This is a genomic window from Trinickia violacea, assembly GCF_005280735.1.
Lineage (GTDB): Bacteria > Pseudomonadota > Gammaproteobacteria > Burkholderiales > Burkholderiaceae > Trinickia_A > Trinickia_A violacea.
Window position 1 is genome coordinate 2,225,815 of sequence record NZ_CP040078.1, and the last position, 115,343, is coordinate 2,341,157.

Below are 115,343 nucleotides of genomic sequence, written 5' to 3' on the forward strand. Positions count from 1 at the left end.
ATTTGCACAGTCGGTCGCCAAAATGGATGTTCAGGTACAGAATTCCCAAGCTGCGGAAACGGCTGCGAGCCTCGATCTGCAAGATGTGACGACCACGGTTGCAACGAATTGGCACATCCTGCCTCCCGACGCCGAATGGGTTTATCAGCGTATTGGCAACGAAGCGGCTCTGGTGGAGAAGATCATCAAGCCCGCGATCAGCAACTCGGTGAAAGCCGTGACTGCGCGCTACAACGCCGAGGATTTGATTACGCACCGTGATCAGGTCCGCGGGGAGATCGAGGCGCAAATCACCAGCGAACTCAAGCCGTACCGGCTCGTGGTCGATTCGGTGAACATCACCGACTTCCATTTCAGCACGCAATACGCGCAGGCGATCGAGCAAAAGCAAGTCGCCCAGCAGCGTGCGCAACAGGCTCAGTACGAACTTCAGCAAGCCAAGGTTGTTGCCGAGCAGAAGATTGTCGAGGCGCACGCGCAGGCGGAAGCGCAAAAGCTGCTGCAAGAGACGATCACGCCCGAGATCATTCAGCAGCAGGCCGTCGCCAAGTGGGATGGTCACTTGCCTGAGGTGTTGGGGAGTAGTGGGGTCATGCCGTTCCTCGGCAACCTTGGCGCGGCGAAGCTAGAGCGATAGGAAAAGCACATGGCTCGATTTCTTAGTCGTTGGCTCAGTCGCGACAAGACAGACGGAGCGCGGGAGAACGTGGCGGCGCCCGATCAGACGATTTCGGATGCAAAAATTCTGCGCGACCACTTCTCACCGTCGCAAAGCGCGTTGTCCGCGCTTGCAGATCTTGTTCGAATCATTGTGAAGCCGCTCGATGCCGCCACACGTGAGCGCCTGGTCGCCCTCGTCCGCGATGCTGAGCCAGGAGAGGACGCGTCGTCGATACTGCACTGGACACTCACGCGCGACGTCAATGAACCGGAAACTATCGATCCCTCCGGTTGGTGCCTGTGTATCTCGGTCGATTGGCGTGCGTCTAACGAAATAGAATGGCAGACGAACCAAATGCTGGATACCCTGGGCATCGCCGAACGCTGGACTTGGAGCGGCGCCGGCGACGTTCCCGCTGGGTTGCTCGCGTTCGGAGAATGGCTTGGGCACAGGGGGTACGCGTTGCTGCATCTCGACACCGGCAGCGACGCGTACATGGCCTTCGCCGTCGGTAGGGGAGATCTCGACGAAGTGTTGACGCTCGCGAATGCTGCCGGTGCAGCAATCGAACGGATTGAATCGGTCGCAGGCAAAGATCGTTCTGCGCTCAGCTAGCACACGTTGCGCATGAACGTGTCACCTTGCGAGTAGCTAGATAGTGACCGCGATAGCCAAGTGAGCGGCCGGCGCTCAAAGTTTGTCAATCAGGTACTCGGGTACAAAAGAAGCCATTGATAGAAGGGAAAACGATGATGGCGACTGACAGCGGGAATTTACCTGGCGTCCTCCACCAAAGGGTCCCGCGCACGTTACGCGATCTAGCGACGATTGAAGTCCGCCGGGCGATGCTAGATCGAATGCACATAGCTCCATTGACCGCATACGTTGCCGGAGCTGTGCGTGGATCCGCGGCTACAATAGAACCTCGTCTGAGATTTGGGGGTTGTGATGCTTACTGTCGCGTTGCCGGATGAGCTTGAGGCGGCTGTGGTGACCGCCGCGCATCGATCTGGGCAGTCGGTTGATGAATATGTGGCCGCTGTCTTTGCTGACGCGTTGTCGCTCGAAATAGACCGCGCGCGGCTCGATTCGTTTTTGGCGGGGACCCCGGGGGTCGCACATGAACGGGCGAGGGCGTGGCTGTCTGATCTGGCCGATGGGAAGCGCACTGAATGCCCGCGTTGATCTGGCATCCGGACGCGCTGGATGATGTGGCGCGCCTTTATGATTTCCTCGCTCCAAACAGTCCTGTTGCTGCACGACATGCCGCTTCGGTAATTCTTGATGCGGCTGACCGGGTTGCCGAAAACCCGGCGATTGGCGTCCCTCGGGCTGAGTTCCGCGAGTGGTTCGCTCCGTTCGGTCGCAGCGCGTATGTTCTGCGATACGCGATTCTGGATGGTGGCGACGTGGTCGTGACGCGGGTTTGGCACAGCCGCGAGCATCGGACGAATTAGGGTGCTTCGGGTTAGGTCATCGCCATGTCGTCGCATCGTCCCGCAGCGAAAGCCCAGTCATGCGGCGAAGTTTACGCAATCAATTTAACATAATGTAAATTATCGACATTTTGTATGTGACAGCAATATGAGAATGTCGTGTTCTAGCAAGATACAAATGTCGTGTTTTGCGATGGCTGGCAAGCTTGCGGTTCTCTGCGCGATTGCAGGAGCCGCTCATGAAGCCAGCCGCACTCGTGACACTGACCATGCGCGAACTCGACCGACTCAAAGTCGTCCAGGCGATTGTCGAAACCGGCCTGAAGCCTGGTCGGGCAGCTGAGCGGCTAGGTTTGACGGTGCGGCAAGTCGAACGGCTGGTGCAGCGCTATCGTGAGTCAGGTCCAGCCAGCCAGGCTTCGCGCAGGCGCGCTCGTCCGGGCAACCGCAGGCTGGATGAAGGATTGGCGCTGCGTGCACTAGCAATCATTCGCGAGCGCTACGCGGATTTCGGACCGACGCTGGCCTGCGAGAAGCTGCGCGAATGCCATGGTCTGACGCTGTCCAAGGAAACGGTGCGGCACCTGATGACGGACGCGGGCCTCTGGGTGCCGCGCGCGCAGCGCCCGCCCAAGGTCTACCAGCCGCGGGCACGCCGCGCGTGTTTGGGCGAGCTGGTGCAGATCGACGGCAGCGCCCATCACTGGGCCCGGGTCCTGGCGCGGCTTGGCCACGACGTGCGGCTCATCGCAGCCCAGTTCGTGCGGCCGTTCGTGAAGTCGAACAAAAATGACGCGGCCGACGCCGCGGCGATCTGGGAAGCGGCCCAGCGCCCTGGCATGCGGTTCGTCGCCGTCAAGACGGAAGACCAGCAGGCCATGCTTGCGATGCACCGCATACGCCAGCAACTGGTCCGAATTCGCGTCATGCAGGTCAACCAGCTTCGTGGACTGCTCTACGAATTCGGCGTTGTGTTGCCGCAAGGCCGTCGTGCATCGATCGAGGCCGCCAAAGCCGCGCTGGCGTCACTGGCTGAGCAGTTGCCGGCCATGCTGGCAGACAGCCTCCAGGATCAGCTCTCGCGACTTCGCATGCTCGACGAACAGATCGCACGGATCTAGCAGCACATTCTCGACTGGCGCCGCAACGATGATGCGTGCCGACGCATCTCCGAGATTCCTGGCGTCGGGGTACTTACGGCGACTGCTGCAGTATCGGTCATCGGGCAGGCAAAGACATTCGGGTCCGGACGTGAGTTTGCTGCGTACCTGGGCCTCGTACCGCGACAGAACAGCTCCGGCGGCAAGGTAAAGCTCGGTGGGATAAGCAAACGCGGTGACGTGTATTTGCGAACGCTACTGATCCACGGCGCGCGTTCGGTCATCTCGAGTTCGAAGCATCTGCCGGAACGTTTGCGTGCCCTGCTAGCGCGACGCCCGACGAACGTCGTTGCCGTCGCACTAGCCAACAAGATGGCTCGCACGATCTGGGCGCTGCTGGCGTACGGTCGAACGTATCAGGTAGCACCCACGCAGTGAGCACGCTTCAAAACCTATAACCCTATTCACGGTTGCACAGGTGTATTGAACGATGGCAAGACAGGTTGGACCGCGCAAAGGCAAGCCTGAGACATTTCTCGGACCTCGAGTCCGCCTTTTAGATTAGGACCTTTGCGGCGAAATCCATCGGGGCCGGCGGGTATATCCCGCGATCGAGTCCGGATATAAGTCCGCAACCACCCTCCTCGCTGCGCACAATCGCCTTGCAAATGGGAGGCGACCATATAAGAAATGTCGTGTTATGGATAGTTTGAGCGCCGGACATCCATCTGCGAGCACCGGCGATGAACGCGACTGGGACGATCACCATGACGATGCGTGAAGTGAAGCGGCTGAAGGTTATCGAGGCGGTGACCGACGCACGGCTCAAACCGGGTCAGGCGGCCGAACGGTTGGGACTGAGCGTGCGGCAGGTTGAGCGGCTCGTGCTGCGCTATCGCGCAGCCGGCGTGATGGGACTGGTGTCAGGCAGGCGTGGGCGCCCGAGCAACCATCAGTTGCCTGCTGGCAGAGCGCAGCGGGCGCTGGCGTTGATCCGCGAGCGCTATGCGGATTTTGGCCCGACGCTGGCGTGCGAGAAGCTGCGCGAGTGCCATGGCGTTGATCTAGCCGTCGAGACGGTACGTACGCTGATGAGGGCTGCGGGTCTGTGGGTGCCACGCAAGGAACGTCCGCCCAAGGTCTACCAGCCGCGTAACCGCCGCGCGTGCTTGGGCGATCTGATTCAGATCGATGGCAGCGACCACCGCTGGTTCGAGGACCGGGCGCCGGCGTGCACGCTGCTGGTATTCATTGACGATGCGACCGGGCGGCTGATGGCGCTGCACTTCACGGCAACGGAGTCGACCTTCAGCTATTTCGAGGCGCTGGCGAAGTATCTGGGTTCGCACGGCAAGCCGGTGGCGTTCTACAGCGACAAGGCCAGCGTCTTTTACGTGAAGCAACGCTCGCAGACCGCGGGCAAAGGTGTCACGCAGTTTGGCCGGGCGCTCTACGAGCTCAATATCGACGCGTTCTGTGCGAATACGAGCCAAGCCAAGGGGCGCGTGGAGCGGGCCAATTTGACGCTGCAGGATCGGCTCGTCAAGGAACTGCGGCTGCGTGGTATCAGCACGCGCGAGGCAGCGAACGCCTGGGCGCCCTCCTTCATCGCCGACTTTAACCGGCGTTTCGGCAAGCCACCGAAGAGCGATCACGATGCTCACCGGTCGCTACACGCCGACGAGGATCTGCGGCAGATACTGGCGTATCGCGTGCCGCGCAGGGTATCCAATGCGCTGACTGTGCAGTACGACAGCGTGATGTACCTGCTGGACGACACGTCTGAGCGGCCGCTTGCTAACGGCAACGGCGAACGGCCGCGACCGACTTTGACGAACGCGCACTTTCGACCCGTTTCAGCCAGTCGCCTTTCCTCAAAGCGGCCGCTCAGGATAGTTTGCAATGCTTAAAACCATTCAATACGTCGGAAACGTCGGAATGGAACCGAAAGCACCTACGTCAATTGAGACGCTGACCGCTTGCCAACGACCTGCATCGGCTGCTCTTGCTTGCTCCGCCTGACGCGCCAAATGGAAAGCGTCGCTTCCGAGCAGAATGTGCGGGGGTACTGTCTCCGTGTCGGCGATCCGGAGGATAACCTGTGCAACTTTGATGGGGTCCCCAGACTCATTGCCCCAATAGCCTTCCAGCTGTTTCATGCTTGCACCGACTGACGGTTCGTAATTTGGCAATAAGACCGGTCGGTCTGCGTTCGCACGCTTTCCCCAATTGGTACGCATTCCACCCGGCTCAAGCGCGGTAACCTTGACGCCGAACGGTGCAGTCTCCTGTGCCAGACCTTCGGTGAAGCCACCGACGGCCCACTTCGACGCGAAATAGGCCGCGTTGCCCGGGAACGCCGTACGACCACCCAACGAAGAAATCTGAATAATGTGTCCGCTACGCTGCCGCCGCATGATCGGAAGCGCCGCGCGAGTGAGATTCACGACACCGAAAAAGCACGTCTCGACCAGCCGGCGAAACTCGTTCGAGGGAACCTGCTCGAACGGACGTGTGTCCCCGTACCCGGCATTGTTCACGAGCACGTCAAGTCGCCCGAAGCCATCGATCGCCGCATCGACGGCCGCCTGACCTTGGGACTCGTCCGTGACGTCGAGTTCGACCGCCCGGACATTCGCGCCGTATTGCGCTACCAGTTCGTCCAACTGGCGGACGTTACGGGCGGTCGCGACGACCCGGTTTCCGGCGGCCAAAGCTGCCTCGGCAATGATTCGACCCAGACCGCTTCCGCTTCCTGTAATTAGCCAAACTTTAGACATATTGAATTTCCTTTTCATTAAATGTATGACTAGCCAGTCATTTAAATGAGAAAAAATTTACCGCAATGCTTTCCACAGGAACTCGAATGTCGACATGCAGACCTCTTCGGCATGCTTCGGGTCCCGACTCATGAAATCCATTGTCGTGTTCGCCAGGGACTCCACGACTGCTCCGACGAACGCCGAATCCTGATCCCGCAACGCGCCATGACGCGCAACCTGACGAATCAGGTTGACGGACCGATGGGCGGCAGCGAACCCCGCCATTTTTGTCGATTCCAGTACGTCCTCCGACACGCTCAGCTGGGCGAGAACTCGACGCTTCTCGCCATTGGCTGCGCCCCACCGAGTCCACCGCGCCCATACGTGCAGCAACTGTTCGCGCTCGTCCCCGCGTTCGATAGACCATCGTCAACGGTGGAAATCAACTCTTCCTTGATCTCGATATAGAGCGCGTTGAACAGCTCGACCTTGGTCGGAAAATACGTGAACAGGGAGCCATTAGGCACCCCCGCTTCTTTCGCGATGGCGGCCGCGACAACGAGGCCCTTTGCGAGCACCGCGCCGGGCACGCTGCCGAGCGTCAGGGCATAGACCACGGCCATCGCAACACCCACGACGATATGGAAAAGTTGTTGGAAGCTCCAGGTCGTTGCGATCGGCGGTGCCAGCGGACCGGCTAGCTTCAGCAGCAGCGTCAGGAGTCCGCCGCGCGCCGTCACAATGTGGAGACGGTCGGCGACAATTAGCATCCCGGTATTAATGAGGGTTGCAAGGATGCCGGCGACGAGACCTGTAAAAACGGGGGCGCCGGCGCGATGTCGCACAGAATTCCGGAGTGATTTCCGCACGGAGGTGTTCATGGAGGCGTTTCCAAAAGGCATACGTCACCGCAAACACGTCCCGTTCGGCTTTATTCCCGAATGGCCACTCGAATTGCGAAGATGAGCTGCTTTAGCTTCCAGGTCGACTAATCATGGATCAGTTTGGAATAACGTCGACTGAACTGTGTTCACCATGATGTATCGAGCCAATGTTCTCGATACCTAAGCAAATTGCCCTGCCCCACTCTCGAATTGAAGGAGACACATCATGAAGACCCTCGTTTGCCTCACGTTCGCCATCGGCGCACTGGCCGGCTCGGCGCAGACCTTCGCACAGGTCCCCTCGGGCCAGTTGACACGCGCCCAGGTGCGTGCGGATCTCATTCGTGTCGAGCAGGCGGGGTACAACCCGCACGCTGGCGACGATCCTGACTATCCCGCCGACATCCAGGCAGCCGAAGCGAAGATTGCGGCACAGGACGGCGACCGGCCGGCAGCCAATGACATAGGCGGCGTGGCGGAGACCCGCTCGTCGCAGGGTGGCCCGGCGTTCCGGCCAACGCTGCCCGGCTCCCTATTTTTTGGGCGCTGATACCGTGGCGCCGTGCATGTCGCGTGCGTCAGGACCGCTCTATGCCTCCTGAACCGCATCCCCTCAGATTCCGTCAGCCACCCGGTATCGGCATTACGGCGCCTGCACCTGAACCGGCGCACCGGCTTTGCCCGACGTCTGGGGCGCGATCACGAGGTAGCGGCGCCTGTCGCCCGCGGCACTCACGCCCGGCGCGACCACCTGGCGAATCTGGCCGATCGTGTTGACGATTGCCGAACCGGCCGGATTGGTCATGAAGCTCGCCAACACATCGATATTGCCGCTGCCGTCTGGATGGTCCGACAGGCCAAGAACATACGGCTGCTTGGGCTGCAGTCCGGTGACCGCGGCTTGCAACACCTGCACGAGACCCTGTTCGAACAGCGCGACGTTGGTGGGAGCAGCGGCGGAACCCGCCGACTTGCCCATTCCCGCCGGCACCATCGTCAAGTGATCGGTTTGTCCTGCCAGACCGAGCGGCACCGTATTCTGGGCGCCGTCCCCCTCCGGCACGGCGTTCGGCACGTAGGTCACCGCCTGCGGCGCCTGGCCGATCGGCACAGTGGCGATGACCGTATTGGTCAGCGTGTCGACGGCGGCCATCGCATCGGCGTTTTCGAGGCCTACATACACGCGGCTGCCATCGCCCGACGGCCAGATGCCATGCGGCAGACTGCCGACGGGGATGGTTGCGACCTGCGAGAAGTCGTCGGTGCGGAACACCTTGACCAGATTCAGACCACCCACCGTGACATAAGCAAACATGCCGTTGGCGTTGTGCACGATGTTCACGTGATTCGTGATGGGACCGGTATCGAGCGTCTTAAGCAATGCGAATGGAGGACGCGCATCGAAAACCTGGGTCTTGCCCACGTCCTTGAGCGTGAACCACACCTGCTTGCCATCCGGCGTGGCCGCGAGATCCGGGCAGAACGGACTCGCCTGCTCTACCTTGCCGACGATCTTGTGATCGGCAACAGAGATGACTTCGGTCTCCGGATTGAATGACGAACACACGTACCCATACTTGCCGTCCGGCGAAAAAATCTGCATGCCTGGGCCGGCTGGAACGATGATGCGGGCCTTTTCTTCGAACGTCGTTCCATCGAGCACCGACACGTAGTTCTCGCCACGCACCGTTACCCAGACCTCCTTGCCGTCAGGGGTGAAAAACGCCTCGTGCGGCGAGCGGCCAACGTAGGTGACGTGTTTGACAGCATTCGTTTGCGTATCGATGAACGAAACCGAGTTTGAGCCGATGGACACCACCGCGATCGTCCGATGGTCCGGCGAGTAGCCCATGCCGTGCACCAGCAACTGACCGTGATACAGCGGGCTGAAGTTGGCGGGCGTCGGGTCGCCCAGGCGAATCAAGCCTACGAGTTTGCTCGCGGCGGGATCGATCACTGACACCGTGTTCGAAAACTGCTCGGCGGCATAAACACGGTCGTGATGACTGACCGGCACATCCGCATCCGACAGCGCCCCTGGGGCCTGGCCGGCCGATGCGAATTGCGCCGCAGCCATGGCGATCGCGGCCAGCGCGGCCGCAAGAATCGGGATAGGTTTCATCACGGCTCCTGGTGCGCGTTCATCGCGCTATTCAGATGCCCGCCGTTACGGGACATCGGTTGTGTTGGCGCGGGATTGGAAGCGGGTGCTTGCGGGTCGGGCGCGGGTGCCGGCTGGGGCAGCGGCTGCCCCAGCGCGAGCCGCATGGCGACGATTTCCTGCTGCTGCCCGATGATGATCTCCTGCGCGATGCGTCGCAATTGCTCGTTGTGCCCGAAGCGCAACTCCGCCTGCGCCATGTCGATCGCGCCCTGATGGTGAGGCACCATCATCGCCACGAAATCCTGGTCGACGTTGCCTGTCGGTTTGACGGACATGCCATCCATCATCTTCGTCATGGCTTTTTCATTCTCGGAGAGGAATGGACCTTCGTCGGCGCTTGCGCCGTCCGGCCCCGCAGCGAACACGGCGCCCGGTGTGCTCATCAAGGCCAGCGCCGCAGCGGCCGCCATGGTCGAGCGTGTGATCGATCGGAAAACGGAAGCCATGGAACGAACTCCTACCCAGTATGAGCCCAACGAGCCCTAGTCTCGCATTGGAAGACTCGAATTCCTTGCGTTGCTTGCAGAGCAACGGTACGTGAACACAGTTGCTCTTGCTCGTAGGTTTTCCCCGCGGCACGATGGTCTCACTCGACGAGCCAGACTACAGGTTCGCGTAAACAGATGGATGAATGCCCATGAAGATCCTGATTGCAGGCTTTCAACACGAGACCAACACGTTCGCGCCGACCAAGGCGTCGTTTCAGAGCTTCATTCAAGGCGAAGGTTTTCCGCCGCTGGCACGCGGCGTCGACGTGCTGAATCTGCGCGACGTGAACGTGCCGATCGGCGGCTTCATCAAGGTCGCGCAGGCGCAAGGACATGAGCTGATTCCCGTGATCTGGGCTGGCGCGAGCGCGTCGGCGCACGTGAACGTGGACGCATTCGAGCGCATTGCAGGCGAGATCATCGACGCTGTCAAAGCGGGTGGCTTCGATGCCGTCTATCTGGATCTGCACGGAGCGATGGTCGCGGAGCACACCGACGACGGCGAAGGCGAGTTGCTTGAACGCGTGCGCGCGGTGGTCGGCGACAGCATGCCGCTCGTCGTGTCGCTCGATTTGCATGCGAACATGACCGATCGAATGTTGAGGCACGCGGATGCGATGGTTGCCTACCGGACCTACCCGCACGTCGACATGGCCGAAACGGGCGCGCGCGCAGCGTATCTGCTCGACAGGCTGATCGCCGAGAAACGCAAATTCACGCGCGTCGTCCGGCGCATTCCATTTCTGATTCCGGTGAACGCCATGTGCACGCTGATTGCGCCCGCCCATGACATGTACACCGCACTGGCATCGCTCGAGCGCGATACGATCGTGTCGCTGTCGTTTGCGCCGGGTTTTCCGGCTGCGGACTTCCCCGAGTGCGGTCCGGTGATCTGGGGTTACGGATTCGATAGCGACGCGCTCACGAAGGCGATCGACACGCTGTACGCCAGAATGCTCGCGGAGGAATCGTCATGGGAAGTGCCGTTCCTCACGCCCGACGAAGCGGTGATCGAAGCGATGCGGATCAGCCGGAACGCCGACAAGCCGGTCATCATCGCCGACACGCAGGATAACCCCGGCGTGGGCGGAGACTCGAATACGATGGGCATGGTGCGCGCGCTGCTGCGCCATGGCGCGACCGATGCAGCCGTCGGTGTGATCTGGGATGCGGACGCAGCGGGCGCAGCGCATCGCGCCGGTGTCGGCGCGCGCGTCGAGCTTGCGCTGGCGGGCCGCTCGGGCGTGCCCGGCGATGAGCCGCTGAAAGGCACGTTCGAGGTCGAGCATCTCTCCGATGGCCGCTTCCGCTTTGACGGCCCGATGCTCAACGGCATGACGGGCGAACTCGGACCGGTTGCGTGCCTGCGTATCGACGGCGTGCGAGTCGCTGTCAGCAGCATCAAGATGCAGATCTTCGATCGCAATCTCTATCGCGTCGCGGGCATCGAACCTGAGCAGATGAAAATTCTGGTCAATAAGAGCTCCGTTCACTTCCGTGCGGATTTTCAGGAGATTGCGGAGACCATTCTTGTCGCGAAAGCGCCCGGACCGATGGCTGCGGACCCAGCCGATCTGCCGTGGCAGCGTCTTGATCCGCACATCCGGGTGCGCCCGAAGGGGCCTTCCTTCGACGAGATTCGCTCAGCCGTCGCATGACGACACACTCGACCACGCGAACTTTGCATGCCTATCGGCGCGATTCAAGCTAGCGCGCTCATGAATGAAATCCACTTAGCAGGAGAATTCTCATGTCGGACCAGATCAACTCACGGCGCCGCTTTCTGCGGACTGCGGCAGTCGGTATCGGCGCAATGGAATTGAGCCTGGCAGGGCTGGTTCGCGCCCAGTCGAATCAACCTGCGCCAGGCGTCGCTGCGACGAATGGCGCGACGTCGAATGCGTCCTTCGACCAGATCAAACAGATCAATGCGGGCACGCTCAACGTGGGCTATGCGGAAGTCGGGCCGGAGAACGGTCCCGTCGCCATTCTGCTGCACGGCTGGCCTTACGACATCCATAGCTTCGTCGAAGTCGCGCCGTTGCTTGCCGCGGCGGGCTATCGGGTCATCGTTCCGTATCTACGTGGCTACGGCTCGACGCGTTTCCTTTCGGGCAAAACGATGCGCAATGGCCAGCAGGCCGTGGTCGCGGTCGACATCATCGCGTTGATGGATACGTTGAAGATCCAGAAGGCGGTGTTCGGCGCTTTCGACTGGGGCGCACGGACGGCGAACATCATCGCGGCGCTGTGGCCGGAGCGTTGTGCGGGGCAGGTTTCCGTCAGCGGCTATCTGATTGGCAGCCAGCAAGCCAACCAGGCGCCGCTGCCGCCGAAGGCCGAATTCGCGTGGTGGTATCAGTTTTACTTCGCCACGGAGCGCGGACGGCTCGGTTACGAGGCCAACCGGCATGATTTTTCGAAGCTCATCTGGCAGCTCGCGTCGCCGAAATGGAACTTCGACGATGCAACTTTTGACCGCTCCGCAGAGGCCTTCAAGAATCCAGATCATGTTGCGGTCGTGATTCACAACTATCGTTGGCGGCTGGGTCTCGTGAAAGGCGAGTCGCAATACGACGTGCTGGAAAGGCGTCTAGCAGCGGCGCCCGTCATCACGGTCCCGACGATCACGATGGAAGGCGACGCGAACGGCGCGCCGCATCCCGATCCGGCGGCCTACGCGAAGAAATTCACCGGCAAGTATCAGCACCGGAATATCGACGGCGGCATTGGTCACGATTTGCCGCAAGAGGCGCCGAAAGCCTTTGCCGATGCCGTGATCGACGTAGCACGCATGTGATCCGCCTTCGCATCATCCCCGCGGGTCGCCACGAAAGAAAGCGACGCCGCTTCAACCCATGAGGACATGAGATGTCTCAAGCCAATGTCTATGAAACGCTGAAGGAACTCGGGATTGAATTGCCCGCCGTCAGCGCACCGGCCGCCGCTTACGTCATGAGCGTGCAAACCGGAAATACGATCTATCTGTCCGGGCATATCGCCAAAAAGGACGGCGAGGTGTGGGCCGGCAAACTCGGCGACACTCTTTCGACGGATGACGGCAAGGCCGCGGCGCGGGCAACGGCCATCGACCTGCTCGCTACGCTGCATGCGCAAACGGGCGACCTGAATCGTGTGGCGCGGATCATCAAGGTGATGAGCCTGGTGAATTCGACGCAGGATTTCACGGACCAGCATCTGGTGACGAATGGCGCATCGGATCTGCTCGCGCAAGTCTTTGGCGAACGCGGCAAGCATGCACGCTCCGCGTTCGGCGTGGCGCAGATTCCGCTGGGTGCTTGCGTCGAGATAGAGCTGATTGCCGAGGTGCGATGACGCTCTGCGTCGAATGAAGGGCCGATGAGACGTCACCGCAACGCGGCAGCGGGCGCGCCCCGGCAGAATCACCCTCATCACCATCGTCGCAGGATTTGCCCACACCGTGACCACAAGGTTTCGTGGATTTACACGCCCAGACCATCGTCAGGTCACGCCCTCTTCACGTACGCACTACACCAGCCTGTTGCGTGGACCTGCTTGCCCGCGAAGATCGTGCAAGGGGCGGTCGCATCACCGGCTTTACCCTGGAAAAACTGGCAATTCGCACAAGCCTGACCTGCCTGAAATTTAGGGTACTTCGCGCGGTCGACCTTGCTCGCATCGGTCCTGTATCCGAGCGCTTGCGCGTTCGCATCGGACTCCTGCACGAGGGTCGTGTCGGCTGACGATTCGTGCGATAGGACGAGCGATGACGCAAGTCCCACAGCACTGATCATGAAACTGCGACGAGACGATTTCATGGCTTCACTCCAAGTTGTTTTCACGTTTGGTGCTTCGCTTGACCGTAGCGTTCAATACCGGACACGACCTGCGTTACGCCTGGATCAGGTAGTTGCGCATCAATCCGGAATCTTCGTGCTCCAGCATGTGGCAATGGTAGAGAAACAGGCCCGTGTAGCTCGCGAACCGTAGCAGCAGGCGGATACGCTCGCCGGGCATCAGCAACACGGTATCTTTCCACCTGTCGTCCATCAGTCCCGCTGCCAGCGTGCGGTAACCGGCCTTGAAGTCCGGCTGGATACTGCGCTCCAGCACGCGGAACTGCAGTCCGTGAACGTGCATCGCATGATGCCATCAGCATCATCGATTCCTCGTTGCGGAATTCCCATATTTCGGTGCTATCGTGTCGCACCGTCTCTGCTTTCGTCACTCCATCCATTTCGAAGCGACGTCCGTTGACGCCCCATACCATCATGCCCATCGTGATATCGAACACCCTCGGATTGCGGCCATTGATGGCATCCTGAGGGCGCACCGCCGGCAGCGATGCGAGTTGCGCCGGCAGTTCCATCTTCGTGTTCGCGCGCCGGTCGACACTGACCTTCATGACCGGGAATGATGTTCCGCTCGGTAACGATGTCTCTCCCATCATCCCCCCATTGCCATCCTCTAGATACGTGAACTGGTTCCGATCGTCGAACGAGCGGTCCTGAATCATCAGCGGGATATCGTAGGGGCCTTGCGGCAGTCCCAGAGCCGTCTCTTCATCGTCGTCGACAATCAACACCCCCGCCTGTCCGAAATAAATTTGCGCGCCGGTACGACTATCTGGGTGCGCATGGAACCAGTAAGTCGCCGCCCGATTGACGACCTCGAACTCGTAGACGTAATGCTGGCCGGTCGAGATCGCATCACGCGGATGCCCATCCATTGACGCTGGCACGTACAGGCCGTGCCAGTGGATGATGGTCGGTTCAGCTAGCTGGTTGGCGAAGTCGATGCGCACTTTCTGTCCGCGCCGCACGCGCAATACGGGTAGATAACCGTTCGACAGAAAAGCGAGGCTGCCGGGATCGCCCTTCACGACCTTGCCATCGTAACGCCAGACGCGAGTGGGTTGACCAGGCACGATCGGCACGTGGTCTTCCCTCGCGCTCAACTGAACGTCGAGGTCTGGAACGAACTGCGGATTCGCGGCGCGTGGTTGCGACCGGGCGTCTCGCAGCGTCAGAAGCCCGCACACGCCGGCCGCAACAAGACAGGACATCGTGGACGAGCGCAGAAAGGCGCGTCGCGTTGCATCCTCCAGTCGTGACATTTCAGTCTCCGTTGCCGCTGGCCTACACAATCATCGATTGAACATCCGGATCAGTTCGTCAGTGACGCCGGGTCTGGCTTGCGGCTTAAGGCGCTGCTTCGGACGAGGTGCTGATACGGAGGAACTTCTCGACAGGGAGCACAGCGATGACGCCGTCCGCACCCGTGTGCGCGATGGCCGTGATCTCCCTGATAAGCGCGTCGACATTCGGCTCCTGGGTAAAGATCTCGATCTTGATGTGCTCGGTCGTCCAGTCATTTAAAAACAGATTCGGGTGTTTGCCGAATCCTTTGACCTTGCTGACCGTGACACCGTGGACGTGAATCGCGCCGAGCCGCCTTTCGAGCGCCTCCAGCACGTCGGACCTGACGATGGCGACAACGCATCTGATTTCCATGATCTCCTCCTGAAATCGACTGAGTGAAAGGGTTATCCATATCATCCAGGTCAACGTTGGGTCACCCTTTTGGCGCCCATTTCGCATCGACCGCGGCCTGGATTTTTCCGGCGTCCCGAACCCCGCTTTGCGTCATCTGATACGCGATTTCCGCAGTCCCCTGGCACACCGCGCAGGTAACCGCCATCTCGTCTTCGAAGCATTGCAGGTTGGAACGGTGCTCAGCGCGGTTTTCGCAGCCACACCAGCAGTAAAGCTGGTTCAGTACCGCCGGAATCTGGGTCGCCACCCAGTACGAGTGCCTGACGTTCCCATCGGAGAATTGCTCGGGATCAAGAACATGGGACGCGTCCGATCGTCCGCTTGGAATGATGCGCAGGCCGTCCGGGCGCAGCATCCCAACCTGCCACGCTGGTTGACGATTGGGCGCTGCGGGCATGTCCGGTTTCGCGGTCACAAGCCCGAGCAACCGGTGCCTCGTAATGAGAGGAAACAGTGCGAACAACGCAGGGAAGACTGCGAACGCGAGAATTAGCAGTACCAGCAGACGCCATCTCCTGCCATCGGGGCGATGAGTGGTTGCGGGCGTGGCAATGGGCGCAAGCGCTCCGTGCCTACTCGCCGTTTGCCTTTTATGGTCGCGATGTTTCATTACAGCCTCTCTCCGGTCAATAGACCGCTACTGCGGGCAGACTTGCATGGCCAGGCACGACGTTTTCGACAACGGTTTCATGCCCTACCTGTTCCATCGTTTGAGGTGCGTCACGAACGCATCGGCACCAACGAAACCCGCGAGCTGGGCATCGGGCTGCTGCCGGCCGGTCTTGTCATAGAAGATCAAGGCCGGCGGCCCGAAAAGCCCAAAGCGCCGCAGCATCGCAGTGTCCTCCTCAGTGTTCTTCGTCACGTCGATGCGCAGCAGCTTCCAGTGAGCAAACTCTGCGACCACGCGTGAGTCGGCAAACGTAAAGCGTTCAAGCTCCTTGCAACTGATGCACCAGTCTGCGTAGAAGTCGATAATCACGGGTTGGCCAACTGCCGCCTTGAGCGCCTCATCCAGTTCTGCATTCGACCGTACCGCTTCAAACCGCGAGGTTGGATGTGCGTCCACATTGCTGACCGTCGACGATGAGCTGTGCATCACGCCACCGAGCGGTGCCAGGACATCGAAGTTGCCCGATGCAACACCAATGAATTCAGCGACTCCCCCAACTAGCAGCAATACGCCGAGCGCCTTTCCCACTCGGGAAATAGCGGGTGCATCGGGCTGTAGCGGGTCAATCGCCCGGAGCATCATGCTGGAACCGGTTAGCAAGAGCGCAATCAGCATCATCAGCAACCAGCTCGGCAATAGCGAATAGACAAACCACAACGCGGCAGCGAGCAGCATGACGCCAAGCGCGTTCTGTATCGCGACCATCCACCGTCCTACCTTCGGCAGCGCGTGTGCGCCGAGGGTCCCGATCACCAGCAGCGGAAGGCCAATTCCTATGGCCATCACGTATAACGCCAGTGCTCCACCGAGAACGTCATGACTGTTCGCGATGTAGAGCAACGCGCCTGCCAGTACGGGCGTGGAACACGGTCCGACGATCAGTGCGGAGAGCATGCCCATCGCGAACACCGGAAAAACTCGCCCACCCGGCAGGCGATTGCTCCACTCTGTAATTCTGGTTTGCCAACTGGCGGGCATTTGCAATCGAAATACACCGAACATACCCAGAGCGAAGAGCACCATCAGTACACCGAACGCAGCCAACACCCATGGCTTTTGAGTCACGGCAACTAGCGGGATGCCGATGAGCGCGGCAACGGTACCGGCGACCGCGTAGGTAATGGCAAGCCCTTGCACGTACGCGAGCGACAGCGCGAAGCCGCGCCTGAGGGACAACGGGTCCCGGCCGCTGATGACGGCCGTGACGATGGGGATGAGCGGGTACATGCACACCGTGCCTGCTATCAGCAGTCCGGCGAACAGAAAGCCCAGCAATTCGGGCAAGGAAATACCGTTCGCAGGATGCAGGTCGATTCCAGACACAGGTGACGACCGGCTCCCGCCGATACTCGGGATTTCCGCAATGCCGGCCCTAGCGTTGTTCCCTATTACGACGGATGTGGCAGAGCCGTCGGCCGCCACACGATAGCTTCGCGTCTGCGGCGGATAGCAAACACCCAGGTCCGCGCATCCCTGCGATGTGACGGACAGCACGACGCTGGTCGCTATGGGGCGAGCCAAAGGAAGGCGGATTTGCACCGGGCCGTGGTAGACGGTGACGCTCCCGAATGTCGGGTCATTTTTCAGTTCACCGGGCGGCATCTGGTCCGGCTTTATCGGTGTACCGTCAGCCGCAAAGCTGAACCTGTCCCGGTACAGGTAATAACCTGGTTGTGTGTCGAAATCGAGCACGACCTGTTGCGACGCGTTGACCGTGACCTTCAAGGGGAACGCCTGCTCAGGCGACAGCAGGTCGGACTCGTTCACCGCGTGGGCGGCCAGTGATGTCAGAACGAACAGCAAGCCTAGTGCGACGCGCAACACGCGATTGAGCGTGTCCGTCAGACGGCAGATGCCTCGCTGGTCGGTCATTGGTGTCGTTTGCATAGCTCGCCTCAGTCCATGCAAGCCGGGCTGCAGGCTCACCGTACACGGTAAGCCTGCAAGCACCGTATCAGTACCGCATCAAGACTGCTTGACTACCTTCACGATGGTCAGCGTGCCGTTGACGTTTTCGACCCGCACCTTCACTTTGTCGCCTTCGTGAATCTGCTTGACCATCGCGGCATCCTTCGCTTTGTACGCCATGGTCATCGGCGCCATGCCGATGTTCTCCAATGCCCCGTGCTTCAGCGTGACCATGCCGGTTGACGCGTCGACTTTCTTGACCTCCGCGTCGGTCAGCGCGCTAGTCGACAGCGCTTTGGTCGCCGACGTGGACATGTTCATTCCGGCCATGTCATCACCCGCAAACGCGGGCGCAGCGATCAAGGCTGCAAGTGCGACAGACGCAACAATCAACTTCTTCATTGAACTTCTCCAGTTTGAGTAGATGGCACTTCTGTGCCGGACAGGACTGCTTGGGGAAACCGTGCGTGATTGCGTTGGCGCAGGCGACGGCGCTGCAGCAGCAGCCATGCGGCGGGAATGACGAACATCGAGAGGAGTGGCGCGGTCACCATCCCGCCGACCATCGGTGCGGCAATGCGCTGCGTCACTTCCGAGCCGGTGCCGTGACCGATCATGATGGGAATCAGGCCGGCGAGAACCACGGCAACCGTCATCGCCTTGGGGCGCACGCGCAACACCGCGCCTTCGCGAATGGCATCGATCAGCGTGGCTTCCGTCATGGGTTCACCCAGCTCGAGCCGCCGGTTGAGCGCACCCTTCAAGTACAGCAGCATCACAACACCGAACTCGGCCGCGACACCCGCGAGCGCAATGAAGCCCACCGATGTCGCAACGGATACCGCGTGCCCGAGGATCCAGATGAGCCAGAAGCCGCCCACGAGCGCGAATGGCACTGTCGACATCAGCAGCAGCGCGTCAGCCGCGGAGTTGAATGTGAGAAACAGCAGAACGAAGATCACGACAAGCGTCACGGGGACGACCGTGCGCAGCTTCGCCGCTGCGCGCTCGAGGTACTCGAACTGTCCCGACCATGCAATCGAATAGCCGGGCGGCAGCTGGACATTCTCGGCCACGGCGTGTTGCATGGCCTTCACGGCCGTCTTGAGGTCCACGTTCCGGATATCGACGTAAACAAAGCCCGCGAGCCGCGCATTCTCGCTACGGATCGATGGCGGTCCGTCGTCGATCTGGATGTCCGCGACATTGCCCAGCTCGATCTGCGCGCCACGCTCCGTCACAATGGGCAGTTGACGCAGCCGTTCGAGCGAATCGCGGTACTCACGCGGATAGCGGATGTTGATGGGGAAACGTTCGCGGCCCGCAATGACCTCGCCGACATTTTCTCCTCCCACCGCCGACGAAACGACCGACTGGATGTCTGTCACAGAAAGTCCGTAGCGCGCAGCGGCCTGCCGGTTGATGTCCACGTTGATGTAGCGGCCGCCGTTCACTCGCTCGGCGAGTGCCGAGGAGACACCGGGCACGCCTTTGAGCACGGTCTCGACCTGCGTGGCAATCCGGTCGATCTGCGCGAGGTCGGGGCCCGAAATTTTCACGCCGACCGGCGACTTGATGCCGGTGGAGAGCATGTCCAGCCGGTTGCGGATAGGCGGAACCCAGAGGTTCGACAACCCCGGCACTTTCACCGTGCGGTCGAGCTCGTCCCTCAGCTTTTCCGGTGTCATGCCTGGCCGCCACTGGCTGCGTGGCTTGAACACGATCGTCGTTTCGAACATCTCCAGGCCTGGAGCGGGGTCGGTGGCCGTCTCGGCCTGGCCCGCCTTGCCGAACACCGTGGCCACCTCGGGCACCGTCTTGATGAGCCGGTCGGTCTGCTGCAGGAGCTCGGCCGCTTTGTCCGCCGAAATGGTGGGAAGCGCCGTGGGCATGTAAAGCAGATCGCCTTCGTCGATCTGAGGCAGGAACTCGCCGCCGAGCCGCGATATCGGAAATGCCGTCAGCACGAGCGCGACCACCGCCAGCCCGATGGCAAACCACGGACGCCGCAGCGTGGCTTCGAGCAACGGCCGGTACAGACGCACCAGCACGCGATTGATGGGATTGGACGCCTCATGCGGGATGCGCCCGCGAATCAGGTATCCCATCAGTATCGGCACGAGGGTCACCGAAAGGCCGGCAGCGGCGGCAATCGTGTACGTCTTCGTGAAAGCCAGCGGCGCGAACAGCCGGCCCTCCTGTCCCTCCAGCGAAAAGACCGGGATAAACGACAGCGTGATGATGAGCAGCGAGAAGAACAACGCTGGCCCGACCTCCGCCGCCGACGCGGCAATCAGCTCCCATCGCTGCGGCGTCGTGATCGGCGTGTCGGGATGCGCATGCTCGTACGCCTCCAGGTGCTTATGGGCGTTTTCGATCATCACGATGGCCGCGTCGATCATGGCGCCGATCGCAATCGCAATGCCGCCCAGCGACATCAGGTTCGCATTGACGCCCTGATACCGCATCACGATGAAGGCCGCCAGCACGCCGAGCGGCAGCGACAGAACAGCGACTAACGCGCTGCGCAGATGAAACAGGAACACGGCGCACACGATCGCGACAACGATGAACTCCTCGATGAGCTTGTCCTTCAGGTTGTCCACCGAGCGTTCGATGAGTTCGGAACGGTCGTAGGTCGTCACGACTTCGACGCCTTGAGGCAGCGAGCGCTTCAAGTCAGCCAGGCGGGCCTTGACCGCTTCGATGGTCGTCAACGCATTCTTGCCGGAGCGCATGACCACGACGCCGCCCGCGACCTCCCCTTCGCCGTTGAGCTCGGCCACGCCGCGTCGCGCCTCCGGGCCGATCTGAATACGGGCGACATCGCCAAGCAGCACCGGCGTGCCGGCGTCATTGGTTCGCAGCACGACATTGCGGAAATCGTCCGGCGAGTGCAGATAGCCCGATGAGCGCACGACATAGTCGGACTCCGCGAGCTCGACCACCGACCCTCCGGATTCCTGATTGGCTTTGCCCAGCGCGTCGGCCACCTGCGCCTGCGTGATGCCGTACGCGCGCAGCTTGTCCGGGTCGAGCACGACCTGATACTGGCGCACCATGCCGCCGATGCTCGCCACCTCCGATACGTCCGGCACGGATTTGAGCTCGAACTTGAGGAACCAGTCATTGAGCGCGCGCAGCTGCCCGAGGTCGTGCTTTCCGGTCTTGTCGACCAGTGCGTACTCGTACACCCAGCCCACGCCGGTTGCGTCCGGTCCGAGCGACACCGTCGCACCCGCCGGCAGCCGGCTCTGCACCTGGTTGAGGTATTCGAGCACGCGCGAGCGGGCCCAGTACTGGTCGGTCTTGTCGTCGAACAGCACATAGACGAACGCCTCGCCGAACGACGAGTACGCGCGGATGGTTTTCGCGCCCGGCACCCCAAGCAACGTGGTGGTGAGCGGGTACGTAACCTGGTCTTCGATCACCTGGGGCGCCTTGCCCGGATACGATGCCTTGATGATCACCTGTGTATCGGAAAGGTCCGGCAAGGCGTCGAGCGGTGTCTCCTTCAATGAATAGACGCCCCATGCCGTGATGAGCACGGTCGCGAGCAGCACCAGGAACCGGTTGTGAATGGACCAGCGAATGACGCGCGCAATCATTGGGCACCTCCCGCCGGTTCGACCTTGGTCAGCAGGTAGCCGCCATCCGCTTTCGTAAATACGAAATGCACGGTTTGACCAGGCTTCACGTCTGGAAACGCGTCGGGCGCGGGCTTGTTGAACGACATCGTCATCGCGGGCCAGCCCAGTGCCGGCACCGGCTGGTGCGAGAACGTGATATCCGCGGCGCTCACATTTTCGACCTTGCCAGTGGTCTCATAGGTGGGGGACGATGCGGGGGACGACGTTGCGGACGCCGCACTCGCTGCGTCCGCGGCGCCGCCCTCCAGTCTCGGCAACACCGATTTCAGGCTGGCTTCCGAGTCGATCAGGAACTGGCCTGATGCGACGACCGTTTCGCCATCGCTCAAGCCGCTCAGCACTTCGGTGTCATTGCCCACGTCATTGCCGACGGTGACCGCGACGGGCTGCAGACCGCCGTTCGCGTTCTTGACGATGACGACGGAGCGTTTTCCAGTTGTGATGACCGCCTCCGACGGAACCAGCAGCCGCGAGACGGCCTGCTGTCCGCTGACGCGCACGCGCATCAGCATGCCGGGCGTGAGCTTCTGAGCGGTGTTGTCGATTTCCAGACGCGCCTGCAGCGTGCGGCTCGTCGTGTTGATGCCGGGCAGGATTTCGCGGATCTGTCCGCTGAAATGCTGGGTCGGGTCGCCCGAGAACGTTGCGTCGACGGTCATGCCGGGCTTCACGCTCAGCGCGAGCGCCTCGGGAATGTCGACGATGAGCCAGAGCTTCGAGAGACCCGCGACTTTCGCAAGCGTCTGGCCGGGCAACACTTGGGCGCCGTCCCTGACGTCCAATTCGCTCACAACGCCGCTTTCGGGCGACGACAGGACGACATGCGTCTGCGCCTTTCCTGTGCGGTCGAGGCTGGCGATGACGCCGTCAGGTATCGACATGGCCCGCATCCGTGCGCGCGACGCTTCAAGCAAACTTGGGTCCATGCCGCCGCGCTTGAGCGACAGATACTCTTCTTGCGGCGCGAGCCAATCGGGCACGAAGAGGGACGCAATCGGCGCGCCCTTGGCGATGTGCTGCATCGGCGCGCTCGCGTACAGGCGGTCGATATAGCCCGTGACGCGCGATTGCACGACATACGCCTGCGATTCGTCGAATTGCGTGGTGCCGACCGCGTCGAAGCCTTCCGTCGTGTCCTTTCGGCGGACGGTCGCATAGCGGATGCCGAGGTTCTGCTGGAGAGCCGGATCGATCTTGACACCGGTGGCGCCGCCGCCTTCGTCCGCGTAGACGGGCTCGAGCTGCATGTCCATGAAAGGCGATTTGCCCGGCTTTTCGAAGTGCTGGTTCGGCACCATCGGGTCGTGCCAGTAGAGCACCTTGCGGCCGGTCTTCTGGTCGGTCTTGTCGCCGGAGGCGGAAGCGGGTGCAGACATGCTTGCCGGACTCATCGCCGAAGTTGCTGGGGCGTATCGCGTGCCGGCGAAATAGCCGATGGCGAGTAACGCCGCCGCGGCCAATACGGTCAGGGCCGGGCGTACCAGTGTTTTGCTTGTCATGTTGTTTCCTTCACTGAACGTCGGCCATCGTGGCGGGCACGACCTGGTATTCGAGCTGCGCCCACGTCTGAGAGACCTCACGCTTGAGGTCGAGCACTTGCAGCTCGGCGTCGATTTGCGCGCGGCGTGCCGCGAACGTGTCGGCAAGCGATCCGGTGCCGGCCTTGTACGCGGCGGCCGCAAGTTGTACGCGCTGGTCCGCCGCCGGCAACAGCGACTGGGTCAGATTGGCAATGCGTTCGCGACCGCTCGCGAGCGTTGCCGACTCCGCGCGGATATCGGCTTGCACCTGCAGAAGCGCGTCTTGGTACATCAAGCGGGCCTTGGTGGCCAGTTCGCCTTTTTCGGCGACGTCACGGTCCTCGATATTTTTGCGGTTGAGCGGAAGCGGAATGCGCACCCCGACTGATACAAAATTCGAGGCGTCGCCGCCCCGCAGGTAAGAGACGTTCCAGGTCCAGTTCGGGCTGCGGTTGCTGTCGGCCACCGCCGTATCCGCATCGGCCACGGTGATCTCCTTGGCAGCTGCAACGAGGGTCGGCTGGACTTGCCGCAGTTGATCCGGCGGCAAAGAGGACACGTAGGATTCGGGCGCGGGCGGGTCGCCCGCCACATCGGCGACAGGCGCCGTCGTCCAGCGAGACAGGCTGATCAGCGCGGTTTGGAAGGTCTGTCGGGCCTTGAGCAGCTGGTCTTGCGTCTGGGCCAGCATCGACTGTGCTTGCACCACGTCGGCGGCCGTCGCCTTAGCGCCTTTATATGAAGCCTGCGTCGCGGCGAGTTCGTGGTTCATGTGGTCCAGCAGTGCCTGCTGCAGCGAGACGGTTTGCTTCGCGTAAATCGCATTCAGCCAGGCGACGGCTGTTTGCTGGCGAACGTTCGCCAGCTGTCCCAGGTATCCAGCGCGTTCCCGGCTCACCTCTTCGTCCGCCAAGTTCGAGCGCAGTTGCCGCTTGTCGCGGGACACCCATTCCTGCTCGATGCCAATGCGGCGCATCGTCAAGATGTTCTGGCCAATCGTGAATCTCTGCGATCCGTTGATGGGCAAATCGTCAATGCCTGCCGACAGCGCCGGCTCCGGCAGTTGACCTGCTTTGACGGAAGCCTCCGAGCTCGCGCGTACCGACGCCTGCGCCGCGCCAATGGCGGCAGAGTTGTCGGTCGCAGCCTGTATTGCCGCATCAAGTGTGACGGGAACTTCCTGTGCGTGTACGGCAACGCTTAGGAAGGCCAACGCGGCGACAAGTGAACGCACGCGCAGTGCTGCACGCCAGCATGGTGGCGTGCCGATAGTGAAAGGCATGTTCTAACCCCAACGGCGGAGTCCCAACGGGAAATTGGGAATCCACGTCCTGGACGCAGGACGACCTTCACCGCAAATGCGGTGAACCTGTCAGCAAGGGATTAGATGGCTCGCGGAGGTCGCCAGAGCCCGGCCGGCTCGCGGTCGGAGAGCGATTGCGCGTAGTTGAAGACGACCGAGCTGGACAGACCAGCAGGACGGGTTACCTCAAGGGTGGCAACCGGAAGATATTGGAAGCCGATTTGGCATTGGGCGCTCATCTTGCAGAAAACGGCCTTGGCCTTGCCGCCAGTCGACGATTTCATCAAGTCGCAGTCGGGCATGGCGCCGGACATTTCATCGCCGTTGCCCACGCCCATCGACTGTTGCATCGGGCATTCACCAACCATGCCGCTGGCTGCCAGCCCACTGATGGGCAGCACAGCACAAAGCAGCAAGAGGATGAAGGTCCGGAAAAGTTTCATGGCAGCAAATATGGCGCCGCTAGTTTACCTAAATTTCGGGCGGGCGTTCGCGATTTCCTTCGTGCGAGGCTGCGGTAGACCGCGCGACCAAACGGATCGCACGATCCCGCCAGCTAATCGGACATTGGTGCACTGTAAACACCGTACCTACGATTTTTATTCAAATCCTCGCGCTTCTTAACCGCAGTGCGTTGGCAATCACCGAGGCCGAACTCAGACTCATCGCCAGTGCCGCGATCATCGGCGACAACAACCAGCCGGTAAGCGGATACAGCGCGCCGGCCGCCAGCGGCACCCCTAGCGCGTTATAGACAAATGCCCATGCAAGATTCTGCTTCATGTTGCGCACGGTAGCTTCGGACAACGCACGCGTCCGTGCTATCCCACGCAGATCGCCCTTCACCAGTGTCACCTGGGCGCTGGACATCGCGACGTCGGTCCCCGTGCCCATGGCCACCCCGACATCCGCTTTCGCCAGCGCGGGCGCATCGTTGATGCCGTCCCCGGCCATCGCGACTACCGCACCTTCGTCCTGAAGCCGGGACACGAGCGCCAGTTTGTCGGCCGGCTTGAATTCGCCGTGGAACTCGCCGATCTTGAGCCTCGTTGCCGCCGCTTTGACGGTGGCGATCCCGTCGCCGCTCGCAATGACGACGCGAATGTCCGCCTCCTGCAGGGCGGCCAGCGCCTCTGGCGTGCTCGCCTTGATCGGGTCGGAGACCGCCAGCAGTCCCGCAAGCGTGCCGTCGACGGCCAGATACATGACGCTCGCGCCTTGGGCACGCAGGGCATCCCCGTCCCTCGCGAGCGTCCCGGCGTCCGTCTGTTCTTCGCTCATAAGGGCGGTGTTGCCCAGTGCGAGTTTTTTCCCGTCACTCATCCCACGCACGCCGAGTCCGGCGAGCGCGTCAAAGTCCTTCACCGGCTCTAGCGCAAGCCGACGCTCGTTCGCCGCAGCGACGAGCGTGGCAGCCAGCGGATGCTCGCTGCTTTGATCGAGACTCGCGGCGAGCCGCAGGACCTCATCCGCGGAGTAACCGTTGACGCCAATGGCCCGCTCAAACACAGGTCGACCTTCGGTCAGCGTCCCGGTCTTGTCGACCACCAGCGTGTCGACTCGGCGCAGGTTCTCTATCGCGGCCGCATCGCGGAACAGCACCCCGCTCAAGGCCCCCTTGCCACTCGCCACCATGATAGACATCGGCGTGGCGAGTCCCATCGCACAGGGGCAGGCAATGATCAGCACCGCCACCGCATTGATCAAACCAAAGACCCAACTCGGTTGAGGTCCAAGGATGCCCCAGGCAAAGAAAGTCAGGAGCGCAACGGCGATCACCGCCAACACGAAGACGCCCGCAACCTTGTCAGCCATCCGCTGCATCGGCGCTTTGGACCGTTGCGCCTGCGCGACCAGCTGGACAATCTGCGCCAGCACCGTTTGCGATCCAACGTTCTCCGCGCGCAGGATCAAGCTGCCCGACGTGTTCAACGTCGCGCCGATCACATGATCGCCGGCGCGCTTCGTAACCGGCATCGACTCGCCGGTAATCATCGATTCGTCGAGCGTGCTTGCGCCGTCGGTCACCACGCCGTCCACCGGCACTTTTTCACCTGGCCGGACTCGCAGTATGTCGCCGACGTGCACATCGGACAGTGGCACGTCTTCCTCGGTGCCATCGGCGCGAATCCGTTTGGCAGATTTCGGGGCCAGCCCCAGCAACAATCTGATAGCCGCTGACGTTTGCGAGCGTGCCCTGAGTTCCAGCACCTGTCCAAGCAGTGTCAGCGACATGATCACCGCCGCAGCCTCGAAATAGACACCGACCTTGCGGTCCACCGTCAAGCTGGACGGAAACAGAGCGGGGGCGGCCGTTGCTACCAGGCTATAGATAAACGCCGCCGCCGTGCCTAACCCGATCAGCGTCCACATGTTCGGACTGCGATTGAGCAGCGACTGCGCAAACCGCCGAAAAATTGGCAAGCCAGCCCACAAAACAACGGGCGCCGACAGCACCAGTTCCACCCAATTCTGGGTCGAAGCGGGGAGCCAGCCGACACGATGACCAATCATCGCCAAGAGGAACGTGGCAATCGAGAATGGCAACGTCGACCAGAAACGACGGCGAAAATCCACCAGCTCCGGATCTTCGTCATCACCGGGTTCAGGCATTAGCGGTTCAAGCGTCATGCCGCATTTCGGGCAGTGGCCGGGATGGTCCTGCCGGATTTCGGGATGCATGGGACACGTGTAGGTTGCGCTACCGGAAGCTGGTGCAGCCGGCTCCTCGAGCTGTGGCCTGACGTATCGCCCTGGACTCTCCTGGAATTTCTGCAGGCACGACTTGCTGCAGAAATAGTACCGGCTGCCCTCGTACTCGCTTTGGAATCGGGAGTCCCTGGCGACCATCATCCCGCAGACTGGGTCGCTTACCGGTGCCGCGCTTTCTGCGCTTTCCCTGTGAACGTGTGGTCGCCCGCGATGATCGGCCTGCTCGTGTTCCCCTCCCTTGGCGGCATTGCAATGCGCGCACGGAGCGGGACCATCATTGAGCTTCGATGCGCGTACCTCGCGACCCGCTTGGGAGTCGACCTTGCTGTCGAATCGCTCATCCATTTACGCTGCTCCCCATCAAGGAATATAAGTCGAGCCGTTCCGTTCACGTCCGGCGATCGCTGTCTCGGCGGCCTGGATACAAGTCAATGGCACGCTGGCACACGTTGCTCCGATTTCTCGTTATGTGGAAGATAGACATTCCCGCGATGGGAAGGTCAAGCTTGCCGCCCGACACCGCGGACGCTGCCACCCTGATCGTCGGCGAGCCACCGATCAGGGACGCGACGAGGTGCCGGGCGACGGATGCCGTGGGCAAACGCTCGCTGGCGCGCGTTCGCCCACGGGGCACTCTGTGATTGCCGCTCATTCCTTCGGACGCGACTCTATCTGGGGCAAGCGGTCATGCGGCGCATCGGAGGAAGGGGCCTGACGATCCCTGTTCGAATTCATGCCGTTCATCATGAACATCATCGACAGTGGACACAGCAGGAACAGCAGGAACGGCCCCGCGTTCAGCACAAGCGTTCGGAACTGGGGCAGCGCCGCGTAGGCAAGCACCAGGGCGGCCAATATGACGGCACCCGTGGTAAGCATCGTTTTCGTGCATTTCATGGTTTTACTCCTTGAGTTCAAGTGTTCGAAATGGGTCCCATCGGATTCCGACGGGTGACCGTTTGGTCATTTCGACGGTGGTGTCTGAATCTTGTCGGCGTACTTGAGCATGATGTCGCCCATCGCCTTCATCATTTCGCCATGCATCTGCATGGCGAGCTTTTCGTTTCCTGGGGGCAGTTGTCCCATCAGCGAGCAGTCTTTCATCATTCCACCTGCCATCATGTGATCGCCCATCATCCCGCCGTGCATCATCGATTGTTCGTGCATCCCGGATTGAGGCGTGCCGGTTGGAGTCTGCGAGTCAGCGGCTATGCTCAAGCCGCTGCTTCCGAGAAGCACGAGCGCGAGCAATGGGGCGGCAAAGTGTCGGGTTTTCATATCAAGTCCTTCTTTCAAAATTGAAGTGGTGCACTGCAGACCAATGGTCGGGTGATCGACGGCATCGCGGGGCACCGCGGCCGTTTCCCGAACGTCGGGTCCGAATCTTCGTTCGGGGGCGACGTCAGTCGGCATGTAGCCTCGCGGGCGAGCCGCGACGGACCGCTGACGCGGCCTTCCGACGTAGAACCGACGAGGGGGCTACAGAACTTGTGGAGGGCGCTGCGGAAGGTCTGGAATGAACTGCGAGGACAGCGGGGAATCACGCAGGTTGTAGACAGGCGAAAACGCTGCTACGCCGGGAACGGACATCTCCGCGGGAACCGCGAAGACGCTACAAGAAAACATATCGGCACTGCCGTGGCAGGCAGTTTGATGTTGCATCAAGGACGAGCCGTCGGCATGCATGTCAGCCACGCGGGTCGCCGAGTGCTGTCCCGCATTGTGCGAGGCCTGGACCGGGGATGAAACTTGAGCGCAAAGCCGTGCTGGCGCCGCGAAACCTGCCAGAGGCAGCCACGCGATCAGGAAACACAGCACCAATTTGACTGACCACTTCACGATCTTGCGCTCGAGTCTCGTATAGATAAGGACATCCCCGCTAATCCTGCTCAGTCGTCCGCTTGCAATGTGGCGGTCTTCAGCTTACGTGACTCTCGACGCGCCAGCTTTGGTCCATCACCGCGGGCTATCTCATCCAGAATAGGGCACGACGGCCGCTGATCGCCCGCGCAATGTCGCGCGAGATGCGCAAGCGTGTCTCGCATCTCAACCAGTTCCGCAATCCGCGTATCGAGCTCAGCGATGTGTTGTGCGGCGATCGCCTTGACCTGAGCGCTCGCACGGTGCTGATCCCGCCAGAGCGCGAGCAGGAGGCGGATCTGCTCGATGGGGAATCCCAGCGTGCGCGACTGGTGTATGAAGCGCAATACGTGCACGTCATCCTGCCCATAAATCCGATATCCGCCCTCGCTCCGCCCGGCGACCTGTATCAGGTCAATGCTCTCGTAGTAGCGGATCATTTTGGCGGAGACGCCGGAGGCGCTTGCTGCTTGTCCTATGTTCATGACATACCTTGCAAATATAGGGCCGATCATGCGGTCGCCTCGCGCGCGTCCCGTGGTGTCGAACCCGATGCCGAGCTTGATCATGTTCAAGCTGAATCCAATTTAGACCTTCCCGTGGTGGGAAGGTCAAGGATCCTTCGGAGGCGGGACGGCACAAAAATTTAGCCGACGACGCTTGACATTCCGATTGTGGGAATGTTCATACTCCGCTCCATCATCCATCGTGCTCTGGTTAGTCTGAGTGAAAACCATGCGCCGCCCGGTTACACGCGTGTTCACCGTTGTTGCAGTGCTTTTCGCGCTGATCTTCAGTCAGCTGTGGATCGCCGCTTACGCCTGCACGAACGCCCCGCACGTCGCTTCGCCGGACTCAACCGCATCGATCATTTCCGCAAGCCATCACGGCGATCTGCGCAGCCATCAAACCGGCGTAGCCTGTCACGCGCACTGCGACAACAGTGCCCAGCCGGATCACGCGGAGCAGCCTGCCCCGTCACCCCTAGTGTGGCTGCCGCTGATCTGGGGACACACCTCTATCTTCGCGCTGGCCGTCCAGCCTCATCTCCTCACGCGCTCCGAGCCGATCCTCATATCGGCGCCACCCCCACCCCGCATCCTGTTCCAGGTGTTTCGCACGTAGCCCCTAACGGCTGAATGTTGGTCGTGCCCTGCGCAAGCCGGCACGCGCTCCCACTCGCCCGTACGGAGGCCTACGTGGCATTCCCATCCTATTTTCACTCGCCTTGTGCCAGGTCCGGCATCGGCGCAGCAGCCGTCCTGCGAGGACGCGCTGACATTCCACTCGTTGCTGGCTGCTGGCGAACTCGACGTCGCCTGAGCGAGCGCGGCGCCCGCGCACGCCTGTCGTCGGGCTCCCGGCGACGTTGCGGGTACTCCTGAAATCCGCTGATCGCGGGTATTCCGCTTAGGCGGAAACGCCTCCTGGCAGAGCGTTGCCCGCTCGACATGTTCCGCCTTGTATTGCCGTCGATGCGCATCCGCGCAGGACATTACTCATCTGCTTCTTATGGAATTCATCATGAAACTCACCACTCTGCTGAACCGTTCAGTTATCGCGACGCTGCTTCTTTCTGCATCCCTCACGGCCTTCGCCGGCGGCGGTTCCCGCGCCCCCGTCTATCCCTATGCTTCGAGCACTTCGAACATCGAGCGCGTTTCGGCGAATGCCGCACCGACAGTCGCGTTCGAGGCCGATGCCAACGCCGTCGCTGGCGGGAACGCCGCTACCGGCAAGACTCGGGCACAGGTCCGCGCGGAGCTGCTTCAGGCCCAGGAAGCCGGCTTGGTACCCATTCACACGAACGATTACCCGCCCAGCGCCGAGACGATCGCCCGTAACCGAGTCCGCTTCCATCAGGTCGAGCAGGCGTGGCAGGCGCGCGGACAGGCGACCGTAGCGGACCGGTAAAGACACGCCGTCATGACCTCGGTGATGGTGGGTCCGACGACCGCGACCATGCTCACGTTCGCAGAGCTGGCACCGCCCGGGGTCATCGACCAGTCAGCATCCCAGCCATCACGAGGTTGCGATGACTGGCCCAGACGCAAAGAGGTGCGTCGAAACGTGCCTCGGCGCGCAGACCACGCATCGCTGTCGCGCGCCATTGCGCGACGTTTTTCAAGTCATCAAGGAACGAACCATGAAACGCACTACGTTACTCAATCGCTCACTCTTCGCCGCTCTGCTCCTCTCAATGTCCGTATCCGTGTTTGCCTCTCCTCCGCATATTTCGCCGCCATGGCACCCGCCTGTCGATATGGCGTCCGCATCTCTTCCGTCACCGGCAGAGGTCGATGTGAACAGTGCATCCGAGAAGGCGGCACCCGCTGCCCCAGCACAGGACTCGTGGACTGCAGTTGGCACGGGGACAGCAGTTCAAGTCAAAACTCGGGCGCAGGTCTACGCAGAGCTGGTAAAGGCGAGAGAAGCGGGCGTCATACCTGGCAGCAACTCTCACTACCCGGCCAGCGCCGACATGCAGGAGCGCAACCGCCGGCAATTCCAACAGGCCGAAAATTGGTGGCGACGAGGAGAACAGGTGAACGCCTCAGCACATTGAGTACGCCGTTTCACCACCACGGATGAGAGCAGTAACGGTCGATTAGATATCTGATCGCCAGTCCGATAGGACGACGCGTAGGGTGACTGATGTGCGCTCTCAAGGCTGGAGTCCAGGTGCATGTGTTCGGATTCCTAATTACCCAAGGCGGCCGATCTGGTTGCTGACAGGACAGTTTGGCGGCAGCCGTTCTGTCGCCAAACCCGAGCGCTCGCGGATGCGGGCGATGGCGCGTGATCGCGTTGACCCTCCGACAGCTATTTAGCTGGCAAGCCTTCGCGACATTTGAGTGCTTGGTCCTTGTCGATCATACATACCGCCTACCACGCATAGCTGGCGAACGCAGCACGCCGCGTGCACGCGGAAAGTCCGCACAACCGAAGGCAATCATGAAAGGGATTCTGACTTTTATCTTTCTGGCAGTCCTGTCTACATCTGCGCTTGCGAAACATGGCAGCGGCGCAGAACATGGTGGCGGCGGCAATGATTTCGACCAGCTGGCTGCACCCGCGCAGGCCGCGAGTGCGGCAACCGGCATTCCGGCGCGCTTCATCATCGGCCAGGCCGCACTCGAATCAGGCTGGGGCAAGAACGAGATCATGAAGGCGGACGGCACGACGAGCCACAACGTGTTCGGCATCAAGGCCACCAAAGACTGGACCGGCGAGACAGTTTCGACCGTCACGACCGAGTATGTAAGCGGCAAGCCGCACCGCGTCGTCCAGATATTCCGCTCCTACGATTCGTACGAGGAAGCGATGAACGATTACGCGAGCATGCTGAGGGCGAATCCGCGCTACGCGCAGGTACTGAACGCCTCGCTGGACGCGAACGGCTTTGCGAACGGCATGCAGCGCGCAGGCTACGCGACCGATCCGCATTACGCGAAAAAGCTCGTCTCGATCATGGAGAAGATAGGCTGAGCAGGTCCCGAGGTCGACGGCGGTGAGCCGCAGCAGGTGCAGTGACTGCAGTTGTGGTTAGGCGACGGTCGCCCACAGGTGCTGTATGCCTATCGCGATGGCCGGGGGTCGGCGCGATGCCGCCGATCGATGCGCGGCAATGCAGGGTGACAGCGGGCTGACCTGGTGACCTTATCCAACACCTCAAAGGGGTATTAGCCTGGACTTGATCTGACAGGTGGTCAGGTTACGAATCGTTTGTTGTCGTCGCAATCGCAACATGAGCGGCGTTGTTTATTGATTGCTTACCGAAATCTTCTTTTGAGTCGTCGTTGGGACATTGCTGAGGTAGAGCCCAACCCACCCTAATGTCCGCTAAGGCCGATGATGCGACTTGAATCATCGTTGATCGCATGACCGTTGATGGAGCGTAGCGGTCGCATGAGTGTCCAAATGTCGACCGCGACGAATGACTCTTCCTGGCCGGCAGAACGCGTTCATCCCGACCGCCGGAAACCTGCCGTTGTTGAGTACAACGGCAGCTCTGTAGAACGTTCTTCGAACTGGTGTTATCGGCCAGTTTCGGACAGTCGTCCTCAACGGCTAATTTGCTGACAATCAGATAGGCCAGCAACCCGAAAGCAGTGACGCGTCGCGTTAGACCACGACGCTCTCGGAACGGTGGTCCGCTCAAGAAGACAATTAAATCAACGTGGGTGTGCCTACAGGCCGCGGAGGCAATCGCGCGCACTCATCCGCCAACAATCAACGCGTCGTTGGCGCCCCCAGCTAGCCGCTCCGGGCTCCCGGCACGGCGGGCACGGTGACCAACCTCGACGGCGATCATCGGCCGCGGGAACGATTTTCTGAAAAGTGGTTTGAAGCTGTAACGCCTCGACGGGATGTTCATAAACCTGCGTGGCGAGCCGTATGTGCTACGGCATGTCGCCGACAAGCGTAGGACCCAACCCGGTGTCGAAGACCACCGATAACAAGCGTCACTGAGGCCCCTGGGACCGGTCGGTCCAGCCGTATTGCCGGAAAATCCGCAAACCTTCGGGGCTCTCGAGAAACTCCACGAATCGATGAGCGTCGGCGTTCCCTGTTCCGCGCTGCGTCAGCACGACACCGCAGTCGCGATAGAGGCGGTAACGCGACTCGACCGGCACTATGTCCGCAATCCCAGGATGAGCAACGGCCCAAATGTTGTAGACGATCCACGCATCGACAGACGGATCGCTGTTCCAACGCTTGAGCGCTTCGGCTGTGTTCGGTGCGAACGCGACAATGTTGCGTCTTAACGCCCTAACCTGCCGGATGTCGCCATCCCTGCCGACGAGATCCTCCCAGAGGCCGTTCTGGCCCGAGCCGTCTACCACCATGACATGCGCATCACCGCGCCATAGGTCGACAATGCCGCGAATGTGGTGCGGATTGCCGGGTCGCACGAGGATGACGGCTGGACGCAAGTAAAGTGGTTCCGCGCTATTGGCGTCCAATTCGTCACCGAACTTTGCAACGAATCCGGACATCATGTCTTCGGAGCCGGAGTAAATCAGGTCGGCGTTGGCGTGGGCCGCATCGGCCCACTGCGGGGTCGGGCCCGCAGTCACGTCGACTTCGATACCCGTTTTCTTCGCAAACTCCACGGCGGCGGCCTTCATGGCTGGTGCGGGGCCGCCGGGACCATACACATGAATAGGTTCCGCCGAATGGGATGGTGTGCTGACAATCAACGCAACGCCGAAACCCAACGCGGCGCAGAGCCGGACCACACGGTAAAGGTCACACATGGTAGTACTCCTTAAAATGTAGCTCTGCTGCACACCCGTGTGGGCATGCAGCAATCAAACAGAAAACTCCGAGCAGTCTGCGGCTCAGCCTTCAATTCACCTCGCCCCGGCCGAGAACAATGCGTCGACGGCATCGGCCTCTTCCATCAATTCCCGCACCGAAGCATCGATACGCTCGCGCGAAAGCGCATCGATCTCGAGCCCGGTCACCCGCTCGAACGCCCCGTTGCGGCAGATGACAGGCACGCCGAACATCAGACCTTCCGGAATCCCGTAGGAACCGTCCGAAGGCACGCTCATCGACACCCATTGGCCGGCGCTTCCATACACCCAGTCCCGCATCTGGTCGATGGCCGCATTCGCCGCCGAGGCGGCCGATGACGCGCCGCGCGCTTCGATGATTGCCGTGCCTCGCCGCGCCACTTCGGGGATGAATACGTCACGGTTCCAGCGCTCGTCGGCAAGCAGCGCGCGTGCCGAGTCTTGACCGATCTGCGCGTAGCGGTAATCGGGGTACATCGTCGGTGAGTGGTTGCCCCATACGACCATGCGGTTCACCGATGCGACGGGCACGCCACAGCGCGCAGCCAGCTTCGATACGGCGCGATTGTGATCGAGCCGGATCATCGCCGTGATCGCGTCAGCCGGCAGTTCAGGCGCGAAGCGGCGGGTAATCAGCGCGTTCGTGTTCGCGGGGTTGCCGACGACGAGCACCTTCACGTCGCGGCTTGCGACATCGTTGAGCGCCTGTCCCTGGGTGCGGAAGATGGCCGCGTTCGCGGCGAGCAGATCGCGCCGCTCCATGCCTTTCGTACGGGGACGCGAGCCCACCAGCAGCGCATAGTCGACATCGCGGAACGCGACGCGCGGGTCATCGCTGATCTCGACCGATTGCAGCAGCGGAAACGCGCAATCTTCAAGCTCCATCACGACGCCGCGCAGCGCATCGAGTGCCTGCGGAAGTTCGAGCAATTGCAGGATCACGGGCTGGTCGTCGCCGAGCAGATCGCCGCGTGCGACCCGAAACAGCAGCGAATAGGCAATCTGTCCAGCCGCACCGGTAACGGCCACACGTTTGACAGGCTTAACAGGTTTCAACACGATGACTCTCCTAAAGAGTGGTGATGTGATTCAAACGATTTGCCCTGACGCAGCTGCTGAACTCCGCCTGCGGCGGGCCTGGCATTAACGTCGGGCGCTCTGGAGGCGCGGCGCCGATGTCTCATTGGCCGCGCCCTCGTGGTCATGCGCCTAGTGCGCCGGGACAAGGCACGGCGCATGGAACAGTTGGCCACCCGCGAGTGCACGCAGCGTTTTCGACAGCACCACCAGCCATAGCCCGCCCAGCAGCATCGCAAGCGCGAAGCCGATCGCGGCGAAGCCGGCAAATCCCGTCACCCGATAAAGCCCCAGCGTGGCGAGCGTGAAGACGCCGAGCGGGAACGTGAATCCCCACCAGCCGAGGTTGAACGGCAGCCCCTCGGCGCGATAGCGCAGCGTGAAGAAGATGGCGGTAAGGAGCCACCAAAGGCCCGCACCCCAGAGCAGCAGCCCTCCGAGCACGCCGAGGTCACGTGCGAGGAGTGCGACGCTCGCGAGCGGAGTGCCGGCAAACGCGAGAGGTGCCGCCTGGCCAAGCGTGAGGAGCCCCAGTGCGCCAGTGCCGATCGGACCCAGCGTCAGCCAGCTCGACGGAGCTAGGTCGCGATGCGGCAGCTTGTGAATGAGAAGCCGGAAAAACACGATGGTCAGCACGGAAAACGCGAGCGGCACGGAGATCGCCCACAGCGCATAGCCCGCACCAATCGCGAAGCGAGCCGTTGCCACGTCCAGATGCGGCGCAAGCGTGGCAGCGCTCGACGCCGCCACTTCGGGCGCGACGATCGGCAGCAGGAGCACCGCGCTCAGACGCTCGAATGCATGGCTCTGCTCGGTGAACATCAGATACGGTACGCCGACCGCGACGACGACCGCCGCCACTGCGTCGATGCACCAAAGTTCGAAAGCGAGCGTAGCTGCGCCGGAATCGTGACCGGCGAACAGTACGATGCCGTTGATGATCGGAGCTAGGCCCATCGGCAGGGCGCCGAGGAACATCGACTGCAGCGGATGGTGCAGCAGCGGCCTGATCGTTTCCGGATAGAAAACGCAGCGGGCCGCGAACATCGCCGCAAACACGGCATAGAGCACGATATCCACACACCACAGCGCCTCGGCGAATGTCCTTTGTCCGCTGAAATGTACGGGTAGCGCGTTGAGCATGAGGAACACGATCCCGTTGCCCATCGTCACTGCGAACCAGTTCGGCGTGAACTGGCGAATCCTGTCTGTCAAGCCTTGCACCGCCGCACCAGGCGTGCGCACATATCGGTTCCTGGTCATGGTCATCTCCATCTAGAGCGCATCGGATGACTGCAATGTAGGCTGGTGCGTCATATACTAAAAATACATATTTGATATTCTTGCAATATGAAATTGATATGGAATGTCGATCATGAACTTTACGCATCTGGCTGCTTTCTTCGCAGTGGTGGAAACGGGTAGCGTCACCGGTGCGTCGGAACGACTGCACGTCAGCCAGCCCGCACTCACCCGGGAAATCCGCGAACTCGAGGACCGTTTGGGCGTACCGTTGTTCGACCGTTTGCCGCGCGGCATGCAGCCCACGGAAGCGGGCCGATTGCTTGCAGACCATGCGGCGCAGATTTTCGGTCTCGCCGACGCGGCGGAGATCGCGGTTGGCGAATTTGCCGGACTGACACGCGGACATCTCGGGCTCGCGACCAGCCGCACGATCGGCGCTTACCTGCTGCCGACCGTGCTCGACGAATTCCACCGCCTCTATCCAGGCATCGACGTCGAGGTGGCCGTCACGAACACCGAGCACGTCGAAGAGACCGTACTCGCTCACCAGCGCCAGATCGGGCTCATCGAGGGGCCATATGACGACGGTGCCTTCGACTCAATCTTGATCGGCCGCGACGAACTGATTGCGGTGGCCGCTCCTTCGCACCCGCTTGCGCGCGTGCGCCGGTTGACGGCGGCCAAGGTGGCTGAAGCCGGCCTGATACTGCGCGAACCCGGCTCGGGAACGCGCACGGCCGTCGAACAGGCACATGCAAAGCATGCGATCGAGTTGGCGCCGAAGTTGTCGGTCGGCAGTCCCGAGGCCATCAAACGACTCGTGCGGCTCGGACACGCCGTTTCCTGGGTCTCACGCCACGCGGTCGGCGAAGAAATCGCATCGGGTGCGCTCGTGCAGTTGCCCGTCGCGGACCTGAAGATCGAGCGCAACCTGAACATGATTTGGCGCAAGGCGCGAAGTCTGAGCCCCAGCGCTCGAGCGTTCCAGACGCTCGCCTGCCAGATGTGGGAGGCGGTTTAAATCAGCTCATCGACGCCGAAGGAAGGTCAATCGAAAGCCTTACTTGCGTAGATAACCTTCGGTGGCGGGGTCACTCATCACAAATGACACGACCGTGACGATGGCGCACAAGGCGGTGACGTACCAGAAGAACATCGACTCGACGCCTTGTGCCTTCAGGGACAAGGCGGCGTATTCGGCCGATCCGCCAAACACAGCGTTGGCAAGCGCATAGGGCAACCCGACACCGAGCGCGCGCACCTCGGGAGGAAACAACTCGGCCTTGATCAAACCGCTGATCGATGTGTACAGGCTCAGTACGGCAAGCGCGACGACGATCAAGGCGAACGCGATGTAGGGATTGGTGACAGTCCTGAGCGCATTGAGAAATGGAACGGTACCGAACGTCGCCAGTACGCCGAAAAGGATCATCGAACGTTTTCTGCCGATACGGTCCGACAACGCACCGAAGAGCGGCTGCATGAGCATGTACACGATCAACGCCACTGTCATCATGCCGCTGGCCGTCTTCGCAGACATACCCGCGCTGTTGACCAGATACTTTTGCATGTACGTCGTGAACGTGTAGAACGCCAGCGAACCACCCGCCGTAAAGCCGATCACGGTCGCCACGGCCCGCTTGTGCGCGAAGAGTCCCGAGAGGGTTCCGGCTTCAGCGTTGTGCCGGTTGCGCGCCGTCGTCGTCTCCTCGAGCGAACGACGCAGGTACACAGCAACGATCGCCCCAATCGCACCTAACGCAAAAGGTATCCGCCAGCCCCATGACACCAGCTCGTCATGCGAGAGGAACTGTTGCAACAGAACGACCACGATGAGCGCAGCGATCTGCCCGGAGATCACGGTGACGTACTGAAAGGACGCGAAGAACCCGCGACGCCCCGACTGCGCGATCTCACTCATATACGTTGCGCTCGTGCCGTATTCGCCGCCGACGGAAAGGCCCTGCACACAGCGTGCGGCCAGCAGCAACAGAGGCGCCGCTGCGCCGATCTGCGCATAGGTCGGCAATATCGCTATGGCAAGCGAGCCGCCGCACATCATCAGCACCGACATCAACATCGCCTTGCGCCGGCCATGCCGGTCCGCAAGCCGGCCGAAAAACCAGCCGCCCACGGGGCGCATCAAGAAGCCGGTTGCGAACACCCCCGCGGTGTTCAGCAATTCCGTCGTCCTGTTACCGGAAGGGAAAAATGCATGCGCGAAATAAAGCGAGCAGAACGAATAGATAAAAAAATCGAACCATTCGACCATGTTGCCGGCCGAGGCCCCGACGATCGCCCGAATCATTCGACGCGTGTCGGCAGCCGTTGGCATCGCATCCGATGCCAGAGCATTGGCTTTCATATGTGTCTCCATGTCGGCTGGCCTTAGCGCTTTAGCGCTTAGGGCAGTCCCATGCAACGCCCACAAGGGCTCCGCTGGCGGTCTGGCGCCGCCTTGGAAATAGGGATTCGGGTTATCGGTCGGGCGAAAACACGTCGCGCCCGACCAGGTGGATCTGCGTTATCGAAGCACGAATGGGTTGCCGGTGGGGGCACCGGTATTGATCCAGACGCTCTTCGTCTGCAGGTATTCGTTGATCGCGTCGATGCCGTTCTCGCGCCCGAGGCCTGAGTCTTTGTAGCCTCCGAACGGAGACAGATAGCTCACCGCCCGGTATGTGTTCACCCATACCGTGCCTGACTCGACGCGCTCGGCCATCCTGAAGGCACGGCCGATATCGCTCGTCCAGACGCCGGCACCCAGCCCGAAGCGCACGTCGTTCGCGATCGCGACCGCTTCCTCCTCCGTGTCGAAGCGAATGACCGACAACACCGGACCGAACACTTCCTCCTGCGCGATGCGCATGTCGTTCGTCACGCCGGTAAAGATGGTCGGCTCGACGAACCACCCCGCCCCGCACTCCTCCCGTGTTGCGGCCTTGCCGCCCAACGCGAGACTGGCGCCCTCCTCCTGGGCGATGTCGATGTAGTTCAACACCTTCTCGTATTGAGGCGGCGTCGTGATCGGCCCGACTTGGGTATCCGCGTGCATCGGGTCGCCCATGCGTGCCGTTTTCGCAAGTGCCACGACGCGCTCGACGACCTCATCGTAGACGCCGGACTGAACGAGCAGTCGCGAACCAGCAATGCAGGTCTGCCCGGTCGCCGCAAAAATACCCGAGACCGCTCCGTTCACGGCATCCTCTAGCTTCGCATCGTCGAAAACGATATTCGGTGACTTGCCACCCAACTCTAGACCGACATGCTTGAAGTCACGGGCGGCCTGTTCATTGATTCGCCGCCCAGTCGAGTCCGCCCCCGTAAATGTGATCTTACGGACGAGCGGATGCGATACGAGTGCGCTCCCGGCCTCATTGCCGAATCCCGTCACGACGTTGACGACGCCCGGCGGAAAGCCCACCTCGTCGAGCAGTTCGACCCATTCGAGCGTGGAGGACGAGGTGAATTCGGACGGCTTGATCACCACCGTGCAGCCGGCCGCCAGCGCCGGCGCGAGCTTCCAGGTGAGAAGCATCAACGGCGAGTTCCACGGCGTGATGATCGCCACCACGCCCAGCGGCTCGCGACGCGTGAAGTTGAAGAACCCTTTCTTGTCGAGCGGAATGACGTCGCCCTGGATCTTGTCGGCAAGACCGCCGTAATACCGAAACCACTGCGGCAGATACTGCAGTTGCGCATGCATCTCGGCGAACAGCTTGCCGTTGTCGCGCACTTCAATTTCTGCAAGGCGGGAAGCATGCTCGGCAATGCGGTCGGCGAGCCGGCACAACAGCAGCCCCCGGGCACTGGGTGTCAAATCCTTCCACGCACCCGAGCTGAAAGCGCGATGCGCGGCGTGAACTGCGCGGTCCACGTCGGACTCGTTGCCGCGCGCGATCTGCGCCCACGGCGCACCGGTGAACGGGTTATCGCTGTTGAACCATTGACCGCTCGCGGATTCGCACCGCTTGCCGTCGATATAGAGTGAGTAGCGCTGCATGTCGGTCTCGCCCGGGACAATCAGAATGGCTGGAAACCGAGCCCGGCCCGGAAGCGGTTCTTGATGTACACGCCATCGCGCGCAGGCAGCGCACGCGGCGGTTCGTCAGCCCGGATATGGACCTGCGCGAATGTCGTCCCCCGACGGGCATTCACGCGCTCGACGATTTGCGCATAGTCCGCTTCGTGCCACACGGCGAACGAATCGGCGAGACCGAAACCCTTCGATACCGCGACGAGGTCGGTACCCAGGCTCGAGTGACTTTGTTGCATGCCAGTCTCGCCATAGTGACCATTGTCGAGAACGACGATCGTCAGGTTCTTGGGTTGCTTGGCGCCAATGGTGCCGAGCGCGCCAATGCCCATCAGTTGCTCGCCATCGCCGGTGACAACCAGTACTGGCCTCTCCGGCTGTGCCAGCGCAAGCCCGAGGCCCAGTGCCGCCGCCCCTCCCATCGCACCCCAGAGATAGAAATTGCCGACGCGGTCCCCAGCAGCGAAGACGTCATACGACGGCGAACCCAGCCCGCTCACGACCAGGGCGTTTGGCACCCCCGCCAGCAATTGGGCCACGAATGTGCGGCGATCGATCACCGCCGTCCTGTTCTGCTCGCTCATTACTTTCTCTCCCACTTCTTGCGGCCGATAAGGCTTTGCGACAGCAGCACAGCGACCTGCTCCCCTGCTTCAAATGCGGCATCGAAACCCGCGCTGACGATTTCCTCGACGTCTTCCGGACGGTCCGCGCGCAGCACCGTGATGCCCATCAATTCGAGTGCGGCTTGCGTCGTCTTGCCCATCGGTCCCTGCCACGGATTGAACTCGGCATACTCGCCGCGCATGGTGACGAGCGTGAAGAACGGGAAGCGGCAGCTTTGCAGCAGCGAGAACATGTTCACGCAGTTGCCGACGCCGCTGCTTTGCATCAGCAGCGCGGCCCGCTGCCCGCCTAGCCAGGCACCGCTGACGAGGGCGACGCCCTCTTCCTCGGTGGTCAGCACGACGTCTTCGATTTCCGGGTCGTCCTTCGCGCGCCGAATCACGTGCGAATGCCCTGCGTCCGGTACGTACGCGACCTGCCGTACGCCGCCCGCCTTCAGGACCGAAAAAATGGACTCCTGCCACGCCGGCGCTTGTCCCGTTGCGGTGCTCATTCGATTTGCTCCTTAGCAAAGTGGATGAGCACATCATAGAATTAGATACGAGACACCATGAAATAGAGATTTGTGATTCAGGAATCACGAATCGGCATGGAATGACCCTGGATAGCCCAAATGGACATCAAGCAACTGCGAGCGCTCCTCGCCGTCGCGGAGACGGGTAGCGTGACCCGTGCTGCCGAGACGCTGCATATCGTGCAGCCGGCCGTGTCGCGACATCTGAAGCTGCTCGAGGAGGACATCGGCACCGCGCTGTTCGATCGCGGCCGCTATGGCATGGAGCTGACCGAGGCCGGCGAGATTCTCGTGGAATACGCGCGGCGAGCTCTGCAGGAGCTCGATCGGGCGCGATCGGAAATCCAGCCGAACGACGCGCAGGTTTCGGGCGTCGCGACGATCGGTCTATTACCGAGCACGTCGGGCCTGCTCGCGGGTGCGCTTGTGAGCGCCGTCAAAGCCCGTTATCCCGCGATCCGCCTGCGGATCACCGTCGGATACGCGGGCCATCTGCAGAAGTGGCTCGAATCGGGCGAAGTCGACGCCGCATTGCTGTACAACCCCAAGACAACGCCCACCATTCAGGCGCAGGTCCTGCTCGAAGAAAGTCTGTTTGTTGTCGGCCCGCCTTCGTCCGAACTGGAGCCGTCACACCCCGTTCCGTTTGCCGATCTGAGCCAGTGGCCGATGATTCTGACAAGCGCGCCACACGGCATTCGCAGCCTCCTTGAACAGGCCTGCCGTGATACCGGCGTCACGCTGAATGTGGCGGCAGAGACGAATTCGATGGACGTGCAGAAGACGCTCGTGGCATGCGGGCACGGCTTTACCATCCTGCCCGCCATTGCCGTGAACGAAGACGTCACGCGCGGACTTTTGCGCACGGCACCGTTGTGCAATCCAGAACTGCAGCGCCGCATCGCGCTGGCGTTGCCCAACACGCGCCGCATGGCGATTGCGGTGCGATGCGCAACGGCTTTGCTGGTAGACGAAATGAAAATCGCGGTCGAGCGCGGGGACTGGCCTTCTGCGCGCTGGTTGGGAGAGTGATGTCGGTTCGTTCGTGTCTTGCTCAGCCGGCAGAAGGCGAAGCGTCGCGCAGTTCGATTCCGGTCCATACACCGTGGGAACACAGCTCCGCAATCAGTTCGCAGATCGTCTCGCGTACCGCTAGCGACGCGGAACTAACAGGAAGCGCGTTCGGCCAGCAGAGGCTGGCTGGCCGACGGATAACCGAGTCGACGATGCGACGCATCCTGGGACGATCGGCCGGCGCCCGCAGTGCGAGCGCCGAAGCAGGCAGAATCGTGCAGGCCGTTCCGGACTGAGCGATTGACAGCAACATGGGGAGTGAATCAACGTCCGCGATGATGTTAAGCGGCACTTGCTCGCGAGCGAAGGTGCGCTCGAGCAGAAGTCTCAATCCGTTCGACACGCCAGGCGCTACGAGCGGTACGTCGGCCAGCGCCGACAACGCGCACGTGCGCGAGCGTCCGGTCACCGCGCCGCCGGGCTCGCCCATCACGTGCAGGTCTTCGTCGAGCACCGGCAGAGCACTGATGCCCGGCGTATTCGTATCACGGAACAGTATCGCAAGATCGAGGCGCCCATTGGCGAGCAACTCGTTCAGGTAGCCGCTCATGCTTTCGAAGAACTGCAACCGGATGCCCGGATAACGCTGTCTGACACGCTCGAATACCGGCATCGCCAGGACAGACGCCATGGTAGTGGGAAGCCCGACCGCAACCGTTCCCGATTCCGCCCCGACACCCTCCCGAACCTCCTGGCGCAGTTGCTCCATCTGATGCAGGACGAGACGCGCATGTCGATACATCGCTTGCCCGGCGGCGGTCGGCTTCACGCCCTGCGAACTGCGAATGAGCAGAGGAACACCGACGTCGTCCTCCAGCTTCGCGATCTGCTGGCTCAGTGACGGCTGCGCGACGTAGAGCTTTTCCGCAGCTTTGCCAAGGCTTCCATAATCGACGATGTTCACGAAGTAGCGGAGCTGGCGTATGTCCATGACCGGAGCCTGCGGAAAACGAAGAGCCATAGGATACGCTTATGCCCCGCACATTCAATCGATATTTCCAGAGTACGGATCATTCACCTAGAGTCGTCTCATTCCAATTCGAAAGCGCCGACCCACGTGGCGCTGGAGACGACCTCCATGAATGTTCCCTCGCCCGCTCCTCATTCGCAGCCGGTTCAGACCGTCGCGGACATCATTTCTCCCGCCCCGGCTGCCGCGCTCAGCGCCACACTCGACTGTCGCGAAGCGCCCCTTAGCGGCGACCCGCTGCCGCCGATCTGGCACTGGCTCTATTTCTGGACGGCTGCGCCGCAAGCCGAATTGGGAAGCGACGGGCATCCGCAAAAAGGCGGGTTCCTCCCCGATCTCGGGCTGCCGCGGCGCATGGCCGCGGGCGGCCGGATCAGCTTCAACGCTGCGCTCCCCATCGGTTCGAGCGCCGAGCGCGTGTCGCGCGTCATGTCCGTCGAACACAAGGAAGGCCGCAGCGGCCGACTCGCATTCGTAACCGTCGAGCACGAAATCAGGACGGGCGGCGTCACGGTGATCCGCGAAGAGCAGGACATCGTCTATCGCGAACCGGCCCAACCCGGGCAGCCGCAGCCGAAACCCACGCTCGCGCCTTCGGGCGCCGAATGGGAACGCATCATCGCGCCGACCGAAGTGCTGCTGTTTCGCTATTCCGCGCTGACCTTCAACGGTCATCGCATCCACTACGACCGCGACTACGCGCGCGAGGTCGAAGGCTACCCCGATCTCGTCGTCCACGGACCGCTGATCGCCACGCTGCTGCTCGACACCGTCGGGCGCTTCGCCCCCGAGGCGATCGTGCGGGAGTACGCGTTCAAGGCCGTGAGGCCGACTTTCCTCGGCAACCCCTTCGCCGTTTGCGGCCGACGCGCAGCCGACGGCCAATCGATCGACCTGTGGGCCAAAGACCACGAGGGCTACCTGACGATGTCCGCCCGCGCCGTGATCGCTTGACCCAACCCATCACCCATCGGAATTCACACCATGAACGTAGCAGTCGACCCTTTCCAGGACATCCGTGAAGCCATCCGCGACCTGTGCGGCCAGTTTCCAGCCGAGTACTTTCGCAAGATCGACGAAGAGCGCGGCTATCCGGAAGCCTTCGTCGACGCGCTCACCAAGGCGGGTTGGCTCGCGGCGTTGATCCCGCAGGAGTACGGCGGTTCGGGGCTCGGTCTCACCGAGGCGTCGGTGATCATGGAGGAAATCAACCGCAGCGGCGGCAACTCCGGTGCATGCCACGGCCAGATGTACAACATGGGCACGTTGCTGCGTCATGGCTCGGCCGAGCAAAAGGCGCTCTATCTGCCGAAGATCGCGTCCGGCGACCTGCGGCTGCAGTCGATGGGCGTAACGGAGCCCACCACCGGCACCGATACGACGAAGATCAAGACAACCGCGTTGCGCAAAGGCGACCGCTACGTGGTCAATGGCCAGAAAGTCTGGATCTCGCGCATCCAGCACTCCGACCTGATGATCCTGCTGGCACGGACCACGCCGCTGTCTGACGTGACGAAGAAAAGCGAAGGCATGTCCATCTTTATCGTGGATCTGCATGAAGCGATCGGCAAAGGCATGACCGTGCGCCCGATCCCCAACATGGTCAACCACGAGACCAACGAACTCTTCTTCGACAATCTGGAGATTCCTGCCGAAAACCTGATTGGCGAGGAAGGCAAAGGCTTCAAGTACATCCTCGACGGCCTGAACGCCGAACGCACGCTGATCGCAGCCGAATGTATCGGCGATGGTTACTGGTTCGTCGACAAGGTCTCGCAGTATGTGAAGGATCGTGTCGTATTCGGACGTCCGATCGGCCAGAACCAGGGCGTCCAGTTCCCGATCGCGCGCTCGTTCATCAATGTCGAAGCGGCCAGCCTGATGCGTTTCGAGGCAGCGCGCCGCTTCGATGCCCACGAGCCGTGCGGCGCGCAGGCCAACATGGCAAAGCTGCTCGCCGCTGACGCATCGTGGGAAGCCGCGAATGCCTGTCTGCAATTCCATGGCGGCTTTGGCTTTGCCTGCGAGTACGACGTCGAGCGCAAGTTCCGCGAAACGCGGCTCTATCAGGTCGCGCCGATCTCGACGAATCTGATTCTCTCCTATGTCGCCGAGCACATCCTCGGTCTGCCCCGTTCGTTCTGACGAGGACTTTCCGATCATGCGCCCTCTCGAAGGCATCAAGGTCATCACGTTCGAGCACGCGATTGCGGCGCCGTTCTGCACGCGACAACTCGCGGATCTCGGTGCCCGCGTCATCAAGGTCGAGCGCCCCGGCACCGGCGACTTTGCGCGTAACTACGACGAGCGTGTCCACGGACTCGCGTCGCACTTCGTATGGACTAACCGCTCGAAGGAAAGCATCACGCTCGACGTCAAGCGGCCCGAGGCGATGGAAGTCGTGCATGGGCTGCTGGCCGACGCCGATGTGTTCGTGCAGAACCTCGCGCCCGGCGCCACGCAGCGGCTCGGGCTCGACTACGAGTCCCTGCAGGCCCGCTATCCGAAACTGATCGTCTGCGACATCTCCGGCTATGGGCTCGACGGCCCCTACCGCGACAAGAAGGCTTACGACCTCCTCATTCAGAGCGAGTCGGGCTTTCTCAGCATTACGGGGTCAGTTGGTGAGCCAGCGAAGGCCGGCTGTTCGATCGCCGATATCGCGGCAGGCATGTACGCCTACACCAACATCCTCGCAGCGCTCATCGAGCGCGGAAAGACGGGGCGCGGCCGACGCATCGATGTATCGATGCTGGAAAGCATGGTCGAGTGGATGAGCTACCCGTTGTACTACGCGATCGACGACCAGACGCCTCCCAAACGCGCGGGTGCCTCGCACGCGACGATCTATCCTTACGGCCCGTTCAAGGCCGGCGACGGCAAGACCGTAATGCTCGGCCTCCAGAACGAGCGGGAATGGAAGCGCTTCTGTGAAGCCGTGATCCAGAGGCCGGACCTGGCCGCCGACACCCGTTTCTGTTCGAACAGCCGTCGCGTCGAAAACCGCGTCGAACTCGGTCATCTGATCGATCAAGCGTTCTCTTCTCTGACAGCACGACAGGTCATCGAGCGTCTCGACGAGGCCAGCATTGCAAATGCGCAAATGAACGATATGCAAGCCGTCTGGGCTCACGAGCAACTTGCCGCGAGAAAGCGCTGGACCCGAGTAGCGACGCCGGCCGGGGAAATCCCCGCTCTCTATCCCCCCGGCCTCGGGCATGAAGATGGCCCCCGCATGGACCCGGTACCCGCGCTTGGCCAACACACGGACGCGATCTTGCAGGAGCTCGGGTACTCGGAAGCTCACATTCACGACCTGCACCAAACCGGCGCTGTCTGAGCCAATCGCCGACCCTCGACGTTCCACCACAAGCAAGCGTTTCGGCATCCATTCAGATGCCAAGGCGCTCTATGACATCGGAGACAACCATGGCAGTTTCTGTCAACGCCGCAGGCCGGCTCGATCGGCTACCCATATCCAGATTTCACTGGAAAATTCTTGGTCTGATCGCCGGCGGGGCCTTCCTCGACGCCTTCGATATCTATCTTGCGAACGGCTCCGTCGCCGCGATGGTCAAGGAAGGGTTCACGGATCTCCACCACGGCGCGATGTTCGTCTCGTCGACATTCGTCGGCATGATGATCGGCGCGTTCGCCGCCGGCTACGTCGGCGACCGGCTCGGGCGCCGCTACTCCTATCAGCTGAATCTGGCGGTCTTCGGCATCGCTTCCCTCGCTGCGTGCTTTGCGCCGACCATCGAATGGCTCATTGCACTGCGCTTCGTCATGGGCATCGGCCTGGGCGCCGAACTCGTTGTGGCCGCAGGCACGCTGGCCGAATTCGTGCCGCCTGCCACCCGGGGGAAATGGGTATCGCTGCTTGCCATCATCACCAATAGCGGTCTCTTCGCAGCTCTGGCGGCCGGCTATTGGATCATCCCGCATCTCGGTTGGCGCTACATGTTCGCGGTCGCAGGCATCGGCGCTTTGATCGTCTGGTTCCTGCGGCATCGTATGCCGGAGTCGCCGCGCTGGCTCGAATCGGTGGGAAGGCTTCAAGAAGCGGAAGCGACGCTCTCGGCCATCGAGCAGGAAGTCAGCGCGCAGGTCGGCAAGCTGCCGCCGATACGGCGTACTGTCGATCTGAATGTGGGCAAAGCGCCCTTAAGCGCACTCTTTTCGCGTGGCATGCGCGCTCGCACGGCCGTCGCGGCGTTGACCGCCATCGGCGTGAATGTGGGGCTTTACGGATTTATCGCGTGGCTGCCGACCTTCTTCGTCACCGAGGGGCTTTCAGTCGTCAAATCGCTCGGGTTCGTGTTTCTCATGTCGATCGGCTCGCCGGTCGGCGGCCTGATTGGATATTTGACGGCAGATCGACTGGGGCGGGCCAAAGGCATCGTGATTGCATCCGTGCTGAGCGTTGCGCTCGGCTGGCTCTACGTGACGCTAAAGGATACGACCGCGATCGTTCTCGTCGGATTCTGCCTTGTCAGCGCCATCTATACGATCACGACACTGGGCCTTTTCGGCTACATTCCCGAACTGTTTCCGACCGAGGTGCGCCTGCGCGGGACCGGTGTAGCCGGCACGTGCGGCCGTGCATCGTCCATTGCCACGCCTTATCTCGCATTGTTGCTGTACGAGCGATTCGGCGTCTCGGGTGTGATCGCAATGATCAGCGTTGTTCTGGCGGTACTGTGCGTCGCGATTGGCCTGTTGCGCGTCGAGACCAGTCGTCACGCGCTGGAAGATATCGCACCGGGCACCAGCGATGCGGACACTCTGCCCAACGCAGCAGCCGTCCAACAGCATCGTTAGGCCTTAATCGCCGGGACGAGCGGAACAAGGCGCCGATTTCGACGCTTTTTTCCGCGCCCAATTGCTTCAACCGCATTGCTCCCGAAAGGGCGACACGATCATGCTGGCGTTTGGGCGGCTTTACGCTTTACGGCACTGTCGAGCGCGAGCAGTTGCTGCGCTCGCAGCAGCACGGGCCGGTCGATCATCTTGCCATCCAGCGTGACCGCTCCTGCCCGCGACGCGGCCGCCGCCTCGACGACGCGTGCCGCCCAACGCAGTTCCTGCTCGCTCGGACGATAGCAGCGATGCACGGCTTCGATCTGGTTCGGATGAATGCAAAGCTTCGCGCCAAAGCCCTGGCGCTTGCCGTTCAGCGCATCGCGCTCGAGTCGGCCGATATCGTGGATGTCGGGTGTGACGCCATCGACCGGCGCTTCGATACCGGCCACGCGCGATATAAGCGCGAGTTGCGCGCGATGATGATTCAGGGGCTCGCCGTCGTCGTCCATTCCCATCTCAGCGATGAAGTCGAGCGTGCCGAACATCAGCCGTCTAACGCACGGCGCCTTGGCGATCTCCAGCGCATTCCACATCCCGAGTGCGCTCTCGACGAGTGGAAAAACCGGCACGCGGCGACGCGCGATGGAAACCGTCGCCACGATATCGGCGGCCTGCTCGGCCTTCGGCAGCACAATGCCCGCCACGCCGTCCAGCGTGCCGAGCTTCGCATCCTGCTCGAACCACGGCGTGGCGCGCGCGTTGATGCGTACCAGCACCGGGTGCCTCCGCGACACCCATTGGGCAACGTGCTCTCGTGCTGCCTCCTTGGCTGATGGCTCGACGGCGTCTTCGAGATCGATGATGACCGCGTCCGCACCGCTCGATAGCGCCCGATCGAAGCGATCAGGCCGGCTGCCTGGCACGAACAGGAAAGACTGCGGCGAGAACTCCGCATTGCTCAGCTCACCGCGTTGATGCAGCGCGGGCTGTGAAGCATTCCGGTTAGAGTGCATTGGCCAACTCCGGGACGACGGCGAAGAGATCACCAACGAGGCCGTAATCAGCCACGCTGAAAATCGGTGCTTCCGGGTCCTTGTTGATCGCGACGATCACCTTCGAGTCTTTCATGCCAGCCAGGTGCTGAATCGCGCCCGAGATGCCGACCGCCACGTACAGCTGCGGCGCGACGATCTTGCCCGTTTGGCCCACTTGGTAGTCGTTCGGCACGTAGCCCGCGTCGACCGCCGCGCGCGACGCGCCCAGCGCCGCGTTCAGCTTGTCCGCCAGCGGCTCGAGCACCTTCGTATAGTTCTCGCCGCTGCCCAAGCCGCGCCCGCCCGACACGACGATGTGCGCGCTCGTCAATTCGGGGCGGTCCATCTTCGTCACTTCGCGGTTCACGAACTGCGAAATGCCGGCGTCGGCCGCGGCTTCGATCTTCTCAACGGCTGCGCTACCGCCTTCGGCCGCGACCGCGTCAAAACCCGTCGCACGCACCGTGATCACCTTGATCGGATCGCTCGATTGCACCGTCGCGATCGCGTTGCCCGCGTAGATCGGACGCTCGAACGTGTCCGCGCTGTCCACTGCGGTGATTTCGCTGATCTGCGCCACGTCGAGCTTCGCTGCCACGCGCGGCGCGATGTTCTTGCCGTAGGCCGTCGCCGGCGCCAGGATGTGCGAGTAGTCCTTCGCCGGGTCTTGCACCAGCGTCAGCACCGTCGCTTCGACGTTTTCCGCCAGGCCCTCGGCCAGTTGCGGCGCGTCGGCGAGCAGCACTTTGCTGACACCCGCGATCTTCGAAGCGGCATCCGCTGCGGCTTGCGCGTTGTGGCCCACCACCAGCAGGTGAATGTCGCCGCCAATCTTCTGTGCGGCCGCGACCGTGTTCAGCGTCGCGCCCTTGATCGACGCGTTGCCCCCCAAGGGGACTTCCTTCGGGGCGTCGTGTTCGGCAATTACCAGAATCGTCATCTCTATCGTCTCCGCGTCCGTCTCACAGTACCTTGGCTTCGGTCTTCAGCTTCTCGACCAGCGTCTTCACGTCCGGCACCCTCACGCCGGCGCTGCGCTTGGGCGGCTCCGTGACTTTCAGCGTCTTCAGGCGCGACGCGACGTCCACCCCAAGGTCTTCGGGCTTCAACGTTTCCAGCGGCTTCTTCTTCGCCTTCATGATGTTCGGCAGCGTCACATAGCGCGGCTCGTTCAGGCGCAGATCGGTGGTGACAACTGCGGGGAGCTTCAGCGACAGCGTTTCCGCACCGCCGTCGACTTCACGCGTGATGGTCGCCTTGTCATCAGCGATCACGACCTTCGACGCAAACGTCGCTTGCGGCAGGTTCGCCAGCGCGGCGAGCATCTGGCCGGTCTGGTTGCTGTCGTCGTCGATCGCTTGCTTGCCGAGGATCACCAGCTGCGGCTGCTCTTTGTCGACCACTGCCTTGAGCAGCTTCGCGACCGCCAGCGGCTGCAGGTCTTCATTCGATTCGATCAGGATCGCGCGGTCCGCGCCGATCGCCAGCGCCGTGCGCAGCGTTTCCTGACATTGCGCCACACCCGCCGACACCGCGATCACTTCCGTCGCCACGCCGGCTTCCTTCAGGCGCACCGCCTCTTCCACCGCGATTTCGTCGAACGGATTCATCGACATCTTCACGTTCGCGATGTCCACACCCGTGTTGTCCGACTTCACGCGGACCTTCACGTTGTAGTCGACTACTCGTTTTACTGGCACCAAAAGCTTCACGCCGGTCTCCTCGCTGAACTGATAGGCATGGGGTTACATAGGCCCTTTATTACACGCGGATTCGCTCGACCCGGCTACTATCGATTGGCTCTGCCGGTCATAGCTCGCGCCTATCGGCCGCACAGCGCTCCCCCAATGGGACGCCCGTTCGGCAAAACCACTCATCTAGCCACTGCCTGATTGCGCCGTCCCCTCGTCCCTTCAACTCCCCCTCGAGCTGCCGGCCAAGTTGGGACCGAGATGGCACGGAGGGATACGGAAAATTCCATAGGAGAACGACATATATGTCGCCCGACTTTGGGGTTCGACGGACCCGCCGGTGACCTCTGCGCCGCGCTCGACATCGACGAAGCGTCGTCACTTGCCTGGTTGACGAAGCGATATCCCGACACGGACAACGCACGGCTGATTCGCCGGTGGCAATGCCATGGCAACCCCAAGCGCCGATTTGTCAGATGAATCCCGTGTCAGGATTTCCCGACACGCGAATCAGCACGCTCTGTACGCACGTTCCGCGCATCCCGAATGTGATCGGTAATTTGCGCACCTACGATAGGCCTGTCGGTAAATCACCGACGCCGCAGCGATAAATCAAGAATCCATGGTCTCGGGGTTTCGACGGCACAGCCCAAATTGGCTGTGTGGGAAAGCGCATGGGCTTCGATGAACTCACCGACGACGAATGGGCGATGTTGGCTCACCTCTTTGCCGACAAGCCGATCGTCAGTCTCCATCCGCGTGGCAGGCCGCGCGCGCAATCGCGCGACGTCGCCAACGCGATTCTCTGGATGCTCACGACCGGTCGGCCTTGGACGAGATTGCCTGAGGGCTCTCCGTCGATTCCGACGTGCCGGCGCCGTTACGACGAGTGGCGCGAAAGCGGCGCGCTCGACGAAATGCTGCGGCTGCTGACGGACGCCGGGCGCATGATTCCCCGCCGCCTGCAGCGGTCGAGTCAGCCCGCAGCGGTCAGTCCGCGCGACCCGCGCGGCCCGGACAGCGTGCGGGCTCCGGCGACGCCACTGGAAACGGCGTGCGTTCCGGCCCCCCATCGCGTGTTCTGGAGCAGTCCTGGTTCATGGCAGCCGCCGTCGCCCTCGCCCGCTTCGAACGATCCGGAGGTGCCTGCGCAACCGTTTCGCTCGAAGGGGCGGCTGTGGATGGGGCTCGCCTCCCACGGCGCGAGAGTGGTGGACGAGCGCGGCTACGTGATCTACGCGGCGGCCGACGTAGTCGGCGACCAGACCTTTCGCGGCTGGGCGGAGATTACGATGCACGGCAGGCGTGTGGCGCGCTCGGGGCTCGTCGGCTGCGCTTTCTCCGACATGATGGCTGCCCAGCAATACGCGCTCGAGTGGGCGCGCCAGTGGGTCGAACGCGATTGCTGCGCGAGAGAACGTAATCACTTCGACGACCGTCAAACCGACCGGGACCTCGAGCACAGCGACGCTCACGTGGGAATTTCCTGACAGCGCCCGGCCCATTCCTACTGGCTTTTCGGCGATCGCCGACTGCTTAGTAGGCTTTGGGAAGCTAGCATTGGACTGACGACGCAGCATGAAGGACATGGCATGCCCCGTACACGGACTTTCTCCGAATTTTCAGCCGAAGGGATTTTGTCGGCGATGCGACCCGACCGCGATTATCGCGCGGGGTTCATTGCCCAATCGTTGGGGGTGAGCTGCAAGGATGTCCGGCGGCTTCTCGACAGGTTGGTCGAAAGCGGTCAGTTGCGAATGCGTTTCGACGAACACAGCCATGAGCACCGCTTCCTGCTGCGCGCCCCGCAGTCGCCGCAGATCGCGCAATCGCGCGAGATCGGACGGCGGCTCACCGAAGTGCTCTCCAACTACGAAAACGAAATGCGCGAGCGCGCCGCCCTTTGCATGATGGTGCGGCGCGGGTACTGAGCGGCGCGCCCGTTTGTCTGACGACGTCGGTCGTCAGAGCATCTCGTTGCCGATCCACTCGATGACGGACGTCCGTTTCGGCGTCCAGCCAAGCTGCGTTCTCGCGCGCTCTCCCCGCACGCGGCTGTTCGACCCCAGGCCGTACGACGCCATCTCGTATCCCCATTCCTCGATCGCGGCTTCAAGCGGCCAGTCTTGCGCTTCGCCCAGCCTGAGTGCCGCAGCGATCGCCGACGACATCTCGCGATACGAGGCTTCACCGCTTTCGACGAAATAGAACGTCCCGGCTGGCGCTTTTTCGAGCGCAAGCCGATAGAGCTCGACGACATCGTCGATATGCACGTTCGACCAGATGTTCTCGCCGGCGCCCACGTGCCGCACGATTCCGCTCTTTTGCGCTTGCCGCACCAGACGCGGCAATTGCACGCTGGCGCTGCCGGCCACCGCGCCGTGTCCGTAGATCAGCGTGTTGCACAGCACGACCGAGCGGATGCCACGCTTCGCTGCATCGAGCACGAGGCGGTCGATCGCGACGCGCGCCGCTTTGTCCTCGGTCGGTTCGGGCAACGCGTCTTCGCGATAGATCGCCGTGCTGCCTTTGCCGCCCGATGCATCGCCGACAATGCTCGAACCGCTTGTGTGCAACAACGGCTTGCCGGAGCCCGCCAGTGCCTCGATCAGCGCTTCCACCGCGCCGCGATGATCGCTGCTCGCGGCGTTGATGACGGCGTCGGCGGCGCGCGCTTCGTCGATGAGCAGCGCGCGATCGTCGAGCGAGCCGACAACCGGCTCGATGCCAAGCCGCCGCATCTCGTCGCCTTGTTCTTCGCGGCGGATAAGCCCCCGCACCTGATGTCCCGCGCGCACGAGACCCGCCGCGATCGAACCGCCGATAAACCCGCCCGCTCCTGTTACGAAAATCTTCACGACCGACTCCTTGGCTAGCAATACGTTGCAATGCGTGCCATGCAGCCGGTGGTCCGACTGCATTCACGATGGCGCCCAGTATCAGTCGATCCGATCTTTGCAAAAACCGTGTTAACCTCAAATCATTCTTGATTTCAAATCAACAATCGATGAAAACCTCGACCGATGAGCTGCTGGTGTTCGTCACCGTGATCGACAGCGGCTCGATCACCGCTGCCGCGGAGAAGCTGCAGCAGACGGTCTCCGGCCTGAGCCGCGCGCTCGCGCGCCTGGAGCAGAAGCTCGACGTCGCGCTCGTGCGCCGCACGACGCGGCGGCTGCAGCTGACCGAAGAGGGCGAACTGTTTCTGCTGCGCGCACGGGCGATTCTCGCGGCGATGGAGGATGCGGAAGCGTTCGTCGCGCAGCGACGCAGGCGGCCGTCGGGGCGGCTGCGGGTCGACGCCGCGTCGCCGTTCATGCTCCATTGCATCGCGCCGCACATGAAGGCGTTTTCGGCGCTCTACCCCGAGATCCGGCTCGAGCTGACGAGCAACGAGCGCATCGTCGATCTGCTGGAGCAGAAGGTCGACATCGCGATTCGCATCGGGGTGCTGCAGGATTCGACGCTGCATGCTCGCGCGCTCGGCAACTCAAGACGGCGCGTGCTCGCAAGTCCAGCTTATTTGGACGAGCACGGCGAACCGCGTTCCGTCAACGCGTTGCGCGAGCACAAGCTGATCGGCTTCACGGCGCCGGAGTTGCTGAACCGTTGGCCGCTGCGCGTCGAAGGCGGCGGCGATGGAGAAACAGAATCGCTAAAGATCGAGCCGGCGATTGCCGCGTCGAGCGGCGAGACGATCCGCCAGCTCGCGCTCTCACATTGGGGCATCGCGTGTCTTTCCGACTTCATGACGGCCGCCGATGTGCGCGAAGGGCGGCTCGTGCCGATACTCGAAGCTGTGCGAGTCGAAGAAAAGCAGCCGGTTCATGCCGTCTATTACCAAAGCGCGGCGCTTGCGGAGCGGGTGCGGTGCTTTTTGGATTTCATCGGCGCGCGGCTGCGGCTGTAGCATCCGGAACGAACCAGCACAGCGTCGGTGCCCACAGCCTGGAAAACACCGCCCATTTCCGCGTTTGCCATCAAAAGCTCAGTGCAAACCACAAGAGGAATTCAAACGACGGCAGGAGAAGAACAAGGAACAGAACGATCATCGATCTGTTGGCCTTGTCATGCACTGCAAACCAGATTGCCGTAGCAACTATTGCTAACCACCCCGCAAGGCAGTAAAACGAAAGTTGCCCTCGCAGGGGCCACGTGTCCCCAGCAAAGTCAATTTCCCTCCACGACATCTGTCTTAGCCAGCCGGAAAGAAAAATCAAAAGCAACTGGAGCAGGCCAATGAGGAGATAGCGCTGCTTCACTGGTTCGCCTGCTTCGGATAGTAGTTCTTCTTTGCGAGACGCCTGGATTTCTGTAGTACGGCATCCAGCTCGGCTGGCGTGACCGGTGTGGGGAGCCAACGGGGATCATGCGCCAAAATACCAATAGATTCGAGTGCGTCGGCCACATTTGATGAACAGCTATTGTCAAAGAGGCTGTACGTGCTTTCGTTCGGATGTTTCAGCTTGAATGCTCGATCCACACTGACACGTCGCTCCAACTCGCGTTTGACCTTGTCTTTTTCGGCAGGCGATACCCTAAGCACGAGGCCCAAGTTGTCACGCCATAAATTTCCGCTGGTTCGTATTGACCCGTTTGTCAAATCGACGACTCCACCATAAAAATAGGTGTGCCTATCTATTTTTACGTACTCTTCGTGAGCGCGACTATAGACGATTCCGTCAATTTCGATGGCAACATGCCCCCACTGTGAACCCATGCTGCGGAGTCGAGAGTCACTAACAATGACCTCAATGCTGGTGGAATCTACAACAATTTCCTTTACCGAAGTATCGCTCGTCGGCGTTGTTGTTCTGGATGCTACCAAACGGTAGTTCACCCCGTCCGGGGAGGCATGAATCTGCTCTGGCATGGCTATCCTGCAAGGTAAATGTTGATTTTCTCAGCGGCAGCAACGAGCCTATCCGATTTCCTGTGTGTGAGGCATAAACTGACGGCAAAGGAGCCGCTTTATGCCACGCAAACGAAAAGAAGAAACGACGGTGGAACCGGGCAAGGGGTTGAACCTGGACCCGGAGCTGATCAAACAACTGGTGCCCGGGACACTGGACCGGGCGACCATTAACGAGCAACTGGCTGCGCTCAAGAAGGCGATCTTCGAACGCGCGCTAGGCGGTGAGCTGACGCACCACCTAGGCTACGAGAAGGGCCAAGCCAAGCCGGAAGGCGGCACGAACCACCGCAACGGCACCAGCCGCAAGCGCATCACGACCGACGACGACACGTTCGACGTCGAGATTCCGCGCGATCGCGAAGGCACGTTCGACCCGGTGCTGATCGCCAGGGCGAGCGGCGCTTCACCGGTTTCGACGACAAGATCATCGCGATGTACGCACGCGGCATGAGCGTGCGAGAGATTCAGGGTTTCCTGTTGGAGATGTACGGCATCGAGGTGTCGCCGGACTTTATCAGCACGGTGACCGACGCGGTGCTCAACGAAGTGCGCGACTGGCAGCAGCGGCCGCTGGAGGCCATGTATCCGGTGGTGTTCTTCGATGCCCTGCGCGTGAAGATCCGTGACGAAGGCGTGGTACGCAACAAGGCGATCTATCTGGCGCTGGGCGTGCGCCGCGACGGCACACGCGACGTGCTGGGCCTATGGATCGAGCAGACCGAGGGCGCCAAGTTCTGGCTACGAGTGGTCAACGACCTGAAACTGCGCGGTGTGCAGGACATTCTGATTGCCGTGGTCGATGGCCTGAAGGGCTTTCCGGAAGCGATCAACACGGTGTTTCCGGAAACGACGGTCCAGACCTGTATCGTCCATCTGATTCGCAACTCGCTGGACTTCGTGAGTTGGAAGGATCGCAAAGCGGCTGCGGCAGCGCTCAAGGAGGTCTACCGGGCGCCAACGGCCGAGGCGGCTGCCGCGGCCCTGGACGCGTTCGACGCCGGCCCGTGGGGCGCCAAATACCCGCCGATCGCAGCGCTCTGGCGGCGGGCCTGGGAACAGGTGATTCCGTTCTTCGCGTTCGCGCCCGAGATTAGAAAAATCGTCTATACGACAAATGCGATCGAGTCGCTGCACATGCAATTGCGCAAGATCATCAAGGCGCGCGGCCACTTCCCATCGGACGAGGCCGCGCTCAAGCTGATCTGGCTAGCGCTGCGCAACGTCGTTGCCAAATGGAGCGGCTCTCGGCACGATTGGAAAAGCGCGATGACACAGTTCGCGCTGCTTTACCCCGAGCGATTCAATATCGGAATCTGAGTCTTAACCCGCCTCACACACAGAAATCCGGATACCTCCGCAGCAACCGACGAAAGCAAATGTGTGTGTCCTTTCTCGTCTGTTTCGCCGTATTCGAACGTACCGGTTTCCCGGCGCAGTGCGTAGGCCGTGTATGCAAGTGAGCGCCCTTCCGTGTCTCGCAGAATGAACCTGTCGTCATAGACGGTCATCGACGTGGTGGCTGCGGTGACCACGCCGGGCACGCTGCCCGCATTGTCGTTGTCGTCCGTGACCTTGAACTTGCGGCCGTAAACCGGAATGATGCGCGGGTGACGCTCGCACTTACACAGCACGAGATCACCGCCCAGTGCCTGCCGCCGACCGCGCTGCCGGTCGTACAGCCGCTTCTTGTCCGGCGAACCCGCGGCAGCTACGATGACGCCGGCAGTGTTGCACTTACTACACCACGCTTGTTGACCAAGAAACGTCAGCTTGCGATGCCGTCCATCTTCACCCTTTACAGTGCCGCATGAACCACCTTCGATAACGCGACCGCCGCTATCAAGCGGATCGTCTTCGACTGCCGCGAAAAAAATGCTCATTGTCTTGCCCCTGCTGAGTCAGCCGAAAAAAAAGCATCTGCTGTCGATGCCTTGCTGATCCGCGTAATGCCTAACGAGTTGCCGCTTTCGACGTGGCACCTAGCGTCACTGGAGGTGACAAGCTCAGCTTCACTTTGCGGAATCGCGTCGAATTATGAAGGTGTACATAATGTTATGGCAAGCCGTTTGGTGGATCTCGGAGCATCAAGCAATCAATCCGCATGCAATAGACAAATATTCTTGACGCGAATCAAAGCTCGAAGATTTCTTATATTTTAATTCGCACTCTATATAGATTGAATTATCGAAGCGCGTAGCCCCCCGGGAGGGGGCGCCCCTGGTCGCTCTGGTCACGCCTCTACGGCAACAGCACATGCTGCGCCTGCTCCCGCGGATCATGCATTTCCGCAGTCGACCACCCTCCTCCCAAATCGCCGATCAGCGACGCCGCATCGAGCAGCCTCTGCTGCTGCACGTTCAGCGCGGTTTGCTCGTCGTTCAACTGCGTCGTCTGCGCGACCGCGACGGTCGTGTAGTCGACGGTGCCCGCCTGATACTCGTTGAGCGCGATCTCCGTGCCGCGCGTCGCGTCGCGTACGGCGGCGGCCAGCGCATCGGCCTGCTGAGCCAGGATGCGCAATCCGGCGAGGTCGTTCTCGACGTCCTGGAACGCGGTGAGTACGGAGCTGCGATAGTTCGCGACCGTCGCGTCGTAGGCTGCCTTGGCCGCCGCCACTTCGGCGCTGCGCTCGCCGCCGTTGAACAGCGTTTCGGTCGCGCTGCCGCCGAGCGACCACACGTAGTTGCTGATGCGCAGCAAGCCGTTCAGCGGCGTCTGGGTAAAACCATCGAGCGCCGACAGCGACACCGACGGGTAATAAGCCGCGACGGCCACCCCGATCGACGCGTTCGCCGCCGCCATCTGACGCTCGGCGATCGCGATGTCGGGACGGCGTTCGAGCAGCGTCGACGGCAGGCCCGTCGGGATCGTGGGCAGCGTCGGCAGCGCGGTGCTGTGCGGAATCGTCAGGTCCTCCGGATTCTTGCCGACCAGCACCGCAATCGCATGCGCGTTCTGTGCGCGCGCCACGCCGAGCGCGATCAGGCTCGCCTGCGCGCCTTCGAGCTGGGTGCGCGCGGTGATCAGATCGGACGGCGGCACGGTGCCCGCCTTGTCCTGATTGGCGACGACGCGCAGGTAGCCCGTGTACGCATCGACAGTGCGCTGCAGCAGGTCGATGTTGGCGTCGGTGATCCGCAGATCGATGACAGCCGTCGCGAGCGCGATCTGCTCCGACAGCGTCGCGTTCGCGAGCGTCGCTTCGCTCGCCTGCGCCGTCGCCGCGCTCTGTTCGATCTGCCGTCGCACGAGGCCCCACAAGTCCGGCGCCCAGCTGACGTTGCCTTCGAGCGAGCCCGAGTTGTTCACCGGCTTGAAGTTGGCGAGCCGCGAGCTGCTTATGCTGCTGCCGGTCGAGCTGCGCGCGCGCGTCGCCGAGCCGGTCACGCTGATCGTCGGAAACAGCGCGCTGCGCGCCACCCGCACCTCGGCGAGCGCCTGCTGGTAGTTCGCGTAGTCCTGGCGCACGGTCTGGTTCGACACGGAGACGAGCGGCTCCAGTTCGTCGAGCAGCGGATCGTGAAAGCCGGTCCACCAGTCGCCCTTCGGTCCGGCCGCGGCATCGGGCTCGGCCTCGGTCCAGCCGTCGAGTTCCTTGAAATGCGCGGGCACGGCCACTTGCGGCTTGCGATAGTCGGGCCCGACCAGGCAGCCGCTGAGCAGCAAGGCCAAGGCGGCAGTCAGCGGTATCAGTAGAGTCTTCATCTTCATGCGCTCGTCTTCATGCGCTCGTGTCCGATGCGTCCGGCCGGCGGTTCCACGGCAGGCCGACGCTCCATTTGCTGATCCGGGTGCGCAAGCGATCGAGGTACAGATAGATCACAGGCGTCGTGTACAGCGTAAAGACCTGGCTCAGAAGCAAGCCGCCCATCACGGTGACACCGAGCGGCTGACGCAGCGACGCGCCCTGTCCGATCCCGACCGCGAGCGGCACCGCGCCGAGCACGGCGGCGAAGGTCGTCATCATGATCGGCCGCAGCCGGATGACCGCCGCTTCGTGGATCGCCTGCTTCGCATCCATGCCCTCTTTGCGCTGCAATTGAATCGCGACGTCCACCATCATGATCCCGTTCTTCTTGACGATGCCGATCAAGAGGATGATGCCGATCAGCGCGATCACCGAGAACGGCGTGCCGAGAATCAGCATCGCGAGCGTCGCGCCGATGCCGGCGGACGGCAGCGTCGACAGGATCGTGAGCGGGTGGATCGTGTTCTCGTAGAGGACGCCGAGCACGATGTACACGACGACGAGCGCCGCCAGGATCAGCAGCGGAATCGCGAACAATGACTGCGCAAAGGCTTGCGCCGCTCCCGCGAACGCGCCCTGAACCGAGGCCGGCATGCCGATGTCCTGCGCGGCTTTGTCGATGGCCACCTTGGCTTGCGAGAGCGAACCGCCCGTGGGCAGGTTGAACGAGATCGTCCCGGCGACGAGCCCGCTCTGGTGGTTGACCTGCGTCGCCGTGTGGTTGTTCACGTAGGTCGTCATCGCGGGCAACGGCACCATGCTTTCGACCGCCGTGCTGTCGGCGCTGCCGCTCGAGCTGCCGCCCTTGCTGTTCGAAATGCTGTTGGTGAGCTGATTGGCCTCGGCGTTGGCGTTGAGCGAGTTGGTCTTGGATGCGGCGGTTTGCCCCGCGCCCACCGCCACCGCCTGCTGGACCGCCGAGACCGTGCCGCCCGGCATCTGCGTCTGCTGCGTGCCGCTCGCGTTGCCCGCGGCCGTGCTGAGGAACACGTTGTCGTCGAGCGTCTGCGGATACTGCCAATACGCCGGGGCCACCTCCATCACGACGAAGTACTGATTGAGCGCGTTGTAGATCGTCGAGACGGTGCGCTGGCCGAACGCGTCGTACAGCACGTTGTCGATCTGGTTCGGCTCGAAGCTATAGCGCCGCGCGGTGCTGCGGCTGATGTTGATGTACGTCTGCAGGCCGTTTTGCTGCAGGTCCGAGTTCACGTCGGTCATTTGCGAGTGGTACTTGCCGAGCTCGGTGACGAGCTTCGGCACCCACTTGAAGAGCGCGTCGGGGTCGTCGCTCGTCAGCGTGTACTGGTATTCGGCCGCCGCTTGCCGGCCGCCGATGCGCAAGTCCTGCTGCGCCTGCAGGAACAGCCGCGCGCCCGACACCGCATTGAGCTTCGGCCGCAGCCGGTTGACGACTTCAGTCGCTGAAAGATGGCGCTCGGACAGCGGCTTGAGCTCGATGAACACGTTCGCCGTGTTGAGCGCGCGGCCGCCGGTATAGCCCGCCACCGCCTCCACGGCCGGGTCCTTCGACACGATGCTCTGCAGTTGCTCGAGTTTCTTTTGCATCGCAGGGAACGAGATGCTTTGATCGGCGATGATCTGGCCGATCAGGATGCCGGTGTCCTGCTCAGGAAAGAATGTCGCGGGCAGCAGCTTGAACAGGAACACGTTCGCGACCAGAAGACCGATCAGCAGAAGGCCGATCAACAGCGCATGGTCGAGCACCAGTTCCAGCGAGCGCGCGTACGCGTTCTTGAAGCGGTCGAACTGCGTCTCGACCCACTGTGCCCAGCGCGCCTTCGAATGCACGGCGCGCTCGTGCGTGAGCACGTAGGCGCACATCGTCGGCGTGACGGTCAACGAGATGACGAGCGAGATCAGGATCGCGATCGACAGCGTCACCGCGAACTCATGAAACAGCAGGCCGAGGATGCCCGGCATCAAGAGGATCGGCAGGAACACCGCGATCAGCGACAGGCTCATCGAGATCACCGTGAAGCCCACTTCGGCGCTGCCCTGCAACGCCGCCTCGCGCGGCGACATGCCCGCCTCCAGGTGCCGCACGATGTTCTCGAGCACGACCACCGCATCGTCGACGACGAAGCCGGTGCCGATCGTCAGCGCCATCAGCGAGAGGTTGTCGATGCTGTAGCCGAGCAGGTACATCGGCCCGAACGTGCCGACGATCGACAGCGGCAGCGCCGTGGCCGGAATCAGCGTCGCGCGCGGCGACAGCAGGAAGACGAACACCACGCCGATCACGAGCAGCACGGCGATGAAGAGCGTGCGCTCGGTATCGCCGACGGACGAGGCGACCGATTGCGAACGATCGAGCGCGACACCCACGCGAATATTGCTCGGCAGCGCGGCCTCGATGATCGGCAGCCGCGCGCGGATCTGCTGGACCGTCTTCACGACGTTGCTGCCCGGCATCGGGTAGACGATCACGAGCACCGCCGACTTGCCGTTGTAAAGGCCCGCGTTGCGGATGTTCTCGTTGGAATCGATGACTTGGGCCACGTCACGCAGCATCACCGGCGCATCGTTGCGGTACGCGATGATGAGGTCCCGGTATGGCTTGGCGCTGCTGATCTGGTCGTTCGACAGAATTTCGTAGCGCTGGTCGCCTTGATCGATGTGGCCTTTCGCGCTGTCGGCGTTGGCGGCGGAAATCGCGGCGCGCACGTCTTCGAGGCCGATGCCGTAGCTCGTCAGCTTGCCCGGCTGCAACTCGACGCGCACGCTCGGCAACGCGCCGCCGCCGAGCGTGATCTGCCCGACGCCGCTGATCTGCGAGAGCTGCTGCTGAATCACCGAATCGGCGGAGTCGTAGAGCTGGGCCTTGGTCAGCGTGTCCGAGGTGAGCGCGAGGACCATCACCGGCGCATCGGCCGGGTTGTACTGCCGGTAGGTGGGATTGCTGCGCAGGGTCGTCGGCAAGTCGGCGCGGGCGGCCTGGATCGCCGCTTCGACGTCGCGCGAAGCGCCGTTGATGTCGCGGTTCAAGTTGAACACGACGATGATCAGCGACGAGCTCGTATAGCTGATCGACGTGAGCTCGTTCACGCCGGCGATGGTCGCGAGACGCCGCTCGAGCGGCTCGGCCACCGTCGAGGCCATGATCTCCGGGCTGCCGCCCGCCATGTTCGCCTGCACGACGACGACCGGATACGCGACGTTCGGCAGCGGTGCGACCGGCAGCCGGAAATAAGCGAGCGCACCCGACAGCGCAATCGCGATCGCTAGCAGCGTAGTCGCGACGGGCCGCCGGATGAAGATCGCCGAGATATTCACGGCGCGTCTCCTACCCCCGGCTGCGCACTCGCCCCATGTCCGCTGAAGCGCCGCGCGAGGCGATCGAAGACCAGGTAGATGACGGGCGTCGTGAACAGCGTCAGCAGCTGGCTCAACGTCAGCCCGCCGATGATCGCGAGGCCGAGCGGCCGGCGCAGCTCGGAGCCCGTGCCGCTGCCGAGCAGCATCGGCAGCGCGCCGAGCATGGCGGCGAGCGTCGTCATCAGGATCGGCCTGAAGCGCAGCAGCGACGCCTCGAAGATCGCTTCACGCGGCGGCTTGCCGTGCACGCGTTCGGCCTCGAGCGCGAAGTCGACCATCATGATCGCGTTCTTCTTGACGATGCCGATCAACAGCACGATGCCGATGATGCCGATCACGTCGAGGTCGTTGCCCGCCATCATCAGCGCGAGCAGCGCACCGATCCCTGCGGAAGGCAGCGTCGAGAGAATCGTCACCGGGTGGATGTAGCTCTCGTAGAGCACGCCGAGCACGATGTACACGGCGGCGAGCGCGGCGATCAGCAGGTACACCTCGCTCGACAGCGAGTCCTCGAACGCCTGCGCCGCGCCCTGGAACGACGATTGGATCGACGGCGGCAAGTTGACCGCCTGCTCGGCCTGCCGGATGCGGTCGACCGCCGTGGACAACGACGCATCCTTCGCGAGATTGAACGAGATCGTCACGGCCGGGAACTGCGCGAGATGGCTGATCACGAGCGGCGAGCGCGTGATGCTGATCTTCGCGATGCCCTTCAACGGCACCTGTCCGCTGCTGCTCGTCTGGCTCGGCAGATAGAGGTTGCCGAGCGAGGCCACGTCAGGCAGCGACTCGTGCTTCGCCACGAGGATCACGCGGTACTGGTCCGACTGCTCGAAGATCGTCGAGACGATGCGCTGGCCGAGCGCGTCGTAGAGCGCGTTGTCGATCGTCGCCGCCGTGATGCCGTAGCGCGCCGCGAGTTGCCGGTTCACTTCGACGTTGACGCTCAGGCCGTCGGTGTTGAGATCGCTTTGGACATCGGTGATCGCCGGGATCTGCTTCATCTTGTCGATGAGCGCCGGCACGTACTGGTTGAACGCCTGCTGGTTCGGCCCGCGCAAGACGAACTTGTACTGATTCGGCGAGACGGTCGTATCGAGCGTCAAATCCTGCTCGGGCTGCAGATAGAGCTTGATGCCCGGCACCTTGGCGACCTCGTCCTGCAGACGGCGCGCGATCTCGAGGGCGGTGAGCGTTCGGTCGTCGCGCGGCTTGAGGTTGATCAGGAAGCGGCCGTTGTTCAGCGTCGTGTTGGTGCCGTCGATGCCCACGTAGGAGGTGACCGAGACCACGTCGGGGTCCTTCAGGATCGCGTCGGCGAGCGCGGCCTGGCGGTTGACCATCGCGCTATAGGACACCGAGTTGTCGGCCACGCTGATCCCCTGGATCACGCCGACGTCCTGCACCGGGAACAGCCCCTTCGGAATGACGATGTACAGCACGACGGTCAACACCAGCGAGCCGAGGAAGACCAGCATCGTCAGCGTCTGATGCTCGAGCACCCAGCGCAGGCTCCGGTCGTAGGCGTGCAGCGTCTTGTTGAACAGGCCCTCGCTGATGCGCTCGAAGCGGCTCGGATGCCGCTGCGCCTGCGCGCGCAGAATCCGCGCGCACATCATCGGCACGACGGTCAGCGAGACGACGGCCGATATCACGATCGTGACCGCGAGCGTGATCGCGAACTCGCTGAACAGCCGCCCGATCACACCGCCCATGAACAGGAGCGGAATCAGCACCGCGATCAGCGAGATGGTCAGCGACAAGATCGTGAAGCCGATCTGCCCCGCCCCTTCGAGCGCCGCTTCGAGCGGGCTCATGCCCTCCTCCAGATAGCGCACGATGTTCTCGATCATCACGATCGAATCGTCGACGACGAAGCCGGTCGCGATGATCAACGCCATCAGCGAGAGGTTGTCGATCGAGAAGTTGAGCTCGTACATCATCGCGACCGTGCCGATCAGCGAGACCGGCACCGAGATGCTGGGGATGATCGTCGCGGGCAAGTTGCGCAGGAACACGAAGATCACCGCGACGACCAGCGCGACCGCGAGCAGCAATTCGAACGCCGCGTCCGACACCGACGAGCGGATCACGCCGGTGCTGTCGCTGACGATCGTCACCTGCATGCCGGCCGGCAGCGTCGATTCGAGCAGGGGCAGCTGCTTCTTGATCTGGCTGACCGTGGCGATCACGTTCGCGCCCGGCTGACGCTGGACGTTGAGCACGATCGCGGGCGCGTGGTTGTACCAGGCGCCGCGCTCGACGTCTTGCGCTGCCTGGCTCACGCTCGCCACGTCGCGCAAGTAGACCGGCGAGCCGTTCTGGTAGGCGATCACCGTGCTCAGGTAGTCGGCGGGGTCAGAGATCTGGTCGTTCGCGTTGATCGTGTAGTCGAGCTCGGGGCCGTCGAAGTTGCCTTTCGGCTGACTGACGTTGACATTCGCGAGCAGCGAGCGCAAGTCGTCGATATTGAGGCCGTAGGCCGCGAGCTTTTGCGGGTCCGCTTCGACGCGCACCGCCGGGACGTTGCCGCCCGCCGTGGTGACCACGCCCACGCCCGTCACTTCGGAGATTTTCGTGGCGAGGCGGTTGTTCGCCGTGTCCTGCAACTGGGTCAGCGACATCGATTTCGAGGTCACCGCGAGCGTCATGATCGGCTGGTCGGCGGGGTTCACCTTCGCGTAGGTCGGTGGCGCGGGCAGCCCGCTCGGCAGGAAGCTGTTGGCCGCGTTGATCGCCTGCTGAACGTTCTGCTCGGCGATATCGAGGTTCAGCGCCAGGTCGAACTGCAGCGTGATGACCGACGCGCCTTCCGAGCTGTACGAGATCATCTGCTGCAAGCCGGGGATCTCGCCGAGCTGGACTTCGAGCGGCGCGGTCACCGTCGTCGCCATCACGTTCGGGCTCGCGCCCGGGTAGAACGTCTGCACCTGGATCGTCGGGTAGGCGACGTCGGGCAGCGACGACACCGGCAGAAAGCGCACGGCGACGAGGCCCACCAGCACGAGCGCGATCATCAGAAGCGACGTGGCGACCGGACGAAGGATGAACAGACGGGAGATGTTCATCGGCGTGGGCCTCGTGCTTTAGGAAGCTTGTGAGGCTTGCGACGCCGCGCTGGCGGCGTGACCGTGCTGGGCGTGGCTCGCGCCCCCGGGCGCGGACGCCCCGGCTGCGCCGCTCGCCGCCGGACTCGCTTGCGCCGCCTGGATCTTCGCGCCGTCGCTCAAGCGGTCCATGCCGTCCGTGACGACGGTGTTGCCCGCCGCGAGCCCCGACGTGATCACCGTGTGCTTGCCGTCGCTCGGCCCGAGCGTGACCTTGTGCACGGAGACGGTGCTGTCGGGATTGACGAGGTAGACGTAGTCGCCCGGCGCGCCGTTCTGCACGGCGGGCGTCGGGACGAGCACCGCGTTCTGCATCGTGTCGACGAGCAGCTTGACGTTGACGAACTCGTTCGGGAACAGCGCCTCGTCGTCGTTCGGGAACGTCGCGCGCAACGTGACCGTGCCGGTGGCCGTCGCCATCTGGTTGTTGAGCGCGTATAGCGTGCCGGTGCCGATCTCCCGCGTGTTGTCGCTGCTGTACGCGGTGACCGTCATCTTCGCGCCCGCGTTGACGCGCTGCAGCACGTCGCCGAGCGAATTCTGCGGCACGGTGAATTCGACCGTGGTGGGCTTCATCGTCGTGATGACGGCGATGCCCGGCGAGCTCGACGCCGTCACATAGTTGCCGGGATCGACGAGCCTCAAGCCCACCCGCCCGGAAACCGGCGACGTGATGTGGCAATAGTCGAGATCGAGATCGAACTGCGCGATGTTGGCGTGATCGACCTTGACCGCGGCTTCGTCCTGCTGGACGAGGAATTTCTGGTCGAAATAGGTCTGCTCGGCGATCGACCTCTTCTGATAAAGATCGGCGTAGCGGGCCAGATCCGTGCGTGCTTGCGCGAGGGAGGCTTCGTCCTTCGCCAGCTGCGCCTGCGCTTGCTGCTTGGAGATCTCGTACTGGCGCGGATCGATCTGAGCGAGGAACTGCCCTTTCTCGACATCCTGGCCTTCGCGATAGCCGACTGCCGTCAAATAGCCGCTCAACTGCGGCAGCACGGTCACGGTGGCGACCGGCGTGACCGTGCCCAATTCGGAGAGGACGACCGGCATCGCGCCGAGCGTCGCGGTGGCGACCGTCACGACTTGCGGCCCCGGGCCGCGCGCGGGCTCCTTCTTGCGGATCACGTGCACGACGATGAGCGCGATCAGCACGAGCACGACGACCGCGATCACCACGCGCCCACGCCCCGAGCGCTTCTCGGGCGGGTGCGTTGCCTCGCTCATACCGGCCTCCGGATACGATGACTGCCTTCATATGACAGAAAGACACCGGCCACCGGCTACGGCTTGGCAAGCACGGCAGGCGCCTCCTGCTGGGCACGACCAAAGCGTGAAGACGAAGCGGGCGGGCCTCGAATGGACTCGGGCGGCCTGCCGTTTTCCCCGCGCATTGTCACGTGGCGATCGGCCACGCGCAAGTTCGGAGCGTAACGCAGGCGAAGCGATCGGGTAAGGCGGGGATGTTCCGGTTTGTTACGGAGAGCGTGAAGGTAAAAGCATGTAATGGTTTTTGCGGCCAGCCCATGCTACGGCTGGTGCGCGTCTGCATTCTTTAGGCACGCATCATGAGCGTGTCGTGGTAGCGCCAGACCTTGGGGTCGGCGCTGAGCAAGGGGATGCCTTCAACCAGCGCTTGTGTAACCATCAGGCGGTCGAATGGGTCGGCGTGGTCGGCATGCAGCGGGAGTTGCGAGACGGCTTCGGCGTGCTCGCCGGAGATGGACAGCTCAGTGAAACCGGCCAAGCGAAATGCTGTTCGAGCGTCGCGCGGGTGCAATTTCAGATTGCCTTTCGCGTGCTTGATGGCAATTTCCCAAATTGCGGCAGCACTGACCAGCAGCGTGTTGGCAGGATCCTCGATCAGGCGGGCAGCCTCAATCGACAATTGGGGCGCGCCTTCGGCGGCCCACAGCGCGATGTGGGTATCGAGCAGCAGTCTCACGGCTCGAGCCCGCCGTCGGTGCTTGCGGAAAAATCGGCATCGATCGCTTCGTCACCTGCATTGAACTCCTCCACAGAGGTGGGTACGCCGAGCCCTGCAAGCAGATGCCGGGCTGCGCCGATACGCCGTGGCGCCACGTACGGCACGAGCCGCGCAACCGGGGCCCCGTTGCGCGCAATGATGACCTCGGTTTCCTGGCCAACCTCGAGTCGTTCAACGAGGCTCGAAAGACGCGACTTCGCGTCGTGCATGTTAACCGTCAGCATGACAAGCTCCTGAGAATTAGCTAACCGATGTTAGCTAGTATGCCGATGCAAGAACGGGGATGCAAGAGTGCGTGCGTCTATGGCTGCGACACACATCGATGGTCGGCTCGAATCAAAGCGCAAGCTTCATCCCCTCATGCGACGCCACGAATCCCAGACGTTCGTAGAAGCGCTTGGCGTCGGCGCGGCGCTTGTCGGTCGTCAGTTGCACGAGACCGCAGCCCGCCTCGCGCGCGAGGCCGATCGCATGCTCGAACATCCGCTCGCCGATGCCCTGCCCGCGCCGCGCGCCGCTCACTCGCACGCCTTCGATCAGTGCCCGCGTCATGCCGAGCCGCGACAGCCCCGGAATCAACGTCAGCTGCATCAGACCGACGATCTCATCGCCGTCGACGTACAGCAGCACCCGGTTGCCGGCCTGCGATGCAATCGCGCGCATCGCCGCCTCGTAACGTTGCAAATCCTCGGGTCCGGCGCTTTCGCGGCCCGCGCCGATATCGTCGTCTGCCAGCAAGGCAATGATCGCGGGCAGATCGTCGAGGGTTGCGTCTCTGAACGCCAGCATAAAAGGGCTCCCTTTTACTGCAATAGAAACGTTAGTGCGGCTCGAACGGCCGCTGATACACGTTAGCCCCGCGCACGATGATCGCCGTATTCTCGGGCACTTCCTCCCACACGCCCGGCAGATCCACGAGCGGCTCGGACAGCACGAGAAACGCATCGTCGCCGACCATCTGGATGCGCGGGTCGTCGGGATACAGCTCGTGCAGATGACGAAACGACGTGCTGTGAAAGAGCGACCTCGACACGCGCTCGCTCGAGTAGCGCACCGCGATGATCTGCTCGCCATCGGTCGCGCAGACGGTCATGTTGAGCGGATTCTTCACGCCGTTGCGCCAGCCGATGTCTTCGATCATCGCCGCCATCCGCTCGAGCGCCGGCACCGGCTCGTGGTCGAGGCCGAGGGTCAGCGCGAGAAAGAACATCACTTCCGAATCGGTCGAACCTTCGATCGACGCAAACAGCTCGGGCTTGACGGCCAGCATCAGCTCGCGGCGCACGTTGGGGTAATCGCGGATCGAGCCGTTGTGAACGAAGAGCCAGCGGCCATGGCGAAACGGGTGGGAGTTGGTCTCCTGCGACGGCGTATCGGTGGCCGCGCGAATATGGGCGACGAACAGCGGTGTGTGGATCGCGCGCGCCGCGTCGCGCAGGTTCCGGTCGCTCCACGCCGGATGGGCGCAGCGATAGCGGAACGGCAGCTCGTTGTGACGGCCGTACCAGCCCACGCCGAAGCCGTCGCCGTTGGTGGTCGTGGCGCCATAGCGCGAATGGAGACTCTGGTCGATCAGCGAATGCTCCTCCCGAAAAAGCACGGTTTCGAGCTGGATCGGGTTTCCCGTGTAAGCAAGCCAGCGGCACATGATCGGACTCCGGTGACGAGGACCTCGCGATTCTCGCGCATTTTTGCTAAGTGGGCCGCTAAGTGAGCCGCTAACTTCGCGCGCCGGCCGGGTCAGTCCAGTCTCGTGAAACCGTCCGAGCTCCAGCGCTCGCTGCCCACGCCGTGATGGACGAAGAAAAGCCCTTCGGGGTCGTACTGCGACTTGACCGCTTGCAGCCTCGTGTAGTTCGCGCCCCAGTAAGCGCGCTGCCAGCCGGGGAGAAAGAAGTCGCTTTCGGAAACGTAGGAGCCGGGCTCCGGAACCCGCTTGCGCAATTCGTCCATCGCGAGCCCGATCGCGCGGGCCTGATTGCGGGCGACCGACACATTCGGTTCGTGGCCGTCGATCCCGGGATAGACGCGCGGCTCTTGCGCCGCGCAGATCACGAGCGCGAACGCGTCGAGGACCGCTGGGTTCATGGCTGTGTCTTTCGCGGCGGCGATGGCCTCCTCCGATCCCCCCGCCAGCCCCTTGTTGCAATGCAGCTCCAGCCGCCAATGCCGCGACGCGGCAAAGAGCGCGTCGGCGAGCGACTGGCGGCGGTCGTCGTGCAGCAGGTCCGCCGGAAGCCACGCCGATTGGAAACCGTGCCAGCACGCGGCCGAGTCCGTTCGGTCGTCGCTCCAATACACGTTGTCGTTCGGCGCGCCGGGCCGGTTGTCGACTTGGATGAAACCGAGCAGCCGCTTGACGAGCGTCGGCGCCCAAAAGGTCCGGGCGGGTGTCGCGACGAAACTGAGCGGCGACGAATCCACTTTGAAATCGTCAGGGGCGCGCTCGACGGCATCGAGAAACGGTTGCCAGATCGTCTTCGCCTGAGCGCGGTCGAGCCCTTGGAACACCATCCGGACTTCGAGCACGTTGTCGCGGCGCAAGTGGATTTCTTCACCCCAATGCGGATTCAGCAGGTTCTTGCTGTAGAAATCGAGCATCAGGCCGATCAAGCGATGGAACGCCTCCGGCGACGCGGCCCTGATCGACAGGTTCACCGCGCCGAAGGTCTCAGGCAGATCGTGGACGCGCAACGTCAGCCGCGTGACCACGCCCAGGCTGCCGCCACCGCCGCCCTTGAGCCCCCAGAACAGCTCGGGGTTCGTGCAGGCATTCGCGACGCGGACGACGCCATCCGCCGTTACCACTTCGGCTTCGATCAAGCTCCCCGCCGCCGTGCCGAACGCCTTCGAAAAGCTGCCGAAGCCGCCGCTCTGCACGAGCCCTGCCACGCCGACTGTCAAGCATCCGCCGCCTTGAACATAGCCGCCGGCGCGCGTGGTCACCGCGTCGTAGACGTGGGCCCAGACCGCGCCCGCCCCGATGTTCACGGCGCGCACCGGTTTGGCTTGACCTTCGCAACCCGCGCCGACAAACGCGTCGTGGACGGCGATATCGGTCATCTTGCGCGTCCAGATCAGCAGCGAATCGGGTGCATTAGAAGTGCCCTGAAAGCTGTGCCCCCCGCCCTTGACGACGAGACGCAAGCGGTTCTCACGGGCGAAGTTCACGGCGGCCGCGACGTCGTTTGCGTTGCGGGCGGCCACGGCGTAGACGCTGGGCTTCGTCGCCCAGGCGTCGACCCAGCCGAACGATTGTGTGAGGCCCACTTGGTCGCGCAGGAAATAGGGATTCTGGAAGGCCGAGAACAGTTGCCGGCTGACGAGGCTGTCGGGGGCTTGGGCGCACGTGGCGAGCGGCGACTGCACTTCGATGAGCGCATCGCCGACTTGCTGGCGGAGCCGGTTCCAGCTTGCTTCGGACGGCCAATCGGGGTCGCCGGGACGGACGCGGGATTTCGGTCCCGAGGCCGTCGAAGTGTCGGCGGCGGCTAAAGCGAAAGCGGGACGAAGCTGGCCGAGTCCCGATGCGAAGGGAAGCGCGGCCGCGATTTTCAACAGCCTTCGTCTAATCGAGGAATAGGTTCTCATGGAAGCCGCCGTCGTCCCTCTCCGGAGTTCGACGGATTCTCGCACTAACCCCCGAGGCGCGCCCTTCTGTCGCGCGCCTGCCGCCCTATCAAGGCACGAGCCAGAGCGCCAGCGCGTAGATCACCAACGACACGGCAAACGTCACCGCCGTATAGCCCATCACGCGCTGAATCCGAATGCCCGCGATCGCGACGACGGGCACCGCCCAGAACGGCTGCAGCATGTTCGAGACGTTCTCCGCCATCGCGACGCCCATCGCCGTGCGCGGCACCGACGCGTGCAGGCTGAGCGCGGCCGGCAGCACGAACGGCCCCTGCACGGCCCAGTGGCCGCCGGCGCTCGGGATGAGCAGCGTGATGATCAGCGAGCTCAGGTAGCTCCAAAGCGGCAGCGTCGACGCCGTCGCGATCGCGACGAACGTCTTGGCGATCGTCGAGGCCAGGCCCGTCCCCGTCATGATCCCCATGATCCCGCCGTAGACCGGGTACTGCAGCAGCATCGAGCCGGTCTGCCGCGCCGCGCGGCGGATCGCGTCGGCGTAGGCGATCGGCGTGCCCTGCAGCGCGAGTCCGATCAAGAGAAAGATCAGGATCGTCGTGTTGATGTCGAGCTCGAAGCCCTTCGCGTGCCACGTCATGCCGAGGTAGCCGATGCCGAGCGCCAACAGCAGCAGCGTGCCGAGGATCGAGTGCTCGATGTACGCAGCGAGCGTCACGTCGGACCCGACACGCGCGTGAGGATCCGACTCGACCGCGCGCGAACCGGCATCCGCTTGCGGTTCGTTGAACGGCACGACGTGCTCGGGATTCGGGTGCATGCGGATGAAGATCGCCGTCATCACGACGACGACCAGCACGGTCGGAATGAAGACGAACGGCGCGAAGATCGTCTGCGTGAGCGGCACCACCTGCCCCGTGGCCTTTTCGACGAGGTTCAGCGCGTTGCCGTGCGATGCCTGCGACAAGGCGATCGAACTCGACAACCCGCTATTGCACACCGACCACGCCGAGTAGCTGCCGGCGACGAGCCACGCGAAGTCCACTTTCACGCGCTTGGCGATCTCGCGCGACAGCAGCGCGCCCACGATCAAGCCCAGCCCCCAATTGAGCCACGCCGCCACCCCGACGATCGGAAACACGAGCAGCGCCGCGCGCGCCGGCGTGTTCGCGCTCGCCGCCATCGCCCGTAGGCCGCGCTGGACGATGGGCGCCTCGGCGATGGCGTAGCCGGTCGCGAGAATCAGGATCATCTGCAGCGCGAAGCCGAGGATGCCAAACGTGCCGCCATACCACGACGTCAGGATGACCGGCAGCGAGGCATGCGGCGCAAACGCCATCGCCAGAAGAATGACAACGAGCGTCAAGGCGATCGAAAGGACGAACGGGTCCGGCATGACCTGCTCGAACAGATAGACGAGGCCGGTGACGATGCCCCGGCGCTCGCCGCTGCGCGATTGCCCTTGCGGGCCGGTCATGGGCGGGATCGGTGTCTGGGGGTGTCTCTTTTCCATGTTTGTAGTCGTCGGTGCGCGTATGGCGGGTTCAATCGTCTGCACAAACGCGTCACGCGGGTGAAGGCTGAGGAACGCAGGCAGGCATACGGAAGGCGCGTGCACGCCTTCGTCAAATGATTCGCCAGACGAACACGCATTCGCACAAAGAACATACAGGATTTTTCTGGATACGCATAATCCACTCGGACAGTGAGGTTGTGCGCGTGGGCGCTAGCGCTTGACCGCGTAGCGCACCCGTTCCGTTTCCTCGGTGTGGGCTGTCCCTTTCCCGGACGGACGTCGTTACTCGTCTTGGATTACGCGAGACATGAACGAAAAATCCCCCGAAACTCGGCGTTTCGGGGGATCCGGAAAGTCAATCTACGCGGTTAAACCAGCGCGTCAATTCGTCATCGGCAAATACGGCGACGTCAGCGGCGACGGCGGGAACGCCGGGACACCGCCTTGCTTGGTGAACGCATAGCGCACATAAACAGCGGCGACCCACTCGCGGTACTGATAGGCATTGCCGAGCGATGCGGTCGCGCCGACGGCCAATTGCGACGCGAGTTGGTACTCGCCGGTCGCGGAGACCGAGTACGCGAAACCGGTCTTGCTGAATCCCTGGTAGACGGCGCCGGAGTCCGCGGGGCTGCTTTTGGTGGTGTCCCCACTCGCCGCGATGCCCTGCAACGTCGAATTGGTCGGGAAATACGAAGCAGACGCCTCACGGAAATACTGCGCCCCGATCGAGCCCTTCAGGTCATAGGTGAAAAGCCCATTCCTGCCCGTCAGCTCGAGCGGAAAGTTCAGGATCGCGTAAATCTGCGGACTGAAGTAGCCGCCCTGCCCATAGGTGAAATACGACTGATTCTTCGAGTAGCCCATGATCGTCGTGTTCGCGCCGGCCGTGAACGTCATGTCGGTCGACTTCACGATCCGCGTGTAGAACCCGCCGCCGCCCTTGCCGCCCGTGTTGTCCGGGACGTTGTCGCCGGTCAGGTACTGGAACTGCCCGTTCACATAGACGCCGCTCGTGCCGTTGTCCCACGACAGATCGCCGCGCAGCGCGTTGTTCAGCACGCCGCCCCATGTGTACGTAACGTGGTTCTCGTCCGTGACCTTCGCCCCGGCGTACGACACCAGGCTATCGGTGACCGCACGCCGCGACGCCGTGAGCGAATACGAAGTCTGATCGGTGATCGCGTTGCTGTACTGCACCCCGGCAACGACGTTCGTCTCCCGAAAACCGATCGGCGTCGAGCCGATATCGGCCTTCACGTAGCGATTCTCGTAGCCGAGCAACAAGCCGACACCGCTCGCGTCCTGCGAGCCTGGTGTCGGGGTCGCTTTAGCCGCCGCGGCCGCGGCGACGCCGAAGCGCGATTGCGTGTTCGAGTCCGTGGCGGCGGTGCCCGCGTCGAGCGTGACCGGCGTCACTCGCACGACCACTTGCCCGTCGCCCGCATGGATGCGGCCTTCGATCGGCGCCTCGATATCGGTCAGGTTGGACAGGCCGTTCTCGCCCGTGCGATTGCGGAACAGCACGCCGCCCGAGACGGTGCTCGTCTGTTCGCGGTTGATCTGCGCCAGCTCCTCCTGCACGCTCAACTGCTGCGCGGCGGCTCCGCTCGGCGGGGCGTAGCCCGCGTTCGAGGCTTGTGCGACCGCGGTCCCCGTCTGAGCGTAGGCGGCGTTCGCGTTCTGAGCCGCGTTCTGGGCCGGATACGGCGCAGGCGGCGTCGGCACATAGCCCTGATACGGCAGCTGGCTCGGATAGTTAGGCTGATACGGTTGACGCCCGTAATTTTGCTGCGCATACGCCGGTTGCCCGTAGCCCTGCGGCTGACCATACGGCTGCGGCTGATAAGGCTGCGGCTGATACGGCTGCTGTTGATAAGGCTGCTGCGGATAAGGCGCCTGCGCATAGCCTTGCTGTGGATACGCGGGCTGGCCGTACCCTTGCTGCGGATACGCCGGTTGTCCATAAGGTTGCTGCGGATACCCCGGCTGCCCATAAGCCTGCTGACCGTAGCCCTGCTGCGGATACGGATTCGCATAGCCGTTCTGCGCGACGGCGGTCTGCGCCGTTTGCTTCGTCCCGTTGCGTGCCGTTTTCGAATTCTTGGCGCTCGCACCCTTGGCAGCAGGCACGCCGGCGTACCCCTGCTGCGGCGCCGTCGGCCAGGGCGTATCGCTATAGCCGGGCGCGGGCTGCGCATAACCGGCTTGTCCGTCAGGCGCGGGCTGGCCGTAATTCGGCTGTGGCGGCGCATAGGCGGGCTGCTGAGCGTAGCCCCCTGTCGCCTGCCCCGGATAAGGCTGTCCCGGCGCGACCCCGCTCGCGCCCGCCTGCGATGCGGCGTACGGATCGGGTCCGTAGCCGCCCGCGTAGCCCTCGGCAGCAGGTCCATAAGACGCCGACTGCGGTGCGAGCGGCGCATACGAATTGACAGGCGCAGCGGGCGCCGCCGGCGCAACGTAGGGAGTCGGCACCGCTGGCGGGGTATAGGCGGGCATGGTTTGAGTCGGGTACGAGGTGGGGGCCGCGCCGTTTGCATCGACGGCGGTCTTGCCGGCAAACGGATTGGTGCCGGGCAGCGGGATCGGCCCTTTCTGCTGATACGGAAACGTCCAGCCGGGCGGCACGCGTTGCGCGCCGTTGTTCATCGCGGTCACGGCGGGCGCGTTTTGCGCGAGCAGCGAGCGCCGCAGATACTCCGCCGCCAGCGTGTTCTTGCCTTGCGCGCGGTACATGCGGCCCACGGCGGCGAGCGTTTGCGGGTCGTTCGGCGTGAGCCGCAGCGCCGTATTGGCCGCCGTTTCCGCGTAGCTGAAGTCCTTCGCGGACGCCGCCGCGCTCATCGCCGCCACCCATAGGCCGGCATCGTCGGGCCGTTGCGCGAGCGCCATCTGGTAGCACGCGAGCGCATTGCGTGCGTCGCCCGAGGCGGTGTAGAGACGCCCGAGCGCCGCTTGCAGATCGGGATTGTCGGGGCGCGCGGCAAGCCACGGTGCGAGCACTTCGTACGCGTTCGAGAGATCGCCCGACTGGCGCACGGCATCGGCTTGATGCACGACGATCGCGAGGTTGATCTTGTCGAAGTCGGTCCGCTGTTTGGCGTTCAATGGCATCGCAGCCAGACGCTGCATCACCGAGCCGAGTTCGGCATCCTGCTGCGTGCTGAGCAGGAGTCCCGCGTACTGGAGCAGCGCCCCGGCGTCCGACGGAACCGTCGCGAGCACGTTGCGCATCAGCATGAGGCCGCGGTTCGCGTCGCCAGTCGCGATATAGGCCGTCGCGAGCACGCCGGCGAGTTCCGGATCGTTCCCGGCGACCAGCTCGGCCGCCATCAGGAGCGCATGACCCTGCGCGGGCTGCCCCATGCGCGCGAGCGCCGTCGCCCGGTCCGCTTGCTGATGCACCCAGAGCCGGTGCTGGAGCGTCGTCATGGCGGCCGTGCGCTTGTCGACCGGAATCTTGTCGAGCTGGCTCAGGCCGTACGACCAATCCTGCGTCTCGGCGGCGAGCAGCGCGCTCGCGTAGAGCGCGTCGGGCATGTCCGGATGCTTCGCGAGCAGGCCGTCCATGATGCTGCGCGCGTTGGCGAGCGCGCCCTGCTGCACGTAGATGCGCGCGAGGTCGAGCCGCAGCCAGGGGTCGTCGGGCGAGTTGAGGAGCGCGTCCTCGAACGACGTGCGCGCGGTGCCCAGGTCCCCGCGCGCCAGCGCCGCGCGGCCCTGCGCCGCTTCGGCCTGGCCGCGCAGGGCGTTCGCGCCGCCCGCCTTCGCGCGCTCTTCGTCGCTCAAATGATTCGCGAACGCGAGCGCCTCGTCACCGCGCCCTTCGGCGGCCAGCGCGCCGACCAGGCCGCGGATCGCATCGGGATTGTCGGCCTGCCGGCGCAGCACCATCCGGTACGCCGCTTCGGCGCCGCGCGCGTCACCGCCCGCGAGCAACATGTCGCCGAGCAGCGCCTGCGCCGTGACGTCGCTCGGATTCGTCGCGATCGCGCGCTCGAACAGCGTCTTCGCCTTCGCGGTGTCGCCGTTGCTGCGCGCGCCGATGGCCTCGCTCGTGTAGGTCCAGTAGGTCGCGCTCGTCAGCGCATCGCGCCAGCGCGCGGCGCCGCTCGCCTGCGAGGCGCGCTGCAGGTAGTCGCGCGCCTGCGCGAACTGCTCCTGTTTCAGCAGCACGACGCCCATGCCGCCGAGCGCATCCGCGTCGCTCGGCGAGCTGGCCAGCACCGACGAGAACCTCGCCCGCGCAGTGCTCAAATCGCCCTTGTCGAGCGCGGCGAAGCCCTCGCCGATCGTGCGCCCGCGCGCGTCGGACGCCGCCGACTGCAGGGCCCGATCGCGCACCGCCTTGTCTTGCGACGTCATCGCATCGAGGCGCGCCTTGACCGCCGGATCGTCGGGCGCGACCGCGAGATACGCTTGATAGAGCGGCGCATCGGACTGCCGTGCGCCGAGCCACAGCAGCGCCTGCCGCCAGCTCGCCTGCGCTGCGCTGCCGACCGTCGCGTCCTTCGAGAGCTGCGCGAGCAGCGCGATTCCCTGGCGCCGGTCGGACTCGCGATACGTGAGGTGTTGCGCGTACGCGAGCTGGAAACGCGGGTCTTCCGGATGCGCCTTCGCGAGCGCGTCGAGCCCCTGGCGCGCTTCGTCCCAGCCTTGCGGGGTCGAGCCGAGCGCCTGGTAGTACTCCATCTGCAGCTCGGGCGAAGCGGGCTTGCCGGCGAGCGCCTGCTTGTACTCCTGCACCGCCGACGCCGCCTGCCCCGTCTGCTGGAGCCGGCGCGCGTCGTTGATCTCCTGGTTGCGCACGCTCGTCTCGCCGAGGCGGGAGGCGAGGTCGTCGATGCCCGGATAGTCCGGCGCGGCTTGCCGCAGGCGCGCGAGATATTGCTGCGCGCCGCTGCCGTCCTTTTGATCGGCGAGCAGCATGCCCATGCCGTAGAGCGCGTCGGGCTGCTTCGGGTCGATGCGCAACACCTTGAGCCACGCCTGCTGTGCGAGGTCGCCGCGCCGGTGCGCCTGCCAGTACTTGCCCTGCTGAACGAGCACGGTGAGCGGCGAGCCGGCGCCCGGAGCGGCGGCGCTGGCTGGAGCGTCGGCGGCGTGAACGCTGCCCGTCGCCGCAATCGCGGCGAGCGTGACGGCTACGTTTTCGAGCAAACGCCGGGCCGCCCCCAAGTTGGCCGCCCCGAAGGAAGTCCCCTTGGGGGATCGCCCCCCTCGGGGGGCCTGGCGCGCAGCGCCGGATCTGGGGGCCCTCAGTAAGCGCGGGCGGTGGCGGATTGGCATGAGGTCTCCCAGCGCGGCACGAGACGGCCCGCTTCATCGAAGCGGTAGCGGCCCTCGGCGGCGCCCGTGCCGAACAACGTCAGCACTTGATCGTAATAAGGCGGTTGATTGTTGTTATGCGGCGCCTGGCCGCCGGCGGAGTCCGCCGGTGTCCAGAACGACGCGAGGTGCGCTTGCGCAAGGCCCGCTGCGCGCGCGTCGCCGAGCGCGTTGAAGTACGGCAGCAGCGCGCCCCAGAAGCCGAGCGGCGCCTCGCCCTTGGTTGCGCCGCTCGTCGTCGCAACGTGCTCGGGCGGCACGCCGGTCGACGCGATCTGCTCGCGCATCCCGCCGAGCGCGGCGAGCCACGGCTTCGCGAGCGGATCGCCCGGGGCGGCGAGGCCCGCCCACAGATAGACGCGGATCGCGTCATAGCTGCCGACGTCGCCCTTGTCCGGATCGACGACGAACTGGCTCCCGCGATACGCGGCCCAATCCGGCGCGAAGCCGCGCGGCGCGGTGGTCTTGACGAGCGTATAGGCGTTCTCGGCGAGCTTCGCCCAGGGGCCGGACGGCATCTGGCTTGCCAGCGCCCGCAACAGCGGCAACGGCAGGTAGCTCGGATTCACGCGCGTCGTGGCGCCGCTCTGGAATCCTTCCCTGCCGGGCAGCAGCATCGGCCCGAGGCCGTTCAGGTTCGTCACTTCCTGCTGAGCGATCTGCGTCGCCAGCGCGTAGCCGAGCTTCGTGTAGGCCGGTTCGTGCCACAGCCGCCCGGCTTCGAACAGGTCGTAGGCAATCCACAGATCCGCGTCCGATGCCGAATTGCGATCGAGCACGCCGTATGAGCCGTCGGGTTTTCTGCCCCATTGCCAGGCGGGCAGCGTGAGGTTGTTCGAATCGAAGCGGCCGCCCGAGAGATTGGTGCGAGTCCACTGCAGCAGCTTGTCGAAGGTCGCGCGGTCGCTGGCGACGAGCGCGAAGAACATCGCGTACGACTGCCCTTCGGACGTCGTCTGCTGCTGCGGCACCGAGTAGTCGATCACACGGCCGTCGGGCTGCACGAGCCTCGAGACAAACTCGCGGTAGGCGGGCCACTCGCCGCAAGGCGCGGCGCCCGAAGCGCAGGCGGCGAAAGAGACGGTCGCGGTCAACGCAGCCACGGCGGCCCGGGCCAGTTGCGACCGCACGGGGAAAGCGGTGCCCCGCATCTCAATCCCCCAGCCGGCGCGCCGCGATCCCGCGCAGCACGCGATAGCACAGCGCGGCGAGAATCAGCGCCGCGATCAGCCCGCCCAGCATCAAGAGAATCGGGTGCGTCGAGAGCGCCCAGCGCAGGTACTCGACGACCGGCAGCTTGCCGACGTAGTAGATGTCCCCGTTCGACACGGTCTCGAGCGTGCGCCCGTGGATCACGGTCATGCCGCCCTGGATCTCGCGCACGAGATCGGGGTCGAGCAGCGCGGCGGTCAGATCCGAGTCGGACTGCCCCGCCGCGCCGATCAGCGCGACCACGCTGCGGCCCTTTTGCATCGGCGATTCGAAGCCGGTAATGAGCGCATCGCCCGAGGCGCTGACGAGCGACAGATCCGCCCGCGCCGCCGCGCGCTCGGCGCCTCGATCGCCGTTCCACCAGCCGGTCAAGCGGTACTCGACGTCCGAGAGCTGGAACGTGCGGCCTTCGTCGGCGCCCGAAAACGGCATGGCCTTTTGCCACGTGGCAAGGAGCGGCTGCTTGCCGGGTGCGCCGATCAACAGCAGGTCCTTGTCTTTGAGCTTGTCGACGTCGCCCGCGTAGGCGACCGTCACGCCCGTCACCGGATAGCCCGTCGACGCGCCCATGCGCCCCATCGCCGCGAACAGCAGGCTGTAGTCGCTGCCGTTCGGATCGTTCGGCAGGACCACGGCCGTCTCGGACAAGTCGGCCATCCGCGTGAACGGGAAGCCGCTGTTCGCGAACGCGGCCAGGTCCGGCATCGCCATGTAATGCGGGAACGACGACAGGTCGATCGACGAATCGGGATCGATCTCGCCGCGCACGTTGTCGATGATCTGCCCCTGGCATTCGCCGGTCTTCGGCATGTCGTAGAAGAAGTGGAAGCGCAATTGCGCCTGCGACGTCAGCAAGTGCGGCGGGATGAAGATCCGGTGCTCGGCCGGCGCGGTGTTGTCCGGCAGCATCCGGTTCAGATAGCGGCCGAGATCGAGCATCGACGACGATTGCGCCGGAATCCGCAGCGCCTGCACGAAATCGTTGTTGACGCTGATGTTGAGCGTCGAGCGGTCCGGCGCGGGCCGCGCCGTGTAGCGATAGTGCAGGTCGATCGGCACGCCCTTCGTGCGCCACGTGAAGAGGTCCGGCGCGATGCGCAGGTTCACGCGCACGACGTCGGCGTGATAGCCGGTGACCGACAAGTCGCGCAGATCGGTGAGCTCGCCAAAGCGCACCGGGCGATCGGTCGGCAGCCAGTTCGGCGCGTCGTACGGCACGCGCGGCTTGACCGGCAACAAGTTCGAGATCGTCTCGCTCGCGCCCGAAAGCGCCGCCTGGCCGATACCGAGCGCGGTCGCCGCCGTCTTCAGCTCGCGCTCGTCGCGGCCCATCACGAGCAGCAGCTTGCCGCGCGCGGGCGGTGCGCGATCGACGATCGCGAGCATCGGCCCTTCGATCTGCGGCAGCGTCACGCCGGCGGGCTTCTCGTCGCTCGTCGCGAACACCACGGCGTTGCCCGAGAGCGGCGCGTTGTCGGTCTGCGCCGGGAACAGCGCGCCGCGGTAGCCGGCGAGCGCGCCGAACCACGACGCGACGATGCCCGCCGCTTCGATCGTGCCCGTGCCCGGGTGCTGCGCGAAGACGAATGGCAGCTCCAGGCGGCGGATATCGCGCCGGTCGAAGAACGGCAGCGGCAGCGCGCCGAGATCGGCCTTGGCCGGCAGCTCGCCGAACGTGAGGTCGAGCGAGCTCGCGTTGCTGACCGTCGCCCAAAGCGAGCTGTTCTGCGGGTCTTCGCAGGTCCGCGTGTAGTGCGCGATCAGCTGGATGTTCAGGTGGTTGAACTCGGTGATGAAACGCGGCTCGATCGGCACGTCGCGCGACACCAGGACGCCAGCCTGTTCGCGCGGCAGCGGCAGCGTCGCGACCGGCTCGCCGTTCATGAGCACCTTCAGATGCGACACTTCCGGCATCAGCGACGGCGAGTAGCTATAGATCAAGTGCAGCGTCGCGCCCGTCACCACCTCGTCGGCTCGCACCGAGAACGGCACGCCGTTCTGGCTCTCGACGCCGCGTAACTGCAGCGGATCGAGCGCGCCGAGCTGCTGGAACGTGAAGCTCTGGCGGCGGCCGCCCGAGACGATCGTGCCGTCGTCGGCCGTGGTGGGCATCGCGCTGCGCTGGTCGCGTGCGATCGCGGCAAGCAGCGGCGCGGCCGGCGTCGCGAGCGCGGCCTGCCCGCCGGGCTGCGAGATGAGCGGAATGGCGGGAGCCAGCGGCGCCCCCGAAGCCCCCGCAGCGGCTGCATTCGCAGCCGTGGCCGAAGCCGCCGCGGTCTTGTCTTGCGCAACCGCCGTGCCGACGACAATCGCTAACAACGCGGCCATCACTGCCGCAAGCCCTGCCTTCCCCATAGATCAGTTCTGGTCCTTTGCCTCGCCGGCACTCAGGCGGCGCATGCGCCGAGCCTTCTGAAAGTCGGAATAGATGTGTTCGAAGAGCCCGGTGATGCCCGCGCAGCCGACGCGCATCACATGCATGAGACCGCGCAGCGGCGCATCGGTCTGGCGGCCCTCGGCCCAGTTGGTCCAGGCGTCCGCCCGCGCGAACGTGCTTTGCACGAAGTCGAGCTCCTGCTCGCGCGAGAGCGGCGCGAACTGCAGGCCCACGCGCCCCGGCGACGTGAACGTCACGGAGGCCGGAAACACGAATTCCTCGTTGCCGCGAAAGAGCGACACGCTCACTTTCTCGTGCATCGGAATGTCGATCGACGCCGGCAGCCGCAGGCCCACGCCGCCCTCGGCGTAGTCGATCGTCTCGCAGGCCAGCGTGCGCCCCGTCGAGAAGCGCAGCGCCGCGGGCACGGTCATCGCCACGCGGTGCGCGCCGCGCACCTGGCGCTGCTCGCGCGCGGCGGCCACGCTCGCGCCGAGAATCAGCATGTTGTAGCCGGTCCACGCGAGATTGAGCACCGTCGTCTGCACTTCGCTTTGCGACTGCATGTTCATCGCGATATGGACGATGCCGACCAGGAAACCGATCAGGTTCAGCATCAGCAGGATCAGGTAAGGCCGCGAGATCGCCCAGTCGAAGTACTGCTCCTCGATCTTGCCGCCCTTCGCCGTCACGTTGAACTTGCCGAGCTTCGGGTTGATGAGCGCGAGCAACGTGGGCGCGGTGATGTACGACGCGAGCACCGATTCGTAGACCTCGGCCCAGAACGAGTGCCGGAACTGGCGCTGCATGCGCGAGTTCGTGATGCTCGCGTGCATCATGTGCGGCAGCGCGTAGATCGCGATCATGCTGGCCGCCGCCTGGATCACGTGCGCGCCGAAGAACAGGAACGACAGCGGCGCGGTCAGGAAGATGAGCCGCGGGATGCCGTAGAAGAAGTGCATCATCGCGTTCAGATAGCAAAGCCGCTGCCCGAACGACAGGCCGCGCCCCGTGAGCGGATTGTCGATGCGGAAGATCTGCGTCATGCCGCGCGCCCAGCGGATGCGCTGGCCGATATGGCCGCCGAGGCTTTCGGTCGCGAGGCCCGCGGCTTGCGGGATCGCGAGATACGCGGTCGTGTAGCCGAGGCGGTGCAGCTTCAACGCGGTGTGCGCGTCTTCGGTCACCGTTTCGACCGCGATGCCGCCCACCTCCTCCACCATCGAGCGCCTGAGCAGCGCGCACGAGCCGCAGAAGAACGTCGCGTTCCACAAGTCGTTGCCGTCCTGCACGAGCCCGTAGAACAGCTCGCCCTCGTTCGGCACCTTGCGGAACGTGCCGAGGTTCTTCTCGAACGGGTCGGCGGAGAAGAAATGGTGCGGCGTCTGCAGCATCGACAGCTTCTTGTCGCGCAGGAACCAGCCCAGGCCGATCTGCAGGAACGAGCGGGTCGGGATGTGATCGCAGTCGAAGATCGCGAAGTACTCGCCCGTCGTGATCTTGAGCGCCTCGTTGATGTTGCCCGCCTTCGCGTGGCGGTTGTGCGAGCGGATCGTCCAGGCGACGCCGACTTCCTCGCAGAACGCCTTGAACTCGGGCCGCCGGCCGTCGTCGAGCACGTGGATCGAGAGCTTGTCCTTCGGGTAATCGAGCGCGATCGCCGCGTAAATCGTCGGCTTCACGACCGAGAGCGGCTCGTTGTAGGTCGGGATGAACACGTCGACGGTCGGCCAGGCGCTGCGGTCGGCGGGCAGCGCGACCGGCGAGCGCTTGAGCGGCCACGCGGTCTGGAAGTAGCCGAGCAGGAGCACGATCGTCGAGTAGACCTCGGCCGAGACCAGCAGCACGCCCCAGATCAGGTCGACCGGACGCTCCCAGTAGGTCGTCTCCGTGAGCCGCCAATACATATAGCGGCCGGACGCGATCACCGAGAGCATGATCATCACGAGCGTCGCGAAGCGTCCGTCCGCGCGCCGGAACAAGAGCGCGCAGACGAAGCAGCAGGTCGCGAAGATCAGCTGCTGCGTGAGCGACATCGGCACCGTGAACACGAGGTACAGCGCGGCGATCGCGAAGACGAAGAGCAGCGCCGCGACCGGCCAGCTGCCCCACACGCCCGCGTCGATGAAGCGCTTGGACCAGCGCGCGAAGCGCGAATGGCCCCCGGACGGGCGCTCGGACGCGCTTGCCGTCGAGCCGGCATCCGGCGCGGCTGAATGGCCCGCCCCCGCCTCGCGCGAAACGGTACTCATGCGACGCTCCTCGGCAGCGCCCGCTGGCCCGCGAGCTTCGCAAGCAGCCATTCGCCGCAGGCACGGAAGTCGGCGGCGGCCTGGCTGAGCGGATCGTAGTGGATGACGGTCGTGTCGTAGGCGAGCGCTTCGCTCACGCCCTGGTCTTCGTGCACGACGCCCGGAAAGAGATGCGCGCCGAGCGAGCCGCGCAGCACCTTCACGACGTCCTTGGTCAATTGGCGCGACTGATCGGCCTGATTGATCACGTAGCCGTAACCGCGGAAATCGGGGCGCGGCGCCGCGTAGCCGTCGATCAGCCGCTCCATGAGCGGGATCGCGGCATACGACGCGGCGTCGGGCAGCACCACGTTCACCGCGAATTGGGCGTTCAGGAGCGCCGCGCGCGTGTAGACCGACGCGCCGGGCGGCGTATCGATCAGGACGATATCGGACGGTTCGAGCGACAGCGCCGCGAGCGCCGACGCGAACAGCTCAGGCTCGGAATCGAGGCGTTTTTCGAAGACGCGGCGGTCGTCTTCGTTGAGGGCGCCGTACGGCAGAACGGTGACGCCGTCGGGCCCGTCGAACATCGTGCTATGCCACGGCGCCTGAGCGAGCGTCGCGCGCGAGATGCCGTCGATGCTGTCGAGCGGCATGCCGAAGTGCAGCCGCAGTGCGTTCTGCGGATCGAGGTCGAGCGCGATCACGCGCCGCCCCGGTGCGCCGAGCACCGCGGCGAGGTTGGCGGCCAACGTCGTCTTGCCGACGCCGCCCTTGGCTGACACCACCGCGACTACGTTCATGACGGCTTGCGCGCAGCGTCGAGCCGCGTTCGGCCGAGGATGTTGCTGCGGCCGGGCGCTCCGGCGGCCGGCTCGGGCTCACGCTCGCGCGGAGTCTCGAGGCGGCGGAAGAGGCGCGACAGATCGCCTTTGACGTCGGGCTCAGCCGCGGCCGGCGCAGTCCGGAACATCTGGCCGAGGATCGAGTTCGCGGCGCGGGCGGCCGGCGTTGCGGGAGCGACGGCAGCCGCCTTGTCGGTCGAAGCGGTCGAAGCGGTCGAAGCGGCGCGGCCGAAAATGCCCTTCGCCGGCGTAGCGGGTTGCGGCTCGGGTTGCCGCGCAGGTTGCCGTTCGCCTGCCGATGCCACAGGCGCCCGATTCATCAGTTGATTCGCGGATTGCTGGTCCGGCGCGGCTGGGCGGGTCGCACCCGGCTCGTCCTCGACCTTCGGCGCCGGCGCAAAGCGCGGCGCGCCCACGACGCGCGGAGGCGCCGCCACAGCCGGAATGGGCGTCGTCGCGTGCCGGTGCCCGCGCGCGAACAGCGGCAGCTTCGACGCCGGACGCACGGGATTCGCTGCAGCAGGCTGCACGGACTTGATCTGGCCGGCCGCGCTCGCGGTCCGAACGCTCACCGTCGGCACGTCCTGGTGCGCTTCGACATCGAGGGAAGCCAAGAGCGGCCAGCGGGCGCGCGAGATCTTTGCCTCGTCGTCGCGCGCCACTTCCTGATAGGCATCGGCATTGCCGCCAAACTTCCTGAACAGATTACCGATATCGTCCGACACACTCATTCCCATCCCCCTTCACGCCGCCTGGCCTGGCTTGCCCTAGCTTCGATGATCGGCCTCCTCGTTTGCCAGACGAAACTCCAGTGCCAGCGGGTTGTCCACGGCCACCTGGGTCAACGCCAAGACACTGCTCGCGCCCAGCTCGCGCAACCAATACTGGTAGGCGCCTTCGAGAAAGCCCGGCGTCCAGGCTTGGGAATTCGGTCCGAACGCGGCGAGCGGCGCGCAGAAATGGTGGATCGCCAGATGGTCGTCGGTCTCGACGAGGTCCACGAAGCCCCAGTCCAGTTCGCGCCAGATCGCGTTCAGCGCCGCGGCGAACGCATCGAGGCTGTCGCACTCGCCGACCGCATGGTTCGCCGCGAAGCGCTCGCCCACGCGCGCCATGAGCTCGCGCAACTGGGCGGCGTCGAGCTGAGCCTCGAATTCCTGAGCGAGCGCGCTCAGAAAATCTCGCCATTGCGTTGACGGTTGTTGCTCAGCGAAGTAGCTGACGATCGCGGACATAGGTGCTTGCATGACGAAAATGAGCGCCCGTCAAAGGGCCACCCCGGATTGCGTTGATCTGCCGCGATTTGCTTGGCGGTGCGCGGCGGGCGGCTTGATTCGCGCCCGCTCGGCTTTCGACTTATTTATCGCCCCGCGATTTTATTGCGGAATGTCTCAAAAAAGTTAATCGATGCATGCACGCAACAAATAAATGACGGAAAAAAGCAAACAATTGGAGTCTAAACGGCCGTCGAGCGGCCCGAGGCGGGCCCCCTGGCCGGGCGCCCCTATACAGCGATTACACAGTTGCGCCCATGGCTTTTCGCGCGATAGAGCCGCTGGTCGGCTGCGCGCAGCAGGGCATCGATCGAATTGCCGTCCTGCCCGAACTGCGAAATGCCGATGCTGACGGTGACCGAAAACGGGTCGGTGCCCATCGCGTCGAAGCGCGTGCCTTGAATAGACATACGAATTCGCTCGCCAACCATGAGCGCGACATCGAGCGCCGCCTGCGGCAGCAGGACCATGAACTCCTCGCCGCCCACGCGCGCCACGCCGTCGTAGGGCCGGATCGCCTCGAGGCACGTCTGCACGAACGCCTTGAGGACCGAATCGCCGACTTGATGCCCGAAGGTGTCGTTGATCCGCTTGAAATTGTCGAGATCGAGCGCGAGCAGCGAGAACGGCGCCTCGCCGCGCTTGACCCGCCCGATTTCCGTCTCGACCCGCTCGAGGAAGATGCGGCGGTTGACCGCGCCCGTGAGCGGATCGATCGCGGCCAGATGCTCGAGCTTCTGGTTGGTGTGCTGCAGCTCCTGCAGCGCGGCTTCGGTGCGCGCCTTCGCTTCCGCCAAGCGGGCCATCAGCTCGTCCTGGCTGTAGATGGTCGAGAACGAGCGTGTCGTGTGAAACGCCTGCACGACGCCGAAGCTCAACAGGAAGAAACCGCCCGCGAAGATCGCATGCGCGAGCCACCACATGTGGTTCCACGGCTTGCCGAGAATGAACGCGAGCGACGAGAGCGCGAACGACATCACCGAAATGCCGAAGATCAGCATCAGCGGCGAACGGATCCGGCGCCACAGCATCAGGCCGACATTGACGAGCGAGATGACGAGCGCCCCGCCCTCCATCGACAAGCGCGTGCCGAGCGAGGCGGCATAGGGCGAGTACGCGATCACCGCGACGAACAGATCGACGGCCAGGAAGCCGATGAGCCACGTCAGCCACGTCCACGGGTCCGAGCGCTTCGCAACGGGGTCGGGCGGCGATTTATACGAAAGCAGGCCCACCAGCAGCAGGATCGACATCACGAGACGCGAGGCCGGCCCGTACAGCAGGAAAAGCCAAATGTTCCGATGCGAGAAGCCGGTAAAGACGCCGTGCAGCGTATAGATCACGACGAAGCCGGCAAAGCCGAGCGTGAGCCAGCGCAGGATCGGCTCGCCCGAGAGGCGGTAGCACTGCCAGGTCACATAGGTGACGAAGAGCCCTTCCAGCGTGGCCGCCGCAATCGCGATCTCGTGGAAGAGATGGTTTTCGAACTTGAGGGACGGGTCTTGGAAGAAATACAGGTAAGCGATCAGATAGGCCGGAGCGAGCGCGAAGCCGATCAAGAGCAGGCGGCCGTAGATTTGCGTCACATGGCGGATGCCGGCGGACGGTTCCACGATGACCGCCGCGCTTGTTGCGCTATTCAGGCTCATGTTCGCGTTCCCTTGGAAGATGGTTTCCAGCAGTCCGGCCGCACGGCTCGCGTTGGCCCGGTCTCCCGCAACCGGACTCGAACTTTACCTTAAAGATATAGAGATAAGATAAGACAATTCCGATCGATTGGCATAGTGCCTTTCGAATTTCCGCGCGTTACATGAGGGCTGTTAACGGGCGGATAACGGCACTGCGCCAAAGGGTCGACGAGAAGCGGTTCGCGATGCCGGCACCGCTCGAAGAAAGGGACAAAAAAGCGACGCAATCGCAGCGGGGAGCACTGCCATCGCGTCGCAAAGGGATGCTCGGTGATTCGGTCTACTTTGCCGCGGCGCGCTCGGCGGGTTCGGCGGCGCGCTTCGTGGTCTTCGACACGGCCGCGTTGACGGCCTCGACATTGGTTTCTGCGGCGTCGATCGCTTGCTGCGTCGCTTTGCGCGTCGACTCGTACCATGCGCTGACTGTGTTGATGGCCGACTTCAACGCCGTGATCGCGGGCTCGGAGGCGGCGGGGACGTGGCGGCCCGCATCGTCGACGAAATGATGCAGACGGCGCTGGTGCTCCGCGTACTGTTCGTTGGCGACGTTCGCGAACTCCGTCTGAGCGGCAGTCGCAATCGAGAAAAGACGCGAGTAGTAGGTTTGCGTGCGCGCGACCGCCTGCTCGAGCGGGTTCGCACGCAGCGCGAACCATTCGCGCGGGCTCTTGCTCGACGCGGCGTGAAGCACGGCCTCTTGCGACTCGCCGACGGCCGACTTGAAAGTGTCGAGGTTCAGTTCGACCACCTTCTGGACATGTGCAAAAGCGTGGTTGGCAAGAGCAAACGATGTCTCGAGATTCGCACGCTGTGCCGCCGCGTATTGCTCCGGATTCCAAAAGCTCATGTTCTCACTCCCTAAAGCGCCCTTCGTGCGGGCAGTATTGACGTGATCGCGTATTAAGCGAAAGGTGCAAATCTATCAGTCGCCCCATTGCGTCGGACCTAGCGATCTTGATAGCTGTGACAATCGGTAGCGCTACCGATATGGGCGCCCCGCCGACTCGCGCTACACTCCTGCGCCGGTCCTGCGCGGCCAAGCGCCGGACCTCGCGTTTCGGACGGCATCGCGGCAACACAATTGCCCGCGGCTATCCGCCTGACGCCACTGCCTCACGGCAGGCGTCGCCAGTGCGCCGGCTCGCGACCCGAGCCTGCGTGACAGGAAGACGAAGTTATCGCTTCGGCTTCTTCACCTCTACGGAGTCAACGCTTTGTCAAACCAGCTCAATACCGGGCTCGCCAGCCTGTTCGGCACCGGGGAAGGCCCCGCGCACGAACGCATCGCCCTCACCACCGACGCCCAGTCGGGTCTCCAATCGATCATCGCCGTCTACAGCACCGCGCTCGGCCCCGCATTCGGCGGCTGCCGCTACTGGACCTACGCGCACGACATGGACGCGCTCGTCGACGCGCTGCGTCTGTCGCAAGGCATGGCATACAAGAACGCGCTCGCCGACCTGCCGTTCGGCGGCGGCAAGGCGGTGATCCTGCGCAAGCCTGAGCAGACCGACCGCCCGCGGCTCTTCAAGGCGTTCGGACGCGCGGTCCAATCGCTCGACGGCCTCTACATCACGGCGGAAGACGTCGGCACCACGGTCGACGACATGCGCGCGGCGCAGACCGAAACGCGCTACATCAGCGGCATGCCGCGCGACGGCGAGTTCGGCGGCAACCCGTCGCCGAAGACGGCCTATGGCGTGTTCGTCGGCATCGAGGCAGCCGTGCAGTATGTGATGGACAAGAGCAGCCTCGCGGGCGTGTCGGTTGCCGTGCAAGGGCTCGGCTCGGTCGGCTGGGATCTGTGCCAACGGCTCTCCGACGCGGGCGCGAAGCTGATCGTGTCGGACATCGACGCAGCGAAGGTCGCGACCGCGAAGGACCGCTTCGGCGCGCAAGCGGTGACGCCCGCGGACATCGTCCGCGTCGAGGCCGACGTGTTCGCGCCGTGCGCGCTGGGCGCCGTCATCACGCCGGCCGTGGCCGAGCAATGCCGCTTCCGCATCGTCGCCGGCGGCGCGAACAACCAGCTCGCGTCGCTCGCCGAAGGCGACACGCTGCAAAGCCGCGGCATCTTCTATGCCCCCGACTTCCTGATCAACGCCGGCGGCATCATCAGTTGCGCGCGCGAATATCTGGGCGGCACCGATGAGGCATCGGTGATGGCCGAAGTCGCCAAGATCCGCGAGCGGCTGTTTGCGCTTGCGCAGCGTGTCGAGAAGACGGGCGAAGCGCCCGCGCGCGCCGCGGTAAGCTGGGCGCGCGAGAAGATCGAGCGTGCGGCTGCGAGCTAAACGCTCGGTCTGCGTCTCATTGGTGTGGCTTTCCGTATCGAGCCGCACCAAATCCGAAGCCGCTTCCTTGCGAAGCGGCTTCGTTTTTTTTAAAAGCTGAAAGCTATCGATCGCGCTGTAACGCAATGAAATCAGTGCACGTCGCATCGATGCGCTGGGCAGGCTCAATCGCGTCTACACTTCGCGCCGTATGCGTCGCTTTGCGCATCTCATGCGCCGCGTGACGCATCGGTCGCCCTCTCGCTTGACCGATATCGAAGCCATCCCTGCCAGCAGAACAGCATGTCGCCGCATCCCACAGGACCGAATCGCAGCACGCCGTCCGAGCCGATCACGAGGACCCGCTTCGCGGGCGCGACAGCATGACGCTCGACGCGCGCCGGCTGCCGGCCTGGAAGCTCGTCGTGTTCGGCAATCAGTTCGCCGAGCGCGGCGCCGTGGCCGAAGCCCTCGATCTCTATCACCGCGCGATCGAAGTCGGCGCGGACGACGCGCTGCTCTACAACACCGTGGCCCGCGCCTTCGAGCAGGTGTTGCACGAGGCGTACAACGATCTCGGCAACGCGCTGCACGCGAGCGGGCAATCGGCCGATGCGCACGCCGCTTACGAAGCCGCGATCCGGCTCGCACCGCGCAACGGGTCTTACTACCGAAACTACGTGCAGGCAAAACGCGTGCGGCCCGGCGATCCGCTCCTGGCCATCATGGAGCAGCTTGCTCAGGATACCGATCGAACGCCGCCGGAAGATCGCACCCAATTGCATTTCGCGCTCGGACTCGCGCTCACCGAAGCGGGCGAGCGCGAGCCACCCGCAGGTGGTCGGCGGCGGTGAGCGTACCGATTTTTCCCGCACGCTCGACGAAGCCATCGAAGCGATCGGCGCGACGGCCGCGCGCAACGCCAATGCCGCCGTGCCGGTGGAACACGCGGGTTCGGCGCAAAGCGAGCTCGATGCGCTGACGCCCGAGCGGATGCGCGCCATCGGCGCCGCCTATCTCACGCGACTCCGTCACGCGGCAGCCGGCAGGACGTCGTGGCAGCGCATCACCGACAGACGAAGAGGCCGGTGTCGACCGCCAGCGCCACGCAGGTGCGGCAGCCGATCTACCGCGGCTCGCTCGTCTACGAGCGGCCCGATGTGGCGTCGATCGCGCCGCTCATCGACGCGCTCGGGCCCGTGCTGGGGTCAGAAACGGCGGGCTGAGCGCACCACTCGCCCCACATCCGCCGGTAGGCACCCTCGACGCCGCGCGCAAAGCTCTCGCCGTCCATCAGCGCCGAGCGCTCCATCCGCGCCCGCAATCCCGCGCGCAGCGACGCAAGCCGCGGCCGATCGTTCGCCCATTGCACGGCGATGCGCACGTACTCGTCATCCGAGTGCGCGGCCAGTTCAGGCAGGCCCAGATTCGCAAGCTGGCTCAGGCCGCCCCGCCCGACCGCCGTGCGTCCGACGCGCGTCACGACGGGCACCCCCATCCAAAAGGCGTCGAGGCTCGTCGTGTGGCCGTTGTACGGAAACGTGTCGAGCGCGAGATCGATCTCGTGATAGGTCTCCAGGTACGCCGCGCGCGGACGGAAGGCGAAAAAGCCCACCCGCTCCGGCGCAATGCCGTGCGCCGCGAGCCGCGCGCTCAGCCGCTCGCGCGCCTTACCCGGCGCCGCCATCAGGACCAGGCGCGCATCGCGGACCAGAGCGAGCACGCCGGCCCATAGCCGCAGCGTGTGGTCCGTCAGCTTGCACGTGTTGTTCAGGCAGCCGAACGTGATGCGGCCGGTTTCCAACGCCGGCAGCGGGTTGACGTCGAGTGCGTCGGTCAGCGGGTCGTAGCACCAGAACGAGTCCGGCAAGCGGATCGAACGCTCGCTGTATTGGTCGTCGACGTTCGGCGCGTCCTGCGGGTCGAGCCATGGGTCGGTCAGGCGATAGCCGATCGCGCCGCTGCCGGTCGTGCCGGGGTAAGCGAGCCAGGCGGCCTGGACCGGTGCAGGCCGGCGCGCGAACAGCAAGGGGCGGCCATTCGCCATGTGCATCGTCAGGTCGACGAGGATGTCGATCCGATCGTCGCGGATGCGTTGCGCGAGCGGCGCGTCGTCGAGATCGCCGACGTCGCGCCAGACATCCGCGTGGGCGGCCAGCCGGCGCGTGTACTCGTCCGGCTGCGCGACGGTCGAATAGCAGAAGATCTCGAAACCCGCGTGATCGTGGTGCGAAAACAGCGGCGTCGTGAACAGCGTCTGGCAGTGGTCGCGAAAATCCGCCGACACATAGCCGATGCGCAGGCGCCGCGACGGCGCGCGCTCGTTCGCATACGCCGGCAGCGCCGCGCGAGCCGCGCCGGCCACGCGATAAGGTGCCTCGTGCCGCTCGGCGAAGCGCAGGCACTCGTCGCGTATCGCGTACCCGTCCTCGCTTTGGAACGTCAGCGCATAGGCCAGGTTGCTGTGCGCGATGACGTTGGCCGGGTCGTGGGCGAGCGCGCGGCGATAGCAATCGACGGCCTCGTCGAGCGCGCCGGTGTCCTTGAGCACGTTGCCGAGATTGTTGTGGCTGACGGCATGCGCGGCGTCGACCGCGAGCGCCTTGCGATAGCGCGCCTCGGCCTCGTCCATGTGTCCCAGCGTGCGCGCGAGATTGCCCGCGTTGTTCCAGGCAGCCACGAATGACGGACGGATGCGGATCGCCGCGTCGAACGCCTCGGCCGCTGCCGCGTACTCGCCCAGCGCTTGGCAGACGTTGCCGAGATTGTTGTAGGCATCGGCGTGATCCGCTCGCAATGCGATCGCCGCGCCGTATTGCACGGCGGCTTCCCGATGCCGCCCGAGCGCTTGCAGGATGTTCGCGAGGTTGTAGGCGGCCTCGGGAACGCGCGCATCGATCGCGAGCGCGCGCTCCAGCGCTTCGGCTGCCTCGGCGAACCGGCGCCGCTCGCCGAGCGCGACGCCGAGATTCACGAGATGCGCGGCCACGCCCAGCTCCGCCGCGACGGCCTCGCGCAGCAGCGCGATGGCGTCGTCGATGCGGCCGCGCGCCTGAATCAGCGTCGCGAGATTGGCCAGCGCGCTCGCGTAGTCGGGCCGCAACGCCAGCGCGCGGCGATAAGCGTCTTCGGCCGCATCGAGTTCGCCACGCAGGCGATGGCAGTTGCCCAGATTGTTGAGCGCGTCGAGATGCTGCGGCTCGCGCGCGAGGACGGCCGAGTATGCGTCGATCGCCCCAGGCCACTCCCCTTTGGCCTGCAGCATCGACCCCAGCGCGAACCACGCATCCACGGATTCCGGCTGCTGCGCGAGCACGCTGTGGTAAACGGCGGCGGCATCGTCGTAACGTCCGAGCGCGGCGAAAATCTGGCCTTTGCCGAATCGATAGCGCACCGCATCGGGCTGCTGTTCGATCGCGCGGTCGAGCCACGAGAGCGCATCGCCGCCACGCCCGCTTTGCCATTCCAGGATGCCGGTCCGGAACATCGCTTCGTGGTGGTTCGGCTCGGCAGCGAGCACTTCGCGGTAGAGGACGCCGGCCGCCGCGAGGTCGCCGGCGAGGTGCCGCGCCTTGGCCGCTTCGAAACGCGCGTTGACGGGCTCGTCGACAGACATGGGAATCGCCTTCTTTCCAAATAAGGACAGAGGCGATTCTAGAAGGCAATCGAGGTTTCAAAACGTCGAACTGAGGTCAATTCGGGCCTTGAACGCGGCAAAAATTTAACTGTGCGTGACAAAGTCGAAGCCGCTGGGCGGGGTGTGTCGCACATGTTGGGTAAGGAAAAATTCGGGCCGATCAAAGGCCCGCGCAGATCCGTTGAAAGGTAATCCTGTGTAATATTCGGCCTTTTATTTAATCCGCTCATTTATCCCGCTTCGAATGGCCTGGCCGGTGCTGCGCGAAACAACAACAAGATTGGCGGTGTCCGTCCGTCCCCTCTCGTCCGCATGCCGGGTGCGGCGCGCGGCCGCGCTCGCCACCGTCGCTCTCGCCGTGTTCGCGCCACGCGAGGCCGCTGCGGAGGACGTCTGCAAGGTCATCGGCGCAACACCTGCGCGGCCCTCGGTCGGCCTGGTGCTGTCGGGCGGCGGCGCGCGCGGCTACGCGCACCTCGGCGTGCTCAAGGTGCTCGAGGAGAATCGCATTCCGGTCGATTGCATCGCCGGCACGAGCATGGGCGCCGTGGTCGGCGGCCTGTACGCGAGCGGGATGAGCGCGGCCGAGATGGAAGCGCGGCTCGAAAACGTCAACCTCGCCGATATCGCCTTCGACGTGAACGAGCGCTCCGAGCTGCCGCAATCGCAGCGCGAGGACGAGCGTCTCTATGTCGGCAGCCTCGGCTTCGGGCCGGATGGCGTCAAGCTGCCGGCCGGCCTCGTGCAAGGCAACCGCTTCCGCGCGCTGCTGCAGGACTGGACCTCCAGCGTGCCCGGCAACCAGCCGTTCGACGCGCTGCCGATCCCGTACCACGCGATTGCGACCAACCTGCGCACCGGCGACAAGGTCGTGCTCGACCACGGCTCGCTGCCACAGGCGATCCGCGCGAGCATGGCGCTGCCGGGGCTGTTCGCGCCGGCCGACATCGACGGCGTCACGCTCGTCGACGGCGGGCTCGTCAGCAACCTGCCGATCCAAACCGCGCGCGACATGGGCGCGAATGTGGTGATCGCGGTCGATATCGGCTCGCCGCTGCGCCCGCTTGACGCCCTGTCGTCGCCCGCCGACGTGATGCAGCAGACGCTCGGCATCCTGATCCACCAGAACGTCGCGCGGCAGCGCGCGCAGCTCACCGCGAGCGACGTGCTGATCGAGCCGTCGCTCGGCAATCTGAGCTTCACGGACTTCGCGAACGCGCGCGATGCGATTGCCGCGGGCGAAACCGCCGCGCGCGCCGCCTTGCCCAAGCTCCAGCACCTGGCGCTGTCGCCCGAAGCATACGCGGCCTATCGCGCCGCTCACTCGCCGCTGCCCGCCGTGCCGATCCGCGTGACGAGCGTGGTCGTCGAATCGAACGGCGAGGTGCCGCCCAAGCGCGTCCTCGACCACCTGCACGTGAAGGCCGGCGACGTCTACGACCCGGCCAGGATCAACAAGGATCTGCAGGCGCTGACGACCTCGGGCGACTTCGAGAGCGTGACGCAGCAATTGATCAACGACGGCGAGGATCACCGTCTCGTCATCGATGCGCGCGAGAAATCGTGGGGGCCGAACTTCCTCTTGTTCGGTCTCGGCATGTCGAGCAGCTCGGACGACCAGGGCGGTTTTCGCGTCAATCTCGGCTACCGCCGCCCGTGGCTGACGCCGTCGGGGCTGGAGTGGCGCGTCGACAGCATCCTCGGCAGCGATCTGCTCAGTCTCCACACGGAATTGCGCCAGCCGCTGTCGACCTCGTTCGGCTACTACGTCGCGCCCTATGCGGAGTTCCAGCGCCGCTTCGCGAACATCTACGACAACGACACCGGCTTTCGCCTGAACCAGTACCACATCCAGACCGAACGCGCGGGGCTGGATTTCGGCGTGCCGCTCGGGCGCCTCGGCGACTTCCGCATCGGCCTCGCCTATGCCCACGCCTACGGTTCGCCGGTCTACAACGGCTTCGACGACGCGGGCGACAACGGGCTCGCTTATCCCGACTTCTACGGGCGGCAAGTCACCGCGCGCGCCCGGCTCGTCATCGACCAGCTCGACGATCCGCTTTTCCCGCGCAAGGGCTACTTCGCCGATCTGCACGTGGAACGCAGCGCCTTCGGCGGCAGCGACCGGTTCACGGAGCTCTACGGCAAGACCATCGTGGCCGCGAGCCTGGGCCGGCACAGCATCAACGCCAGTGTCGAGGCGGGGGCGGACATCGGCGGCGTGAACGTTGTCAACCCGCTCGGCTTCACGCTCGGCGGCTTCCAGCATCTGTCCGCGTATGCCGCCGACCAGCTCTCCGGCAACTCGCTGCTCTACGCCCAGGTCACGTACCTGAATCAGTTGATGACGTTCAACGTGGCGCCGCTGCGGGGTCTCTTTGCGGGCGTGAGTCTCGAAGCAGGCAACGTCTGGGACCAAGGCGACCGGTTCGGCAGCGGACCGCTCAAGCGCAGCGTCACGTTCTTTTCGAGTGTGACGAGCTCGTTCGGCCCGCTCTACGTCGGCATCGCCTTCGCGCCGGGCGGGCGGCGCAACATCTACTTCCAGCTCGGCCACACGTATTGACGCGGCCTGGGGCCTGTTCACGCCGTTCACACGCCCCCGTCCCGCCTATGCCTGATTCCCCGCCGGCCAGCTCAGTTCGAAGCGCGCGCCCGGCAGCGTCAGCGGTTCGGTCGTGACGATGCGCCCCTTGTGCGCGTGCAGCACCTGCCGCGTGATCGCGAGCCCGAGCCCATAGCCGCCCGTGTTGCGATCGAGCCGCACGAAGGCATCGAAGATGTGCTCGCGCTCGGTCGGCGCGACGCCCGCGCCGTCGTCCTCGACCGCGATCTCGACGTTGCCGTGCGCCATCGCCACCGTCACGAGAATTTGCGCGTTCGCGTACTTGCCGGCGTTGCGCAGCAGATTGCGCATGGCGTAGGACATCAGGCGCTTATCCATCGCCACGCGCACGCCGCGATCGACCTCGACTTGCAGCGTCACCGCCTTGTCGCCGTACAGCAGATTGGCCTCCTTGACCTGCGCGTCGAACCATGCGGCGAGCGGAGTCGGCTCGAGATGCGATTGCAGGGACATGTATTCGAGCCGCGCATAGGTCAGGCTCATCGCGATGAGCTCGTCGAGTTCGGTGACGTCTTGCTCGATGCTCGTCACGGCCGTCTCGTATTCGTGCGCCGACGAGGGCTCGCGCAGGATCTCGAGCGCAAAGCGGGCGCGCGCGAGCGGCGTGCGCAATTCGTGCGAGATGCCGTTGGTCAAATCGCGCTGCGCGGCGATAAGCCGTTCCATGCGCATGGCGAGCGCGTTGAGCGTGCGCGCGAGCGGGCCGATGATCACGCTGTGCGATTCACGCGCGCGGGTGTTGAAGCGCCCGCCCGTGAAGTCGATCGCGCGCTCGCGGACCATCACCAGATCGAGCCAGATCGGTCTGATCCAGCGATAGGCGGCAAGCGCCGGCGCGCCGAAGGCCACCAGCGCGAGCGCGGCCGTCCCGCCCGGCAGCGCTTCGAACGCGCGCCGGACGACCTCCGGGCTCAAGCCGGCCGACAACACCGCGAACGTGCAGATCAGCACGAGCAGCACGAGGCCGAGCAGGTTGAGATAGGCCCGCAGGTACAGCTTCGACCAGCTCGGAATGCGGTCGGCGCGCGTGTCGGTCCAGGTGCGCCGAAAGCGCAGCCAGCGCCATCGGCAATAGCGGAAGGCGGAGAGTCGTCGAGTCGGGTTCGGGGTCATGCAGCCATCTCAAATACTATTCCCACGCCACTTTGCTGAATTGGTAGCCCTTGCCGCGCACGGTCTTGATGCGCTGAGGGTTTGCGGCGTCGTCGCGCAACTTGCGGCGCAGCTTCGAAATGCCGCCGTCGACGGTGCGATCGAGCCCGTCGAACTCGATGCCCCGTAGTTCACGCATCAGGTCGTCGCGGGTCACCACCTCCCCCGCGCATCGCACCAGCGCCCAAAGCAGGTCGAATTCGGCCGACGTCAGGTCCGGCGTGCTGCCGTCGGGGAGCGTCGCCGTGCGCGTCGCGCGGCTGATCGTGAACTTGCCGAAACGGTAGCTCTCCGGTTCGGCCGCCACCTCGCTCGCGCGCACCGGCGCTCGCCTCAGCAGCGCCTTGATTCGCGCGAGCAGCACGCGCGGCTCGACGGGCTTGTGCACGTAGTCATCGGCGCCGAATTCGAAGCCCAGCACTTCGTCGAACTGGTCGTCGCGCGCGGTCACCATGATGATCAAACCGTCGAAGTGTTCGCGCGCCTCGCGGCAGATCTGAAAACCATCCTTGCCCGGCAGGTTGACGTCGAGAATCACGAGGTCGGGGCGGCGCTCGACGATCGCGAGCACCGCTTCGTCGCCATGCAACACGACATCGACCTCGAACTCTTGCTTGCGCAAGTAGCCCGCGACGAGCGCGGAAAGTCGACTATCGTCTTCGACGAGCAAGATCCGGAGTGGCATGGCAATGTGGTCGATGCGGATGGGCGTTACGCCATCGTCCGATCGCTGCGGGCAGCAGCTTGCGAAACGTGCCGCGCAGTGAGACCGGACGCGATGGCAAATTTTTTGATTTCGAGATGATACGACAGCGCGCCAGCCGCATCGCCATGTGTCCTGGCCGCCGCTGGCAGGAAATGATGCCAGGTCGGCATTTGGGAGGCGACCGCTGTCGGTAAAGTGGTATTTCGCGATTTTCCTCTGGAGCAGCCATGCCGCAACACGATGCCAATCATGCCGATGCCACGCCACTTCGTATCGCGATGGTGCTGTTTCCACGGCTCACGCAACTCGATTTCACCGCGCCGTTCGAGGTGTTCGCGCGCGTGCCGGGTGCCGAGGTGGCGGTGGTCAGCGAGACGCTGGAGCCGGTCGTGTCCGATACCGGGCTCGCGATCCTGCCCACTCACACGTTCCAGACGGCCGGCACCGCCGATGTGCTGTTCGTGCCCGGCGGGCCAGGGCAAATCGAGCAGATGGCGAACGCCGCCTTGCTCGACTATCTGCGCCGCGCGGCGGATGGCGCAGCCTGGGTCACGTCCGTTTGCACCGGGTCCCTGCTGCTTGCGGCGGCGGGCCTGCTCCAAGGCTATCGGGCGACCTGCCACTGGCTGTCGATCGATCAATTGAGCCTGTTCGGCGTGGAGCCGCAGCCTAGCCGGGTCGTCGTCGACCGCAATAGGATTACCGGCGCAGGCATCACGTCGGGGATCGACTTCGCGCTCGAAGTCGTTGCCAAGCTGCGCGGCGGCGACTTGGCGAGACGTCTGACGCTGCAGCTCGAATACGATCCCGAGCCGCCGTTTCGCACCGGCAATCCGCGCGTCGCGGATGCGGCGCTCGTCGAGGCCGCGCGGCGCAATGCTGCGCCGATGCTCGAAGAGCGGCGGCGTCAGTCGCTGGCCGCGGCGGCGCGGTTGGGCGTGCGGCCCGGGTTGTAGCCCGGTTAGTGGCCCGATGAAGCGCCAGGTTGACCTGACGCCGGTCGCTCGAACTCCGGGTCACCGCTGCGCTCAGGCGACTTCGCGCAACGTCTCCGGATCGAACACGAGTTGCACGGGCGTGCCCGGCGCATGCAAATCCGCCGCGGACCGGTTCAGCACGTCCACCGACAGCACCAACCCCGATGCCCGCACGCGATAGCGAATCACGTTGCCGAGCAGGCTGTGCCCCTCGACTTCACCGCCAACGGTCACCCCCGCCGGCCGCGCGTCGGCGGGCACGAGGCGAATCGACTCGGGACGGATCGCGACCGGGTTCGCAAACGGCTGTTGCAGCAACGAGCCGGCCTCGGCGGCATCGAGCACGTTGTAGGCGCCCATGAAACCCGCCGCGAAGCGGTTGGCGGGCGAGGTGTAGAGCGCTTCCGCCGAGCCGCTTTGCACGATCTGCCCTTGGTTCATCAGCACGATCCGATCGGAGATCGTCAGCGCCTCCTCCTGATCGTGCGTGACGAAAATCGTCGTCAGCTGCAGCTCCTGCTGAATGCGCCGAATTTGCTCGCGCAGATGCTTGCGGATGCGCGCATCGAGCGCCGACAGCGGCTCGTCGAGCAGCAGCACGCGCGGCCGCGTCACGAGCGAGCGCGCCAGCGCGACGCGCTGGCTCTGTCCGCCCGACAACTGCCGCGGGTAGCGCGCCTCGAAGCCGTTCAGCTCGACGAGCGCGATCGCCTCGGCCACGCGTTTCGCGATCTCGCCCGCTTCGACTTTCTGCATACGCAGCCCGAACGCGACGTTCTGCTCCACCGTCATGTTCGGAAAGAGCGCATAGCTCTGAAACACCATCGCCACGCCGCGCTTTTGCGGTGCGACCGGTACGACGTCCTTGCCTTCGATCACAATGCTGCCGCCGTCCACCGGCGTGAGCCCGGCGATACAGCGCAACAGCGTGGACTTGCCGCAGCCGCTCGGGCCGAGCAGCGTCACGAGCTCGCCGCGCTCGGCCGCGAAGTCGATGTCGCGAAACACGGACGTCTGCCCGTACGCTTTGTTGAGTCCTTGGACGTTGACGAAACTCATGACGATTGCCCTTCGGATTTGTCGCGCGCGAGCCGGGTCATCGCCCAGGTCGACAGCAGCACGAAGACGAAATAGGAGATCACGATTGCGCTCGTGAAATGACCGCTGTCGTTGCGCTTGTTGTTCAGATAGACCTGCAGTGTTTCGTAGGTCGTGCCGACGAGCAGGTTGGCGAACACGAATTCGCCGATCAGAAACGAGAACGACAGGAACAGCGCGACCGCCAGGCCTTTTTTCAGGTTCGGCAGCACGACGAGCCACGCGGCTTGCGCCGTGCTCGCGCCGAGCAGATGCGCGGCGTCCATCAGATCGGGCAGATTGATCGCCTGGAGGTTGTTGCCGATCGCGCGATAGATGAACGGCAGCGCGATCGTAAAGTAGCAGCCGATCAAGATCCACGGCGTGCCGACCATCGGCAGCGGGCCGTCGCCGTAGAGTTGCAGCAGGCCGACCGACGATACGACCGGCGGCACCGCGAACGGCAGCAGGATCAGGATGTTCATCACGCCGTCGAGCCGCGGGAACCGGTAGTGAATCACGAACATCGCCGGCAGCACGAGCACGACGCTGGCGACAAGCGCCCCGCCGCAGACGATCAGCGAGCGCGCGAACGCGAGCAGAAAGCGCGGCTCGCTCCACAGCATGACGTACCACTTGAGCGTGAGGCCGCTCGGCAACACGGTCGCGCCCCATTCGGTCGCGAGCGAATACAGGAGCGTGGCGACGAGCGGCAGCGCGAGCACCGCGAACAGCGCGCAGACGACCGCGCGATGCCACAGCACGTGGTGTGCGCCGTGCCGTGGCCGCTTCGGCGCGGCCGCCGCCAGCGGGACCGAAACGTCAACGCGCGACATGGTAGCTCCTCTTCAGCAGCCATTGATGCGCGATCGTGACGATCGTCATCAAGCCGACGAGCACCATCGCCAGCGCGCTCGCCATGTTCGGGTCGAGCGAGGTGTCGCCGGCGACGAGGCTCGAGATGCGGATCGGCAGCACGTTGTAGTTGCCGGTCGTCAGCGCATAGACGGTTGCGTATGCACCCAACGCGTTCGCAAACAGAATGACGAACGTGCCGAGCAACGCCGGCGTCAGCACCGGCAGACCGATATGGCGCCAGAATTGCCAGCCGCTCGCGCCGAGCAGCGAGGCGGATTCGCGCCAGTCTTCGCGCAGCGCGTCGAACGCGGGATAGAGCAGCAGTACCCCGAGCGGAATCTGAAAGTACGTATAGAGGATGATGAGGCCCGTCTTCGAGTACAGATTGAAGCCCTGCATCCAGCCCCATTGACGGAGCAGCAGCGTGAGGCACCCATTGAAGCCGAGCAGGATGATGAACGCGAACGCGAGCGGCACGCCCGCAAAATTGCTCGTCATATTGGAAAACGCCATCACGACGTCGCGCAAACGTCCCTCCGTCTGCCGCAGCGAATAGCTGCCGAGCACAGCGACGGCGAGCCCGATGAGACTCGACCAGGCGGAAATGTCGAGGCTGTGCCCGATCGCCTGCCGATAGAACGGCGACGACACCGCATCGAGATAATTCTGCGCACTCCAGCCGCTATCGGTGAGCGCGCTGTGCACGGCGACCCAGACGAGCGGCCCGATCTGAAACACGCAGAACACGACTGCAAACGGCAGCAGGCAAAGCGCCGCGAGCCACTTGCCGGATTTCTCGGACGTCGCCTTCATCGCTTGAGCAACGCCTCGCAGACCGGCTTGTCGTGCTCGACGCCGAGCACGGCGCACAGCGTGCCGCACAAATCGGTTTGGCGCGGACGCGCCTGCGGATCGAAGCTGAACGCGTCGCCGAACACGAAGAGCGGCACCTCGCGCTCCTCGGGCAGCACGCCGCCGTGTGTGCGGTCGTCGTTCATGCCGTGGTCCGACGTGACGACGACCTGATAGCCCGCTTCGAGCCACGCGTCGAGGTACTGCGACATCACGACGCCCGCTTGGCGCGCCGCATTGCGATAGTGCGGCGACGCGAGGCCATGCGCGTGCCCGGCGTCGTCGATATTCATCGGATGCACGAGCAGGAAATTCGGACGATGCTTCGCGCGCAGGCTTTCGGCATCGTCGAACAGATGCGAATCGGGGTAGTGACCCGCGTAGTAGAACGTGCCGTATTGAATCGGCAGTTCGGGCGCGGCCGTGTGGCGGTCGCGCGCGGCATCGAACGGCGTGCGGTTGTACAGCTCGCTGATCCAGTAATAGGCGGCGGCAGCCGTGGTCCGGCCGGCCGCGCGCGCATAGTGGAACACGCTCTTTTGATTCGACAGCCGCGCAACGCCGTTGTGTACGACACCGCTTTTGACCGGCGGCACGCCGGTCAGGATGCATTCGTAAAGCGGCCGCGACAGCGACGGGAGCTCGCACTCGAGGCGGTACAGGTGCCCTCGCCCCGCGGCGACGAGCGCCTGCAAGTGGCCGAGGGTATCGTAGGCAACCTGGAAGTTCAGGCCGTCGAGCACTACCAGAATCACGTCGCGTCGCATGGCTCTACCAATACCATTCGATTACTGCATGTTGATGATGACCTGGTCCTGCCAGAGACGCGGCAGGCGCTTGGTCGTCGCCTCCCACGCGGCGGTGTCCTTGATCGGGCGAACGTGCGCGTATTCGCTGTTCGGCAGGAGCTTCGCCGTCACGTCGGCCGGCATCGTCAGATGCTCGGCGCGGATCGGACGTGCATAGCCGCGCGCGAGGTTGATCTGGCCGGCGTCGCTGAAGATGTACTCACGCGCGAACTTCGCTGCGTTCGGGTGCTTCGCGTACTTGTTGATGATCGTCGTGTAGCCCGAAATCACCGAGCCGTCGCTCGGGATCACCACGTCGAAGCGCTTCGGATCGATCTGGTCGCGGTAGTTCAAGCCGTTGAAATCCCACACCACGCCGACATCGATCTCGCCCTTTTCGAGCGTCGCGATGGTCGGGTTCGACAGTGACAGACGGCCTTGCTTGGCGAGCTTCGCGAAGAAGTCGAGTGCGGGCGCGATGTTCTTCTCGTCGCCGCCGTTCGCGTAGGCCGCGGCCAGCACGCCGTTGACCGCTTGCGCGGCGGTGCTCACGTCGCCGATCGACACCTTGTACTTGCCCTTGAGCAGATCCGCCCAGCTCTTCGGCTCGTCTTGCACCGTCTGCTTGTTGATGATGAAGGCGATGCTTCCGGTATAGGCTAACGCCCAGTTACCGTCCTTGTCCTTTGCCCAGGCCGGGACCTGGTCCCAGGTGCTCGGCTTGTACGGCTGGGCCACGCCCTGCTGCACCGCGACGGGGCCGAACGATGCGCCGACGTCGCCGATATCGGCCGTCGCATTGCCCTTCTCCGCGACGAACTTGGCGATTTCCTGCGCCGAGCTCATGTCGGTGTCGGCGTGCTTGATGCCGAACTTGCTCGACAGATCGCCCCAGGTGCCCTTCCAGTTCGCCCAGGTGTCGGGCATGCCGACGCTGTTGACCTGGCCTTCCGCCTTGGCGGACGATTCCAGCGCGTTGAGATCGGCGGCGAACGCGCTCGCGGCGTTCAACGCGATGACGGTGCCCAGAAGGGACGCCAGCAGGTGTTTCATTCGATGCTCCTCGTGAGTGGTCGGTTATTACGAACGTCGACGAACTTGCTGGGCCGCCTTCGCCCTCGCGTAAACTGCGCGGCGCACCCCGGGCCTCAGTTTACGCGAGTCAAAAACATGTGGTCTAGATCAGCAAGATTGCGCGCAGTCTAATTCCGCTCGATGAAAATTCTGTGTCAGCGCTAGACTGTTCGTCCATGCTTTCCACGCGGGCCGCATCCGGCGGAATCGCCCCGGCAACCGGATAGGCATTGCGTGCCGCAGCGCGGTAGAGTGTGTGAAAAGATGGTGCACTGTCACAGTTCGGCCATCTTTCACAGGTACGGTGCGAATTAAGCGACGGAGCAAGAATCGCACAAAAAGACGAAAACTGTGCCCGCCAACGGGCTGGACTATGCCAATTAGAGACTCAATTCAAGTCGACGCGCCGCGAACCACGGCGCGCATCTGCCGCGCGCTGACAGAGCAGATCGACCGTAGCCTCCTGCCGCCCGGCAGCCGCCTGCCCGCCGAGCGCAAGCTGAGCGAATTGTTCGCCACCACCCGCATCACGCTGCGCGAGGCGCTCGGCCAGCTCGAGGCGCAGGGCCTCATCTATCGCGAGAAGCAGCGCGGCTGGTTCGTCGCGCCGCCGCGCATTCTGTACGACCCGCTCAAGCGCACGCACTTCGAGGCGATGGTCCGCGAACAGGGGCGCGAGCCCGGCACGGAGGTGCTGTCCGCCGAGCTGATTCCGGCGAGCGCGGCGATCTGCGAGATGCTCACGCTGCCTGCGCTCTCCAGCGTCATCCAGATTCGCCGGGCACGCTCGATCGATGCGCGCGCCGTGCTGTACGTCGAGCACTATCTGAATCCCGCGTACTTCCCGGGCATACTCGATTTCGACTTGCGCCAGTCCCTGACCGGGCTCTACGCCAGCGAGTACGGCATCCGTTACGGGCGCGTGCAATTCGCCATGGTGCCGTCGGTGCTGCATCGTCAGGCGGCCGCGCCGCTGAAGGTCGCCGAAGGCACGCCGGCACTGCACATCACGCGCGTGAACTGCGACCAGCATGGTCGGCTGATCGACTGCGACCTCGAGTACTGGCGCCACGACGCGATCCGCGTGTGCGTCGACGTGCCCGATCGGACGGACCTCTAACGCGTTCGCGTTCAGGTCTGGGGAATCGCCCGGCGCGCAAGCGGACCTAGGCGATTCCCTATATCGAGCGTGCTTAAACCAACCGGTCACGCGCGGTGTCTATAATCGAAGTCGCAATTCCCCCCTCACCGTGCGAAAGCATCGGCATCGCAAGCGTTTCGCGCGGCTCCCCCTCTAAGCGCACGCCAAGGAGACTGGACATGACTATCCGCATCGGAGAAGAAGCACCCGATTTCACGGCTGAAACGACCGAAGGACAGATCAAGTTTCACGAATGGATCGGCGACAGCTGGGCCATCCTCTTCTCGCATCCGAAAGACTTCACCCCCGTCTGCACGACCGAGCTAGGCTACATGGCCGGGTTGAAGTCGGAATTCGAAAAGCGCAATACGAAGATCATCGGGCTCTCCATCGATCCGGTAAGCGACCATGAGAAATGGGTAGGCGATATCGAAGAGACTCAGGGGCATGCGGTCAACTATCCGATGATCGGCGACCCGGATCTGATCGTCGCGAAGCTTTACGACATGATCCACCCGAACGCGAGCGGCGCCGCCCCGCGCACGGCGGCCGACAACGCGACCATCCGCTCCGTGTTCCTGATCGGGCCGGACAAGAAAGTGAAAGCGATGTTTGTCTATCCGATGAGCGCGGGCCGCAATTTCGACGAAGTGCTGCGTCTGCTCGATGCGCTGCAAATCAACGCCAAGCATGGGGTGGCGACGCCCGTGAACTGGCGCCCCGGCGACGACGTCATCATTCCGACGTCCGTTTCGGATGAGGATGCGAAGAAGAAATTCCCGCAAGGCTTCAAGACGCTCAAGCCGTATCTGCGGGTAGTGGCGCAGCCCAAGTAACTTATCGGGCGGCGTATTTGACGGCTGATCTTTGAATCAAACCCAGGCGGTGGCGCGGCAGCAAAGTATGCAACGCCACCGCCTGCCTTATTTCGTCTTATCGTTACGTCGTACTAAGCATCTGCGGTCCGCGATATCAGCCTCAAAACCGCTTCATGATCTCCGATTCAAACGCCGCATTCCGTTCTTCGGCGGCCTCGATCGGGTCCGTCGACTCGTCGACGAAGAACTCGGCACGCTCTGCCAAGGATCTCGTGTCGTCGTAGTCGAGACCCTCGTCGTCCTCGTCCGGCGGCTGCAGCATGTCGTGCAGCATGGCTTTCAACTCCGGCGTGTCCCACTTCTTGCCCTGCTGCTTGCGGACTTTTATGTAGTGCCTCACTTCAGCATCCTGCTCAGGCGTCAAGGGAAGCCCGCGAAAGGTACGGCCTGGGTCGATATCAGCCATGATTTTCTCCAGCAATCCGCTCGTTCATGCCGAGTGTAGCGCTAATTCGTATGCGTAAGAACAGGGTAAGCCCATTCCACGCGTGAGCGCAATTGGTTATCAAAGTCCGCCAATGGCGTGCAATTCGCATTGAAAGCGGTTGGCGCAGACAGACTCCCCCGTTCAGCGGGTGGCAAATAGCGTCACGCAGAATGACCGTTTTCGACATTGAGCCGCGTGCTGCGCGCGCATAACCTTAGCCCGAACCGCTTAGATACGAACGGGCGTGCGCAAGCCGCGATCGGCTTGGCACGGCGCTTCATGGCCGAATTCCCGGCCGCTTTGCCCTCGACGTTTCGACGCATTTCGCTCCGCTTCGCCCCTATTCGATCGACAAGCTCGACCCTCCAGCCATGACGCCAGCCCAACCCTTGCTCAACTCCCCAGGCGCGCGCTTCCGCGCCGCCGTGGCCGCCGAAGCGCCGCTTCAAGTCGTCGGCGCCATCAGCGCCTATGCCGCGAAAATGGCCGAGGCCACGGGCTTCAAGGCCGTCTATCTGTCGGGCGGCGGGGTCGCCGCGAACTCGCTCGGCGTGCCCGATCTCGGCATCAGCGCGATGGAAGACGTGCTGATCGACGCGCGCCGGATCACCGACGCCTGCCCGCTGCCGCTGCTCGTCGACATCGATACCGGCTGGGGCGGCGCCTTCAACATCGCGCGCACGATCCGCTCGTTCATCAAGGCGGGCGTCGCCGCCGTGCATCTCGAGGACCAGGTCGGGCAGAAGCGCTGCGGTCATCGGCCAGGCAAAGAAGTCGTGCCGAAGGAGGAGATGGTCGATCGCGTGAAAGCGGCCGTCGATGCGCGCACCGACGATCAATTCGTCATCATGGCGCGCACCGATGCGGCGGCAGTCGTTGGTCTCGACGCGGCGATCGAGCGCGCGGTCGCCTATGTCGAAGCGGGCGCGGACATGATCTTCCCCGAAGCGATGGGCACCCTCGACGACTACCGCCGCTTCAAGGCCGCGGTCAAGGTGCCGATCCTCGCGAACCTCACGGAATTCGGCTCGACGCCGTTCTTCACGACCGACGAGCTGAAGCGCGCGAACGTCGACATCGCGCTCTACTGCTGCGGCGCGTATCGCGCGATGAACGCGGCAGCGCTCAATTTCTACGAGACCGTCAAGCGCGACGGCACGCAAAAGGCCGCTGTCGAAACGATGCAGACGCGCGCGGACCTCTACAAGTATCTCGGCTACCACGCGTACGAAGACAAGCTCGATGCGCTCTTCGCCGCGAAGAAATGACACCACTTTGAATCTGGAGGACGACACCATGAGCGAAGCAGACAACAGCACGGCAGGCACGCCCGGCTTCAAGCCGAAGAAATCGGTGGCGCTCTCGGGCGTCACGGCGGGCAACACGGCGCTGTGCACGGTCGGGCGCACCGGCAACGACTTGCACTACCGCGGCTACGACATCCTCGATGTCGCGACGACCTGCGAGTTCGAGGAAATCGCCTACCTGCTCGTGCACGAAAAGCTGCCGACGCAGGCCGAACTCACCGCCTACAAGACCAAGCTCAAGGCGCTGCGCGGCCTGCCCGCGAACGTGAAGGCCGCGCTCGAATGGATCCCGGCCTCGGCGCACCCGATGGACGTGATGCGCACCGGCGTGTCGATCCTCGGCACCGTGCTGCCCGAGAAAGACGACCACAACCTCGCCGGCGCGCGTGACATCGCCGATCGCCTGATGGCCTCGCTCGGCTCGTTGCTGCTCTATTGGTACCACTACTCGCACAACGGCCGCCGCATCGAAGTGGAGACCGACGACGATTCGATCGGCGGCCACTTCCTGCACCTGCTGCACGGCAAGGAGCCGTCGAAGGCGTGGGTCGACGCGATGCATACCTCGCTGAACCTCTACGCCGAGCACGAATTCAACGCCTCGACCTTCACCGGCCGCGTGATCGCGGGCACGGGCTCGGACCTCTACTCGGCGATCACCGGCGCGATCGGCGCGCTGCGCGGCCCGAAGCACGGCGGCGCCAACGAAGCCGCGTTCGAGATCCAGTCGCGCTACCAGACGCCCGACGAGGCCGAAGCGGACATCCGCCGCCGCGTCGAAGCGAAGGAAGTCGTGATCGGCTTCGGCCACCCGGTCTACACGATCTCGGATCCGCGCAACAAGGTCATCAAGGAAGTCGCGAAGAAGCTCTCGAAGGACGCGGGCAACCTGAAGCTGTTCAACATCGCCGAGCGGCTCGAGACGGTGATGTGGGACGTGAAAAAGATGTTCCCGAACCTCGACTGGTTCAGCGCCGTGTCGTATCACATGATGGGCGTGCCGACGGCCATGTTCACGCCGCTGTTCGTCATCTCGCGTACCTCGGGCTGGGCCGCCCACATCATCGAGCAGCGCATCGACAACAAGATCATCCGCCCCAGCGCGAATTACACGGGCCCGGAAGACTTGAAATTCGTGCCGATCGAGAAACGCTGATTAGGAAAGGGGATAATGCGCGCTAAAGCTCGATAAAGCTCGCATGGTCCCCTGACCTTCTCGCTGATGTGCTCGATTACGACCCGCGTTTTCCCCACGCTATGAACACCGCAAACCGCAAACCCCTGCCCGGCACCGCGCTGGATTATTTCGACACGCGCGCAGCCGTCGAAGCGATCGAACCCGGCGCCTACGACAAGCTGCCCTACACCTCGCGCGTGCTCGCCGAGAATCTCGTGCGACGGTGCGATCCCGCTACGCTTACCGCCTCGCTCGAGCAGATCATCGAACGCAAGCGCGAGCTCGATTTCCCGTGGTTCCCGGCGCGCGTCGTGTGCCACGACATCCTCGGCCAGACCGCGCTCGTCGACCTTGCCGGCCTACGCGATGCGATCGCCGAGCAAGGCGGCGACCCGGCGCTCGTCAACCCGGTCGTACCCGTGCAGCTGATCGTCGACCATTCGCTCGCCGTCGAATGCGGCGGCTTCGACCCGGATGCGTTCGCGAAGAACCGCGCGATCGAAGACCGTCGGAACGTTGACCGCTTCGACTTCATCAACTGGACCAAGAAGGCGTTCAAGAACGTCGACGTGATCCCGCCGGGCAACGGCATCATGCATCAGATCAATCTGGAGCGGATGAGCCCGGTGATCCACGCGGTGAACGGCGTGGCCTACCCCGACACGCTCGTCGGCACCGACAGCCACACGCCGCACGTCGACGCGCTGGGCGTGATCGCCATCGGCGTGGGTGGGCTCGAAGCCGAGAACGTGATGCTCGGGCGCGCGTCGTGGATGCGCTTGCCGGACATCGTCGGCGTGGAGCTCTCGGGCAAGCGCCAGCCCGGCATCACCGCCACCGACATCGTGCTCGCGCTGACCGAGTTTCTGCGCAAGGAAAAGGTCGTGGGCGCGTATCTGGAGTTCCGCGGAGAAGGCGCGTCGAGCCTCACGCTCGGCGACCGCGCCACGATCTCGAACATGGCGCCCGAATACGGCGCCACGGCGGCGATGTTCTACATCGATGAGCAGACCCTCGCCTACCTGCGCCTGACGGGCCGCGCCGAGGAGCAGGTCAAGCTCGTCGAAACGTACGCAAAAACCGCCGGCCTGTGGGCCGATACGCTGAAGCACGCCGAATACGAGCGCGTGCTGGAGTTCGATCTCTCGACCGTGGTCCGCAACATGGCGGGTCCGTCGAATCCGCACAAGCGGCTGCCGACGTCCGATCTGGCCGCGCGCGGCATCGCCGGCAAGTGGGAAGACGTGCCCGGCCAGATGCCCGACGGCGCCGTCATCATCGCGGCCATCACGAGCTGCACGAACACGAGCAATCCGCGCAATGTGATCGCGGCGGCCCTGCTCGCGCGCAACGCCAACGCGCGCGGCTTGACGCGCAAGCCGTGGGTCAAGTCCTCGCTCGCGCCGGGCTCCAAGGCGGTTGAGCTCTACCTCGAAGAAGCAAAGCTGCTGCCCGAGCTGGAGCAGCTCGGCTTCGGCATCGTCGCGTTCGCGTGCACCACGTGCAACGGCATGTCGGGCGCGCTCGATCCGGCGATCCAGCAGGAGATCATCGACCGCGACCTGTACGCGACCGCCGTGCTGTCGGGCAATCGCAACTTCGACGGCCGCATCCATCCGTATGCGAAGCAAGCCTTCCTCGCGTCGCCGCCGCTGGTAGTCGCTTACGCGATTGCCGGCACGATCCGCTTCGATATCGAGCAGGACGCACTTGGCGCGGATCAGGGCGGCAAGCCGGTCTATCTGAAGGACATCTGGCCGAGCGACGAGGAGATCGACGCGATCGTCGCGCAAAGCGTGAAGCCCGAGCAATTCCGCAAGGTCTATGAGCCGATGTTCGCCGTCACGACCGCCGGCAGCGAGCCGATCAATCCGCTTTACGACTGGCGCGCGCAAAGCACCTACATCCGCCGTCCGCCGTACTGGGAAGGCGCGCTGGCGGGCGAGCGCACGCTGCGCGGCCTGCGTCCGCTGGCAGTTCTCGGCGACAACATCACCACCGATCACCTCTCGCCGTCCAACGCGATCCTTGCGGACAGCGCCGCCGGCGAATACCTCGCGAAGATGGGCTTGCCGGAGGAAGACTTCAACTCCTACGCGACTCACCGAGGCGACCACCTCACCGCGCTGCGCGCCACCTTCGCGAACCCGACGCTCGTCAACGAGATGGCGGTGGTCGACGGCCAGGTGAAGAAGGGATCGCTCGCGCGCGTCGAGCCGGAAGGCCGCGTCACGCGCATGTGGGAAGCGATCGAGACCTACATGGACCGCAAGCAGCCGCTCATCATCATCGCCGGGGCGGACTACGGCCAGGGCTCGTCGCGCGACTGGGCGGCCAAGGGCGTGCGTCTGGCGGGCACGGAAGCGATCGTCGCCGAAGGGTTCGAGCGCATTCACCGCACGAACCTCGTCGGCATGGGCGTGCTGCCGCTCGAGTTCAAGCCCGGCGTGAATCGCGTGACGCTCGGCATCGACGGCACCGAAACGTTCGACGTGATCGGCGAGCGCAAGCCGCGTGCGGACCTCACGCTCGTCATCCATCGCAAGAACGGCGAGCGCGTGGAAGCGGCCGTGACCTGCCGGCTCGACACCGCCGAGGAGGTTTCGATCTACGAAGCGGGCGGCGTGCTGCAGCGCTTCGCACAGGACTTCCTCGAGTCGTCGAAGGCGGCTTGATGAAAGCTGAATAACAGCACGTTCAGGCATCATCTGCGGGCGGCACTCTAATGTGCCGCTCGCCGTTTCACCAGGACACCCACCCTATGCCCCACGTACCCCAGATCAAGATTCCCGCCACCTATATGCGCGGCGGCACCAGCAAAGGCGTGTTCTTCCGCCTGCAGGATTTGCCCGAAGCGGCCCGCGTGCCGGGCGCGGCGCGCGATGCGCTGCTGCTGCGCGTGATCGGCAGCCCGGACCCGTATGGCAAGCAGATCGACGGCATGGGCGGCGCGACGTCGAGCACGAGCAAGACGGTCATCATTTCCAAGAGCAGCAAGCCCGATCACGATGTCGACTACCTATTCGGACAGGTCTCCATCGATAAAGCGTTCGTCGACTGGAGCGGCAATTGCGGCAATCTCTCCGCCGCCGTGGGGCCGTTTGCGATCAGCGCGGGGCTCGTCGATGCAAGCCGCGTGCCGCAGAACGGCGTGGCCATCGTGCGCATCTGGCAGGCCAATATCGGCAAGACCATCATTGCGCACGTGCCGATCACCAAAGGCGCCGTGCAGGAAACCGGCGACTTCGAACTCGACGGCGTGACCTTTCCCGCCGCCGAAGTGCAGCTCGAGTTCATGGACCCGGCAGCCGAGGAAGAAGGCGCCGGCGGCGCGATGTTCCCGACCGGCAACCTGGTCGACGACCTCGACGTGCCGGGTGTCGGCACGCTGAAAGCCACGATGATCAACGCGGGCATCCCCACGATCTTCGTGAACGCCGAGGCCATCGGCTACACGGGCACCGAGCTGCAGGACGCGATCAACGGCGATGCCGACGCGCTCAAGAAGTTCGAGACCATTCGTGCCTACGGCGCGCTGCGCATGGGTTTGATCAAGGATTTGAACGAGATCGCGACGCGGCAGCACACGCCGAAGGTCGCGTTCGTCGCGAAGCCCGCCGACTACGTCGCTTCGAGCGGTAAGCGCGTGGCTGCCGCAGACGTCGACCTGCTCGTGCGCGCGATGTCGATGGGCAAGCTCCATCACGCGATGATGGGCACGGCGGCGGTGGCGATCGGCACGGCTGCCGCGATACCGGGGACGTTGGTCAATCTCGCGACCGGCGGCGGCGAGCGCAACGCGGTGCGCTTCGGCCATCCGTCGGGCACGTTGCGAGTCGGCGCTGAGGCAGCGCTTGCCAACGGCGAATGGACCGTTACGAAAGCGATCATGAGCCGCAGCGCCCGCGTGCTGATGGAAGGCTGGGTGCGCGTGCCTGGCGGCGCGTTCTAAAGTCGGGTCAGAAAGGCTCGGTGATGGGCTTCATCTTGGGCGCCGAGCCGCCGTCGTAGCCCATCTGCAGGACCAGATTGAACACGTCGGACGGCCATGGGTCCGGATAGCTGCCCGCGGGCGCCCCGAGCGCCGCGGCGAGCTTCGGAATCTCGCCGTGGTGCCAGCACACCAACACGACGGCGCCCTTTAAATGAGGCGTAGTCGTCAGCTTGCTTGCCAGGTCGCCATAGTCTTTGTCGGCGATGGAATCGTCGATCGGCAAGCCCATTTTCTTCGCGAAGGGCTCCACCGTTTCATACGGCCGCGCGCTCTCTTTAGAAATCGCGGCCGCAAAGACAAAGCCGATATCCGGATACTGCTGCGGCAACCACGTCGCGAGGTGCTTGGCGCGCTCCTTGCCCGCCGGCGACAGATTCGGGTCGCCCTGCTCGGCGGGCTTCTCGGCGTGGCGCATGAGTACGATCGTCTTCGGCATCATCTGCAGGGTCCTATTTGATCAGTTACCGTCCGGCCCCGGCCGATAGTCGGTCGGCCTTCCCCCGGTCCATTTTCTGAACGCGCGATGAAACGCGCTCGGCTCGGCAAAGCCTACGGCAATCGCGATGTCGGCGATGGTCCGCTCGCCGGCCTGAAGCGATGCGATCGCGATGTCGCGGCGCAGCGCGTCCTTGATCGACTGATACGTGTAGCCCTCTTGCTTGAGCCGCCGCCGCATCGTCGCTTCCGCAAAGCGCAGCTTCGCCGCCATTTCGTCGGCGCCGGGCCACTCGGCGATCGGCATCGCCCGCAATGCGCGGCGCACGCGCGCGGCAACCGAATCCGGGTTGCGGTACTTGACGACGAAAATCGCGGGCGCATCGCGCAGAAACGACTTGAGCGACTTCGCCGTCTGGATCACCGGCAGATCGAGAAAATCGGGCGACAGGTCGACGTACGATGCGCGCTGTCCGAACTTCAAGTCGTCGCAAAACATCAACCGGTATTCGTGCCCTGCCGCCGGCTCGGGGCAGCTGAAGCGCGCCTCGAGAATCGGAATGCGCCGCCCCACGAGCCAGCACACCACGCCATACACGAGGATGAAGTAGGTCGCATACGCGAACATCTGCTTGCGCTCGGCGCCTTCGCGCACGTGGAACGACAGGCGCACCCGGCCGCGTTCCTTGGCGACCTGCGCGCTCATGTCGTCGAGCACGAGCCGCATGAAACCGGTCGTGCGCGCGAGCGCCTGCGCGCCGTCGCGCGCGGTCAGAGCCGCCTGGCACATCGCGATGAAGCTGCCGCTTTTCATCGGATGCGAGTCCTGCCCGAAGAACTCGTCGTCGAGCGCGCGGCAGATCGCGTTCCACAATGCGCCGTATTGCGCCGACGAGACGCGCGCAAGCGGCGAGCCCGATAGCTGCGCCGCGATACCCGCCTCCTCCAAGAGCGGCTGCGGATCGACTCCGCACCGCTTGACGCAGTGCACCGCCTCTTCGACGAGGCTCACTGCGATAGTCCCTTTTTCGTTATGCATTGCAGCAAAGTTGATTCAGCGAACACGTCGCGCGGCAAACGCGCGCGAGCCCCGTCCGCCGATGGCAAATACGCTCAATAAATTTGATCGGCTTGAGCATCGAAAGCCGCCTTCGCGGTTCTTACACTCTGTTGCATCAAGGTCACTACACAATCTGTCGATGACGATCCCGACGCCTGCGCAACACGCTTCGCAGCGCGCGCGGCAGCCGGTCAGACCGCACAGTTTAAGGGGAGCGCGTGATTAGCGCCAAGCCGCCGCCGCGCCGATGCCGCCCCGCCCCGTTCGAATCCGCAACACAGGAACCCTCGTCATGGACGACTTCTACACCGACGAACAACGCATGATCCGAGACGCCGCGCGCGATTTCGCCGCCGAGTGCCTCGCGCCGAACGCCGGCAAGTGGGACCGCGAAGGCGTGCTGCCGCGCGAAGTCGTCTCCCAGCTCGGCGAGCTCGGCCTGCTCGGCATGATGGTGCCGCCCGAATGGGGCGGCACTTACACCGACTACGTGGCCTACGCGCTCGCGCTCGAAGAAATCGCGGCGGGCTGCGCCTCGTGCGCCACCATGATGAGCGTGCACAACTCGGTCGGCTGCGGGCCGATCCTGAACTTCGGCACCGCCGCGCAACAAGCGCGCTGGCTGCGCGATCTCGCGCTCGGCCGGGTCATCGGCGCGTTTTGCCTGACCGAGCCGCAGGCCGGCTCCGAAGCGAACAACCTGAAGACGCGCGC

At 63.7% G+C, this 115,343-nt stretch carries 93 protein-coding genes and 6 pseudogenes (2 of these 99 only partly in view); 34 read left to right on the forward strand and 65 right to left on the reverse strand.

The genetic code is table 11. From position 1 onward, the window contains the following. From FAZ95_RS32060 to FAZ95_RS32085, 5 genes and pseudogenes are all read left to right on the forward strand, one after another. Nucleotides 1-637, forward strand: the 3' portion of a protein-coding gene (locus FAZ95_RS32060; protein ID WP_175425819.1) for a prohibitin family protein. It extends 173 nt beyond the left edge of the window; the window shows 637 of its 810 coding nt (coding positions 174-810); its start codon lies off the left edge, out of view; its stop codon occupies nucleotides 635-637. Between the two features lie 9 nt (nucleotides 638-646). Next, nucleotides 647-1,276, forward strand: coding sequence for a DUF6630 family protein (locus FAZ95_RS32065; RefSeq protein ID WP_137336430.1), 630 nt, complete (start codon nucleotides 647-649; stop codon nucleotides 1,274-1,276). A 557-nt stretch (nucleotides 1,277-1,833) separates the two neighbouring features. After that, the gene (locus FAZ95_RS32075) at nucleotides 1,834-2,118 is read left to right on the forward strand and encodes a type II toxin-antitoxin system RelE/ParE family toxin (RefSeq protein ID WP_175425820.1); all 285 of its coding nucleotides are present in this window, start codon (nucleotides 1,834-1,836) and stop codon (nucleotides 2,116-2,118) included. A 248-nt stretch (nucleotides 2,119-2,366) separates the two neighbouring features. Further along, nucleotides 2,367-3,635: pseudogene (locus tag FAZ95_RS32080) on the forward strand (IS110 family RNA-guided transposase). Between the two features lie 305 nt (nucleotides 3,636-3,940). Beyond that, a pseudogene (locus FAZ95_RS32085) lies at nucleotides 3,941-4,978 on the forward strand (ISNCY family transposase); the annotation flags it as partial. A 135-nt stretch (nucleotides 4,979-5,113) separates the two neighbouring features. On the opposite strand, the gene FAZ95_RS32090 reads toward FAZ95_RS32085, so the two are convergent. Genes FAZ95_RS32090 through FAZ95_RS32100 form a run of 3 tightly spaced genes read right to left on the reverse strand, consistent with a single transcriptional unit; the run spans nucleotide 5,114 to nucleotide 6,840 of the window. After that, entirely contained in the window at nucleotides 5,114-5,977 is an 864-nt protein-coding gene (locus tag FAZ95_RS32090; RefSeq protein WP_137336432.1) for an SDR family NAD(P)-dependent oxidoreductase, read from the reverse strand. A 57-nt stretch (nucleotides 5,978-6,034) separates the two neighbouring features. After that, nucleotides 6,035-6,244 (reverse strand): hypothetical protein, encoded by a 210-nt coding sequence (locus tag FAZ95_RS32095; protein WP_137336433.1) that lies wholly within the window; start codon nucleotides 6,242-6,244, stop codon nucleotides 6,035-6,037. A gap of 32 nt (nucleotides 6,245-6,276) precedes the next feature. Next, entirely contained in the window at nucleotides 6,277-6,840 is a 564-nt protein-coding gene (locus tag FAZ95_RS32100) for a TetR/AcrR family transcriptional regulator (protein WP_175425821.1), read from the reverse strand. Nucleotides 6,841-7,069: 229 nt separating this feature from the next. On the opposite strand from FAZ95_RS32100, the gene FAZ95_RS32105 reads away from it, so the two are divergent. Next, complete coding sequence (locus FAZ95_RS32105) at nucleotides 7,070-7,393, forward strand: DUF4148 domain-containing protein (RefSeq protein WP_175425822.1); 324 nt, start codon at nucleotides 7,070-7,072, stop codon at nucleotides 7,391-7,393. Nucleotides 7,394-7,486: 93 nt separating this feature from the next. Here the strand turns inward: FAZ95_RS32105 and FAZ95_RS32110 are convergent, their stop codons facing one another. Both FAZ95_RS32110 and FAZ95_RS32115 read right to left on the reverse strand, forming a co-directional pair. Further along, complete coding sequence (locus tag FAZ95_RS32110) at nucleotides 7,487-8,965, reverse strand: YncE family protein (protein ID WP_137336436.1); 1,479 nt, start codon at nucleotides 8,963-8,965, stop codon at nucleotides 7,487-7,489. After that, nucleotides 8,965-9,453, reverse strand: coding sequence for a DUF305 domain-containing protein (locus tag FAZ95_RS32115; RefSeq protein ID WP_137336437.1), 489 nt, complete (start codon nucleotides 9,451-9,453; stop codon nucleotides 8,965-8,967). The genes FAZ95_RS32110 and FAZ95_RS32115 overlap by 1 nt, the downstream gene beginning before the upstream one ends. Nucleotides 9,454-9,644: 191 nt before the next feature. Here FAZ95_RS32115 and FAZ95_RS32120 point away from each other — a divergent pair, with 191 nt between their 5' ends. The 3 genes from FAZ95_RS32120 (at nucleotide 9,645) to FAZ95_RS32130 (ending at nucleotide 12,831) form a co-directional block, all read left to right on the forward strand. Beyond that, entirely contained in the window at nucleotides 9,645-11,153 is a 1,509-nt protein-coding gene (locus FAZ95_RS32120; protein ID WP_137336438.1) for a M81 family metallopeptidase, read from the forward strand. A 92-nt stretch (nucleotides 11,154-11,245) separates the two neighbouring features. Beyond that, complete coding sequence (locus tag FAZ95_RS32125; protein ID WP_137336439.1) at nucleotides 11,246-12,295, forward strand: alpha/beta fold hydrolase; 1,050 nt, start codon at nucleotides 11,246-11,248, stop codon at nucleotides 12,293-12,295. Between the two features lie 71 nt (nucleotides 12,296-12,366). Beyond that, nucleotides 12,367-12,831, forward strand: coding sequence for a RidA family protein (locus tag FAZ95_RS32130; protein WP_137336440.1), 465 nt, complete (start codon nucleotides 12,367-12,369; stop codon nucleotides 12,829-12,831). A 152-nt stretch (nucleotides 12,832-12,983) separates the two neighbouring features. Here the strand turns inward: FAZ95_RS32130 and FAZ95_RS32135 are convergent, their stop codons facing one another. The 14 genes and pseudogenes from FAZ95_RS32135 to cueR all read right to left on the reverse strand — a co-directional run bounded on the left by FAZ95_RS32135 (nucleotide 12,984) and on the right by cueR (nucleotide 29,143). Next, nucleotides 12,984-13,295 (reverse strand): high-potential iron-sulfur protein, encoded by a 312-nt coding sequence (locus FAZ95_RS32135; protein WP_137336441.1) that lies wholly within the window; start codon nucleotides 13,293-13,295, stop codon nucleotides 12,984-12,986. Between the two features lie 20 nt (nucleotides 13,296-13,315). Beyond that, on the reverse strand, nucleotides 13,316-14,593 hold the full coding sequence (locus tag FAZ95_RS40925) for a multicopper oxidase family protein (RefSeq protein ID WP_437437754.1): 1,278 nt from the start codon (nucleotides 14,591-14,593) through the stop codon (nucleotides 13,316-13,318). A gap of 85 nt (nucleotides 14,594-14,678) precedes the next feature. After that, nucleotides 14,679-14,990, reverse strand: coding sequence for a P-II family nitrogen regulator (locus tag FAZ95_RS32145; protein ID WP_137336442.1), 312 nt, complete (start codon nucleotides 14,988-14,990; stop codon nucleotides 14,679-14,681). A gap of 61 nt (nucleotides 14,991-15,051) precedes the next feature. Next, nucleotides 15,052-15,429, reverse strand: a complete 378-nt coding sequence (locus FAZ95_RS40285; RefSeq protein ID WP_254700030.1) for a CYCXC family (seleno)protein — start codon at nucleotides 15,427-15,429, stop codon at nucleotides 15,052-15,054. Between the two features lie 297 nt (nucleotides 15,430-15,726). Next, nucleotides 15,727-17,592, reverse strand: coding sequence for a protein-disulfide reductase DsbD (dsbD, locus tag FAZ95_RS32155; RefSeq protein ID WP_137336443.1), 1,866 nt, complete (start codon nucleotides 17,590-17,592; stop codon nucleotides 15,727-15,729). A gap of 78 nt (nucleotides 17,593-17,670) precedes the next feature. Then, nucleotides 17,671-18,015 (reverse strand): copper-binding protein, encoded by a 345-nt coding sequence (locus FAZ95_RS32160; RefSeq protein WP_137336444.1) that lies wholly within the window; start codon nucleotides 18,013-18,015, stop codon nucleotides 17,671-17,673. Continuing rightward, complete coding sequence (locus FAZ95_RS32165) at nucleotides 18,012-21,221, reverse strand: efflux RND transporter permease subunit (RefSeq protein WP_137336445.1); 3,210 nt, start codon at nucleotides 21,219-21,221, stop codon at nucleotides 18,012-18,014. Before FAZ95_RS32165 ends, FAZ95_RS32160 begins: the two co-directional genes overlap by 4 nt. Beyond that, the gene (locus FAZ95_RS32170) at nucleotides 21,218-22,762 is read right to left on the reverse strand and encodes an efflux RND transporter periplasmic adaptor subunit (RefSeq protein WP_137336446.1); all 1,545 of its coding nucleotides are present in this window, start codon (nucleotides 22,760-22,762) and stop codon (nucleotides 21,218-21,220) included. The genes FAZ95_RS32165 and FAZ95_RS32170 overlap by 4 nt, the downstream gene beginning before the upstream one ends. Before the next feature lie 10 nt (nucleotides 22,763-22,772). Next, nucleotides 22,773-24,065: a TolC family protein gene (locus FAZ95_RS32175; protein ID WP_137336447.1), complete on the reverse strand. Its 1,293-nt coding sequence runs from the start codon at nucleotides 24,063-24,065 to the stop codon at nucleotides 22,773-22,775. A gap of 101 nt (nucleotides 24,066-24,166) precedes the next feature. Beyond that, the gene (locus tag FAZ95_RS32180; RefSeq protein ID WP_137336448.1) at nucleotides 24,167-24,529 is read right to left on the reverse strand and encodes a hypothetical protein; all 363 of its coding nucleotides are present in this window, start codon (nucleotides 24,527-24,529) and stop codon (nucleotides 24,167-24,169) included. Nucleotides 24,530-24,689: 160 nt separating this feature from the next. Beyond that, nucleotides 24,690-27,035: pseudogene (locus FAZ95_RS32185) on the reverse strand (heavy metal translocating P-type ATPase); the annotation flags it as partial. A gap of 411 nt (nucleotides 27,036-27,446) precedes the next feature. After that, entirely contained in the window at nucleotides 27,447-27,695 is a 249-nt protein-coding gene (locus tag FAZ95_RS32190; RefSeq protein WP_137336450.1) for a DUF2933 domain-containing protein, read from the reverse strand. A 66-nt stretch (nucleotides 27,696-27,761) separates the two neighbouring features. After that, nucleotides 27,762-28,211, reverse strand: coding sequence for a hypothetical protein (locus FAZ95_RS32195; RefSeq protein WP_254700032.1), 450 nt, complete (start codon nucleotides 28,209-28,211; stop codon nucleotides 27,762-27,764). Between the two features lie 476 nt (nucleotides 28,212-28,687). After that, complete coding sequence (cueR, locus tag FAZ95_RS32200) at nucleotides 28,688-29,143, reverse strand: Cu(I)-responsive transcriptional regulator (RefSeq protein ID WP_137337711.1); 456 nt, start codon at nucleotides 29,141-29,143, stop codon at nucleotides 28,688-28,690. 241 nt (nucleotides 29,144-29,384) lie between these two features. Between cueR and FAZ95_RS32205 the strand changes: the two genes are divergently transcribed. The 4 genes and pseudogenes from FAZ95_RS32205 to flgJ all read left to right on the forward strand — a co-directional run. After that, on the forward strand, nucleotides 29,385-29,783 hold the full coding sequence (locus FAZ95_RS32205; protein WP_137336451.1) for a hypothetical protein: 399 nt from the start codon (nucleotides 29,385-29,387) through the stop codon (nucleotides 29,781-29,783). Between the two features lie 399 nt (nucleotides 29,784-30,182). After that, on the forward strand, nucleotides 30,183-30,572 hold the full coding sequence (locus FAZ95_RS32210; RefSeq protein WP_137336452.1) for a DUF4148 domain-containing protein: 390 nt from the start codon (nucleotides 30,183-30,185) through the stop codon (nucleotides 30,570-30,572). A 232-nt stretch (nucleotides 30,573-30,804) separates the two neighbouring features. Then, on the forward strand, nucleotides 30,805-31,224 hold the full coding sequence (locus FAZ95_RS40750) for a DUF4148 domain-containing protein (protein WP_175425824.1): 420 nt from the start codon (nucleotides 30,805-30,807) through the stop codon (nucleotides 31,222-31,224). A gap of 491 nt (nucleotides 31,225-31,715) precedes the next feature. Beyond that, a pseudogene (flgJ, locus tag FAZ95_RS32220) lies at nucleotides 31,716-32,147 on the forward strand (flagellar assembly peptidoglycan hydrolase FlgJ); the annotation flags it as partial. Nucleotides 32,148-33,124: 977 nt separating this feature from the next. On the opposite strand, the gene FAZ95_RS32225 reads toward flgJ, so the two are convergent. From FAZ95_RS32225 to FAZ95_RS32235, 3 genes are all read right to left on the reverse strand, one after another. Next, nucleotides 33,125-33,973 (reverse strand): substrate-binding domain-containing protein, encoded by an 849-nt coding sequence (locus tag FAZ95_RS32225; RefSeq protein WP_254700033.1) that lies wholly within the window; start codon nucleotides 33,971-33,973, stop codon nucleotides 33,125-33,127. Nucleotides 33,974-34,015: 42 nt separating this feature from the next. Beyond that, the gene (locus FAZ95_RS32230) at nucleotides 34,016-35,017 is read right to left on the reverse strand and encodes a malate dehydrogenase (protein WP_137337713.1); all 1,002 of its coding nucleotides are present in this window, start codon (nucleotides 35,015-35,017) and stop codon (nucleotides 34,016-34,018) included. A 153-nt stretch (nucleotides 35,018-35,170) separates the two neighbouring features. Beyond that, nucleotides 35,171-36,301, reverse strand: a complete 1,131-nt coding sequence (locus tag FAZ95_RS32235) for a TDT family transporter (protein WP_137336454.1) — start codon at nucleotides 36,299-36,301, stop codon at nucleotides 35,171-35,173. Between the two features lie 112 nt (nucleotides 36,302-36,413). Between FAZ95_RS32235 and FAZ95_RS32240 the strand changes: the two genes are divergently transcribed. Beyond that, the gene (locus FAZ95_RS32240) at nucleotides 36,414-37,304 is read left to right on the forward strand and encodes a LysR family transcriptional regulator (RefSeq protein ID WP_137336455.1); all 891 of its coding nucleotides are present in this window, start codon (nucleotides 36,414-36,416) and stop codon (nucleotides 37,302-37,304) included. Nucleotides 37,305-37,343: 39 nt separating this feature from the next. Here the strand turns inward: FAZ95_RS32240 and FAZ95_RS32245 are convergent, their stop codons facing one another. The 4 genes from FAZ95_RS32245 to FAZ95_RS32260 all read right to left on the reverse strand — a co-directional run bounded on the left by FAZ95_RS32245 (nucleotide 37,344) and on the right by FAZ95_RS32260 (nucleotide 41,439). Next, nucleotides 37,344-38,648, reverse strand: coding sequence for an MFS family transporter (locus FAZ95_RS32245; protein ID WP_137336456.1), 1,305 nt, complete (start codon nucleotides 38,646-38,648; stop codon nucleotides 37,344-37,346). 159 nt (nucleotides 38,649-38,807) lie between these two features. Further along, on the reverse strand, nucleotides 38,808-40,286 hold the full coding sequence (locus tag FAZ95_RS32250; protein WP_137336457.1) for an aldehyde dehydrogenase: 1,479 nt from the start codon (nucleotides 40,284-40,286) through the stop codon (nucleotides 38,808-38,810). Nucleotides 40,287-40,306: 20 nt separating this feature from the next. Continuing rightward, on the reverse strand, nucleotides 40,307-40,903 hold the full coding sequence (locus FAZ95_RS32255) for a thiamine pyrophosphate-dependent enzyme (protein ID WP_137336458.1): 597 nt from the start codon (nucleotides 40,901-40,903) through the stop codon (nucleotides 40,307-40,309). Further along, complete coding sequence (locus tag FAZ95_RS32260; protein ID WP_137336459.1) at nucleotides 40,903-41,439, reverse strand: thiamine pyrophosphate-binding protein; 537 nt, start codon at nucleotides 41,437-41,439, stop codon at nucleotides 40,903-40,905. The genes FAZ95_RS32255 and FAZ95_RS32260 overlap by 1 nt, the downstream gene beginning before the upstream one ends. A gap of 120 nt (nucleotides 41,440-41,559) precedes the next feature. On the opposite strand from FAZ95_RS32260, the gene FAZ95_RS32265 reads away from it, so the two are divergent. After that, nucleotides 41,560-42,492: a LysR family transcriptional regulator gene (locus FAZ95_RS32265; RefSeq protein ID WP_137336460.1), complete on the forward strand. Its 933-nt coding sequence runs from the start codon at nucleotides 41,560-41,562 to the stop codon at nucleotides 42,490-42,492. Nucleotides 42,493-42,514: 22 nt separating this feature from the next. Here FAZ95_RS32265 and FAZ95_RS32270 read toward each other — a convergent pair whose 3' ends face one another. Next, on the reverse strand, nucleotides 42,515-43,465 hold the full coding sequence (locus tag FAZ95_RS32270) for a LysR substrate-binding domain-containing protein (RefSeq protein ID WP_137336461.1): 951 nt from the start codon (nucleotides 43,463-43,465) through the stop codon (nucleotides 42,515-42,517). A gap of 147 nt (nucleotides 43,466-43,612) precedes the next feature. On the opposite strand from FAZ95_RS32270, the gene FAZ95_RS32275 reads away from it, so the two are divergent. The 4 genes from FAZ95_RS32275 to FAZ95_RS32290 all read left to right on the forward strand — a co-directional run bounded on the left by FAZ95_RS32275 (nucleotide 43,613) and on the right by FAZ95_RS32290 (nucleotide 48,325). Next, nucleotides 43,613-44,458 (forward strand): HTD2 family dehydratase, encoded by an 846-nt coding sequence (locus tag FAZ95_RS32275; RefSeq protein ID WP_137336462.1) that lies wholly within the window; start codon nucleotides 43,613-43,615, stop codon nucleotides 44,456-44,458. Between the two features lie 30 nt (nucleotides 44,459-44,488). Beyond that, the gene (locus tag FAZ95_RS32280; protein WP_137336463.1) at nucleotides 44,489-45,649 is read left to right on the forward strand and encodes an acyl-CoA dehydrogenase family protein; all 1,161 of its coding nucleotides are present in this window, start codon (nucleotides 44,489-44,491) and stop codon (nucleotides 45,647-45,649) included. Between the two features lie 16 nt (nucleotides 45,650-45,665). Continuing rightward, nucleotides 45,666-46,844 carry a CaiB/BaiF CoA transferase family protein gene (locus tag FAZ95_RS32285; RefSeq protein WP_137336464.1) on the forward strand — a complete coding sequence of 393 codons (1,179 nt, stop codon included), beginning with the start codon at nucleotides 45,666-45,668 and terminating at the stop codon, nucleotides 46,842-46,844. A gap of 89 nt (nucleotides 46,845-46,933) precedes the next feature. Then, nucleotides 46,934-48,325 (forward strand): MFS transporter, encoded by a 1,392-nt coding sequence (locus FAZ95_RS32290; RefSeq protein WP_137336465.1) that lies wholly within the window; start codon nucleotides 46,934-46,936, stop codon nucleotides 48,323-48,325. Between the two features lie 98 nt (nucleotides 48,326-48,423). On the opposite strand, the gene FAZ95_RS32295 is transcribed toward FAZ95_RS32290, so the two are convergent. Genes FAZ95_RS32295 through FAZ95_RS32305 form a run of 3 tightly spaced genes read right to left on the reverse strand, consistent with a single transcriptional unit; the run spans nucleotide 48,424 to nucleotide 51,053 of the window. Further along, nucleotides 48,424-49,320, reverse strand: a complete 897-nt coding sequence (locus tag FAZ95_RS32295) for an HpcH/HpaI aldolase/citrate lyase family protein (protein ID WP_137336466.1) — start codon at nucleotides 49,318-49,320, stop codon at nucleotides 48,424-48,426. Beyond that, nucleotides 49,310-50,281 (reverse strand): electron transfer flavoprotein subunit alpha/FixB family protein, encoded by a 972-nt coding sequence (locus tag FAZ95_RS32300; RefSeq protein ID WP_137336467.1) that lies wholly within the window; start codon nucleotides 50,279-50,281, stop codon nucleotides 49,310-49,312. Before FAZ95_RS32300 ends, FAZ95_RS32295 begins: the two co-directional genes overlap by 11 nt. Before the next feature lie 22 nt (nucleotides 50,282-50,303). After that, nucleotides 50,304-51,053 (reverse strand): electron transfer flavoprotein subunit beta/FixA family protein, encoded by a 750-nt coding sequence (locus FAZ95_RS32305; protein ID WP_137336468.1) that lies wholly within the window; start codon nucleotides 51,051-51,053, stop codon nucleotides 50,304-50,306. A 653-nt stretch (nucleotides 51,054-51,706) separates the two neighbouring features. On the opposite strand from FAZ95_RS32305, the gene FAZ95_RS32310 reads away from it, so the two are divergent. Then, nucleotides 51,707-52,522 (forward strand): DUF6566 family protein, encoded by an 816-nt coding sequence (locus tag FAZ95_RS32310; protein WP_254700040.1) that lies wholly within the window; start codon nucleotides 51,707-51,709, stop codon nucleotides 52,520-52,522. 102 nt (nucleotides 52,523-52,624) lie between these two features. Then, nucleotides 52,625-52,963, forward strand: a complete 339-nt coding sequence (locus FAZ95_RS32315) for a hypothetical protein (protein WP_137336469.1) — start codon at nucleotides 52,625-52,627, stop codon at nucleotides 52,961-52,963. 33 nt (nucleotides 52,964-52,996) lie between these two features. On the opposite strand, the gene FAZ95_RS32320 is transcribed toward FAZ95_RS32315, so the two are convergent. Continuing rightward, the gene (locus FAZ95_RS32320; protein WP_137336470.1) at nucleotides 52,997-53,890 is read right to left on the reverse strand and encodes an NAD-dependent epimerase/dehydratase family protein; all 894 of its coding nucleotides are present in this window, start codon (nucleotides 53,888-53,890) and stop codon (nucleotides 52,997-52,999) included. Between the two features lie 149 nt (nucleotides 53,891-54,039). Between FAZ95_RS32320 and FAZ95_RS32325 the strand changes: the two genes are divergently transcribed. Continuing rightward, a complete protein-coding gene (locus tag FAZ95_RS32325; protein WP_137336471.1) occupies nucleotides 54,040-54,942 on the forward strand; it encodes a LysR family transcriptional regulator in 903 nt (300 codons plus the stop codon). A gap of 70 nt (nucleotides 54,943-55,012) precedes the next feature. Here the strand turns inward: FAZ95_RS32325 and FAZ95_RS32330 are convergent, their stop codons facing one another. Further along, nucleotides 55,013-55,294, reverse strand: a complete 282-nt coding sequence (locus FAZ95_RS32330; protein ID WP_137336472.1) for a hypothetical protein — start codon at nucleotides 55,292-55,294, stop codon at nucleotides 55,013-55,015. Then, nucleotides 55,291-55,905, reverse strand: coding sequence for a hypothetical protein (locus FAZ95_RS32335; protein WP_137336473.1), 615 nt, complete (start codon nucleotides 55,903-55,905; stop codon nucleotides 55,291-55,293). The genes FAZ95_RS32330 and FAZ95_RS32335 overlap by 4 nt, the downstream gene beginning before the upstream one ends. Before the next feature lie 100 nt (nucleotides 55,906-56,005). Between FAZ95_RS32335 and FAZ95_RS32340 the strand changes: the two are divergent. After that, nucleotides 56,006-57,264 (forward strand): annotated as a pseudogene (locus FAZ95_RS32340) (IS256 family transposase). Here the strand turns inward: FAZ95_RS32340 and FAZ95_RS32345 are convergent. The 20 genes and pseudogenes from FAZ95_RS32345 to phaP form a co-directional block, all read right to left on the reverse strand. Then, on the reverse strand, nucleotides 57,234-57,827 hold the full coding sequence (locus FAZ95_RS32345; RefSeq protein WP_137336474.1) for a PAAR domain-containing protein: 594 nt from the start codon (nucleotides 57,825-57,827) through the stop codon (nucleotides 57,234-57,236). The pseudogene FAZ95_RS32340 and the gene FAZ95_RS32345 sit on opposite strands and share 31 nt — an antisense overlap. A gap of 358 nt (nucleotides 57,828-58,185) precedes the next feature. Then, on the reverse strand, nucleotides 58,186-59,652 hold the full coding sequence (locus FAZ95_RS32350; RefSeq protein ID WP_137336475.1) for an efflux transporter outer membrane subunit: 1,467 nt from the start codon (nucleotides 59,650-59,652) through the stop codon (nucleotides 58,186-58,188). A gap of 16 nt (nucleotides 59,653-59,668) precedes the next feature. Next, on the reverse strand, nucleotides 59,669-62,992 hold the full coding sequence (locus tag FAZ95_RS32355; protein WP_137336476.1) for an efflux RND transporter permease subunit: 3,324 nt from the start codon (nucleotides 62,990-62,992) through the stop codon (nucleotides 59,669-59,671). Continuing rightward, nucleotides 62,989-66,102, reverse strand: coding sequence for an efflux RND transporter permease subunit (locus FAZ95_RS32360; RefSeq protein ID WP_137336477.1), 3,114 nt, complete (start codon nucleotides 66,100-66,102; stop codon nucleotides 62,989-62,991). Before FAZ95_RS32360 ends, FAZ95_RS32355 begins: the two co-directional genes overlap by 4 nt. Nucleotides 66,103-66,120: 18 nt before the next feature. Next, complete coding sequence (locus FAZ95_RS32365; protein ID WP_137336478.1) at nucleotides 66,121-67,368, reverse strand: efflux RND transporter periplasmic adaptor subunit; 1,248 nt, start codon at nucleotides 67,366-67,368, stop codon at nucleotides 66,121-66,123. A 328-nt stretch (nucleotides 67,369-67,696) separates the two neighbouring features. Then, nucleotides 67,697-68,086, reverse strand: coding sequence for a type II toxin-antitoxin system VapC family toxin (locus FAZ95_RS32370; RefSeq protein WP_137336479.1), 390 nt, complete (start codon nucleotides 68,084-68,086; stop codon nucleotides 67,697-67,699). Next, a complete protein-coding gene (locus tag FAZ95_RS32375) occupies nucleotides 68,083-68,352 on the reverse strand; it encodes a type II toxin-antitoxin system Phd/YefM family antitoxin (protein ID WP_137336480.1) in 270 nt (89 codons plus the stop codon). Before FAZ95_RS32375 ends, FAZ95_RS32370 begins: the two co-directional genes overlap by 4 nt. Nucleotides 68,353-68,464: 112 nt before the next feature. After that, nucleotides 68,465-68,917, reverse strand: a complete 453-nt coding sequence (locus tag FAZ95_RS32380; protein WP_137336481.1) for a GNAT family N-acetyltransferase — start codon at nucleotides 68,915-68,917, stop codon at nucleotides 68,465-68,467. Between the two features lie 31 nt (nucleotides 68,918-68,948). After that, nucleotides 68,949-69,776, reverse strand: a complete 828-nt coding sequence (locus FAZ95_RS32385) for a class II glutamine amidotransferase (RefSeq protein WP_137336482.1) — start codon at nucleotides 69,774-69,776, stop codon at nucleotides 68,949-68,951. A gap of 92 nt (nucleotides 69,777-69,868) precedes the next feature. Further along, nucleotides 69,869-71,719 (reverse strand): FAD-binding oxidoreductase, encoded by a 1,851-nt coding sequence (locus tag FAZ95_RS32390; RefSeq protein ID WP_137336483.1) that lies wholly within the window; start codon nucleotides 71,717-71,719, stop codon nucleotides 69,869-69,871. 88 nt (nucleotides 71,720-71,807) lie between these two features. Next, nucleotides 71,808-73,193 carry a TIGR00366 family protein gene (locus FAZ95_RS32395; protein ID WP_137337714.1) on the reverse strand — a complete coding sequence of 462 codons (1,386 nt, stop codon included), beginning with the start codon at nucleotides 73,191-73,193 and terminating at the stop codon, nucleotides 71,808-71,810. A 420-nt stretch (nucleotides 73,194-73,613) separates the two neighbouring features. After that, nucleotides 73,614-78,392 (reverse strand): cellulose synthase subunit BcsC-related outer membrane protein, encoded by a 4,779-nt coding sequence (locus tag FAZ95_RS32400; RefSeq protein ID WP_254700042.1) that lies wholly within the window; start codon nucleotides 78,390-78,392, stop codon nucleotides 73,614-73,616. 98 nt (nucleotides 78,393-78,490) lie between these two features. Continuing rightward, complete coding sequence (gene bcsZ / locus FAZ95_RS32405) at nucleotides 78,491-79,711, reverse strand: cellulose synthase complex periplasmic endoglucanase BcsZ (protein WP_137336485.1); 1,221 nt, start codon at nucleotides 79,709-79,711, stop codon at nucleotides 78,491-78,493. Between the two features lies 1 nt (nucleotide 79,712). Further along, a pseudogene (bcsB, locus tag FAZ95_RS32410) lies at nucleotides 79,713-82,115 on the reverse strand (cellulose biosynthesis cyclic di-GMP-binding regulatory protein BcsB); the annotation flags it as partial. A gap of 15 nt (nucleotides 82,116-82,130) precedes the next feature. Next, entirely contained in the window at nucleotides 82,131-84,401 is a 2,271-nt protein-coding gene (gene bcsA / locus FAZ95_RS32415) for a UDP-forming cellulose synthase catalytic subunit (protein WP_137336487.1), read from the reverse strand. After that, nucleotides 84,398-85,186 (reverse strand): cellulose biosynthesis protein BcsQ, encoded by a 789-nt coding sequence (bcsQ, locus tag FAZ95_RS32420; protein WP_137336488.1) that lies wholly within the window; start codon nucleotides 85,184-85,186, stop codon nucleotides 84,398-84,400. The genes bcsA and bcsQ overlap by 4 nt, the downstream gene beginning before the upstream one ends. Then, the gene (gene bcsP, locus FAZ95_RS32425; protein WP_137336489.1) at nucleotides 85,183-85,959 is read right to left on the reverse strand and encodes a cellulose biosynthesis protein BcsP; all 777 of its coding nucleotides are present in this window, start codon (nucleotides 85,957-85,959) and stop codon (nucleotides 85,183-85,185) included. The genes bcsQ and bcsP overlap by 4 nt, the downstream gene beginning before the upstream one ends. Nucleotides 85,960-85,995: 36 nt before the next feature. Then, complete coding sequence (bcsD, locus tag FAZ95_RS32430) at nucleotides 85,996-86,463, reverse strand: cellulose biosynthesis protein BcsD (RefSeq protein WP_137336490.1); 468 nt, start codon at nucleotides 86,461-86,463, stop codon at nucleotides 85,996-85,998. A 269-nt stretch (nucleotides 86,464-86,732) separates the two neighbouring features. Next, the gene (locus FAZ95_RS32435) at nucleotides 86,733-88,151 is read right to left on the reverse strand and encodes a GGDEF domain-containing protein (protein ID WP_137336491.1); all 1,419 of its coding nucleotides are present in this window, start codon (nucleotides 88,149-88,151) and stop codon (nucleotides 86,733-86,735) included. 319 nt (nucleotides 88,152-88,470) lie between these two features. Then, nucleotides 88,471-89,037, reverse strand: coding sequence for a phasin family protein (gene phaP, locus FAZ95_RS32440; RefSeq protein WP_137336492.1), 567 nt, complete (start codon nucleotides 89,035-89,037; stop codon nucleotides 88,471-88,473). 367 nt (nucleotides 89,038-89,404) lie between these two features. Between phaP and FAZ95_RS32445 the strand changes: the two genes are divergently transcribed. Beyond that, the gene (locus FAZ95_RS32445; protein ID WP_137336493.1) at nucleotides 89,405-90,484 is read left to right on the forward strand and encodes a Leu/Phe/Val dehydrogenase; all 1,080 of its coding nucleotides are present in this window, start codon (nucleotides 89,405-89,407) and stop codon (nucleotides 90,482-90,484) included. Between the two features lie 362 nt (nucleotides 90,485-90,846). Further along, on the forward strand, nucleotides 90,847-91,317 hold the full coding sequence (locus tag FAZ95_RS32450; protein WP_137336494.1) for a tetratricopeptide repeat protein: 471 nt from the start codon (nucleotides 90,847-90,849) through the stop codon (nucleotides 91,315-91,317). 290 nt (nucleotides 91,318-91,607) lie between these two features. Here the strand turns inward: FAZ95_RS32450 and FAZ95_RS32455 are convergent, their stop codons facing one another. Beyond that, a complete protein-coding gene (locus FAZ95_RS32455; protein ID WP_137336495.1) occupies nucleotides 91,608-94,079 on the reverse strand; it encodes a tetratricopeptide repeat protein in 2,472 nt (823 codons plus the stop codon). 265 nt (nucleotides 94,080-94,344) lie between these two features. On the opposite strand from FAZ95_RS32455, the gene FAZ95_RS32460 reads away from it, so the two are divergent. Then, on the forward strand, nucleotides 94,345-96,666 hold the full coding sequence (locus tag FAZ95_RS32460; protein ID WP_137336496.1) for a patatin-like phospholipase family protein: 2,322 nt from the start codon (nucleotides 94,345-94,347) through the stop codon (nucleotides 96,664-96,666). A 45-nt stretch (nucleotides 96,667-96,711) separates the two neighbouring features. Here FAZ95_RS32460 and FAZ95_RS32465 read toward each other — a convergent pair whose 3' ends face one another. Genes FAZ95_RS32465 through FAZ95_RS39805 form a run of 3 tightly spaced genes read right to left on the reverse strand, consistent with a single transcriptional unit; the run spans nucleotide 96,712 to nucleotide 98,835 of the window. After that, nucleotides 96,712-97,839: an ATP-binding protein gene (locus FAZ95_RS32465; protein WP_137336497.1), complete on the reverse strand. Its 1,128-nt coding sequence runs from the start codon at nucleotides 97,837-97,839 to the stop codon at nucleotides 96,712-96,714. A gap of 16 nt (nucleotides 97,840-97,855) precedes the next feature. Continuing rightward, nucleotides 97,856-98,563 carry a response regulator gene (locus FAZ95_RS32470; protein ID WP_137336498.1) on the reverse strand — a complete coding sequence of 236 codons (708 nt, stop codon included), beginning with the start codon at nucleotides 98,561-98,563 and terminating at the stop codon, nucleotides 97,856-97,858. Between the two features lie 26 nt (nucleotides 98,564-98,589). After that, on the reverse strand, nucleotides 98,590-98,835 hold the full coding sequence (locus FAZ95_RS39805) for a hypothetical protein (RefSeq protein ID WP_137336499.1): 246 nt from the start codon (nucleotides 98,833-98,835) through the stop codon (nucleotides 98,590-98,592). On the opposite strand from FAZ95_RS39805, the gene FAZ95_RS32480 reads away from it, so the two are divergent. Next, entirely contained in the window at nucleotides 98,812-99,540 is a 729-nt protein-coding gene (locus FAZ95_RS32480; protein WP_137336500.1) for a DJ-1/PfpI family protein, read from the forward strand. The genes FAZ95_RS39805 and FAZ95_RS32480 overlap by 24 nt on opposite strands. A 72-nt stretch (nucleotides 99,541-99,612) precedes the next feature. On the opposite strand, the gene FAZ95_RS32485 is transcribed toward FAZ95_RS32480, so the two are convergent. Genes FAZ95_RS32485 through FAZ95_RS32505 form a run of 5 tightly spaced genes read right to left on the reverse strand, consistent with a single transcriptional unit; the run spans nucleotide 99,613 to nucleotide 104,189 of the window. Continuing rightward, nucleotides 99,613-100,620 carry an ABC transporter ATP-binding protein gene (locus tag FAZ95_RS32485; protein WP_137336501.1) on the reverse strand — a complete coding sequence of 336 codons (1,008 nt, stop codon included), beginning with the start codon at nucleotides 100,618-100,620 and terminating at the stop codon, nucleotides 99,613-99,615. Beyond that, nucleotides 100,617-101,474 carry an ABC transporter permease gene (locus tag FAZ95_RS32490; protein ID WP_137336502.1) on the reverse strand — a complete coding sequence of 286 codons (858 nt, stop codon included), beginning with the start codon at nucleotides 101,472-101,474 and terminating at the stop codon, nucleotides 100,617-100,619. Before FAZ95_RS32490 ends, FAZ95_RS32485 begins: the two co-directional genes overlap by 4 nt. Further along, a complete protein-coding gene (locus tag FAZ95_RS32495; RefSeq protein ID WP_137336503.1) occupies nucleotides 101,461-102,309 on the reverse strand; it encodes an ABC transporter permease in 849 nt (282 codons plus the stop codon). Before FAZ95_RS32495 ends, FAZ95_RS32490 begins: the two co-directional genes overlap by 14 nt. Further along, entirely contained in the window at nucleotides 102,306-103,115 is an 810-nt protein-coding gene (locus FAZ95_RS32500) for an alkaline phosphatase family protein (protein ID WP_137336504.1), read from the reverse strand. The genes FAZ95_RS32495 and FAZ95_RS32500 overlap by 4 nt, the downstream gene beginning before the upstream one ends. Nucleotides 103,116-103,136: 21 nt before the next feature. After that, entirely contained in the window at nucleotides 103,137-104,189 is a 1,053-nt protein-coding gene (locus tag FAZ95_RS32505) for an ABC transporter substrate-binding protein (RefSeq protein ID WP_137336505.1), read from the reverse strand. Between the two features lie 394 nt (nucleotides 104,190-104,583). Here FAZ95_RS32505 and FAZ95_RS32510 point away from each other — a divergent pair, with 394 nt between their 5' ends. Beyond that, complete coding sequence (locus FAZ95_RS32510; RefSeq protein WP_137336506.1) at nucleotides 104,584-105,330, forward strand: UTRA domain-containing protein; 747 nt, start codon at nucleotides 104,584-104,586, stop codon at nucleotides 105,328-105,330. 200 nt (nucleotides 105,331-105,530) lie between these two features. Further along, nucleotides 105,531-106,187 (forward strand): peroxiredoxin, encoded by a 657-nt coding sequence (locus FAZ95_RS32515; RefSeq protein WP_137336507.1) that lies wholly within the window; start codon nucleotides 105,531-105,533, stop codon nucleotides 106,185-106,187. Between the two features lie 142 nt (nucleotides 106,188-106,329). Here FAZ95_RS32515 and FAZ95_RS32520 read toward each other — a convergent pair whose 3' ends face one another. Beyond that, nucleotides 106,330-106,635 carry a hypothetical protein gene (locus FAZ95_RS32520; RefSeq protein ID WP_137336508.1) on the reverse strand — a complete coding sequence of 102 codons (306 nt, stop codon included), beginning with the start codon at nucleotides 106,633-106,635 and terminating at the stop codon, nucleotides 106,330-106,332. Nucleotides 106,636-107,027: 392 nt separating this feature from the next. Here FAZ95_RS32520 and prpB point away from each other — a divergent pair, with 392 nt between their 5' ends. From prpB to prpF, 4 genes are all read left to right on the forward strand, one after another. Next, nucleotides 107,028-107,924, forward strand: coding sequence for a methylisocitrate lyase (prpB, locus tag FAZ95_RS32525; RefSeq protein WP_137336509.1), 897 nt, complete (start codon nucleotides 107,028-107,030; stop codon nucleotides 107,922-107,924). A 28-nt stretch (nucleotides 107,925-107,952) separates the two neighbouring features. Continuing rightward, nucleotides 107,953-109,119 (forward strand): bifunctional 2-methylcitrate synthase/citrate synthase, encoded by a 1,167-nt coding sequence (prpC, locus tag FAZ95_RS32530; RefSeq protein WP_137336510.1) that lies wholly within the window; start codon nucleotides 107,953-107,955, stop codon nucleotides 109,117-109,119. 101 nt (nucleotides 109,120-109,220) lie between these two features. After that, nucleotides 109,221-111,815: a Fe/S-dependent 2-methylisocitrate dehydratase AcnD gene (gene acnD, locus FAZ95_RS32535; protein WP_137336511.1), complete on the forward strand. Its 2,595-nt coding sequence runs from the start codon at nucleotides 109,221-109,223 to the stop codon at nucleotides 111,813-111,815. A gap of 86 nt (nucleotides 111,816-111,901) precedes the next feature. Beyond that, a complete protein-coding gene (gene prpF, locus FAZ95_RS32540) occupies nucleotides 111,902-113,092 on the forward strand; it encodes a 2-methylaconitate cis-trans isomerase PrpF (RefSeq protein WP_137336512.1) in 1,191 nt (396 codons plus the stop codon). A gap of 7 nt (nucleotides 113,093-113,099) precedes the next feature. Here prpF and FAZ95_RS32545 read toward each other — a convergent pair whose 3' ends face one another. Next, complete coding sequence (locus tag FAZ95_RS32545) at nucleotides 113,100-113,573, reverse strand: SixA phosphatase family protein (protein WP_137336513.1); 474 nt, start codon at nucleotides 113,571-113,573, stop codon at nucleotides 113,100-113,102. Between the two features lie 18 nt (nucleotides 113,574-113,591). Next, complete coding sequence (locus FAZ95_RS32550) at nucleotides 113,592-114,608, reverse strand: AraC family transcriptional regulator (RefSeq protein ID WP_137336514.1); 1,017 nt, start codon at nucleotides 114,606-114,608, stop codon at nucleotides 113,592-113,594. Between the two features lie 313 nt (nucleotides 114,609-114,921). Here FAZ95_RS32550 and FAZ95_RS32555 point away from each other — a divergent pair, with 313 nt between their 5' ends. Further along, nucleotides 114,922-115,343, forward strand: the 5' portion of a protein-coding gene (locus FAZ95_RS32555) for an acyl-CoA dehydrogenase (protein WP_137336515.1). The gene runs 712 nt beyond the window's last position; the window shows 422 of its 1,134 coding nt (coding positions 1-422); it begins with the start codon at nucleotides 114,922-114,924; the stop codon falls past the right edge of the window.

What these genes read in the sequence shown, in the direction of transcription:
- phaP (WP_137336492.1), bottom strand. Translation starts at nt 89,037, where the DNA reads ATGAGCTTTTGGAATCCGGAGCAATACGCGGCGGCACAGCGTGCGAAT.
- FAZ95_RS40925 (WP_437437754.1), bottom strand. Translation starts at nt 14,593, where the DNA reads ATGTCACGACTGGAGGATGCAACGCGACGCGCCTTTCTGCGCTCGTCC.
- FAZ95_RS32100 (WP_175425821.1), bottom strand. Translation starts at nt 6,840, where the DNA reads ATGAACACCTCCGTGCGGAAATCACTCCGGAATTCTGTGCGACATCGC.
- FAZ95_RS32135 (WP_137336441.1), bottom strand. Translation starts at nt 13,295, where the DNA reads ATGAAATCGTCTCGTCGCAGTTTCATGATCAGTGCTGTGGGACTTGCG.
- FAZ95_RS32550 (WP_137336514.1), bottom strand. Translation starts at nt 114,608, where the DNA reads ATGCATAACGAAAAAGGGACTATCGCAGTGAGCCTCGTCGAAGAGGCG.
- FAZ95_RS32545 (WP_137336513.1), bottom strand. Translation starts at nt 113,573, where the DNA reads ATGATGCCGAAGACGATCGTACTCATGCGCCACGCCGAGAAGCCCGCC.
- FAZ95_RS32115 (WP_137336437.1), bottom strand. Translation starts at nt 9,453, where the DNA reads ATGGCTTCCGTTTTCCGATCGATCACACGCTCGACCATGGCGGCCGCT.
- prpB (WP_137336509.1), top strand. Translation starts at nt 107,028, where the DNA reads ATGACGCCAGCCCAACCCTTGCTCAACTCCCCAGGCGCGCGCTTCCGC.
- FAZ95_RS32485 (WP_137336501.1), bottom strand. Translation starts at nt 100,620, where the DNA reads ATGAGTTTCGTCAACGTCCAAGGACTCAACAAAGCGTACGGGCAGACG.
- FAZ95_RS32160 (WP_137336444.1), bottom strand. Translation starts at nt 18,015, where the DNA reads ATGAAGAAGTTGATTGTTGCGTCTGTCGCACTTGCAGCCTTGATCGCT.
- FAZ95_RS32360 (WP_137336477.1), bottom strand. Translation starts at nt 66,102, where the DNA reads ATGAACATCTCCCGTCTGTTCATCCTTCGTCCGGTCGCCACGTCGCTT.
- FAZ95_RS32105 (WP_175425822.1), top strand. Translation starts at nt 7,070, where the DNA reads ATGAAGACCCTCGTTTGCCTCACGTTCGCCATCGGCGCACTGGCCGGC.
- FAZ95_RS32520 (WP_137336508.1), bottom strand. Translation starts at nt 106,635, where the DNA reads ATGGCTGATATCGACCCAGGCCGTACCTTTCGCGGGCTTCCCTTGACG.
- FAZ95_RS32235 (WP_137336454.1), bottom strand. Translation starts at nt 36,301, where the DNA reads ATGACCAGGAACCGATATGTGCGCACGCCTGGTGCGGCGGTGCAAGGC.
- FAZ95_RS32435 (WP_137336491.1), bottom strand. Translation starts at nt 88,151, where the DNA reads ATGAGCCTGAATAGCGCAACAAGCGCGGCGGTCATCGTGGAACCGTCC.
- FAZ95_RS32450 (WP_137336494.1), top strand. Translation starts at nt 90,847, where the DNA reads ATGACGCTCGACGCGCGCCGGCTGCCGGCCTGGAAGCTCGTCGTGTTC.
- FAZ95_RS32390 (WP_137336483.1), bottom strand. Translation starts at nt 71,719, where the DNA reads ATGAGAACCTATTCCTCGATTAGACGAAGGCTGTTGAAAATCGCGGCC.
- FAZ95_RS32465 (WP_137336497.1), bottom strand. Translation starts at nt 97,839, where the DNA reads ATGACCCCGAACCCGACTCGACGACTCTCCGCCTTCCGCTATTGCCGA.
- FAZ95_RS32325 (WP_137336471.1), top strand. Translation starts at nt 54,040, where the DNA reads ATGAAAACCTCGACCGATGAGCTGCTGGTGTTCGTCACCGTGATCGAC.
- bcsZ (WP_137336485.1), bottom strand. Translation starts at nt 79,711, where the DNA reads ATGCGGGGCACCGCTTTCCCCGTGCGGTCGCAACTGGCCCGGGCCGCC.
- FAZ95_RS32495 (WP_137336503.1), bottom strand. Translation starts at nt 102,309, where the DNA reads ATGAAGGCGACGTCCGAGAAATCCGGCAAGTGGCTCGCGGCGCTTTGC.
- FAZ95_RS32260 (WP_137336459.1), bottom strand. Translation starts at nt 41,439, where the DNA reads ATGAGCACCGCAACGGGACAAGCGCCGGCGTGGCAGGAGTCCATTTTT.
- FAZ95_RS32345 (WP_137336474.1), bottom strand. Translation starts at nt 57,827, where the DNA reads ATGAGCATTTTTTTCGCGGCAGTCGAAGACGATCCGCTTGATAGCGGC.
- FAZ95_RS32190 (WP_137336450.1), bottom strand. Translation starts at nt 27,695, where the DNA reads ATGAAATGCACGAAAACGATGCTTACCACGGGTGCCGTCATATTGGCC.
- FAZ95_RS32125 (WP_137336439.1), top strand. Translation starts at nt 11,246, where the DNA reads ATGTCGGACCAGATCAACTCACGGCGCCGCTTTCTGCGGACTGCGGCA.
- FAZ95_RS32395 (WP_137337714.1), bottom strand. Translation starts at nt 73,193, where the DNA reads ATGACCGGCCCGCAAGGGCAATCGCGCAGCGGCGAGCGCCGGGGCATC.
- FAZ95_RS32470 (WP_137336498.1), bottom strand. Translation starts at nt 98,563, where the DNA reads ATGCCACTCCGGATCTTGCTCGTCGAAGACGATAGTCGACTTTCCGCG.
- FAZ95_RS32245 (WP_137336456.1), bottom strand. Translation starts at nt 38,648, where the DNA reads ATGAAAGCCAATGCTCTGGCATCGGATGCGATGCCAACGGCTGCCGAC.
- FAZ95_RS40750 (WP_175425824.1), top strand. Translation starts at nt 30,805, where the DNA reads ATGAAACGCACTACGTTACTCAATCGCTCACTCTTCGCCGCTCTGCTC.
- bcsQ (WP_137336488.1), bottom strand. Translation starts at nt 85,186, where the DNA reads ATGAACGTAGTCGCGGTGGTGTCAGCCAAGGGCGGCGTCGGCAAGACG.
- FAZ95_RS32380 (WP_137336481.1), bottom strand. Translation starts at nt 68,917, where the DNA reads ATGCTGGCGTTCAGAGACGCAACCCTCGACGATCTGCCCGCGATCATT.
- bcsA (WP_137336487.1), bottom strand. Translation starts at nt 84,401, where the DNA reads ATGAGTACCGTTTCGCGCGAGGCGGGGGCGGGCCATTCAGCCGCGCCG.
- FAZ95_RS32510 (WP_137336506.1), top strand. Translation starts at nt 104,584, where the DNA reads ATGCCAATTAGAGACTCAATTCAAGTCGACGCGCCGCGAACCACGGCG.
- prpF (WP_137336512.1), top strand. Translation starts at nt 111,902, where the DNA reads ATGCCCCACGTACCCCAGATCAAGATTCCCGCCACCTATATGCGCGGC.
- FAZ95_RS32300 (WP_137336467.1), bottom strand. Translation starts at nt 50,281, where the DNA reads ATGACGATTCTGGTAATTGCCGAACACGACGCCCCGAAGGAAGTCCCC.
- FAZ95_RS32270 (WP_137336461.1), bottom strand. Translation starts at nt 43,465, where the DNA reads ATGGACATACGCCAGCTCCGCTACTTCGTGAACATCGTCGATTATGGA.
- FAZ95_RS32065 (WP_137336430.1), top strand. Translation starts at nt 647, where the DNA reads ATGGCTCGATTTCTTAGTCGTTGGCTCAGTCGCGACAAGACAGACGGA.
- prpC (WP_137336510.1), top strand. Translation starts at nt 107,953, where the DNA reads ATGAGCGAAGCAGACAACAGCACGGCAGGCACGCCCGGCTTCAAGCCG.
- FAZ95_RS32175 (WP_137336447.1), bottom strand. Translation starts at nt 24,065, where the DNA reads ATGCCTTTCACTATCGGCACGCCACCATGCTGGCGTGCAGCACTGCGC.
- FAZ95_RS32090 (WP_137336432.1), bottom strand. Translation starts at nt 5,977, where the DNA reads ATGTCTAAAGTTTGGCTAATTACAGGAAGCGGAAGCGGTCTGGGTCGA.
- FAZ95_RS32120 (WP_137336438.1), top strand. Translation starts at nt 9,645, where the DNA reads ATGAAGATCCTGATTGCAGGCTTTCAACACGAGACCAACACGTTCGCG.
- FAZ95_RS32265 (WP_137336460.1), top strand. Translation starts at nt 41,560, where the DNA reads ATGGACATCAAGCAACTGCGAGCGCTCCTCGCCGTCGCGGAGACGGGT.
- FAZ95_RS32290 (WP_137336465.1), top strand. Translation starts at nt 46,934, where the DNA reads ATGGCAGTTTCTGTCAACGCCGCAGGCCGGCTCGATCGGCTACCCATA.
- FAZ95_RS32460 (WP_137336496.1), top strand. Translation starts at nt 94,345, where the DNA reads ATGGCCTGGCCGGTGCTGCGCGAAACAACAACAAGATTGGCGGTGTCC.
- FAZ95_RS32385 (WP_137336482.1), bottom strand. Translation starts at nt 69,776, where the DNA reads ATGTGCCGCTGGCTTGCTTACACGGGAAACCCGATCCAGCTCGAAACC.
- FAZ95_RS32275 (WP_137336462.1), top strand. Translation starts at nt 43,613, where the DNA reads ATGAATGTTCCCTCGCCCGCTCCTCATTCGCAGCCGGTTCAGACCGTC.
- FAZ95_RS39805 (WP_137336499.1), bottom strand. Translation starts at nt 98,835, where the DNA reads ATGATTGGCATCGTGTTGCGGCATGGCTGCTCCAGAGGAAAATCGCGA.
- FAZ95_RS32335 (WP_137336473.1), bottom strand. Translation starts at nt 55,905, where the DNA reads ATGCCAGAGCAGATTCATGCCTCCCCGGACGGGGTGAACTACCGTTTG.
- FAZ95_RS32285 (WP_137336464.1), top strand. Translation starts at nt 45,666, where the DNA reads ATGCGCCCTCTCGAAGGCATCAAGGTCATCACGTTCGAGCACGCGATT.
- FAZ95_RS32195 (WP_254700032.1), bottom strand. Translation starts at nt 28,211, where the DNA reads ATGCCGACTGACGTCGCCCCCGAACGAAGATTCGGACCCGACGTTCGG.
- FAZ95_RS32210 (WP_137336452.1), top strand. Translation starts at nt 30,183, where the DNA reads ATGAAACTCACCACTCTGCTGAACCGTTCAGTTATCGCGACGCTGCTT.
- FAZ95_RS32130 (WP_137336440.1), top strand. Translation starts at nt 12,367, where the DNA reads ATGTCTCAAGCCAATGTCTATGAAACGCTGAAGGAACTCGGGATTGAA.
- FAZ95_RS32455 (WP_137336495.1), bottom strand. Translation starts at nt 94,079, where the DNA reads ATGTCTGTCGACGAGCCCGTCAACGCGCGTTTCGAAGCGGCCAAGGCG.
- FAZ95_RS32280 (WP_137336463.1), top strand. Translation starts at nt 44,489, where the DNA reads ATGAACGTAGCAGTCGACCCTTTCCAGGACATCCGTGAAGCCATCCGC.
- FAZ95_RS32365 (WP_137336478.1), bottom strand. Translation starts at nt 67,368, where the DNA reads ATGAGCGAGGCAACGCACCCGCCCGAGAAGCGCTCGGGGCGTGGGCGC.
- acnD (WP_137336511.1), top strand. Translation starts at nt 109,221, where the DNA reads ATGAACACCGCAAACCGCAAACCCCTGCCCGGCACCGCGCTGGATTAT.
- FAZ95_RS32310 (WP_254700040.1), top strand. Translation starts at nt 51,707, where the DNA reads ATGGGCTTCGATGAACTCACCGACGACGAATGGGCGATGTTGGCTCAC.
- FAZ95_RS32515 (WP_137336507.1), top strand. Translation starts at nt 105,531, where the DNA reads ATGACTATCCGCATCGGAGAAGAAGCACCCGATTTCACGGCTGAAACG.
- FAZ95_RS32255 (WP_137336458.1), bottom strand. Translation starts at nt 40,903, where the DNA reads ATGAGCGAGCAGAACAGGACGGCGGTGATCGATCGCCGCACATTCGTG.
- cueR (WP_137337711.1), bottom strand. Translation starts at nt 29,143, where the DNA reads ATGAACATAGGACAAGCAGCAAGCGCCTCCGGCGTCTCCGCCAAAATG.
- FAZ95_RS32165 (WP_137336445.1), bottom strand. Translation starts at nt 21,221, where the DNA reads ATGATTGCGCGCGTCATTCGCTGGTCCATTCACAACCGGTTCCTGGTG.
- FAZ95_RS40285 (WP_254700030.1), bottom strand. Translation starts at nt 15,429, where the DNA reads ATGCCCGCAGCGCCCAATCGTCAACCAGCGTGGCAGGTTGGGATGCTG.
- FAZ95_RS32145 (WP_137336442.1), bottom strand. Translation starts at nt 14,990, where the DNA reads ATGGAAATCAGATGCGTTGTCGCCATCGTCAGGTCCGACGTGCTGGAG.
- FAZ95_RS32240 (WP_137336455.1), top strand. Translation starts at nt 36,414, where the DNA reads ATGAACTTTACGCATCTGGCTGCTTTCTTCGCAGTGGTGGAAACGGGT.
- FAZ95_RS32075 (WP_175425820.1), top strand. Translation starts at nt 1,834, where the DNA reads ATGCCCGCGTTGATCTGGCATCCGGACGCGCTGGATGATGTGGCGCGC.
- FAZ95_RS32250 (WP_137336457.1), bottom strand. Translation starts at nt 40,286, where the DNA reads ATGCAGCGCTACTCACTCTATATCGACGGCAAGCGGTGCGAATCCGCG.
- FAZ95_RS32095 (WP_137336433.1), bottom strand. Translation starts at nt 6,244, where the DNA reads ATGGCGGGGTTCGCTGCCGCCCATCGGTCCGTCAACCTGATTCGTCAG.
- FAZ95_RS32350 (WP_137336475.1), bottom strand. Translation starts at nt 59,652, where the DNA reads ATGAAGACTCTACTGATACCGCTGACTGCCGCCTTGGCCTTGCTGCTC.
- FAZ95_RS32170 (WP_137336446.1), bottom strand. Translation starts at nt 22,762, where the DNA reads ATGACAAGCAAAACACTGGTACGCCCGGCCCTGACCGTATTGGCCGCG.
- bcsD (WP_137336490.1), bottom strand. Translation starts at nt 86,463, where the DNA reads ATGTCCGCGATCGTCAGCTACTTCGCTGAGCAACAACCGTCAACGCAA.
- FAZ95_RS32180 (WP_137336448.1), bottom strand. Translation starts at nt 24,529, where the DNA reads ATGAAACTTTTCCGGACCTTCATCCTCTTGCTGCTTTGTGCTGTGCTG.
- bcsP (WP_137336489.1), bottom strand. Translation starts at nt 85,959, where the DNA reads ATGAGTGTGTCGGACGATATCGGTAATCTGTTCAGGAAGTTTGGCGGC.
- FAZ95_RS32295 (WP_137336466.1), bottom strand. Translation starts at nt 49,320, where the DNA reads ATGCACTCTAACCGGAATGCTTCACAGCCCGCGCTGCATCAACGCGGT.
- FAZ95_RS32505 (WP_137336505.1), bottom strand. Translation starts at nt 104,189, where the DNA reads ATGAAACACCTGCTGGCGTCCCTTCTGGGCACCGTCATCGCGTTGAAC.
- FAZ95_RS32500 (WP_137336504.1), bottom strand. Translation starts at nt 103,115, where the DNA reads ATGCGACGCGACGTGATTCTGGTAGTGCTCGACGGCCTGAACTTCCAG.
- FAZ95_RS32375 (WP_137336480.1), bottom strand. Translation starts at nt 68,352, where the DNA reads ATGCTGACGGTTAACATGCACGACGCGAAGTCGCGTCTTTCGAGCCTC.
- FAZ95_RS32490 (WP_137336502.1), bottom strand. Translation starts at nt 101,474, where the DNA reads ATGTCGCGCGTTGACGTTTCGGTCCCGCTGGCGGCGGCCGCGCCGAAG.
- FAZ95_RS32480 (WP_137336500.1), top strand. Translation starts at nt 98,812, where the DNA reads ATGCCGCAACACGATGCCAATCATGCCGATGCCACGCCACTTCGTATC.
- FAZ95_RS32110 (WP_137336436.1), bottom strand. Translation starts at nt 8,965, where the DNA reads ATGAAACCTATCCCGATTCTTGCGGCCGCGCTGGCCGCGATCGCCATG.
- dsbD (WP_137336443.1), bottom strand. Translation starts at nt 17,592, where the DNA reads ATGCAAACGACACCAATGACCGACCAGCGAGGCATCTGCCGTCTGACG.
- FAZ95_RS32315 (WP_137336469.1), top strand. Translation starts at nt 52,625, where the DNA reads ATGCCCCGTACACGGACTTTCTCCGAATTTTCAGCCGAAGGGATTTTG.